This window comes from Nostoc sp. ChiQUE01b, from assembly GCF_034531255.1.
GTDB lineage: Bacteria > Cyanobacteriota > Cyanobacteriia > Cyanobacteriales > Nostocaceae > Nostoc.
Genome location: NZ_JAVRBM010000009.1, coordinates 1 through 81,977, shown reverse-complemented (window position 1 = coordinate 81,977; position 81,977 = coordinate 1). Strand labels below are relative to the sequence as shown.

Below are 81,977 nucleotides of genomic sequence, written 5' to 3'. Positions count from 1 at the left end.
AACCGGCGATTTATCGCGTCTCTTGCTTTAACCGGCGATTTATCGCGTCTCTTGCTTTAACCGGCGATTTATCGCGTCTCTTGCCTTAACCGGCGATTTATCGCGTCTCTTGCCTTAACCGAACAGTGCTGATGAGCAAAAATAACAATCAGGAGTTTCTAAATGCTCTATATTTGTTTTATGCCAAATAGAACCAGGAAACTCATAAATCCAGTCAATTCCAGCATCTAAATTTAGAAAACCACTCACCATCCCGTGAATTATCCCAACGCCTGTACTAGCACAAATACTATTTAACCAAAAAACAGAGGGGTCATTGATACCTTCTAAATAACCAGCACTAGCAGCGATTTGGTTAATCTCAACAGGTGCAGATTCTAAAGCTGCTCTTTGCAAATTAATAATGTTCCCACACATCAAACACCAGCCACCTCCCAAGGGCGGAACAGTCACACGACAATACATCCGTGGTGTATTATCAGATTTATTAACATCTATATGAGTACCAAGACAAACTAAAGGACGCATATATTCCAAGGCTAATTCTTGGGCGACTTGGCGCGAAAGATGATTGTCTGTAGCCACAACAATTAAATCGGAAGAAGCAATTTCTTGTTGAGCTAATTCATGTTCAATTGATGTTGGTATGGCTTTTACACAAGAACCTGTTTGATAGATTTTCTTAATTAAGTATTTCACATAATCCACTTTATACCATCGTTGGTCAGCCATTTCTTGTGTAGCTCCAGGCATTCGATTCAGGTTAACTGTTTCTAAACGGTCTGGGTCGATTAGTACCCAGTTTTTCACGCCTAAACGACCTAATAATTCAGCAAAAATTGAACCAATACCACCGCAGCCTATGAGAGTAACTTTGAGTTCATTAAGTTGCTTTTGACAAGTATTACCAAATATCTTCTGCCGTACAAACATTAACTCTATATTGTTTGGCAGGTTTGGATTATTCAATAATTCTCTATTTTCCGAAAGCTCTAACCATGATTGATGGCATTTAATGCTCTGATAGCTTTCTCCTTTTCTATCCCAAATCCGAAATTGAGATTGTTGTAACGACTCGTCAAATACTCCAGAAATCAAACGAGGTTTTTTAGGAAAACTCGACGCAATAAATCGAGAATATTCCGATTCATAACGGTCATCAACACAGGAAAAATCAGGACTCATATCACCAGCATGGGTATGTATATGTACCACATGTAATCCCTTACTTAGGTAATTTTTGAGCAGATACCAGTGAAACTTTTGTGTTAACACCAATCCACTTGCAGATTGACCTTCGTAACAATCAGGTAAAGGAACAACCCAAGCTTTGGGAATATAGCGAATTTTATTTTTTGATATCTGCTGACGTTTGCAGAAAAAGAAACCAATAACTTCTTCATTCATAGTCCGAGACTTGATGATTGATTGGCGAAACTGCTTCCACATTTGCGGGGGTATATGTAGAGAAATTTCTGGTGTTAGCTTCTGAATTTTCATGTTATTTTACCCTCAATGAGTGATGTTTAATTCCAAATTAACTGAGTCAACTTAAATATCAAACCTCACCCTATCTCCGGCTTCTCTCCTTACTAAACTCCAGGATTGACGGTGAGGTTATTATCTGATACCTAATTACACTCGACTACTTAGTTATTAATTGAGAAAGAATAACAAATGACAAATGACAAATGACCAATGACAAATGACCAATGACAAATGACAAATGACAAATGACAAATTATTCATCGCTGTTAATTGCGTGACGTGCAGTGATAAATAATGTAGCTAGATTATGTCCTTTATCAACCTGATTCGTGGGTTTCCAAGAATTGAGCCAAACCTCTCGATTAAACCCTCCACCTAGACCAACACAATACCAGTACCATCCTTCATCGCTTAAAAATGGCGCTCCATAGTAACTTTGTCTGGTAAAGTGATGGTCTCCTTCTCCTGTCGTATTCCAAGGGTAGTTAAGATAGCAACCAATTGGGGGAAGTCTGGGATAATCTAGTGGTAACAAAAACAAAACATCACTATTATAAACAGTGAATTTTTTTGATGATAACGGCATCCCTTTAACTAAAATAGCTGTGTATTTAATATTGCCAATAGTCTTGCTACCAACAATAATATTCTTGGCAACCTTTTCTAAAATGTTGAGTTCTTCTAGCAATCTTGCAGTTGCTTTAAACCCGGATTTTTCTTGATTAATTGTCACTGTCATATTTCACCACCATTAATCCTAATTTGAAACAAAACCAAAAATCTAAAATTTCAAATCCCAAATTCTAGAGCCTTTAACAATTTTGGGAACAGTCCATACCTTTGAACCTTCTTTGAGTGCTTCTGTATTTTTCAGAGGTCGAGTTCCACCAAACCCTTCTTCCATAACGTCATCATTACCAATTTCTGGTAATCTCTTTCTTAAATCTTCTACTGTGACACCTTCTGGTAAATCAGTCAGTTTTCCATTGATAATTGCTCTCATGACATCTCCTCGGTTTATTTACAATTAGTGGATGAATTTATCAGTCAATTTGAGTCATGGTGTAGTTGGATAGACTCTGTATATTTCTTAGGTTTAGTTTCGTGGTGTGCAGGTTGATTATTCATCCCAAACCAGAACCATAAGCTGACTAATCCAATAGCAACACTAATCTTGAGATACAAGAAGTTTTTGGCTTGATTCGATACATTCTGCTCCAACAGATTCAATCTTTTATCTAACTTTTGTAGGTAGACTTTTACAGCATTTATTTCCTGTAAATATTTCGCATCTTTTTGTTGGTTAATAGCTGTGAACTGCGATTCTAAATTTTGGTAGCGTTGAATTATTCCTTCCGTTTGCTGTTGGATTGCCTCTATTTGACCTTGTTCTTTCGTGATTAACTTTCCATTAACTGTTTGCATGATTTTCCCATTGATTGAATTTGGATAAATGATTAATAACTACTTAATCAAAAACATTCGAGTTACCAATTCGGTGAAGATTTTGATTCCCATTTTGGGCGTTAAATTTATCAAATACTTCTATCAAATCAACAACACTATTCGCAGAGTTTTTTAACTCACTACCTAAAGATTGTTCTACAGAGGCAACTTCAACTCGTATCCCCCGTCTTCTAAGTTTCTCTGCTAAATAAGCAAAATCCGAATCTCCCGTTACTAAAACAACAATGTCTGGTTTAACTTCTAAAGCTAATTGGATTGCATCCATAGCCATGACAACATCTATATTGGTTTCGTAATCATCTCCTTTAGCTTTACCTTCTTTTGAAACGACTAAAAAACCGTTACTCCTTGCCCAATAAACAAATTTTTCTTTAGTTTTTCGCTGTTCTTCAAATCGTTCTCTAGCTGGAGGTAAACCGACATAAATCACCATTTCAATTAATTCTCTTCCTTCTTTTGGGTCGGCTAGATAGTCACGGATTTTTGGCCAGTCTATTTTTCTGTTAAAACTTTGTGCTGCTAAGAAGGTATTATCACCATCTGCAAGAATCATGACGCGGCGAGTTATTACCATATATTTCCCTGATTGCTTTTGGGTTTGTGCTTGTATGTCAATTATTAAAACCTATGCTTGGAAAGGGTACTTTCCTCGTCTGTTTTGGAATTCTGAATTCAATCAATACTATTCGGCTAAGGCAAGAGACGCGATAAATCGCCGTCTCTACAAAGTTATGACGTGATTGGAATAATCGATTTCCATGTATTTGATATTTTGATTTTGTGCAAAATTAATACCACAAAATAAATATATGAAGCTAACTCAAGCAATTTCTGTGACAGCGGGTTTCTCTATTGGGTGCATTATTACTGGTTCGATTATCAAGCAACCTATGCTTAGAAGTCTGGGTGAAGTAACTGGATTTGGTGCTATTTCTCTAGGATTCATAGTCAAACTAAATTCAGTCAATGCAGATAAAGAAAAACAGTTGACTGCTTTTAAGCAAGAGAATATCTGTCTGCAAACTAAATTTGAAAAGACGCAAAACGAGCTAAATAAACTCGGAAAGAAATTTCAAACTCAGGATACTCGTCAACGTCTACATCTTGCTAATATTCAAAAATTACAGCATCAACAAAAGGTTGTTTTAGCAACAGTTACTACTTTGGAGCAAAAATTAGATTTTTATGAAAAAGCTGCTTCTCAAAAACCAGAAAATATCAAGGTCAACTACAACACAAATTCTGTTCTACCTCTGACACAATCTCAAGAGTCTATGACTCGTGTATATATAGATGGTAATAATTTAAGTTTTGCTGTTGATGGATTGCAAATTGAACTAGATTATGATGCTTTACGGATAGAACTTTCCCAAGACGCTAGCCGGACTAATTTTAAATATTATACTGGTATTCATTCGCCTATGAATGATGGACAAAGGCGGTTTATTGATTATTTAAAATATCAGCGTTATGAAGTCATCGGGCTTCCTATCTTAGCGCGACCTGATAGTAAAAGTTTTAAAACTGTCGGTGACGATGTGAAAATAGCTGTTGATATTATTGGCGAAGTTAAAAAAGGAGATGATGTGATTCTTGTCAGTGGAGATGGAGATTTTATTCCAGTTGTTGAAGAAGTTCAGCGTCGAGGTGTGAAAGTTACTGTTGTTGCTAAGAAGAGTATGTTGAGTGAGCAACTTTCTCAAGTAGCTGATGAAGTTATTTATTTGGATGATATTCAATACAAACTTGCTAAGTATAGAAAATTTGATGCAGCTTAAATAAGCTGTAGCGATGTTATTAAGCAGATAAAAACCCTCAATTTAGAGGGCTTTTTTTGGGATTTTAACTAATCCGATTTAACCCAATCGGTAGGGTTATCCGCATATATTGCTGGAGTGCGTAGCCACCGCTTTTTTGTTTCCAACTAATCCGATTTAACCCAATCGGTAGGGTCTAATGACATGACCTTACTCGCGTTGACTACTTTGTTTCCAACTAATCCGATTTAACCCAATCGGTAGGGTTCAGTTTAAACAAGGAAGATTTGATAAATTAACTAGAAAAGTTTCCAACTAATCCGATTTAACCCAATCGGTAGGGATTGCTGGTAACTGTCCCTCCCAGGCACAAAATGGTTTCCAACTAATCCGATTTAACCCAATCGGTAGGGATAAAGACTTTTGTAAAAAGAAAGGATATGGAAGTTTGTTTCCAACTAATCCGATTTAACCCAATCGGTAGGGGTTAACTTTAAGTACATCCATTATGAAGTTTTACATTGTTTCCAACTAATCCGATTTAACCCAATCGGTAGGGGTACATTGTCAAGTAATTAAAAATTAATACTCCCTTGTTTCCAACTAATCCGATTTAACCCAATCGGTAGGGTTACTGTTCCTGAAGTAGAAGTACTTTTGGCAGTAAAAGTTTCCAACTAATCCGATTTAACCCAATCGGTAGGGTTCTGCCGCTCAACGTCTTTTCGTTTTACAGCAACAAGTTTCCAACTAATCCGATTTAACCCAATCGGTAGGGTGACAATCCCAACTTTCCTAGAGAGCAGCTTGAAGTTTCCAACTAATCCGATTTAACCCAATCGGTAGGGCTGATGTTAAACTTTGGCGTTGGTATGCCGCTTGGCGTTTCCAACTAATCCGATTTAACCCAATCGGTAGGGGCCAACGGCAACTTTACAGCAAAGACAAGAACGTTTCCAACTAATCCGATTTAACCCAATCGGTAGGGAGTTCGTCTAGGAGCCTTTACCCAGTAAGGGTTTCAGCCGCCAAATCGACACACCTCTAAAAATATTGTACATCCTCCCGAAAAACTTGGCGTATGACATACCTCAAACCCTCTCCCTGTAAGCAATCGACACACCTCAACGAAAAAGATATGGTTTCAGCCATTCGCCGAGGTGTGTAGATGAAGCTGATACAAAACCTCTTAAAATTCCCTAAACCTAGATTACATAATACTTTGGCGGTGGTTGGGGAGATTCACCACCAATCGTTAGCACTCTATTAACAGCCTCCTGAGAAATCCAGTAGAACCGCACATTATCCTCAGATGCCTTAACCCGCTTCTTGACATCATCGTAAAGTTGCTGCATTTCTGACAAATTTAAAAAACATTCAAAAACCGAAAGCTGGATTCTTTGCCCATAGCCTTCCAAAAAATTGGATAGTTTTGAACGTCTTTTGTCGTCAGGAATATCATACACAACAACAACTAACATTTAAGCAGCTCTTAAAAAAGGTTCATAACTCACCGAAGATAACAAGCTACGCTTATATCGTCTCACCTGCAACTGAATCGCATGACGATAAGTTACTTGAGATTGCAAATCTGAATGAGAAACTTCTTCACTCATTCGAGTTTCAAATTGCTTCAGAAAAACTTTTCGCGCAGATTGACTTAAATAGATTCCTCCCGTACTAGGAACTAGATCAAAATCTTGTGGTTTGAAGATAGAATTATTAATAATCTTTAAAACCAAACCATCAACGACAGGCGAGCGAAATTCTTCCATCAAATCAAACGCTAAATAGGGTTTTTGCCTCTCACCATAGTGAAAATTAGCCAAATAGGGAGAAAGCCCTTCTGCAATGATAAAACTTAAAACATTGTTAAATAAAAGAGTATAACCAAAACTCAATAAAGAGTTGACAGCATCGGTTGGTGGTTGACGAAATCTTTGAGAAAAACTAAAAGCAGAATTGGTAATCAACTTGCCAAAAGCCGGAAAATATCTCGCTGCGGCAATTCCTTCATAACCGCGCAATGAATCTAAGTTATCTACAAAATCTAGCGAATCAATATCTTGATTAATTCCGAAGATAGCTTTTTCAACTTCTACTAGTTTGCGCTTGCGGTTAAATCGCATTAATAATTGCTTAGAGTTCATCAGCTTCCCTAAAACAATCGCTTTAGATATGCTAAATTGAAAATAATCATCACTCCGCCTTTGCATTTGGATTAATTGATTATCTAAATTGCTAGATTCTTCACTCCATAAATGACCGTGATATTGACCAGACTGACTGAGAAATAGCACAGCAATTTTTTCTTGAAGACAAGCATTAATCACATGGGTTGATAACTGGATATTGCCAAAAACTATAATCTGCTCAACCTCTCGAACGGGAATTTCTATTTTAGGTTTTTCGGAGACATGAATAATAAAGCGTTGATAGTCTTTATATATTGAGGTTCCTTGCTCAATTAAATATATAGCTGCCATTTCTCGATTCCAGATATTTTTTTGAAAAGGTGTAATATCTTCGTTGTCGCTGTCTGAAGATAATTCTTCTGCTTCTGTTTCTGCAATAAAGGGTTGATGTAGAGACGCGATATTAGATTGCATCTCTGGGATATATATCGTCTCAACTTCTAAGGTTGCAATATTCTTTGCTTGGGCTTCTTGTTTAATGTTGGGACTTTTTTTTTACCTTTACTTTTCTCTATCCCAGATTTCAGCTTTTCTGAGTTAATATCTAGCGGGAAAATCGCATTTTCTAAAAAACCATGACCTAAAAATCGAAAACCCCGCTCAAAATTAGTAATTTGGGTTTTCTCTGCATTCATCATCAATCCCATAGAATCCAAAAGACTGATGATTTCTAATTGTGCTTGTAAAATCCGCTTTTGAGTAGACGCTAAAATCAGAAAATCATCTGCATAGCGCACGAGTTTTAAATCTGTTGCGGTGATAAATTCATCAAATTCATGCAGATAAATATTGGCCAGTATCGGCGAAATTACTGCACCTTGGGGGATGCCTTTTTGGGGTAATACCACTCCCTCTTCAGTTAATACCCCAACTGATACCCAAGATTTAATCAAACATAAAATACCCGAATTATCTATATGGATTCTGACTTCTTTTAATAACCTTTGATGAACAATGTTATCAAAAAATTTAACGATATCTGCATCTAACACCCAACAATAACCATTGTCTCGCAACTCAGCTACTTTCTCAACTGCATTGAGATATGATAAATTAGGACGGTAAGCGAAACTTGCTGCCGAAAATTTGTCCTCCATTATTGGATAAAGCACATTTAGCAAAGCCTGCTGAACAATTCTGTCCCGCACTGTAGGTATTTTTAACTCTCGCCGACTGCCATTTTTTTTGGGAATAATTACCTGCTTGCAAGGCTGAGGTTGGTATGTACTATTGCTAACGGCATCTCGCAATTGATAAATATTAATGGTTTGATTGCTAGCAAATTTATCAATAGTTTCTCCATCTACACCTGCACAACCTCGATTTTCTGCTACTTTTTCCCAAGCGCGTTGAAAATTACTCAATTTCAGAAATTCATTCGCAATTATATCCATAGGAACTCGCAATTTAATTCCTTGTTAAATATATTGCCTGTATGGAAATAGAGGTTTCCAATACTGAGAAATTACTGGACTAATAGTTGAGAACGGGCGCTTCAGTTCCTCCAAATGCTTTAACACACTACGGGCAGATTCTTCTAAGTTCTTATTTTCCCGTAGCCCAAAACACGCGATCGCCTACAGCAAGGGGTTATATCATGTCCGGTTAAAGACTTATCATTAAGGCAGCAGAGGAGCAGGGGGGCAGAGGGGCAGAGGGGAAGGGTTTTTGGGTTTCTGCATAGATTCGGGAATCATAACTAATTAGCCGGACTTGATATTACGCCATTGCTAATGAGTTAGCGCTTTATCAGAAAGGAAAAAGAAGGCTGATTAACAGTAATTAATATGCTCACATTTGCCTATGAAAGGTAGCAGAGGGGTAAAAATTACCCATCCGCTACGAGCAAACGGAGGTATAAATTTGATTATTTAATTGGCATGAACCAATTCTTGAGGTGCTGCGGCATCGTATTCTACAGCTTTCACAAATTCCTTGAGGACATCTTTGAGTCTTTGCTCAATTTCCTCATCTAACAAGATGCTGTTATCAGCTTGTCGTTGAATTTGTTTGTCTACTGCATAAATAGTAGCTAGGATATGCCGCGCTCCTAATTCAGATAAGACAGGTTTTAGGGCATATTCAATTGCCAATAAATGAGCGATCGTTCCACCCAGAGCAATTGGTAAGACGGGTTTACCTGTTAATGATTTTTGTGGCAGCAAATCTAGAAATGTTTTTAGCACTCCTGTGTAAGCAGCTTTGTAAATTGGGGTGGCAATAATCACACCATCTGCCTTTGCTAATAAAGCTTTTGGCTGTTCTAATGCTTGGCTATCGTATCGTCCAAAAACTAAATCTTCAGCAGGCAAATCCCGAACTGAAATAATATCTACATGCAAGCCTTCTTGTTGTAAAAGCTTGGCAGTGTATTCGACCAAACCATAGGTTCTAGATGGATGGGTTGGACTACCTGCGATCGCTAAAATATTTGTCATTCAATTAAACTCCCAATTTCTGAAATGGGTTCAGTATGTTTTGCAGTTTTGGTCTTCATCGCTGATGCGGTGTTGACCTGATCGCTCAGACGTTTATCGGGACGGCGCAAACTCATACTCTCTACTTCCCAAATGTAGCCATGAATAACTACATCTTGGGGAATTAAAGGAGAATTACGTAGTAATTCCACCTGCTGTGTGCAGATTTGATCCACATCGGTAAAGGTTTTGATCCATTTGGAAAAAACGCCTTTTGGTAGCTTCAATTCTGGCAAAGCAGGATCGACACTAACTCGATCTACGTCAATACCTTGATTTCGCAATACCTCACTGAGAAAATCTCCTGATGCTGTCATCATGCCACATTCGGTATGATTAATAACAATGATTTCTTTTGTGCCAAAAAACTGTGTAGTTAACATCGCTGACCGAATCGCATCATCTGTAACTAAACCCCCAGCATTACGGAAAATATGAGCATCTCCTTCACCAATTCCTAATGCTTTTTCCACTGGTAAACGTTCATCCATGCAAGCTAGCACCCATAAGCGTTTATTGTTAGGTACTCCCAATTGACGACGCAATGCCCACGCTTCTTTTTCTGAGATTTTTTGGTCGATTTGTTGGTGCAGCATGGCTGTTAATCTCCTAGTTCATAATTACTAGGATATGGACGTTGCTCTTTCTTGAGGCTTTTGCTTAGGGAAATCTTCATTTGCCACAATCTCACCAAATGGACTTAAGACATGTTGCTTCTCCACTGCGGGTAAATTCTCTAATGGCAGCTGGGGAAATAGAAGTTCTGCAACTCGATAAGCTTCCTCTAGGTGGGGATAGCCAGAAAGGATAAAAGACTCAACACCCAAAGAAGCATATTCTAATATCCTAGCTGCTACGGTTTGGGGATCGCCGACTAAGGCTGTTCCTGCACCACCCCGCACTAAACCGACTCCCGCCCACAGGTTCGGGCTGATTTCTAATGCCTCACGATTACCGTGGTGTAATTGAGTCATCCGTTGTTGTCCAACTGAATCCATTCGAGCATAAGCTTTTTGGGCTTTAGCGATCGCCTCATCATCTACATACTTAATCAATTGATTCGCCGCATCCCAAGCTTCACTCTCGGTTTCCCGCACAATCACATGTAGGCGAATCCCAAACCGCAAAGTTCGGCCTTCTGATAAAGCAAGTCTGCGAACTGATGCAATCTTCTCGGCTACTTGCGCCGGTGGTTCGCCCCAAGTCAGATAGACATCTACGTGCTTGGCTGCAATTTTTTGAGCAACGGCAGAGGAACCGCCAAACCACAAGGGCGGATATGGCTTTTGAACAGGTGGAAACAGCAGTTTCCCATCTTGAATGTTGAGATAGTCGCCTTGGAGATTGGCCTGTTCACCACTAGCGATCGCTCGCCATACTGTTAAAAATTCATCTGTTAATTCATAGCGCTGATCGTGCTCCAAATGCAAGCCATCTCCCGCCAATTCTACGGGATCGCCACCTGTCACGACATTAATCAGCAAGCGTCCCCCAGAGAGGCGATCAAAAGTCGCCGCCATCCGCGCTGCAACTCCAGGTGATACCAAGCCGGGACGAATCGCCACCAAAAAACGCATCTGTCGCGTCAGTGATACCAGTGTTGACGCTACAATCCAAGCATCTTCGCAAGAACGGCCTGTGGGCAGCAATGCCCCTGTATAACCAAGGTCATCCACCGCTTGGGCAATCTGCCGCAAATAAGGAAAGCTTACTGCCCGCCCACCTGTAGCAGTTGCAAGGTAACGTCCGTCGCCGTGGGTTGGGATGAACCATAGTAGCTGCATGAATCCTGCCCTTTTAAACTACGGTAATTCGATAGAACTACCGTGCTTTATTTATAGTTTTTAGAGTATCACATATTTTACTTAACCAAGCAAGAAGTTTTTCATAAAACTCCGGTATCTCTATCTGTCATTTGTCATTTGTCATTGGTTATTAATTTTTCTCCTCACTCTCTCATCTCCCCTTGTCCCCTTCTTTCTGTCTCTAGGAAGAATACAGCAGTGGCAGCTTTGTGTATATTAGTTTACTTATTCCTAACCTTCTGTTAAATTAACCTTAATGTACGCCAAACCTATTGATGTACTGTACTTAGGTTTTCAGCTACAAACCTGGGTAGCCATCCAACCCACTGGCAATAGGCGCAAAATTCCGTTCTGTCTCTAGGAGAAATAAGGCAATGGGGCCGATGTTTATTGCTGCCAACGATTGGCCACATATAGCGTTTAGATTGTCTTTGGCGCTCCTGGTTGGTTGCTTGATTGGATTTAACCGTCAGCAAGGGGGTAGACCAGCAGGGATGAGAACATTTATGCTCGTGAGTATGGGAGCAGCACTATTCGTGATGATTCCTTTGCAGGCTGAGGGCGAGAGTCCCTATGCTGCTACTAATGCACTGAGTCGCACAATTCAAGGTGTAGCTACGGGGGTTGGATTTCTCGGAGCCGGATTGATTTTACAAGAGTCTCCAAGAAAATCTGCAACGCCAAAAGTAAAGGGTTTAACTACAGCCGCCTGTGTCTGGACGGCGGCCGGGTTGGGGGCTGCAATTGGTTGTGGTCTGTGGCAAATGGGATTATTGGGAGGCTTACTGACTCTGATTACCCTAAGTGGGGTGAAGCGGCTCAATCGCGTATTTGTATTTCTGACAAGTCAGGGTAAACAGGGGACTACTGAGGATCTCACAACCACCTCTGATGAAGATGATTGATTATCTATCGTTATGCTTTAGTTGAAAACTAAGTAGTAGGACAGAATTAATTACACAATGTCATTGCGAACGCTCGCAATGACTGTAAATATTTTTGTCCATCTACTTATACTTATATTGTCCAAAATTAGGTCAAATTGATCGGATTCCCGTCTAGTATTTTATTGAAAAAATAATTTAATGAAGTGGCGTAGGCGTAGCCCGTCGTAGACATCCTACAACAATTAATCTCCGAGTTTTGTGGTCAACAAGTCGTTTTTACCCTTGATGCAATGCAAAAGCCAAAAAAAACTGTATCCCTAATCATCAATAGTGACAATGACTATGGGAATCATAACTGATTACGCGGACATGATATGATTATCATCAAAAATCTGCAATTGAAGACTTATTATTAGGGCTGATGAGGGGATACAGAGAAATTTTAATAAATTAAAAAATGCCGTTCATGGTATTACTGTTTGCACAGTAGTCGCTGGTGTATTGACTGAAGGTGTCAACCCAGCCAGTTTACCCAACTTTTGGGGTACAAAGTCCGTTTCTTTGCTACCTTGAACCTCAGATAAGTAGCAATCTCGCACCCCCAACAACAAGCCTTTGATGGCATCTTGTCTGCCTGTTTTGACTAAATCATCTGCTCTTTTGAAAAAATGCGATCGCCATTTACCATCGTTATTGCCATACAATTCGATTAAATACCAACCTGCAAGATACTCAGCTAAAGGATCGAGACAAAAACGGATTCTGTCTTTGGCAGAACCGATAGTTTGAATCAGGTGGAGGCGCTTTTCCAGATAATTGAGGTGTGCTTCGGGGTCATCAATACCCAAATTTGCTAATGCAGCAACTGCATCTACACGCTTGGCGGTTCCTGGTTGATAACTTTGCTGCAAGCATTCCCAGGCGATGGTTTTGGCAATTTGATGAACAGTGCGGTCATCAAATTGTTCGTCTGTAACATCACGATTGAGTTCATTGATATAACCCAGCATCAAATTCGGAATATTCTCTGGCAATGCAGAAATATTAGATGTAACGTCTTTACTGGCGATTAACTGTTCGGCATAAAGTTTAGCCAGCAAGACAGTGATATTATTTTGACCGACCATCAAAGAAAGACGGTTACAAGCGTCAAAAAATTCTTGGTCAGTAAAGCGATCGCGTTTACCTCGCTGCATGAGATAAGCTTCCATAAAGGACGATAGTTTATTCGCCTCAATCCGCAAAGGTTTAATTATCGTCTTATTAACTCGCCCCAGCTTTTCCTCAATTCGGGAAGTAATCACCAACGCATTCACCGGAAACTCTGGCGACTCCGGCTCAATTGCTTCTCGTGTAGTCGCATTCATTTCTGAGAACCGGTCTACAATTACTAGAATGCGTTTCTTTCTTAACAAACGTAACAGTAATTCTTGACAAATTGGCTCTGGTTCATCAATCAAAGCTTGCAACTGTCCTCTGATGGCTTCTAAAAGCGGCGACTTACCTTCAGTTACCCGAAATTCTTCTTCTAAAAGCACTGGTAACATCAAATGTTTGCAGAGTCGTTGGTCTTCAGTCTCAGCCATTGCCCACCCAGTTATTCGACACGCTAAACTGGTTTTACCTACACCCCCTTCCCCACCAATTACTAGGCAGCTCCGTTGTTTCTCGAAAGTTGAGCGCAAATTCTCATTCATCAGTTGGGGAACTGTTGTACCATCCAGAACAACAGGAATGGGAATATAACAAGCGCGACTGCTAACTGTATCCTTTTTGGGAAATTGTTCGCGGGCTGCTTTGATATATTTAGCTACCCATGCATCTAATACTCTGGGATGGTAATGAAACCACCCAACAAATAGCACATATCGCAGAGGTACATTAACGCTGATAAATGGCAGGGAAAAGTCTGTGTAAGGTTTGAGGGCGTTATTAATTTTCAACAACCATAAAGGGGCTACCCGCAAGAGAATTAACCAAATAGAAGGCAATAAGATAATGTAGGCGGCAATTCCCAAGAGGAATTTATGTTTAAATAGTGATTCCAGAACTCTATCAAAAAGGCGAGTTTCTTTTTCTGCTTTCAGGGCATTGAGAGGGCGACGTATCAGCTTAATGTCCGTCTCTGTAAATTTATCTTTGTATTTTTGTATAGTTGTCAATACCTGCTCAAAGTCTGAGATGACTTTCTGCAACTTGGAGGTAGGTAAAGCATTTGCTTTGTCCTGAAAGCCTGCCGCTATTCCTCCTAAACCTTTGATAGCACCCAAACGCACGTAAAACTGGTTATCATTCAACAGGGCAATTAAATTCGGGACAGAAGATACTGCTTCTGTACCCATTGCACCCAGAGCATATGCAGCATTGTAACGTACAGTGGGATTATTATCTTTTAAGGCAGCAGTTAATACTGGGACAGCTACTTTCGCTTCTACACCAATTTTTCTGAGTGCAGAAGGAACATAAATGCGAACGAATTGCTCCTTGTCTTGTAATGCCGCCATCAACGATGGGACTGCTGCTTTGGCTGCTGTACCAATATTTCCTAAAGCTAAGGTGGCGTACAGGCGGACTTGTCCATCCTCATCCTGCAATGCCGTACTTAAGGCAGAAACGGCTGGTGCTGCTTCTGCACCCAAATCTCCTAAAACTGAAGCGGCGTGCCAGCGAAGATTACTATCTTGATTTTTCAAAGCTTCAATCAGAGACGGTACTGCTGGGGAACCGATATTAACTAATGCATCTGCTGCAAGGCTTCTGATGTGGGCATCGTTATCTATCAGCTTCTCAATCAGCGGAGAAATTTTGCTCTCAGTAGTAATTTGCGCCCAACTATTGCTTGTGCATAGTAGGAACAGTGTCAGGCATAAGACAACCACCTTGAGCGCACTAAGTAATACTTGTCTGGTATGCTTTGTCATTGAATCGGATTGAATCACCCGATGAACAACTCCAGTCAGAGAAACTATACCTAAAATTGTAATCTAACTTTGATACTCCCCATGCCTATAAGGCAGGGGATTCTTGAAGAGTCCACAAACGAACTTTCAATGGTGCTATCAAAGACACCCTACTGATTCCACTAAGTTCTAGACCTAGCTTTATCGCTACTTTGGCTACAATATTCGCCGCGCCATTTGCATCGGCATTCAAGAGAATATTTTTAGCCGTCCGGTATAACCCGCGTTTAACCCGTTTTCCGCTATATTGCCACCCTTCCGGTTTTTCACGAAACTTAGGTAGCAGATCATTATCTAAAAATGATGCAATTGAAGTGTAAGATTCTTCTGTTTCTACAAACTGAATGCCGTGCTGTTTGCATAGTTTAGCAATTCTATCTTTCAAACGTGCCGTAGGAATTTGAACAAATTTTTGATTGTTTTTCTTCCCCATATCGGCATTATCTTTTTGCCTTTTGTTCCAGCCGAATACAACAGTGCCAATCTTGTTATCTAGACAATGATTAATGACTAATCTTGCAGCTTTGTTAACGGCATCTCTAACTTGGCGATTACGTTTTTCAGTAATATGTGCTAGTTTCTCATTCCAAAAACCTTGAGGTTTATTTTCTTTGATAGTCGCAACTTGCTTGTTATACCATTGGTTCATTGATTTTAAATGCTTTCCATCAATGATGAAGCTTGTGCCAGTATTAGAAACACAGGTTAACCAATTGTTTAAACCGTGGTCGATTCCTAGTACTTTTGATTGGTCTAACTCCACATTAAAATCATGCTGTTTATACACGTATTCAATGTAGAAACATTTGTTTCTTGGCAATATTCTAAATTCCTTAATGTCTGCAAAATTAAGATTTGAAGGCATTGGGAGATAGAAAGCATCTAACCCAAACCAACTTTTAACTTTACTGCCGAGAGGAAAACGTAGTAGTTTATCTTTAAGTTTGACATCAGCTTTTGGATAGGTAACTAGCGCTAACCCACCTTTGCGGTAGCCTGGAAGCTTAGGGCGTTGGTCTACAGTTCCTTTCTTAATACTTTTGAGTAATCCGATGTATGATTTGAAAGATTCTGCAACTGTTGTTAAACACTGTTGTGCAACGTGAGAATACATTGCCTGAAAATGTAAATTGCTTTTAAACAATTTATGCAAGTCGAACTTAGTAGGTATTTTGCCTGTTTTAAAATATAACTGTCTTGCGTAATATGTTCCGCAATTAGCAAGCTTCGCTGATTCACCACAACAGAATTCTAAAATCGCCGTTAACTCTGAATCTGGATTAATTAAGTGTTGCTGACACCCGTAACTAGACATTTTTTTGATTCTCAATGTACTGCTTAATAACTGATATCGGCGCTCCTCCAACAGTGGATACAAAATAGCTATTTGTCCAAAGTGTAGGTAAGCATGATTTTAGCCAGGGGAACTCTTGTCTAGGAGCTCGCGTCTCGTTTTCTGGTCAATGCGGGTTAGCGATCGCATCGCACTGGTTTGCCTAAGCTAGTACCGCCGTGAAGTCAAAAGAAATATACGTAGGGTGGGCAAAGCCTACCATATCCAGCTTTTGGTAGGCTACAGATACTTAGATTTTTTCAATAATCAAATCGGATTCCTATAGTAAGCTGTTACGCATTTAAGTTGTACATCAACTGGTGAGGTTGTCCTTTGTCAATTGTCCTTTGTCCTTAGTAAATACAAATGACTAATGACTAATGACTAATGACGGTCTACACGGAGTTTGTGCAATATGTAGGCGCGTTAGCTTACCGCCGTTTTAAATGTATCGACAGATGCTTGTAATTGGAGTGCCACTTCTACTGTTTGTTGTAGAGAGTTAGAGACAAGATAAGACGAATCTGCGGTGTGTTTTGAGGCTTCGGCAATCTGTTTCATCCAAGATGCGATCGCTTGCGAAGTTTCCACCTGAGATCCTGTTACCGTAGAAATCGACTGCACTAAATGATTAATCTGGTGGGACACCTCTAAAATATGTTCTAGGTTCAGCTTGGCATCTTGGACAAGATTTACTCTTTGCGCCACCTCGGTCATTCCCAATTCTATGGCTTTGACTACTGCGCTAGTTTCCAATTCGATGTTTTCTAAGAAGTGTTGAATTTCTTGTGTTGCTTCGCCAGACTGTACAGCTAATTGACCAATTTGTTCTGCTACCTTAATAAAGCCTCTACCTTCATTACCCATCCACGTCGCTTCAATGCTAGCATCAGTGGCTAACAAGTTGGTTTGCGCGGCGATTTGGTGAATCATTGACACAACACGGGAAATTTTTTCAGAAGACTCGCCCAAATATTTGACATTTTTAACTGTTTGTGCAATTGTCTGTTGCAAATTCAAGATACTTTGCACAGTGCAATCCATTGTTGCATGTGCTGCTTCTGACGCAGCAGAAGCAGTATCGGTTACTTCCTTGGCTTGGTGAGCGCTATCTGCTATTGCTTGAATCAACAGATTCATCTTATTTACTTCTTCAAGAACATAGGTAATCTTTTCAACTTGTTTGAGCGCTTTATTCCCCAATTGCTGGATAGCATCAGAGTTTTCATCAACAGAAACATTCACTTGGTAGGCAGCTTTTTTGACTTGAGTGACAATCTGCCGCAGGCTGTCAATAATGCTATTAACAACATCAGCTAATATTCCAATTTTGCCGATTCTAACTTCAGAGCGAACAGTTAAATCTCCTTTGGATACCTCTGTAACATTATAAAGAAGTTCTAGCAGCTGGTCTTGGAGAGCTTCTTGACTACGCCTTAATTCTTCTTCCCCTTGCTTGCGCGAAGTAATTTCAGATAGCACTCCAATAAAATTTATTACTTGTCCAAATGCGTCTGGCACTGGAGAAATCGTTAATTCACACCAAAACGAAGTTCCATCCTGGCGGTAACTCTTGAGCACAACTTGGCATTCTCTAGAATTGCTGATTGCGTCGTGTAGTTGTGTGACGGTAGCTGGATCTGTGTCGGCTCCTTGCAGTAATTGATAGTTGCATCCGAGTACCTCTTGGGATGAGTAACCTGTAATTTTTTCAAAGGCAGCATTGCAAAATATGATCGGATTTTCTGGCTGACGGGGGTCAGTAATGAAGATGGCGTTACTAGCTGAGGCAATGGCGCGATCGCGAAGCCGTAGAACTTTCTGCGCCTGCTCAAGCTCATCTAATAGACTTGCTTGTTCTAGGGCGATTCCAACTTGAATTGCTAATTGTCTAAATAAATCAATTTCATACTTTTGCCAATGCCGAGGTTTAGAACATTGGTGAGCACACAATAAGCCGACAAGTTGATTGTTATGGATAATAGGTGCAATCAAATTGGCCTTGATTTCAAAATCTTCTAAAATTTCCCTGTGACAATCTGTAAAACCAGCTTGGAAAATGTTGTTGGTAGCTCGAACTCTACCATTTTTGTACATTTCAATATAATTTTCCCGGAAGGGGTCATTGACTGTTTTTCCTAAGGTTTTCATCCAACCTGCTGCTATCGACTCGGCGATGATGGTACCACTCCAGTCACTATTGAAACGATACATAATTACACGGTCTGTTTTCAATGCTTGACGAACTTCGTGAACAGTTGTGTTCATGACATCATCTAAGTTCAGCGATCGCCGAATTTGCAGCGTAATTTCTGTAAACAACTGTGAACGTTTGGCTTCGGCTTCTTGCTGTGCTAAAAGCTTTGTTTGGGCAGTCAAACGTTGATCTATAAACGAAGTTATCAGCGCAAAACCCAGAATGACGAATGTGGCAATACCAATGGAAATACCCAGCACCGTTAGAGAATTGTTTACTAACCCTGGCGTAGATACTACTGTTGGGTTAGTCGGCGTAAAGCTAACTGCCGCCATCCCTACATAGTGCATCCCAGCGATCGCTCCCCCCATGAACAGCGCACTACCAATCTTAGTCCACCACACAGTTGTGCTGGTCTGTATGCGTAGTTGGAACGCCATCCATAGTGCCACAATCGATGCGCTAATGGCGATCGCTACAGAAAGTAAAAACAGCACTGGGTTATACGTGCGGGTTGCTTCTACTTGCAGCGCCAGCATTCCGATGTAGTTCATGGACACGATACCAATGCCCATTAAAGTGCCGCCAATCAGTAATTGCCAAATGGTCAAGATTGAGCGACTGGCTAGGAAAAGTGCGCCTCCTGAGGCAATAATCGCAGGCAACATCGAAACCAGTACAGTCAAGATATCATAGGCCATAGGCATAGGCAGACTGAAGGCTAGCATGGCGACAAAATGCATCGACCAGATACCAATGCCCATAACGATTGCGCCGCCAATTAACCAAGCGAGTTTAGCCCATGCTCTGGCTGCTGTTAACCGCCCAGCTAAATCAAGAGCGGTATATGAGGCAAGGACTGCAATCACAATTGAAAGCGCTATCAGGCGTAGGTCGTAGGTGCTACTCATAGCCATATCTGCTTGGAACATCAGGTTAACATTATGCTGGATTATTTCATATCAAGTTTTATTTTTTCTCACTTTTGAGTAATTCTTAGGAAATAGGGATTGGGGATTAGGCATTGAGTAGTGGATGAACGATTTGTGATATTCTCATAATTGATACCAATTTGCATTCCAGAACGTAAATTTAGAAATTCACATTTCCGACTCCCGACTCGCGAATCCAGATTTTGAGAGTTACGTTTTAGAACGGGGATTGGTACGATATACCAAAAAATCAGTTTGCGGCTATGCATTGTGCGTTTCCGTAAAATGCATTAACAAATTCGGTGGGTTTAAGTCCCCCGGTTCTATAACCAGTAAGTTTTGTCGTGGGGTCTAAATCCCCATTACAAAACGTAATTGCGAATTGTGAATTGCGAATTGCGAATTGGTTTAATAATTTATACCAAAAATTATGCACTGCCAAAGTTGTGCAAAGTGGCAGTTGTACTCGATTAATTTTAAAAAATGCTTCTAGACAAACCTGAATCAAGAAAACGAAATGATCTCAACACTTTTGAGCGATCGCTATCGGACTATCAGCGTACTTGGAACTGGGGGATTTTGCGAAACATTCTTAGCCGAAGATACCCAGATGCCTTCGGGACGCCGTTGTGTAATTAAGCAACTCAAACCTTTTAGTGACAATCCTCAGGTTCACCAGTTGGTGCAAAAGCGATTTCAAAGAGAAGCTGCCATCATCGAAGAACTGGGAGGAGCTAGTAATCAAATTCCCACGCTGTACGCCTACTTTCAAGCATCTGGTCAATTTTATTTAGTACAAGAATGGATTTCCGGACAAACCCTCAGCCAAAAAGTCAAACAAAACGGTTGTTTAAGTGAAAGTGAAGTAATTCCAATTTTAATCAGTCTGTTAAAAGTGCTGGAATTTGTACATAGCAAAGGCATCATCCACCGTGATATTAAACCAGACAATATTATTGTGCGATCGTCTGATAGCAAACCGATTTTAATTGATTTTGGTGCAGTGCGAGAAACGATGGCAACAGTGGTGAATGATGAAGGAAGTGTTAGCAATTCAATTGTCATTGGTACACCAGGGTTTATGCCTAGTGAACAAGCAGCCGGGCGTGCAGTTTTTGCCAGTGACTTGTATAGTTTGGGGCTAACAGCTATTTATTTATTGATGGGAAAATTGCCACAGGAATTGACGACGGACTCCTACACTGGAGAAAACATTTGGGATAGGGATGCTATAAGTCCGAATTTGATAGAAGTGTTAAAGAAAGCAATTCGGTTTGACGCTAGGGAGCGCTATGCCACTGCAAAAGCGATGCTAGATGCTTTGCAGAAAATTGCAAATTCGACTGCTCCAAAGATACCTATGTTTACCCAGCTGTCTGCTTTGACTAATTCTACGATCCTAGAGCCTGTGGCTCAAAGCAGTAAACAAAATGCTATTTTTATTGGCAGTACTTTAGTCGGAGGTGGATTAATCGGTGGCTGTGTAATTATTAGTCTGTTGTTAGCAAACTCTCCTCAATCTGGGAGATATAGAGGAGCTACATCTTCTCTACTCCCAAAACCACAAGTTACAGAAACCCCTTTTTCATTATCTGATCCACCTGTAACGGCAAATTATCAAATAGGGACAACTTCTGAATCACCAATTACAAACAGTGCTAATCTGCCTAATTCTTTTCATTTCGTAGCAGATTCTAGTTTCCCAAATCTGCAAATTGCTATCAAGCAAGTGAAAATTTTACAGACGCAGGGAATTAGTCAATCAGGAGTGTTCTGGATACCAGATTACCCCAATTTATTAGATAAAAATTTATTTATAGTTTATGTAGCCACCTTTAAAGATCGTCACAGTTGTCTTGACTTCTTAAAAACCTATGGACAAATCAAGTCCCATGCATATTGCGCTTTTGCTAGTAAAGATCCAAATGCACCGTCAGCTCGGGTGTATTTTAAAGAAATAAGGTAACGATCAAGCTACAAAATTACCCCTCTGGGGGTACAAGATACGGATACAGTCATTGCTGATGATCAGGAAATAGAGTGGCGATCAAGAAAACCTCCAGATTATTCAGATCACCAAGTGAGCAAGTTTCAGCATCCAGCAGGTATGACTTACACTTGATCAGCATTATGATTTAAACGCATCATAATTTTTTCTGGCTCTGTCAAATTTTTAAAACCATAACGGCGATAAAGTCCATGAGCATCTTTTGTGCCTAACAACCATCTTTGGACGTCTTGCAATTCTGGATATTCTAAAATATATTCTATAAACCACTTTCCTAAACCCTGTCCTCGATAAGGCTCTAAAATAAAAACATCTTTTAATAACGCAGAAGTTGCGTAATCAGTGATAACTCTCGCAAAGCCGACTTGTTGATTACCTTCATAAAGTCCAAAACATAAAGAATTTTGTATTGACTTTTCCACAGTAGCTAATGGGATGTTTTCAGCCCAATAGGAAGTTTGTAAAAAATCATGAATAATTTGAATATCCAATTTAGATTTATCAGTGCTGATGTAAAATCGATGTTTTATTTCTTCGTTCATCTGGCTGAATGTTTTATTTAATATGTTAATACGTAATAATTAACAAATTCGGTGGGTTTAAGTCCCCCGGTTCTATAACCGATAAGTTTTGTGGTGGGGTCTAAATCCCCATTACAAAACGGAAAAAGCGAATTGCGTTAGCGCAGCGTTAGCGAGTATTCGAGCGTCATTGCGAATTGCGAATTGGTTTAATTTTAATTCATTATTGTAATCAAAAGTAAGAACCCCATAAATAAATTTAGGTGCAAGTAAACAAACACCGTATTTCTTGCGCCTACTCGATGAAATACATTTTTTTCTTTCTCCATAAATGAATAATGGTGCTTTATCCTTTTTTATTTTTTATTTTTTTGACTTTTGACTTTTGACTTCCCGCAGGGCAGTCAGTGGATTCAACCTAAGATGATGAAATTACTGAACCATTAGCTGGATAACAGAGGCTATATTCAGTGTTCAAGGATATGGGTGCATCTATCATTGATTATGAATCAGTCTACAGCCAAATCTTGGCAAGAAGTCCGCACTGCTTTCAAAAAAATCTGGGGTTATGAAGATTTTCGTCCACCGCAGGGAGAAATTGTCAGCAGTTTATTGGCACAGAAAGATGCGCTGATTATTATGCCCACAGGTGGCGGGAAGTCGATTTGTTTTCAACTTCCTGCATTGCTACAAACAGGATTAACTTTGGTAGTTTCGCCTTTGGTGGCACTAATGGAAAATCAAGTTCAGGAATTACTACAAAGCCACCAAAAAGCAGCACTTTTGCATAGTGAATTATCTTCATCTCAGCGCCGTGCAACTCTGCAAGCTTTGGAACGTCAACAGCTAAGATTACTTTATTTATCACCCGAAACTTTGCTCAGTGTGCCAGTTTGGGAAAGATTATGTCAGCCACAATTGCAAATTAATGGCTTAATTTTGGATGAAGCTCATTGTTTAGTGCAGTGGGGTGATACTTTTCGCCCAGCTTATCGCAGATTAGGGGCGGTGCGTCCGGCATTGCTCAAATCAAAACCACCAGGAACAAAAATTAGTATCGCCGCTTTTACCGCTACTGCTGACCCTTCAGCCCAAAAGATTATTCAAACAGTTTTACAATTACAGCAACCAGAGATTTTCCGCTTGAATCCCTACCGTCCGAATTTGCATCCCAGCGTTCGCATCGCTTGGACACCACGAGGTAGGAAACAACAATTATTAAAGTTTATTCAAAATAGACCGCAACAATCGGGATTAGTTTATGTTCGCACTCGGAGAGATAGCGAAGATTTAGCCCAATGGTTAGCAGAGATGGGTTATGCAACAGCTAGTTATCATGCGGGATTGGGTGCAACAGAACGCCGTGAAGTAGAAGCAAGCTGGTTAAGTGGTAAAATACCTTTTGTGGTTTGTACCTGTGCGTTTGGCATGGGGATTAATAAATCAGATGTTCGCTGGGTTGCCCACTTTCACGCGCCACATTTGTTATCTGAATATGTGCAAGAAATAGGCCGTGCTGGAAGGGATGGGAAACCAGCAGAGGCGTTAACATTAGTGAGTGAACCTACGGGGTGGTTAGATTCAGGGGATAAGCAAAGACAGGAATTTTTTCAACAACAAATGCGATCGCAACAACAAATAGCACAGCAACTTGTGAAAAAATTACCAAAACAGGGAGAAGTGAATGCAGTAACCCGACAATTTCCCGAAGGTGCGACGGCGCTAGCTTTACTCCACAGTAACGGTCAGCTAAACTGGCTCGATCCTTTTCATTACAGCATTGGACAAAAAGCGGGAAATCAGCCACCAACTCAATTACACGCCGCCAAACAAATGCAGCAATACCTAACAACTAAGCAGTGTCGTTGGCAGTTTTTGTTAAATGCCTTTGGTTTTGACAAAGAAGCAGCTAACTTGCATTGCGGACATTGTGACAATTGCCGCTAAACTGCCCTGTTTCCTTTAAAAAATAAAAAGTCAATAAAATATTCCATACAAGAACTCCGTTCACGAGTATCAAAGGCTCATTAATGGAGTTCTGAACCTCATTCACAAATATAAAAGACTCGTCGCCGAATATAAAAAACTCATTCACGAGTATAAAAGACTCGTCGGCGAATATAAAAGGCTCATTCACGAGTATAAAAGACTCGTCGGCGAATATAAAAGGCTCATTCACGAGTATAAAAGACTCGTCGGCGAATATAAAAGGCTCATTCACGAATATCAAAGACTCGTCGGCGAGTATAAAAGGCTCATTCACGAATATCAAAGACTCGTCGGCGAGTATAAAAGGCTCATTCACGAATATCAAAGACTCGTCGGCGAGTATAAAAGACTCGTCGCCGAATATCAAAGACTCATTTACGAGTTTTAGTAATCGCTGACTGTAACACCAATTCTCTAAATAAACGCTACAAATTGGTATCTTCTGCTCCTCTCGCTTCTCTTGCTCAAGAATAGCCTGCCTTAATAGATAAATTTCTTTAAGTGAACTGTATTACCCTATCCCCTATTCTCCAATTAGGTTCACCCAATAGGATGAATTGTCATTTTCATAACTAAGTAACAATAAAGAGGTCAAGTAGAGGATAAAAATATGTCATCTGCTCAAGCGCCCTCCCTACCACCGTTAATTCCGCGCGAAATTCTGTTTGGGAATCCTGAAAAAACCAGCCCACAACTCTCCCCTGATGGCAAGTATTTGGCATATATCGCCCCTGATGAGAAAAATGTCTTGCAAGTATGGTTGCGAACTATAGGACAAGAAGACGACAAGATACTAACTGCTGACAAAAAGCGTGGTATCCGCATTTTCTTCTGGACTTATAACGCCGACCAGTTGATTTATATGCAAGACTCGGATGGCGATGAGAACTTTCACCTCCACTTAGTTAATATTCACTCCCAGATTGTGCGTGACTTAACGCCATTCCAGGGTGTGAAGGCCGAACTTGTGGAACTAGAACCCAAATTTCCAAATGAAGCGCTGGTAGCGTTGAACTTGAACAATCCTCAAAAGTTTGACGTTTACCGTATCAACCTCAAAAATGGTGCAGTTGAGTTCGACACTGATAACCCCGGTAACATTATCAGTTGGACATCTGATGCTGAGTTACAAATACGTGCAGCAACAGCTAGTACACCCGATGGTGGTTACGATTTATTGTTGCAGAAACCCGATAAACAGTGGGAAATTCTTCGCCACTGGGGGCCAGAAGAGGAAGGGAATTCTGTTAGCTTCTCAGATGATGGCAAAACCCTTTACATTCAAGGGAATCATGATGCTAATGCCAAACGTCTGCTAGCTGTTGACCTAGATACCCGTCAAGAAACTATCATTGCTGAAGATGAGCAGTATGATATTGTGGGGATAATTATTCACCCACTGACGCGAGTTATTCAAGCAGTTTCTTTCTACAAAGATAAACAGGAATGGCGAGTAATCGATCGCACTATCGCCGCAGATTTTCAGGAAATCGCCAAGGTGCGTTCTGGAGAATTCTCTATAATTAGCCGAGACTTAGAAGATAAAACTTGGGCTTTAGCTTATAGAACTGACGATGGCCCAGTTTATTACTATGCCTACAACCGAGAGTCCAAAACTAGCAACTTCCTCTTTAGCAACCAACCCAAACTGGAAACGTTGCAGTTAGCTTCAATGCAACCGATTTCCTACGAGTCGCGGGATGGTTTAACTATCCATAGTTACCTGACAACCCCCGTGGGAATACCTACGCAAAATCTCCCAACAGTACTGCTGGTTCATGGCGGCCCTTGGGCGCGGGATATTTGGGGTTTCTCTCCCACAACGCAATGGCTAGCTAATCGTGGTTATGCCGTGCTGCAAGTCAACTTTCGCGGTTCCACTGGCTATGGCAAAGCATTTTTGAATGCTGGGAATCGGGAATGGGGTGGCACAATGCACGATGACTTGATTGATTCTGTTAACTGGCTAGTGGAACAAGGTATTTCCGACCCGCAAAAGATTGCGATTATGGGCGGTTCTTATGGAGGTTACGCCACCCTAGCGGGGTTGACTTTTACACCCGAAATCTTTGCTGCTGGCGTGGATATTGTCGGGCCGAGTAACCTGATTACCCTGATAGAAACTATACCGCCCTATTGGGAACCGATCAAAGCAATGCTTTATCATCGCGTTGGTAACTTGGAGACAGAAGAGGAGTTTCTGAAATCGCGATCGCCTTTATTTTTCGCTGACCGGATTCAAAAACCTTTACTCATCGGTCAAGGTGCAAACGATCCACGGGTGAAACAATCAGAAAGCGATCAAATTGTCAACGCAATGCAACAAGCTGGTTTACCAGTGCAATATGTACTTTACAGTGATGAAGGACATGGTTTTGCCAGACCAGAAAATCGCTTGCACTTTTTTGCGATCGCAGAAGAGTTTCTCGCCAAATACTTAGGCGGTAGATTTGAACCTTTGGCAGATATTCCAGGTCATTCAGGAATAGTTAAATAAAACCTCACGCATGGTGGTTAGTGAATGACACTAACCACCGTGAGTAAGCTAAGTCGGTGAGAAAAATTCTTTCTCTCCATCTTTACCAAAAGTTGCCAATAACCAGTTTAGTTTGCAAAGAGAATCTGGAACTTCTTAAATTGGTATTCTCGTCCACCCCAGGGAATGTAGCAGGTTTTATTTGGTGGATAATATTTCCCAGGTGTATCCTCTCCACCAACCTTGGCTCGGCAAAAATATAATTTGTTCTTACCATTATTCTCAGTGCCGCCTACCGGATTATTGCCAACGGTGTACCCTGGAAAATTTCCCCATGTCCAGCTATTTGCTTTGTATAGGTAAATTCTAGAGGAGGGATAATATTCTTTACCTCCCCACGAAACGTAGCATCTTCCATTTGGTGGATAGTATTTTCCAGGCGTATACTCTCCATCAACAATGGCAGAGCAAACATACAATATGTTTTTACCATTATCCTCAGTGCCACCTCTAATATAACCACTAGAAGTAGTATTGGGTTTCACCGTAGTCCTTGAAACAGCAGCTAATGCAGGTACTCCTATAGAAACTGCTATTCCAACTGCTAGGAGTGTAGCGATACGACTGAAGTTCAGCGAACTTACTTTTGTAAAGTTAGTTTTCATGCTTTTATCCTCACTAAACTATTCATGAGAGGTGTAATTTTTCTTGATTCCTAAGATGTTTTGATGAAAAATTGTTAAGCAAAGTTAAAGCACTAATAAACGCAAAAATACAGGTTATAGCCAGCGCAAATATATCTAAAATTAACCAGAAAATATCAATAGTATTTTCGGCTTCACGCTATGCTATATATCAATATCTATCTGAATTATCAATAAAGGTCAGCTATTCAGAAATTTAGCGCTAAATATAATACAATGACCTTTATTAATAAGATACGTTTGCTCTAGTTCTATAGCTCGCTTATAAGACAATAACTTACTTTTATTTTAGACAATATTGGGCTTAGTGTGATTTTATGTTCCATTGCTACTTATGGACGAACATCATCTTAAGCCTAGACGAGAAACTCTTACATTAATCAAACTATTTTTTGTTTTGTTCGTCAAATTCCTTTAATAATTCTTAACTATAAAAAGTTGACATTTTGATTGCTATGTTGATAGCCAATCAGTGGAAACAGCAACCATGATGCAAATCATGGTTCGACGGCTTGCATAATTTTTAGCTTACTCTGACTTTTAAAACATCCTTTTATAACCAGCCCAACTGGGAAAATAGTAGAAGTGATCGCAAAAAACTTTCTCACCAAATACTTACGTAGGAGATTGTAACCTACTCTGATGCTCAGACTCTTCTTTTTGCAACAGAAAATCGAGATAGTCTTGTAATTGTAACAGCCTCGCTTCAGATAGCTAGCGTAACTTGGCTAAAATCATTTCTTCTTGCTGCCACTGGGTAATGGGGATAATTTGAGATGCTGGTACTTCGATAGTTATATGGGGCAGATCAAACCCTTCCAAACTATACCCGTCCTCTTCCCCTTCAGGCATGGGGTAATGTTCCACAATTGTTGCAACATCCCCTCGTTTCAGGTTGTATTCTGGTAAATCCTGCGTTAAAGCAACTTGGGAGAATAGGGGGTACTGTACCTTCATAAGTTGGCTCCTTGATCTGGCACTAAGGTGACAAATTTGGTTGTATCGCTGACAACCATCCAAACAGTTAAAATATTGAATTCAACGCCATTAATCCCTCGCAGACACGCATGAATGGCATACTTATGACCATAGCGAGTTGTTTCAATTCTCTCAGCAGGTTGCGTTAAAACTTGAGCGCGTAGATCCCGTTCTAGTTGTTGCCAGTTGTCTAGTGTGTATCCAGCCCTAGCCAGAAATTTAGATTTATCGTCTTTTGACAACAGCACAAGCAGATACTTGGTTAGCTTTTCTTCTGCGATTATTGCATCCTGTGGTAAAAAGGCCATTGACTCATGGCATGAATTTTGGGTAGGAATTATTGACTATATTTTACTGTTTAAGATGATGAAAGTTTTAACGGCGATCGCACCTCTAAAATAATTTCGTCTGTCTGCCTTTTAACCGCATTGCTTTATCCAGCATTTAGTACTTGCTCTGCCATTAGCTGTAACTCTAGGAAAATAGTAGATGCGATCGCAGTATTTCCTGTAAATCTGGTTTCTTCATAAAACCCGTCAACTAACATCAGTACGGTAACTCTATTCATTTGTGGATCAACAATCCAATATTCAGCAATTCCCCTTGCAGCATACTCGGAACGTTTGTAGCGATAGTCCCGATCTTCGTTAGCTTTGCCAGGAGAAACAACTTCAACAACCAGCGCCGGAGGTGGCATATCCACAGTGATTGTAGATCGCGTTGCACCTTCTAAGGCTGTTGCAAGTTCATCCGTCAGCACAACTAAGTCAGGAATGCGAGTTGTTGCACGAGAACCAGCAACAACAATTTCAACTTTGTTACTTAACCGATTGACTGGGACGAACTTGAGGAAATTTACCAGCAAAAATAGAGATATCTGGACATTTTTTGGGCTTTCCGGTGGCATGGAAACTAACTCACCTGCTACCAGTTCATACTGGCTATCCGTGCGATCGTCATACTTCAAATATTCCTCAAGCGTTAGACGTTTACCACGTTGTTGAAACCGTTCAGTAGGTTTTCCGCCAACCCGCAGCACCGCTTCCTTCATCTGTTCTTCAGTCACTTCTAGAATGTCAGAAAGATCAATATCCTCATCCTGCATTGCCTCAATCCTCTCCCAATCAGTAGAACAGCACCTACAACTCAGTAAACTTCATCATGAGTGCCAATATCAATTAGCAAAATTTCCTCTTCACCAGATTCTATATTTTGTACAAAGTTAAAGACAATACGACAATCATGATCTACTGAACATGCCCAAGCTCCAGATAGTTTGCCTTTAAGCTTATGGGTCTGCAACAGTGGATCAAATGGATCAGCGGTTAGTAGTGCTAACCGCTCTTCAATTCGCTCTTCTAATTCTGGCTGTCGTCTTACCAATCGCTTAAATGCTCGTTTAAACGATGATGCCAGAACTACAGTTGTCACTGACGTAACTCATCCATTATTTGAGTAACTGTTCCACGGAAAACTTTACCTGTTTGGTATTCTACCTGTGCTTGAGCGATATTAGCAGCAATTTCAGAACGCCGCCGTTCTGCCAGTCGATGACGTATCAGATCAATTAGTGTTTCTTGTTCATCTACTGATAAGTCTTCGATGCTTTCTAGAACTTGATCTAATTTGGAAACTGAGGTCATTATTTATTGTTACCTTGCTTGCAGTACATAACTATTACGTATGCCTAAAATTGCTGCAAAAACCGTAAATCACTAGCATACAAGCGACGAATATCATCGATTTGGTGTAACACCATTGCAAAGCGTTCTACACCAAAACCAGCAGCAAACCCTGTATAAACTTCTGGGTCATAACCCACAGACTTAAGTACATTTGGATCGACCATACCGCAGCCCATCACCTCTAACCAGCGCCCATTCCACTGCAAATCTACCTCAGCAGAAGGTTCAGTAAACGGGAAATAACTGGCGCGGAAGCGAATTGGTAAATCGCCAAATATTGCCTGCAAAAATACTTTAATTGTACCTTTGAGGTCTGTAAAAGTTAGTCCCTCATCAATGGCTAAAAGTTCTATTTGATGGAAAACTGCTGAGTGAGTCGCGTCTACATTATCTCGCCGATAAACTCGTCCTGGAGCCACAACCCGAATCGGTGGTTCTTCTCTTTCCATGTAACGAATTTGCACTGACGAGGTATGAGTGCGTAAAAGATTCCCATCTGGCAGGTAGAAGGTATCCTGCATATCACGGGCGGGGTGGTCAGGCGGGGTGTTGAGAGCCTCGAAATTATAGTAATCTGTTTCCATCTCTGGCCCTTGAGCCACGGTGTAGCCCATACCGACAAAAATATCCAGTGCCCGGTCAATAATTCCATTGAGGGGATGAATGCGACCTTGGGGGCTGTAAATTCCCGGCATAGTTACATCCAGAGTTTCCGCCTCTAGCAAAGCTTGAATTTGCGCGGCTTCTAAGGCGGCACGTTGCTGGTCTAGACTAGTTTGCAGGGATTCTTTGACTGTATTGGCGATCGCTCCAATTTTTGGTCGTTCCTCTGCGCTCATCTGCCCCATACTTCGCAACAGTGCCCCTAGTTCCCCTTTTTTACCCAGATAGTTAACTCTGAGTTCCTCCAGACGTTCTAAGGTGTCGGCGGCTGCGATCGCTTTTTCTCCTTCTTGCCGCAGTGCTAAAAGTTGAGCTTCTAAATTGCTAGTCATTAGTTATTAGTCATTGGTCATTAGTCATTAGTCTATAGTCAAAAGCTGTGAACTGCTCGATAAATAAACTTACAGTCATATCATTAACATCATCCAAAGGTGAGAGTTGAAACCAAACTTCTGTTTATCAGTTATAGACAATTGGGTTAGTACAGCAGGCTCGTAAATCCGGCTAACATCTTACTTAACAAGACTTGGGGATTGAGCAACTTGTCTTAAAGGTAAGCAAAATTCCGCCACACTGTCTAGTGAGTATAAATGTTTTTTTGCCGCTTGTGACCTCAGACATTGACAAATGGCTAATAACAAATAACTAATAACTAATGACCAATGACCAATGACTATGAAATTACTAATTAGCAACGATGACGGCATTTCTGCCTTGGGGATTCGTACCCTAGCCAACTATTTGGCAGAGGCTGGTCATGATGTGAGTGTAGTTTGCCCAGATCGAGAGCGATCGGCAACTGGACACGGGTTAACTTTACACCAACCGATTCGCGCCGAAATTGTTGAAGAGATTTTTCATCCTGCTGTCAAAGCTTGGGCTTGTGATGGTACGCCTTCAGATTGCGTCAAATTGGCGCTGTGGGCTTTGCTGGAAACTCCCCCGGATTTAGTTCTCTCTGGTATTAATCAAGGTGCGAATTTGGGAACCGAAATTCTGTATTCTGGAACTGTTTCTGCGGCAATGGAAGGTCTAATTGAAGGTATTCCCAGTGTAGCGCTAAGTCTTATGAGTCACACATCTAAAGACTTTCAAGCGGCTGCTAAGTTTGCCACAGTTCTCGTAGACCAGTTAGCCCAAAAACCTCTGCCAGATTTAATGTTGCTCAATGTCAATATTCCTGCCGTCAAATGGGAAGAAATTGCCGGAGTTACTCTCACCCGTCAAGGCATACGGCGTTACATTGATGTGTTTAATAAACGAGTCGATCCTCGTGGAAAAACGTACTACTGGTTAACCGGAGAGGTAATTGAGGATGTGGAACCCCCAAGCGGATTAAATTTGCCTCAAAATGTACCTACAGATGTAGAAGTTGTACGTAAAAACTACATCAGTATTACTCCGTTACAATACAATCTTACTTACGCAACTGGATTAGAGAAATTATCGGAGTGGGAATTCAATTTTCCGGGAATAATTTGATTTATCGGGATAAAAATGTGGTTATTCAAATGCATCACGGAAAAATGTAGGCTATAACGTAGGGGCAATCTTGAAATAACTGATACACATTCACCCCAAAACCTCAGAAATTCTAACTGACTATTTCATTCACATTTACACAATCAGCCAGAAACAGGATATGCTGTTTTACCAAGAAATCTTCCCTCTAGCAAAATCAGTCAGACAGCATAAACTTAGACAAAATAAGTAACAATTCTTTCATTTATCGCCCGCTCAGTCCAGCAAGCAACACTCATGTCTAGGATAGAGAATCAATTTACCGTACAATTTTGGGGCGTTCGCGGCAGCATCCCCAGCCCAGGGCCACACACTGTTCGTTACGGCGGTAATACCCCTTGCATATCAATGCAAACGGGCGATAAACGCTTAGTTTTCGATGCTGGCACGGGACTCCATGTTTTGGGGCAATCTCTGTTGCGCCAAATGCCGTTAGAAGCTCACATATTTTTTACCCACTCTCACTGGGATCACATGCAAGGTTTTCCCTTCTTTACTCCAGGGTTTGTAAAGGGGAATGACTTTCATATTTACGGCGCGATCGCACCTGATGGTTCTACCATAGAACAGCGCCTCAACGATCAAATGTTGCACCCGAACTTTCCCGTACCCTTGCAAATTATGCAAGCCAATTTAAATTTCTACGACATTCGACCGGGGCAACCAATCCATATTGATGACCTTACCATAGAAACAGCACCTTTAAACCATCCAGGTGAAGCTATAGGATACCGCGTTAACTGGCGTGGTGGTGCAGCTACTTACATTACTGATACTGAACATTTTCCCGATCGACTTGATGACAATGTGCTGTGGCTAGCTCGTAATGCCGACATTCTGGTTTACGATTCTACCTACACAGACGAGGAATACTACTCGCCAAAATCCCCGAAAATTGGCTGGGGACATTCTACCTGGCAAGAAGCAGTAAAAGTGGCACAAGCTGCTAACGTCAAAACTTTAGTGATTTACCACCACGACCCCGCGCACGATGACGATTTTTTGGATCGTGTCGGCAAAGAAGCCGCTGAAAAATTTCCTGGTGCTATTATGGCACGGGAAGGATTGGTACTTCAGGTTCCGACCTCAGTTGTCTTATCAGAATCTTTTCCTATTAGCAAGTTTTCTACTTAAAGATTGCGATCGGAGGAATTGGAGATTTTAGATTAGATTGGTGATCAGAAGCTTTCAGCGCGAGAGCGTCCCTGTTGGCTGTACGGTGAGACAGCCCTGCCCAGAGTTGTCAAAGCGCCTATTACAGGATTGGGGCGACAACAGGAGGATAAACTTTATAGATTCACCAACACAGCCCAGACACCCACAGACGCCCTAAGATTGCGGCTGACGATCGCCCTAAAACCTTGTTGAAGTCTCAACACGGAACTAGAGCCTTTTTAGCTTTGGTATTTGGGGTTATCTGGAGTTAGCAATTAGCTATCAAGCTGATGGCACAAAAAACCATCTTGGGCGACTTCCCTTGGGTTAGGCTTTTGGCTGATAGCTTAAAGGGGTGGCATCAAGACCCTGGCTGCTAGCACAAGACCTCATAGGCAGTTGGTGAATGTCCTCCTGAAGGCGGTTTACCATAGGGTAGCTTCCTGCTGATAGCTAAAATAAACCTAAAATCTCAGAATCCACGTGCTAAATTTGTCTAAAAATGGGTGTTCTGTGCGGGTTGCTTTTTCGAGTGAAGGGCTACTAACGCCGACTGCTGTTGCCCTTGGCAAGTTTGATGGTGTTCATCTTGGGCATCAAAGGGTAATTCAACCAGTTTTGCACGCTGGTGGTCACTTGTCAGTAGCTAGTAGTCCGCAGTCAAAGGAAAATCAACTGACAAATCAAGAATATACCTATTCAACAGTTGTCACCTTTGACCCCCATCCACAGGAGTTCTTTACAGGGCAACCCCGGACTTTGTTAACACCACTGGATGAAAAAGTCCAACAATTGCGATCGCTTGGGGTAGAACAACTGGTACTACTACCCTTTGACAAAGAATTGTCTGCGTTGACCCCCGAAGAATTTGTCGAAAAAATTCTCGTGCAACAACTGCGATGCCAGCGAATTAGCATCGGGCAGGATTTTTGTTTTGGCGAAAAGCGCAGTGGTACTGCTCAAGATTTGCAATTACTTGCCGCCAAGCACAATATTCCCGTTACCATCGTTCCCTTACAAACTTATACAGGTGATTCGTCCACCGAAACCAGTTGCGTCAGTACTACTCCGGCTCAAGATGCCCGCATTAGCACTTCATTGATCCGCCAAACCCTTGAGCAGGGAGACATCGAAAACGCAAATCTATTACTAGGACGGCCCTACACCCTCCTTGGTGATGTCGTTCAAGGTCAACAATTGGGCAGGACAATTGGCTTTCCCACCGCTAACCTCCAACTACCAAAAGAAAAGTTTTTACCCCGCCAAGGAGTCTACGCTGTCCGCGTTTTCACTCTCGATGAAACATCAGATACCGCTCCTAGTGAGAACTTGGGCGTCATGAATATTGGTAATCGTCCAACAGTAAACGGTACTTATTCATCTGCGGAAGTACATTTATTCGATTGGTCAGGTGATTTGTATGGTAAAAAACTAGTTGTGCAGCTAGTTAAATTTTTGCGCCCCGAACAAAAATTTCCTGCTCTCGAAGCCCTGAAAACACAAATTCAACTTGACTGCGTTGTTGCTAGAGAAGTTTTGAGTGCTGGAGCGGAAAGTTAAAAGTTAGGAGTTAGGAGTTAGGAGTTTGGAGTCATTCAATTTTGGATTTTAGATTTTAGATTTTTATTTCAATCCAAAATTCAAAATTCAAAATCTAAAATTGGCAGAGTTAGGAGTTCTGAGTGGGAACAATGTATTTAGGAAAATTGGGCATTAAGGAAGAATTCTTATAACTCCTAACTCCTAACTCCTAACTCCCAACTCCCAACTCCCCATTCCCCACTCCCCACTCCCCGCACCGCATGAGAGAAAAAATCGACGCTTTAACACAAAATCTGGCTCTTACCATCGTTGGCAAAGCTGAGGCAATACGCTTAATGCTAGTCGCCTTGTTAGGTGGTGGTCATGCTCTCCTAGAAGATGTCCCTGGTGTTGGTAAAACCCTGCTTGCTAAATCCTTAGCTCGTTCACTGGATGGCAAGTTTCAACGTCTACAATGCACTCCCGATTTACTGCCAACTGATATTACTGGCACCAACATTTGGAATCCAAAAAGCGGCGAATTTACTTTTCTGCCTGGGCCAGTCTTTACCAATGTGCTATTAGCTGACGAAATTAACCGCGCCACACCCCGTACTCAGTCAGCTTTATTGGAAGTTATGGAAGAACATCAGGTAACAGTCGATGGTGTCTCTCGTGCAGTTCCCCAACCCTTTTTTGTCATTGCCACTCAAAACCCTATCGAGTATCAAGGTACTTTTCCCCTGCCAGAAGCGCAAATGGATCGGTTTATGTTGTCGCTGAGTTTAGGCTATCCTTCTGAGACAGAAGAACTCCTGATGCTGCAAAATCTCCAAAATGGTCTAAAAGTTGCTAATTTGCAGCCTTGTATTACCTTGGCAGAAGTACAGGAATTGCGTTACCTCTGCTCTCAAGTAAAAGTGGCAACTTCCTTGCAACAATACATCCTCGAATTAGTGCGGGCAACACGTCAAGATGAGGAAATCACTCTTGGTGTCAGTCCACGTGGCACATTAGCATTACAACGGGCTGCCCAAGCGCTAGCTTTTCTATTAGGGCGTGATTATGCCATTCCCGATGATGTGAAATTTCTCGTCCCTCACGTTCTGTGCCATCGCCTTATTCCTAGAGGAGGACGCAATTCAAGAACTGTTGTTGAGCGATTATTGCGATCGGTTTCTATTCCTTAATGCAAAGTGACTTCGATGATTTAAAAAACAGCTATCGGTATTCATCGATTTAACTCCTGAATATAAACAAAACTTGCGTGACCTTTCAAAAAGATTTCGCAATATTCGCTCTGATGTTCAACCGATTACCCTGCAATTACAGCAAGGAAATTTTGTCGGCGATGCCTACGGCGGGCTATGCCTACGCATTGCGGGCATTGGTGAGGAGTATGTTGTTTACAAGCTGAGAGTTCGTAACAGTAGTATCCAAAAAGGTAAGAGTGCTGGATACCGATTGATTTATCAAGTTGAGTCACCTACAAGTATTTTGCTACTAACGATTTATTCCAAATCTGACCGAGAAGATATTGGTGCAAATGAAATCCGAGATATTGTGGCTGATTTTTCTAGTGAGTCAGGTTAAAACTAATAGAACATTTTTCCTTACATAGTCAGTGGTGCACTGAATAGATATTTATATTACTGTTGTCGATATGAAAGATGTGTTGCTTGCCAAAACTACTTACGCACAATTTGAAACACTGCCAATACTGCGTAAGTCTTATGATTAGCACAAGCGCCACTTTTAAATATTTGGGAATGTGAGGAATGTCAATTTTTGTTAAGCGCAAAATCCGCGATGCCTACGGCGGGCTACGCCAACGCCAAGCACTACAGCCAAGCGCCGAACGTGAATTCAAACGCCAATTTTTCGGTTTACTTCTGGTAATTATAACGTGGAGTTTAGCTATGGGTTGGCTTTTAGCCCTGGCAACTAACGCCCAAAGTGCGACTCCCCCCGCTGAAATTGGCACTGTTGACGTAGTTCCTGCACAATACCAACTAGGGCAAGAACTGTATTTAGAAAACTGCTCCAGATGTCACATTGCCATACCACCAGCCGTTCTACCTACCCAAACTTGGAAAAATATCCTGCAAGACTCGCAGCACTACGGCGCACAACTCCAGCCTTTAATCGATCCGCCACGCATCCTGGTGTGGAAATATCTTTCAACTTTCTCCCGTGTGCAGCTAGACGACGAAGAAACACCATATCGCGTCAACAACTCGCGTTATTTCAAAGCTTTGCATCCAGGAGTTAAGTTACCACGTCCTGTCCAGATTGGCAGTTGTGTTAGCTGTCATCCCAGTGCTAATGATTACAATTTCCGCCGCCTGACACCAGAGTGGAAGTGAAGAGTCGGAGCAATGCGATTTTGTGAGGTGAGGCAGGAGGCAGGAGGGTTTTAAGACTTTATCTTTTGAATACTTGACACTAAAATTCCTTGAAACCTATCAACTTGTTCCAAAACAGGAGTAAATAGTTCAGGGGATGCCAATCCAACTTCCTTGGAAATAATCAACTGAGTATCGAGTTCTCGAAGCGAACCTAAAGCAATGTGTAGAAATTGGATATATTCGTTCTGTGTTCGTCTTCCATAACCTTCTCTAACGAGACGCTGCGCGAACGGCTATATTTGATGGCACAGAAACTGCTGAACGTCTAATCTGACTAGTTAATCCGTAAAGTTCAGATTTAGGAAATTTTTCGGTAAGTTTATAGCAATTAATGGCAAGCTTGACTCCACGCTGCCAAATAAATTGTTCTCTGTAGCTCATGGTGAGTGAAGTTTGAAGTAGGAAGTTGGAAGAAATTAGATAATTATACACCTCCTGCCTCCTGCCCCTTTTAAATATTTCTCGTGCGTCTACCTAAGGAAGCAATTAGGAATAGTAGTTGATCTGGATCAACTGGTTTAGCAAGATGCATTTGGAATCCGGCTGAGAGTGCTTCTCTTCGTTCCTCTTGAGAAGCAAACGCTGTCAACACTGCGGCGGGAATTTGTCCACCTGCTTCTGGAGTTAGCGCTCTTACTTGACGAATTAGTGCATAACCGTCCTCGTCTGGCATTCCAATGTCTGACAAGAGTACATCATATCCTCTAGGGTTTGCTATTAGTCTTGAAAGTGCCTCTCTTACTGATGCAACTGCTGTTACTTCAACTCCGTACTGCTCAAGCACTGTAATAAATAAATCACGGATATCTGTTTCGTCATCAACGACAAGTACCCGTAAACCCTCCACTGATGGAATATTATCAATCGCCTCTTCCGGTTGCTCTATTGCAGCGACTGGTTCGATAGTACTCGGCAGATCGCTCTCTTCCAAGTCTACTTGCAGTGGTAGCCTGACGATAAATGTTGCTCCTTGCCCTACACCCTCGCTCTGGGCAACAATTGTACCACCGTGGAGTTCTATTAAATGACGTACAATCGAAAGCCCTAACCCTAGTCCTGGATTCGAGCGGGTTCTGCTGCCATCAGCTTGACGGAAACGCTCGAAAATAAAGGGGAGAAAGTCTTGGTTAATACCTTGACCTGTATCACTAACTTGAATTTTAGCTTGCAAGTCAGTGTACTCTAGTGTGACTTCAATTTTTCCGTCTATTGGGGTGAATTTTATGGCGTTAGAGAGTAAATTCCACATCACCTGTTGTAAGCGGGATGGATCACCTAGTACAGTTTTGGTGGAAGGGGAAGGATTTAGCCTGGTTTCTAATTGAATGTTTTTGGCTTCTGCTGCTAGACGGATAACTTCGATCGCAGCTTCAATTGTAGAGGTAAGCCCAATTGGGTAGGTGTTTAAACGCAGTCTACCTGCGGTAATGCGTGAGATGTCTAACAAATCCTCAACGAGCTGGGCTTGAGCTTTGGCGCTGCGCTCGATGGCTTCGAGTGCTTGCTGAGTCCTCGCTTGATCAAGCCGCTGGCTACGCAGCAATTTCGCCCAGCCCAAAAGCAAATTTAGGGGATTGCGAAGTTCATGAGAGAGAACTGAGATAAATTCATCTTTGGCACGATTGGCTATCTCAGCAGCAGTACGGGCTGACTGTTCTTGATCTAAGAGTCGAGTACGTTCTGCTTCTAACTGCTTGGGGTGGGTGATATCTTCAATCATCAAGAGAATTACTGGCATATCCTCGTCGATTTGCGGCATTCTCCGGGCATTGAACCGGACGGTTTTTAATCCATTCTCGAAGTGATGTTCAACTTCAATGTCTTGAAAAGATACTTCGCTAGGGTGAAGATTTTCTAAGAGCGATCGCAATTCTGGAATATCCCACTGTCCATCCCTAATTTCAAAGATTGTGCGTTGTTCTATTTCTGCTGATACTAGCCGGAAGGTTTCGTAAAAAGAGCGATTGGCTCTAATTACCTGTAAGTCTAAGTCGAGTACCAATAAAGATTCTCGGACGCTATCAACGATTGCTTCAGTGTAATTGCGAGAGACTTTGAGTTGATCGACGCTGTGTTTGAGGGCATTAATGTCAATTAAGACGACTACAGCTCCATCAATTTTGTTGTCTATCGTCCGGTAGGGTCGGATTCGCATGTCATACCAATAACCCTGCTGGTTTTGAACTTCTTGAGCTTTATGATTTAGGGTATTAATCACCTCTAATATCTGCTCTTCTAAGTCGGGGAGATTCAGGTTATGGTTGATATCACTGAGCGGTCGACCGACATCTGTAGAAATCAAGTTGAAAATTTCCCCAGCTACCGGAGTAAATCGCCGAATCCGTAAATCCCCGCCCAGCATTAGAATCGGAATGTTAATACTGCTCAGGAGATTTTGCAAATCGTTGCCAACCTGAGTTGATTCGATATTCCGGCGCTGTAATTCGTCGTTAATCGTATTCAATTCTTCATTGGTAGCCTGAATTTCTTCTTTAGCAGTTTCTAATTCCTCATTAGTACTCTGCAATTCTTCGTTGCTGGAGAGAATTTCTTCGTTAGCAGCTCTTAAGTCTTGATTGGTGGCTTGCTGCTCCTCGATAATTGATTGAAGATATTCTTTAGTAGTAGCTAATTCTTGTTTGAGTTGGGTATTCTCTTGCTGTTGTGCTGTTGGTTGCCGTTTGGAAGTGTTTTTAACAGGTTTGGCGACCTCTGTTACAGCAGTTTCTACCTCTAGTACATCTTCAAAAATAACTAAAAAGTAGCGTTCTCCCACTAAAGGGGGTTGTAACGGAATCACATCAATTTTAATTTGCCTGAGTTGATCATCCTCTCTAATCTGTATACCTTCCTTTGTCACCGCCTCATCCCGCTTTTTTGCTTGGTGGACGGCGGTACGTAGTTCTAGCCGCAATCCTTCTTTTGCCATTTTCAGCAAGTTAAGGCTGGCTTTGCCAGGTGCGGGTTGGAGAAAAGGACTAGTCTGTCCCCTAAATTGAATAATCTCCAGGTCGTTGTTGATAATCACACTGGCTGGAGCGTAGCGATTTAAGATAATTCGGTCAGCTTCTTTGTGTATTTCTAGGTCGTTCCACTCTTCTTCGTTTACTGTTGGCTGAGAGTTGGCGGGTTCTTTGGGATAACTGCTGTTGATTAAATCAATCCCTAGTCGAGCAGGTGCAATTTTCCTAGCATAAATCTTGTACTTTCTGTCTATTAGCGAAAACAAGTCAGAAAACTCGCCAACTGTCTCTGAAGTGCCTAACATTAAAAAGCTCGTTGGCTTGAGACCATAGTGGAAGACTGGCAAGAGTTTTTTCTGTACAGCTGCATTCAAATAAATCAGCACATTTCGACAAGTAATCAGATCCAGTCGAGAAAATGGTGGGTCGTTAATCAGGTTTTGTCTGGCGAAGACACACAGTTCGCGCACTGGCTTGCTGATTTGGTAGCCATCCTCTACCTGGACAAAGAAGCGCTGTAGACGTTCTCGAGAAACTTGTGCTATCTGGCTGGGTTTGTAAACACCGAGTCTAGCTTTATCAATCGCCACTTCGTTAATATCTGTGGCAAAAATTTGGATAGATGGATTAATTCCCTGTTCTGACAAATACTCTAGTAAGCAAATGGCAATTGAGTAAGCTTCTTCACCTGTGGAACATCCTGTTACCCAAATGCGGATTGGGGAATCTGGTGTTCGACCTTTGACAATCACTGGAAATACTTTGGTCTTTAAGGCTTCAAAGGCTTCAGCATCGCGGAAAAAACTGGTAACAGTGATCAGTACATCTTGATATAAAGCATTTACTTCCCCAGAGTTTTCTTGGAGATATTGGACGTAATCTTCCAGTCTTTCGAGTTTATACAAAATCATCCGCCGTAAAATTCGCCGCTTTAAAGTAGTTTGCTTGTAATGGCTAAAGTCTACTGCTGTGGCGGTTTTAAGCAAACGAAAGATTGTCGAGAGAGCATCCTCACTTTCGGGTATTATTTCAGATGGTTTTTCTATGGATAGGTGCTTGACATAGGGATGAGAGCTGAGTTTTGCTAGCTCTTGTGCGATCGCTTGCGGTGTTAGGATAAAATCTACATTACCCGAAGCGACGGCGGTGTTAGGCATACTAGAAACTTTGGCGCTGTCTTCACACTGAGCAAAGGTAATACCGCCAACTGCCTTAATTTCTTCCAATCCCTGCGCGCCATCAGCATCGCCTCCTGATAGCACAACTCCAATCGCTTTACTTCCCCGCTCCTCTGCTAACGAAATAAAGAAAGCATCGACTGTCTTTGATAGCCCTCGTACTCTTTCCCGTGGTATTAGTTGTAGCACCCCTTGAGAAATAGTCATCGTTTTATTGGGCGGAATTACATATACATTGTTCGGTTCTACAGTCATCCCCTGTTCTACTTCTTTTACAGGCATTTGGGTTGTCCTGCCAAGAATTTCGCTCAATAAGCTTTTTTGATTAGGACTTAAGTGCTGAATTAGCACAAATCCCATACCAGTATCAGTTGGTAAATTACGCAGTAATTCTGTGAATGCTTCCAATCCGCCTGCTGAGGCTCCCATCGCCACAATGGGAAATAATTTATTATCATTGTTCTGCTGCTCCGTCTCAGACGCATTAGCAGCAGTGGAATCAGATTGAGATTTCTTAGAAGGCCGCTTAGATGTCATAGTATGCAGGAAAAAGCAGGGGGCAGAGTTTATACTTGATTTTGAGAACTGGATGTTTTAAAAGTCCCTAAAGGTATAATTTTGCAGTTCTGCACTGGGTTAAGCGTATCGCAAAATCAAGGTTACGCCATGTACTGAGATGCTTTGCTGTACTAACTATGAGAAAAAGACCCTTTTAAAACATCCTTTTAGCAGATTTAAATTCGGTATATTATAAATTACACGTTTCTAGTTGTACTTTAATAAATTATGAGTTGAATAAAATAAATTTAATAAAATTTGGGGGTTTAAGTCCCCTGTCTCTATAGACAGCGGGTTTTGTGTCGGGGTTAAATCCCAGTTACAAAAGCGAATTGCGAATTGCGAATTGGTTTAATGCTTTGTAAATTACTAGGAAGAATTAATCACTTTCTTTTTATTGGTAAAAAAAGTCAGCTATTTATATTGACTATTATTCTTTTATTTTATATAACTAAATGTATATTTTACCAATAAGAAAAAGGCTTAACATCTATCCTGGTAAATAAGTTGTCGATGAATTATTTTCTAAAAAGATATCAATTGCTTAATATTTTTAATTCAATAGACCTCTTGCATAAATCAATGAGCTTTTACCCTAAATCCATCTCCACAAGGATAAAAGAGGGACTTTGAAATTGCCTCTCCTTCTCCCAATATTGGGCGAAAGGGTTGGGGTTGAAGGTAGTTTTGCATTCGTGCAAGAGGTCTAATGATTGCCATTCAAAAAAATATTGTAGAGAGGTTGCATACAACCTCTCTAAAATGCCATGTATATTTTTACAATAATCTATCTATGACATTTTTGTTTCTAATCAAATAATAAATCACAGAATAAAATAAACTAATGTGTTTTTTTTACACAGTATGTTTGCTGTAAAATTCATCAGTAATCATCACTCTCAGCCAGAATTTATTGACTCTGTGCGTTTAAAAATTAGGGACTTCCAGAAAATAAATTATCCAATTTACTCAGATAATATTTTTTTCTCCCCCTGCTCCCTGCTCCCTGCCCCCACAGCGATAGGATATTTTTTTAGTTGGAAGTCCCTTACCAGTTGTGGTTCAGGTGTTGGTGATTTTCCAAAACTCCACATTGCCAGTACAGCAGTCGAAGCATAGGTTAAGACTATGTTGGTTGCTGAAAAAACCTTTGATAATACTGAGTTTCTACTCAGCACGGGCTAAACGCCCCGCTACCGCTAACAGCACTCAGCACTTTGCTATACCTTTGCCTGTGGCTAACTTAAATATGGTAGCTTTTGGCTAGCGATCGCGATCCAGCTATTTAAACCTGAGTACTGAAGGAGTGACCTGCTTTGTGTCACCATGTTTTATCCCATCATCTACCCTTTTCTAAAAACCTGCCCTTGAAAGCTCCCTCTCTGACCCTATCTGGGGGCAAAATGATACTATGAAGAAAGAGTAAATATAAGATAAGAGTTAAAACCAATCAGTTTATTAAATGATTGGCTAGTTTTTATCCCGCTTTTGAGGTAATTCTCATTTCACACCCATCCACGACCAAGACGTTTGGGCTGGGTTAAATGTTTATAATCAATGCCGACCCTTTAATTCTCATCCCCCTTGATTCAGTTCTATAACCTGCCATGTTAAAACTTTTGTTGGGCGACCCCAACGCTCGTAAGCTTAAAAAATACCAACCTTCTGTTACTGAAATTAACCTTTTAGAGGAAGAAATTAACGCTCTTTCCGATGAGGAGTTAAAAGGTAAAACCGTTGAATTTAAACAACGGCTCGCTAAAGGCGAAACCCTAGATGATATATTGCCAGAAGCTTACGCCGTTGTTCGGGAAGCAGGACGGCGAGTCTTAGGCTTGCGGCACTTTGATGTCCAACTCCTTGGCGGTATCATTTTGCACGTGGGGCAAATTGCCGAAATGAAAACTGGCGAAGGTAAAACACTAGTCGCTACCTTGCCGAGTTACTTAAATGCTCTGACTGGTAAAGGTGTACACGTTGTTACCGTCAATGATTACCTGGCTCGTCGGGATGCAGAATGGATGGGACAGGTGCATCGGTTCTTGGGGTTGAGTGTGGGGCTAATTCAGTCAAGCATGACTCCTAGCGAACGTCAGAAAAATTACGACTGTGATATTACTTATGTCACCAACAGCGAAGTAGGATTTGACTACTTGCGGGATAACATGGCGACATCAATGGCAGATGTGGTGCAACGCCCGTTCAATTATTGCGTGATTGACGAGGTAGACTCGATTTTAATTGATGAAGCGCGGACACCGCTAATTATTTCTGGGCAGGTGGAAAGACCGACAGAAAAATATCTGCAAGCTGCTGAAATAGCATTCACACTCAAAAAAGACGAGCATTACGATGTGGATGAAAAAGCTCGTAACGTGCTATTGACAGATGAAGGGTTTGCGGAATCAGAAAATCTTTTGGGAGTCACAGATTTATTTGACCCAGAAGATCCTTGGGCCCACTTCATTTTCAATGCAATTAAAGCCAAAGAACTTTTCCTCAAGGATGTAAATTACATCGTCCGCAATGGGGAAGTGGTAATTGTGGATGAATTTACTGGACGGGTACTACCCGGACGGCGTTGGAGTGATGGACTACACCAGGCGATTGAAGCCAAAGAACACGTAGAAATTCAGCCAGAAACTCAAACTCTAGCGACAATTACTTATCAAAATCTGTTTTTGCTATATCCAAAACTGGGCGGAATGACCGGAACAGCAAAAACGGAAGAACCGGAATTTGAAAAAATTTACAAATTGGAAGTTGCGGTAATTCCTACCAACCGCGATCGCAGACGCGAAGATTTGTCTGATATGGTGTTCAAGACAGAAGCAGGCAAGTGGGGAGCGATCGCTAGAGAATGTGCCGAAATGCACGAACTCGGCAGACCTGTATTAGTGGGAACCACTAGTGTAGAAAAATCCGAACTTCTTAGTCGGCTACTGAAGCAGCTGGAGATTCCCCACGAATTACTCAACGCCCGACCAGAAAACGTCGAACGTGAGGCGGAAATCGTCGCCCAAGCCGGACGCAAAGGTGCTGTTACCATTGCTACCAATATGGCTGGTAGAGGTACAGACATCATCCTCGGTGGGAACTCCGAATATATGGCGCGTCTGAAGCTGCGGGAATACTTCATGCCCCGGATCGTCATGCCAGAGTCAGAAGATGCCTTTGGCGTGCAAAGAGCAGCCGGATTGCCTACAGGACACGGCGGTGGTCAAGGTTTTGTCCCTGGCAAAAAAGTCAAAACTTGGCGGGCTTCGCCAGAAATTTTCCCGACCCAGTTGACAAAAGAAACCGAAAAACTACTCAAAGATGCAGTAGAAATTGCAGTACGTGAGTATGGCGATCGCAGTTTATCGGAATTGGAAGCTGAAGACAAGGTAGCTGTGGCCGCAGAAAAAGCTCCCATTGACGACCCCGTGATTCAAAAGTTGCGAGAAGCATACAACCGTGTTAAGGAGGAATATGAACAATTTACTACTCGCGAACACAATGAGGTAGTAGGAATTGGCGGTTTGCACGTAATTGGTACAGAACGCCACGAATCGCGGCGGATTGATAACCAGTTGCGCGGACGTGCAGGAAGACAAGGCGACCCTGGAACCACGAGATTCTTCCTCAGTTTAGAGGATAACCTACTGCGGATTTTTGGAGGCGATCGCGTTGCTGGGTTAATGCAAGCCTTCAACGTAGAAGAAGATATGCCCATCGAATCGGGGATGCTTACCCGCAGTTTGGAAGGCGCACAGAAAAAAGTTGAAACCTATTACTACGACATTCGCAAACAGGTATTTGAGTATGACGAGGTGATGAATAATCAACGTCGTGCTATTTACGCCGAACGCCGCCGAGTCCTAGAAGGTCAAGATTTGAAAGAACAGGTGATTAAATACGCTGAAAAAACGATGGATGACATCGTTGACTTCTACATCAATATAGACTTGCCCTCGGAAGAGTGGGAGTTAGAAAAGTTGGTTGAGAAAGTCAAAGAATTCGTCTATCTGCTAGCGGATTTACAAGCGAGTCAATTAGAAGATATCACCGTCAGCGAGATTAAAGCCTTCCTCCACGAACAGGTGCGAATTGCTTACGACCTCAAAGAAGCGCAGATTGACCAAGTTCAACCTGGACTGATGCGCCAAGCGGAACGTTTCTTTATCTTGCAACGCATTGATACACTGTGGCGGGAACACCTGCAACAAATGGATGCCTTGCGCGAATCGGTAGGATTACGTGGTTATGGCCAAAAAGACCCGCTGATTGAGTATAAGAGCGAGGGGTATGAATTGTTCTTGGATATGATGGTTAACATTCGCCGAGATGTGGTGTACTCGTTGTTTATGTTCCAGCCGCAGCCGCAGCAAATGGTGCAGGCAGAATCGGAGATGGTGTAGGTAGAGAATATCTCATGCAGAGACGCAGAGGCGCTAAGAAATCTTAGCGTCTTTGTTTTATGCTGAAAGTAAAACGTTGTTTTTTGCTATGAGTCAATTTGTGAGTTCAATTAACCTGCAATTATCTCCAGATTCCATAAGTCAAGGTGAGCAGGCTATTCGTCAGGAAATTGCCTTGCAGTTATACGACCAAAATATTTTTACTTTTGGTCAAGCACGCCGCTTGGCTAATCTATCTGTATGGGAATTTCAGCAACTTTTAGCGCAACAAAAAACTCCACGCCATTATACTGAAATGGATTTAGCAGATGATATTGAGTCAATTAAAACAAGTTCTTGGTAGTTGTGACAGTTATTTGCAATGCTACGCCTTTGATTAACTTCGCTGCTATCAATCGTCTTGATATTTTACAGGCAGTGTTTGGGACAATTGTTATACCCCAAGCTGTATATAATGAAACGACGGGTTCAAGCTTCCCAGGTTCAGAATTTATATTGGAAGCAATTGCTTCTGGATGGCTACAAGTTCGTTCTGTTTCAAACATAGCACTCAACATCCCCCCAGAGTTAGATAATGGGGAGCGAGAAGCCATTGCCTTAGCTCTCGAAACTGGTGAGCTAAACATTTTGTTAGATGAACGGGAGGCTCGCCAAGTAGCTAAAAATTTGGGATTACAGGTAATTGGTACTCTCGGCATTCTCTTGTTAGCAAAAAATAGAAAAATTATTCCTCAAGTACAACCACTACTTGATGCCATGATTGCTATTGCCCAATATTGGGTCAATGCCACACTCTATAAACAAGTCTTACAGCAGACAGGAGAATTAGTTGAGTAGTCTCTTTGAGAGCGCAGAGCGAAAGTTTTCTTAGCATTTTTGCATATTTGTGCATTGCTAAAAAATAGTGTATTTTCAGGAGTTTGCTGAAATGGGTAAGTTAATACTACCAAATCTTCAGGGTAAGCAAATGGGGCAAGTAATAGTTACCCTCACTGTCACGAATCGAATTGATCGAGTTCTGGCACAACGAGGCTTTATTTCTAGTAGTGACACACGAAAAGGGTCAAATTATAGAATGGATTCATCGACAGGAACGGCAATATTTACCTTGAACGTCCTCACAGCAAAGTAATTGACGTTATCGAGCTTATAAACAAACTCAAGATCAAAACTGAAAGTTTCTACCAGATGCAAGGAATTGGTATATCGATTGGTCGAACTGAGTAAACTAATTTAGTCTACTTTTATCATTAGGCAGGCAGAGACAAGCTAGCCTATAAAGTAGCTGATATAATATGAATAGCAGTCAAGAGGTCTGACCTTTTCAGATCGCGGAAGCTAGGTTTTCCCTTGACTGATTTTTATTGTCTAAAAATATAGAACAGCCATGTATTTGCTGTATGCAGATGAGTCTGGCACAACGCACGACTCAAACCAACAATATTTTGTACTGGCTGGATTTTGTGTATTCGAGCGTCAAGGATACTGGATTTCTGATCAGCTTGACCAAATTGCTGCTAGATTTGATCCCGCTGATCCGGTATCAGTTGAATTGCACGGTAGTCCAATGCTGAGTGGTAGAGGGAAGTGGAGGAGCTATTCTAAGAGTGATAGAGAGAAAGCTATTGAAGATATTTTACAGGTTTTCCTAAAGTCACACCCAAGTAACCGACTATTCGCAAGCGTGATCAAGAAGACTGTAGTATCACCAAATGACCCTGTTGAAGTTGCATTTGAACAACTGGCTAGTAGGTTTGATAGGTATTTGATCAGGCTGCACAAAAATGATAATACACAAAGAGGCATCATAATTTTCGATAAATCCACTTACGAGACAACAATTCAATCTTTAGCAACTGACTTTAGAACTATTGGATACAGTTGGGGTGTTATCAGAAACTTTTCGGAAGTGCCTTTATTTTTGGACTCAAAAGCTTCGAGACTAATTCAACTTGCTGATATACTCGCTTACGCAATTTTTAGACATTTTGAAAAAGGAGATACCAGGTTTTTCTCTATCATTCAGTCTAGATTTGATTCTGAAGGTGGTATAGTTCATGGATTACATATACAGCAATAAAATTATATTTTTTTAACACTAATATAGGTAAAAATCCTGGATTCAAAAGCTTATAAAATACTATTGTTTCATATTAATTAATGAAAAAGCTTTTATTTATCTGTAGCCAGATTAACAATTCAAAATTCAAAATTCAAAATTCAAAATAAAAAAATGAATATTCAAGAAGTTTTTAATATTGCCGCAGGAGATTACAATAACTTACGTCGTGTTTTAATTCCCTGTTTTGATGACTTTTACAAAACAGCCGTTGAAATCATCCCAGGCGATTGGACTGCGCCGCTGAAGGTTCTAGATTTGGGTGCTGGTACTGGACTTTACTCAGGTATGGTTCAGTCCGTCTTCCCTAATGCAGAGTTCACTTTGCTGGACTTAGCCCCTGAGATGTTAGAAAAAGCTAAGTTGAGATTTAGCAAAATGGGTAAATCTCCCAAAATCTTAATTGGTGACTACATTGAGACTGATTTAGGTAGTTCATATAACCTGATAATCTCTGCCTTATCGATTCATCATCTGTCAGATGTTGATAAAGAACTTCTTTATCAACGGATTTATGATGTTCTCAATCCTGGAGGGATATTTGTTAATGCCGATCAAGTTCTCGGCAAAACACCTGATTTAGAACAACTTTACCGTCAACACTGGCTAGATTCTGTCCGCGCGAAGAATATTTCAGAGCAGGATCTCAAAGCTGCACAAAAACGCATGGAATACGATCGCATGGCAACCCTTGATATTCAACTTAGCTGGTTAGAAGCGGCTGGGTTCAAAAATGTGGATTGCTGGTACAAAAATTTTAGCTTTGCTGTTTTTGGTGGTTATCGACCAACTATTTAACCACTATTTTTGCGATCGAGATTCCAGGCAGAGGAGAATTGATTATTTGCCAGAACAGTAGCTATTAATTTCATTGACTATTAAACTTTCTTCGTTACTACTTTTTTGCAGAGATACCAAAAAGCCCTTTGCTGCGGGTAGATTTTTTTTATCTATGGCTGTTGCTGCATTATTCAACTCCTTGCTGATATTCTGATAGAGTGTGATAAAACGTCCTTGGAAACCTTGCAATTTTTCGTCCTTAATTTCCAGTGCTTTCATCTCTTTGGCAAGTGAGTCTATCTTACCAGAAAGTTCAGTTAAAGCTTTGGAACCTTTTGCCGGATTCGGATTTTTAGCGAATTCTTGACCTAGAGTAAATGCCTGATTGGCAACCTTTATGACTTTGTTACATTGAGCAACTTTACTTTCTCCACAACCTGCAAATAATAAGGCGATCGCAGTAGTGACTGAAAGTATAAAACTTTGCTTAAATACGCGTTGCATGGGTTCTATGATCTCCAACTATGTTTCGTGAAAGTTGGGCAGTAGAAATGGATAATCAGCGAAAATACTTTTTCTAAAAAGAATCTTTATTTTTGTTTTTAACTTTCTTTGTACCCTGTTACTTTATACTTCATTTTTCCGCTAATGTGTATGTAATTACACGCAAAAAACCGGATTTTAAAGAAGGAGTCAGAATTCAGAAGCAATCTCGCCCTTGGATTTAGACCCCTTTATTCATCTTGACTTTTGACTCTTGACTTCTGCCTTGCGATACTAGCAATGCTCATTTGACCCCATAAAATATGTAAGCGTGTATGGGAATACTAAATCTAGCGCTTAAGATTTTGTAATATGATTAGTATTCCTGGATATAGCCTTAGCGAAGAACTTTATAATGGTTCGAGAACTCTGGTTTATCGGGCTTTTCGAGAGACTGACTCATTATCTGTAGTCATCAAACTGCTGAAAAATCCTTATCCCAGCTTTAGCGAACTAGTACAATTTCGCAATCAATACACCATCGCCAAAAATCTCAACTATCCTCTAATCATCCAAACCTACAGCCTAGAACCGTTCAAAAATGTCTATATGTTAGTGATGGAAGACTTTGGGGGTATTTCCCTTAAGGATTATTTCGCCAACAATAGTAATGTTGTGTCTCTGGATGAATTTTTACAAATTGCGATCGCTCTGGGCGATACCTTAGATATTCTCTACCGTCATCACATTATTCATAAAGATATCAAACCTGCCAATATTCTAATTAATCCTGATACCAAGCAAGTTAAACTAATCGACTTTAGTATCGCTTCATTACTCAATAAAGAAAACCAAGAAATAAAAAGTCCCAATGTATTAGAAGGAACCCTCGCTTATATTTCCCCCGAACAAACTGGAAGGATGAACCGAGGGATAGACTACCGTAGTGATTTCTATTGTTTGGGTGTGACTTTTTATGAATTACTGACGGGAGAGTTACCATTTATCTCTGATGAGCCGATGGAGTTGGTGCATTGTCATATTGCCAAACAACCGCCAAACCTAGAAGGCAGGAGGGAAGAAATACCAACAGTCTTAGGCAAGATAATCAGTAAGTTAATGGCGAAAAATGCCGAAGACAGATATCAGAGTGCTTTGGGATTAAAGCACGATTTAGAAACTTGTTTGTCTCAACTCAAAGAAACTGGTGAAATTACCTATTTTGAAATTGGTCAGAGAGATATTTGCGATCGCTTCCTAATTCCCGAAAAACTTTATGGTCGAGAAATTGAGGTTGAGCAATTATTAACTGCATTTGAGCAAGTTTCTCAAGGTTACAGCGAAGTGATGCTTGTTGCTGGTTTTTCTGGGATTGGCAAAACTGCGATCGTCAACAAAGTTCACAAGCCAATCGTCCAGCGACGGGGCTATTTTATCAAAGGGAAATTTGACCAGTTTAATCGCAACATTCCTTTTTCGGCATTTGTGCAAACTTTCCGCGATTTAATCGGGCAATTGTTGAGTGAAAATGATGCTCAATTGTCAAGTTGGAAAAATCAAATTTTACAGGCTGTAGGGGAGAATGGACAAGTCATCATTGATGTGATTCCTGAATTAGAACGTATCATTGGAGTCCAACCATCTGCGCCAGAACTATCAGGTATCGCCGCCCAAAATCGGTTTAATTTACTATTTCAAAAGTTTATTCAAGTTTTTACCCAGCCGGAACATCCCTTGGTGATGTTTTTGGATGATTTGCAATGGGCGGATTCTGCTTCATTGAATCTAATCCAACTGCTGATGGCAGAGTCAGGAACAGGCTATCTTTTGATGATTGGTGCATACCGAGATAATGAGGTGTTTGCAGCACATCCATTGATGCTGACTTTAGATGCGATCGCCAAAACCAGGACAAAGGTAAATACTATCACCTTGAAACCCTTAAGCCAAAACAGTCTCAATCAGTTGGTAGCCGATAGCCTCAACTGTGCGATCGCCTTGGCGCAACCCTTAACTCAATTGGTGTATCAAAAAACCCAAGGTAATCCCTTTTTTACTACCCAGTTTCTCAAGGCACTGCATGAAGACCAACTAATTACTTTTGATACCCAAGCTAGACATTGGCAATGTGATATTGTTCGGGTGCGGGAAGCAGCACTGACAAATGATGTAGTGGAATTTATGGCTGCTCAGTTGCAAAAATTACCAGAAACCACTCAAAATATTCTCAAGTTGGCGGCTTGTATTGGCAGCCAGTTTGATTTAAATACATTGGCGATCGCTTTTGAACAAACACCCACAGAAACAGCAGCCTGTTTGTGGAATGCTTTACAGTCGGGTTTAATAATTCCTCAAACTGAAATTTATAAGTTTTTTGTTGGTGCAACAGATCAACAGATAACTACACCAACTTCAGAAATAATTAAATATAAATTTTTGCATGATCGTGTGCAACAAGCTGCTTATTCTTTAATTCCCCAAGCAAAGAAACAGAAAACACATTTACAGATTGGTCAACTTTTGCTGAAGAATATACCTGAAATAGAACGGGAATCGAAAATTTTCGAGATTGTTGGTCAATTAAATCGGGGATACACACTACTAAATAATCAAACAGAGCGAGATGAATTAGCTTATTTAAATTTCATAGCAGGCTCTCGTTCTAAAGAAGCTACTGCCTACAAAGCGGCAATTGAATATTTGACTCTTGGTATTGAGTTACTTGATGACGTAGCTTGCCGCCGTAGGCATCGCTGCTGGCAGAGCCAGTATAATCTAACATTAGCACTCTCTGAAGCATTAGCAGAAGCTTACTATATGGGTGGAGAATTTGAGCAGATGGAAACATGGGCAGAATTAGTTTTGCAACACACCCATACTTGCTTAGAACAGGTAAAAATTTATGAAGTAAAAATTCAAGCCTATATAGCTAAAAATCAGCTTTTAGAAGGTATTTCTGTGGCTTTAGAAATTTTGCAAAAACTGGGTGTGGATATACCAGAAAATCCCACCCCAAATGATTTTATGCAAGGCTTACAAGAAACACAAACAATCCTCGCCAACCGTCAGCCCTCTGAATTAATTGACTTGCCATTGATGACGGATAACAATCACCTGGCAGCATTACGAATTTTATCAGGTATGTTTGGACTTGCCTATAATGGCTGTCCGGCAATGTTTCCCTTAATAGTATTTAAACAAGTTAACTTATCTGTTCTCTACGGTAATGCTAAGTTCTCGGCATGTGCTTATGCAAGCTATGGTTTAATTCTTTCTGCTTTTCTTGGAAAAATAGAGGAAGGATACGAATTTGGACAATTAGCGATCGCTTTGTTAGATCGACTGAATGACAAGTCACTCAAAGCCAAAATATTTTCTGTTTTTAATGTTTTTATTAAACATCACAAAGAACCTCTCAAAAATACCTTACAGCCTCTTTTAGAAGGGTATACTGCTGGTCTGGAAATGGGTGATATTGAGTGGGCAGTCTGGTGTGCTTTCCCATATACACTTTATCTTTATATGACAGGTTGTGAACTCACAGAAGTTCTGGCAGAAATGGAAACCTACGGTAACGCAATTCTCCATTTTAAGCAAATGACCCAGTATAATCATTTTGTTTCTTACCACCAAAGTGTTTTAAATCTCCTGGGTCAATCTGATATTCCATTTCAACTGCAAGGGTATATCTATGATGAAACAATTATGCTACCTCAGCATCAGCAAGCAAACGATCGCCCTGCGGTTTATCACCTGCATATCAACAAAGTGATGCTTTGCTATTTGTTTGCAGAATACGAGCAGAGTTTGGCTGCGGTTAGTATCTGTGAAGAATATTTAGACGGCGTACCAGGGCTGTATATTATCCCCTTATTGTATTTTTATGATGCCTTAGCCAGATTAGCTTTGTATCCTCATGCAACATCATTACAGCAGTCAGCACTGCTTGAGCGTGTTGACAACAACCTAGTTAAGATACAGCAATGGGCATCCTATGCACCTATAAACTATCTGCATAAATATGATTTGATTAGCGCCGAGCGATGTCATGCTTTGAACCAAAAATTAGAAGCAATTGAACTTTACGATCGCGCTATTTGTCTTGCTAAAGAAAACGGCTATATCCAAGAAGCAGCATTAGCCAATGAACTAGCAGCGAAATTTTACCTAGATTGGGGTAAAGAGAAAGTCGCCGCAGGCTATATGCAAGAAGCTTACTACTGCTATGCCAAATGGGGAGCATTAGCCAAACTCACCCATTTAGAACAAAACTATCCCCAACTACTAGCGGCGATTCTCCAAACTCCTAGCTTGCCGATTACCAATCAGGGAAGCATCGCCCCAACCTCGATGAGAAGTTTCACTAACGTCAATAACAACCAGGATTTATGGCTAGATTTTCCGGCGGTAATCAAAGCAGCACAAGCCATCTCCCAAGAAATTGAGTTAGAAAAACTCTTGGCTACTTTAATGCAGATTGCGATCGCTTTGGCAGGAGCGCAAATCGGTCGTTTAATTCTGCGCCAAGACGAACAATGGTTAGTAGTTGCTCAAGCCGATTCCAAGCAAACACAAAAGTTAGAAATTCCCTTAGATCAATGTCAAGAGATTCCCCAAAGTTTGATTTATGCGGTAGCGCGGACGCAACAGAAAGCTGTGTTTGAAAACTTGAGCGATTTAGCACAATTTGCAGGCGATCGCTATGTTACCACCCACCAGCCTAAATCTGTGTTATGTACCCCAATTAGCCAACAAGGAAAACTAATTGGCATCCTCTACTTAGAAAATAATCTTACCACAGGAGCATTTACGAGCGATCGCCTGCAAGTCATTCAACTACTTACCGCCCAAGCAGCTATTTCCTTAAAAAATGCCCAGTTGTATTGCCAATTAGAGGAATATTCCCATAGTTTAGAGCAAAAAGTTTCCGAACGCACCCAAGAACTCACACAAAAAGCAACTCAACTAGAATCAACCTTGCAGGAATTGCAACTGACTCAATCCCAAGTAATTCAATCAGAAAAAATGTCGAGCTTGGGACAATTGGTTGCTGGAATCGCCCACGAAATTAATAACCCTGTTAATTTTATTCACGCGAATATTAGCCATGTGAAAGAATACATGCAAGATTTATTAAACTTGGTCAATCTCTATCAGCAGTCCCATATCAACCAAGTGAAAATTCCAGAATTATTAAATGAAATTGATTTAGAGTTTATTCAATCAGACTTACCCAAAACGCTCCAATCGATGCAAGTGGGGACTGAACGTATCGGTCAAATTGTGTTATCTCTGCGAACCTTTTCACGTATAGACGAAGCTGAATTTAAAGAAGTTGATATCCACGCAGGTATTGATAGTACAATTATGATTTTACAACATCGGCTCCAAGAAAAACCAGAGCGTCCGGCAATTGAGATTATTCAAGATTATGGTGAATTACCTGTAATTGAATGTTATGCCGGACAATTAAATCAAGTATTTATGAATATTTTGACAAATGCGATTGATGCAATCGAAGAGAAAAATCTGCAACAGAATTTTGAGAAAATAGAAGCAAATTCGCAGCAAATAAAAATTCGGACTTCAGTTATTGATACCAACTGGATCGAAATTGCGATCGCTGACAATGGTATAGGTATGAATTCCCAAGTTCAACAAAAAATATTTAACCCATTTTTTACCACTAAATCTGTTGGTAAAGGGACGGGAATGGGTATGTCGATTAGTTATCAAATTATTACAGAAAAACACCGTGGCAAATTAAAGTGTGTTTCCATCCCCAATCAAGGCACTGAGTTTGTGCTGCAAATCCCTATTCGTCAATCATCAGTAAACTAAAAGTACTACTACATAGCGATCGTCCTGTACCAGTTGCTTCAGTTATCCTAATACGCATGTACTAAAATTTAGCGATCGCCTGTGCCAGTTGTGTAAGTCCTGTTCAAGTCACGACTTCGTTAAGCTAATACGCTTACATATTGCACTACTTTTTGTAAAGACTGTCATTAGTCATTTGTCCTTTGTGCTTTATAAACACCAATGACAAATGATTAATGACCAATGACAACCACCAGTGAATGTGCAATTTAAATGCGTAACAGCTTGTAGCAGGAAAAAATTGCGATTGCAGATGAAGCAATCGGTGAATTTTAGGGAAGACTGAGTTTACGTCCTTATTTTCATTTTCCTTATTTTTCTGTGCTAATTATGAGTGAGCAACCGAATTCAATGCCTCCACTGCGCCGAAGTCTCACTTCACAAGAAACCTGGGGGTTTGGATTTAGCGGTTTGCTTTTATGGTTAGGGACGGCTCCTGCTATGCATGCCGCACTAGGCCCGCAGGCGCTCTACGTATGGTTGCCTGGAACCATCATTGGCATACTGCTCAACCTGCAAGTTAAGCGGTTAGGGACATATTTCCCAGAGGTTGCTGGAGGTACGCCAAACTATACGACCCGCTTGCTCCAGCGATTGCCAAACTTGGCTCGCTATGGGGCGATTGGCTACCTGCTCGGCTGGGTCTCTGTTCCGCCTATGGATGCGATTATTCTGACCGATTTAATTAAGGCGAATCTGACTCCACTAGGCATTACCTGTCCAGAGACTCTACTCAGAATCGGGTTTACAGTTCTGCCCTTTATCGTTGCTTTCAGTGGAACTCGCACGCTAGGCATTTTGCACTCTTTCTTTGTATTTCCGGCGATCGGGTTTCTTCTTACCTTTTGTCTCCAAGGCATTGGTTGGTTGAGTTTTGCCCCCACTAGCCCTGGAGTGCTGCCCGATCTGGGAGCAAGCAGCATTTCCCTGATCGATTGGATGAAATGGTTCTTTATCGCCGTCTATGCAGTTTATGGTTGCGAGACGACATCTTCATTTGTGGCAGATAGCCTCCAACCCAACATTACTCTACGGTGTTTGCAGGTGACTGCTGGATTGATTCCGATCGTCTATCTCGGTGGATCATGGGTTTTAATGCAGTTAGCCACAGCCCCCGGATTAGGTAATAGCGCCTATCTCAATCTCGTGGCAGCAGCCCAACCCTTCTGGGGCGCATTCGCCCCCGCTCTTGTCACCTTTCTAATTACATCAGGGTGTCTCCTTAGCTCTGCGACTGCTGTTTCTAACTGTCCCCGGATTTTGTATCAGTTAGCCAAAGATGGCTACTTACCGCCCGTATTTGCCGTGTTGTCTCGCCGGGGAGTGTTTGAACCCAGTTTAATTTTTATCCTGGGGCTGAGTCTAATTTGCTTGGGGTGGGGCGATGTGGAACGGGTTGTGATGGTGACGGGCACGGGCTATCTGACTTCAATGATGGCAATTCACTTAGGTGAGTGGGTGAGTCGGCGGCGACCAGCAGCCCGATGGCCCTGGTGGTCGCTGGGTTTCTTTGGTATTGAAGCGATTGTTTTGGTAGTGGGCGGATTGGCATGGGGCTGGCAGGACTTAGCCATTGGATTGCTCCTACCTGGGCTGGTGAGCATAGCAGGCACTCAATTACCGCGCTTGAACGTCTCGCTGTTCCATGCCGATGGGTGGATGCAACGGTATCACCAGCAACCCCATACCAGCAAAACAGATTGGTTGGCATTTCAGGTGATGATCTTAATTGGCTTAGTGTGCAGTGCGGTCACTATTGGCTGGTGGGCGAGGGCGGGTTTAGATCAGGTGGGTGTGGGGCAAAATGTCGCGTTGTTTAGCATTTTGTTAGTGACGGTTGCCTTCGCGGGAGTAGCGATCGCCTGTTGGACTAGTCTGCCCCAAATTGCCGCCATTACTGAAGCCCGAGAACAGGTCGAACGCACACTGCTGGATTTGCAACAAGCCCAAACGCAACTGGTGCAGGCAGAAAAAATGTCAGCATTGGGTAATTTAGTTGCTGGGGTTGCTCACGAAATGAATAATCCTTTGGGCTTTATTTCTGCTACTCTCCAACAAGCTAAACCCACAATTGCTGATATTATTGAACACTTGAAACTCTATCAAGAAAGTTTAATCAAACCGGATAATGACATTAAAGACCACGCCGAAGAAATTGACTTGGATTATAGCTTAGAAGACTTGCCCAAAATGATTGATGGAATGGTCATGGCCTGCGATCGCCTGAAAAATGTCAGCACCAGTCTCCGCACTTTCTCCCGTGCAGATAAAGATTATAAAGTACCTTTTAATATCCATAAAGGCATTGATAGCACAATTTTAATTCTCAAACATCGCCTGAAAGCAAATGAACAACGTCCAGCCATTGAAGTGATGACTGAGTATGGTAAATTACCTGAGTTTGAGTGTTTCTCTGGGCAATTAAATCAGGTATTTATGAATATTTTAGCGAATGCTATTGACGCATTAGAAGAAGCAAATTCGGGGCGGAGTTTTAGAGAAATTAAGGATAATCCCAACCAGATTATAATTACAACCTTAGTGGTAGATGAGAACGTAAAAATATCAATTGCTGATAATGGCAACGGAATCAGTGAAGGAGTCAAAGAAAAAATATTTGACCATTTCTTTACTACAAAAGGAGTTGGTAAAGGTACGGGTTTAGGACTGGCGATCGCTCAGTCTATTGTGGTAGAAAAACATAACGGTTCACTGGTTGTAAATTCTACACTTGGTGAAGGAACTGAATTTGTCATTACCTTACCAATTCTGACTCAAACTCAAAATTAACGTGAGTTCGACGGTTAGAAAAAGGTAAAAAGCTTGCTAGATATGAAGCATAAGAAACTGAACAGGTATTGCGATGCCTGCAACGGGCAACTCTTGGAGACGCTGCGCATAGCTTGCTTAAGAGCAGGGGTACGCCTACGCTAAGATTGATTCAGAATCGGCAAAAAAGTCACAAAAAAACACCGAGACTAATTATTAACATAGTTTGATTTTTTCCACTCCTTCTACTTACTCTGCCAATTTGGGAACTAACTTCAATATTGCAGCAGTATTATTTGCAATATTCTTTTGTTCCCAAAGCATCTGGTGGTATTCAATTTTGCGCCAGGGTTCAACCATATCGTTGTAATGGTTATGGAAAGCATGGCCTGATTGCCCAGGAGTGTGAATTGCTACTGAGTTATCTAAATTTTCCAAATCTACAATCATCCGCAGTGAAGGAATATCAGTCACCTCAAAGGATTTATTTGCTATCCAGCGGTTAGCATTTACTGTTTCGCCGTTACCAGATGTCGCAAATGCACCACGATTAAATAAAGCTTCAATCGGTGCAACCCCAGATTTACCCAAGGTGGCATTCCGAAAAGTAATGGTATGCAGCTTGCCCCAATTCCAGTTTTTCGGGTCTTTGCTTTGAATTCGTTCTAATTCATCCACAGCTTCTTTAAGGGATTGTCGCAGGATTTGGTCGCGGTTCTCAACTTTTGGGGTGTTGCGGTTGTCCCACCAAGAACTATTGGGCTGGTTGACCAGATTTGCTACCACAGCATACCAGCGATCGCCTCCATCAGGAAAGTACTTTTCAGGCAACTGATCGTGAAAGGTATCTGCTAGCAAATGTTTCCAGAATACTTCAAATAAAGCAGCAGCAGGCGATGTCATTGCTAACTGCAAATTCCAATCTCGCAGTAGTTTTTGGGCTGCTTGCAACTGAGGGGTATCAACAGTGATAGATTGCAGTAGTGGCAATAGTGTTTGTGCATTGAGATTGCGATCGTCACCTTGTATCTGCTGCACATCCTTCAGGGAAATCGCCTGAGTTTGTTGTGAAATCATTTCAACAATCCGCTTTGCTCGGTAGCCATAAACCCAGTCTGTGGTAATTAGATAAGGATATTCACGGTTAACTAAATTATTGGCAGTAGCAATATAACCTAGAGGTGGATTAAAACTTTTGGGCAATTTCTCAAAGTCAATATAGCCTTGCCACTCATATTCATCCGTCCAACCAGGAACGGGATAACGTCCATCTCCCTTTGCTCGGATGGGGAATTTACCGGGCATTTGGTAGCCAATATTGCCATCAATATCAGCGTAGACCAAGTTTTGAGCCGGGACATCATAGTTGCTGGCAGCAGTACGGAATTCCTGCCAGTTTTGAGCGCGATTGATTTGGGGAATCGCATATCCTAGTTTGGAAGGTGCTAGAGCTGTCCAGCGCAAGGCTACGGCATAGTTTTGCGGTAATTCTAGCGGCTGACTTGGCTTGAATTGCTTCAAATTAGGCGAAACATCAGAGAGAATCGGCCCATGTCGGGTATAGCGTACCGTTTGCACAATCGGCTGACTTCCGGCTACTTGAATCGTCTCTTGCACGAGTTGCATATCAACCCATTTGCCATTAACCTCATACTGATTGAGATTATTTGGGTTGATTTTGTCGATGTATAAATCCATCACATCAGATTGTACATTGGTGACACCCCAGGCAATGCGATCGCTATGACCGATAATTACCCCAATCATTCCCGCAAAAGAAAAACCAGAAACGTTGTAGGGACATTCTGCACTCTTGGGTGTGCAATGCAAACCAACCTCATACCATATAGAGGGAATTTGCACACCTAAGTGCGGGTCATTCGCCAAGATTGGCTTACCTGTTGCCGTCCGCTGACCAGATATCACCCAGTTGTTCGAGCCAATACCTATTCCCGTAGACCCAATGAGTTGTTTTAAAGCCATCATCGGCTTAGTAATTGACTCTAAAGCAGGGAATAAATCTGGAGAATTCAGAAGTGCTTCAACATTATTGTCTCTCTCTCCCCCTGCCTCCCCTGCTCCCCCTGCTCCCCCTGCTTGCTGGAACTCAGGCAAAATCACTGGTAGGTCTTTAGGGTAAGGCGGAAAAAGTTCCTCTACTTGATTTGGGTTAAGAGTTTTGAGCAAAATAGCACGTTCAATTTCACTCTCGAAATTTCTGCCCAAGTCGTAAGCCATTACCTTACCCCAAGTCAGAGAATGCAGTATTTGCCAAGGTTCTGGCTTATACCCAGGATTGAGGAATTTTAGCACAGCGTATTCTAGACTCAGGGCGCTGCCTTGATGCTCTGCCAAATAGGCATTGACACCATCGGCGTAAGCTTCCAGGGATGCCTTCATCTCTGCATTCATTTCCTGAATTTCTTGCTGCGCCACCCTCGCCCAACCCATTGTCCGCAGATATTTATCAGTGTCAACCTGAGAGGAACCAAACATTTCTGAGAGTCGCCCAGAACCAATATGTCGCCAAAAGTCCATTTGCCAAAAGCGGTCTTGGGCGTGGATATAACCTTGCCCCATAAATAAATCGTGAGAGTTGGCAGCATAAATATGAGGAACTCCCCATTTATCGCGCTGGACAGTTACTTCGGCTTTCAGTTCAGGTAATTGAATTGTGCCACTTTCTTGAGCAAAGGATTGACGCACAGTGTAGGTAGAAAATCCCACTAACAATAGCCCTAGCACTAACAGGAAAATCAGAGTAATTTTGAGTCTTTTACGTAACAAACCTTTCCTAGAGTTTTTCATTTGAGCTTCTTGTGGCATTGTTTAGTGAAATTAGGCAATCCTACAAGGTATTTAATCAGAATCTTTAGAAAAGTGCGATCTGTCCATTTAAAATATGCTTGAGTACACAGCTAAAATTTTGTTTAGCTCCCAGTAGAACAATAGTATCGCTCTCCTATTTTCCAAAGCTGGAGTGCAACTATTAGAAAGATAATGCCTGCGATTGGCGATACATAACAAAACCACAAAGGCACTAAAAAAGCATCTTCTTTTTCCAGTACTGCAAGCAAAGGAAAATAACTGACGCAAGCAAGCGGTATCAAGAAAGTAAAGAATCGCTGAAACCACTTGCTATAAATTGTAAGAGGGTACTGAGCCGTTTCGACTCCTCCATAAGTGAGGATATTCATAATTTCGAGAGATTCAATAGTCCAGAATGTCAGGGTTGCTTGTATAATGACAATGCCAACAAAAAGTGCAATCCCACCAATAAACGAAGTACCCAACAGCCATAAAGTTTTAAAAGTTAAAGGGATATGGAGAGATGAAAGTGACCACCCCATAACAACAATTCCTTGAAAAAATCTTCCGATTCGTTTCAAAGTAAATTCTTTACCTAAAAGTTGAAGTGCTGTGGTACGTGGACGAACAAGTAAACGATCGAAGTCTCCACTTTTAATTATTATTGTAAATGAGTCAAAACCTTTTCCAAGGGCATCAGCACAGGCGAAAGAAATATTAACTATTCCATAAAAGAGAGCAACTTCATTCAAAGTCCATGAACCAATACTATTAAAACGAGTAAAAAGTGCCCAGACTCCAAAAAATTCAACAGCAGTTACTAAAAGCTGCCCTATGACTTGCAGCCAGAAAGAAACTTTGTACTGCATTTGCGACTTGAAAGATACAGAAATATATCGAAGGTAAAGTACAAAATCATTCATATTCGGGTTGTAATTTTTATCTAAAATAAATTACCTAACCTATCTTCCTGCTTAAAAAATTACGAATTACCGAAGAAGAATAAAGGCGTCAGTCACCAGAAAAAGAAATTGAATTCTGAACGAAAAAGTGGATGAATCATGGTCTAAAGCCCCCGACTTCAGTCGTGGAGGAGAAGAAAAGTATTCCTTGCTTGAAACCCCTGACTTCAGACATGGGGTATTCTGACTCCTGAATTCTGACTTCTGACTGACTCTTTTTCATGTAGCTTGCTTCTCGCCTTCGGCGAGTATTACGAATTACGAATTATTGACTTATCCTCCCTGAATTACAAGCTTTTTGATGCCATATTTCACAAGAACACGCCCAAGGATAATAATGACAACTATCCAGAAAGTTTGATGCAGCAATATATTAAACAGAGCGTTTGGTTGAAGATTTCCAGTAAAAATACGAAAAGGTTTGTCGATTAGTCCTGAAAAAGGAAGTGCATTCAAAAAAGGCTTGCTCCACTCCGGAAAAAGTGGCAACGGAATAATCATGCCAGAGAAGATAGTAACAAGAGTAGGGAGAATACTATTAATTCCCTCGCCCGAAATTGTCCACATCATTGATACAGTGAGAAGCATAGTTAATGCAGACGAAAATAAAATTGCACCAATAAAAGAGAGAAAAAAGGCAACAAAAGAAGCAAAGGAGGGTGGAACAGAAAGCGACCATTCATCAAGCCCCAAAAGGGGAAAAAGAAAAATTGTGACACCAAGAAGCGGAATGGCACGAAGTATTAGGGGCGTTGTACGAAGTGCCAAAGCGCGAGTAAACCAAAAATTATAAAGGTCTGTAGGTCGAAGAAGATCGTATCCTACAGCACCAGTTCGGATGAGTTGTTGAATATCTCTATCACCTCCCCAAGGAACAATCGCCATCAAAAATGCTTGTCCCAGCCACACATATCCTACAGCTTGTTGAAAAGTGATAGGTTGAGCAGAGGTTGTATGAGTAAAGAATGCCTGTAATACCATTACTTTCACTAACCCCCAGAAAAGCTGAGTTCCAACGCCAGCCAAAGCAGCAGTACGGTATTGCAACAGCAGTGTAAATCTAGCAACAAACAGTGACCAATATGCTTTCATGGGACAATTCCTGCTGAAATTGCATAAAGTTCAGCAATTATCTCTTCAATGGGTGGATTTTCCACAAAAAGATCCTCTACTTCATGTTGCGAGGTAACTTGGCTAATCAAAGACGCAGCAGAAAGCTTTGTGGGATCGAAGGCCAGAGTTACGGTGCGACCTTCTTTAGAGATAATACTGACTCCTTGTTGTTCAAAGAAGAAATCATCGCTTGCTAGGTCGATTCTTAAGTAACGACGTGAGGAAACTTGAGAACGCAATGCTGCGAGAGTTCCATCACAAAGGATCTCACCTCCACCAATAATAATTATGCGATCGCACAATGCTTCGATATCATCTAGATCATGAGTAGTCAGGATGGTAGTTACTTGATGAGTTTTATTCAGCGCTTTGATAAATTTTCTGACTGCAAGCTTGGAAACTGCATCAAGCCCGATGGTAGGTTCATCAAGAAAAAGAATTTCTGGTCTGTGAAGCATTGCGGCGGCAAAGTCACATCGCATCCTTTGACCAAGGCTTAACTGTCTCACCGGAGTCGAGAGAAAGCTTCCAAGACCAAGCAAATCAATCATTTCTTCGCGTGTCTGGCGATACTCTGCTTGGGGAACGCGATAAATATCCCGCAACAAATCGAAAGACTCAATCACTGGCAAATCCCACCAGAGTTGTGTTCTTTGACCAAACACTACACCAATACGATTAACGTGCTTGATTCGATCTTTCCAAGGAGTTCGTCCGCCAATTAGGCATTTTCCACTGGAAGGTACGAGAATACCGCTTAAAATTTTAATCGTAGTCGATTTACCAGCTCCATTTGGGCCAATGTATCCTACAAGTTCTCCCCGCTCCAGGGAAAACGAAACTCCTTTAAGGGCATAAACTTCTTTAGTTTTTCGCTGCACAAGCCCTCGTATTGAACCGAAAAGCCCAGAGGAACGTTCAGATACAAAGAAAGTCTTCCTGAGATTTTCGACCAAAATGTGAGACATATTTTGTTAGTCTGTTATCGCTTGCAGAAGTGTTTTTTACTTAGAATACATCTACTAACCAGTTTTCAATAGACCTGCCTTGAAAATAGGGACTGGGGACTGGGGAAGGTGGGGCCCCCTCTGGGGATCTATCCATTAGTCACATCTTTCTTTACAATCTTGAAACGCTTGTTTTGTAGCCATCTTAAACACGCTCGGTGTGAGGCATACTTGACAAGTTACCTCTTAATATTCTTGCTAAAAGTAGGTTTTTATTGAGAATTAACGACGAACGAATCAGGGTTATAAAAAACGTGAGTGAATACTCTCGCAAATGTTAAGAAAGATCCGGGTAATGGATAGCTCTGGGGATAAGGGGTAATGGGGATTGGGAAAGAGGTATTTTCATTGTTCCTTGTGAGCGCCGCTCATGGAGTCTCTTGCAAAAGTCCCCTAATCACCCCACCCCCAACCCCTCCCCGCATGCGGGGAGGGCAGAATTTGACGTAAGTCAAAGGCGGGGAGGGGTTCTTTTTTTGATTTATGCAAGAAGTCTAATAGCTATTTTGAGGTTGTTGGTGAGGTAAACGGCATAAAATAGTTAATATGTTAATTATTTAGCCCAGCAATCAGCCTTGTTCTGAAATGCCTAATTCATCTAATAACGCTGATTTTCTCCAACAATGGCGATATGCCTTAGCACCATACAGTTTAGGTTACAAACTCAAACTGGCATCCCAGTTGATGTATCGGATTTTCCTAGAGCGGTTAGAACCCTATGGACTTACTCCATTTCACTTTGTTGTCTTGTGCTGTCTGTGGGAAGAGGATGGTCTTAGTGCGTCTGATATTGCTGATAAGCTCAAGCAATTAGGGGCAACACTCACTGGAGTCGTAGATCGGATGGAAGAGCGTAACCTTGTCTATCGTGAGCGCGATCTTGACGATCGCCGGATTGTCCGAATCTGGCTCACTGACGAAGGCAAGCGACTCATGAAAATCTTACCAGCTGAAAGCGTAGAGACGATCAACAAGGCAACTTTTGGCATTTCAGAGGTAGAACAAGAAGCCCTTATGAAGCTATTGGATCAAGTCATCCATAATCTTCTTTAAAGATTTCAGTTTTGTAAATTTACTCCTCTAAGATTTACTTTATATGTTAATTATTAATATATTAAGTATTAGTCATATTTCACAAATACGTCTAAAGCAACTTAGGAGAAAACCATGAAAGCACTGGTAGTAGGAGCAACCGGCAAATACGCTAACCTTGTCGTGCCCGAACTGAAGCAGCGCGGTGCCACGATCCGCGCGTTGGTGCGGGACGAGAACAAAATTGAAGCGGCGCGACGGCAGGGCGCGGACGAGACGGCGATCGGGGATCTGCGTGACCCCAAGAGTCTCCACGCTGCCACCACCGGCGTAGACGGTATCTTTCACATCAACCCTGCCTTCGCAGCCGATGAGGCGGAGTTGGGCGTGGCGATGGTCGAGGCTGCCAAAGCATCTGGTGTGCGGAAGTTCGTCTTCTCCGGTGCGATTCACCCGTCGATCTCCAAGATGAGTAACCATGCAGCTAAAGGTCCGGTCGAAGAAGCGTTGTACGAGTCAGGCATGGAGTTTACCGTGCTACAGCCGACCATGTTCATGCAAACCCTCGACAACAGCTGGAGCGCCGTGCTTGAGCAGGGTCGCTTCCCCCTGCCCTACTCCAAACAAGCCAAGGTATCCTACGTAGACTACCGTGATGTGGCCCAAGTGGCAGCGCTAGCACTGACGGAAGATAAACTTGGCTATGGCACGTTCGAGCTATGCGCCCCCGGCATGGTCAACCGTGTGGAACTCGTGGCGATGATGAGCGAGGCGCTTGGGCGCACTATTGAGGCTGGTGAACCCCCGTTCGACGAGTGGGCACAGGCTGCACACATACCTGATGGTTCCACCCGCGAGAGCTTCAGAAAGATGTACGCTGACTACGATCAATATGGTTTTCCTGGCGGTAATGCGCTCGTGTTACATGCTATTCTCGGACGGGAGCCGCGATCGCTTCAACAGTACATCCACGAGCTTGCGAACCGCAAGGTGGCTTGATGACCTCTAGGCGATGATGCATAAACGCAAATAGGGTGATAAGCCGCTCCACATTTAACTTGCACATTGACCGGAGCAACAGAAACGTCTCCGGCTTTGCTCGATTAGACTGTTGACCGTTGACCGTGCACATTGACCGGAGCAACGGAAACGTCTCCGGCTTTGCTCGATTAGACTGTTGACCGTTGACCGTTGACCGTTGACAGTTAACAGTCAACAGCCACCACGAGTAGTTATGCTTTTTTAGCGCGCATTAACTTACTAGTGTTTGTACATTGAGATTGCGATCGTCACCCTGTATCTGCTGCATATCCTTCAGGGAAATCGCTTCGGTTTGTTGTGAAATCATTTTAACAATCCGTTTTGCTGGGTAGCCAATCGGCTGACTTCCGGCTATTTGAATCGTCTCTTGTACGAGTTGCATATCAACCCATTTGCCATTTACCTCATACTGATTGAGATTATTTGGGTTGATTTTCTCGATGTCTAAATCAATCACATCAGATTGTACATTGGTAACACCCCAGGCAATGCGATCGCTATACAGCTTAAAACATTACAGGTTCGGTTTTAGGTTAACTTTCACGCTGTAGTACCAATTCACAATGACGGTAGATTATTCAAGCTTTTCTCAACAAGAAAGCTGAAATGAGAAAAGGATATTGCGATCGCTCCCGATGTAGAGTGTGGGCAGGCGAATGTCTTGCTTTGTAGTAAAATCTCAAGTTCAAGGCATCATCTACAAATACCCATACCCCACAAGAATCATCCATTGTTCTAATTAATATCGTGGATGGATTTAGAGGCAAATTCAAAATAGTACTTATGCCAATCTGAAAACAAATCAATACGTTCTGAACCTGCAACAGCAGTTCGGTTAAAGTATCGATACTTGTTTTGACCGACACTAAGTTTAGGTTTATTTGTGGAAAAATCCCAATCAGTTCTTCCTAAAAATAGGTGTTCGCCATTTACCAAAAAGCCATGCCAATGAGGTATATTTCTGTACACTCTAGCTGAAATAGAAAATCTGTCACGCCAGTTATCTGGTAATCCATTGATAAAATTCTTGATCTGCGTCACTCGTTGTCTACTTTCTGCGGCCCAATTAATATCGTAACTTTCAAGCTGAAGTGATTCTAAATAATCACTATCAACAAGTAAGATTTCAATATTGATATGTGCATTTACATAATCCTTCAATATTTTAGTAACTTTTCCAGCAACAAAATTCCATGAGAACGTCATAGAAACAGCTAAGATTTTAATGTCTACATGGTTTGTGCAATTCAATTTATCGTCATTAAAACATTCTCGAATCCGCTTTTCTGTATCTTGAAGTGCTTCAATATAATCAGTGAAAGGCTTCTCATGGTTAGCTATTTCCTCTATATTCTTGCTAATTTGTTTGAGGATAAAGGTCATTTCTTTGCCTTGATGAGTGAGCTTTCCAAGTTGTTTGTGGGTTTCTACTTCTACTCCATTGGTTGAAATTTTAGCTCTTACCAAACGACTAATTAGCTCGGAAACAGGTTTGCGATAAATTATGCCAAGAATTAGGGTCACAAGAGATGGCGCTACAACATATATGTTACTCATCGTGATATCTCAACTATGGTAATGAAGTGGTAATAGTTTGTCTGGTGTAGTAATAAAGGATTACTACTTGATTTAGGAGACAAGCGATCGCACCAAAGACAGTGTTAACAAGTGTTAGTTCTCACTCACAGAAAAGAGCGATCGCTGCATTGGTCATCCTAGTACAAGGTAAGGGTGAATCTAATGTCAAAATACAAAGCAGTTTTGCAGTCAAAATTATCCTTGAAAGGATATTTAACGCAGAGATTCCAAAACAACTGTTGTTAGAATTAAGCACAGAAGCATAATTCCCAGCTTATAAAAGCATTTTCCAACAAATGGCAGTAGCATGACGAAAATATGCAAAGCTTCAAAACCGATTGATAAAATGTAGGCGATCGCCAAGCAAAATATTGCTAATAAAGAACTCTTGATGAGTATTAGAGTGATTCTCAGTAAAGGAGTATCCTGATTTTTCGCCATAACTCTGAACCTCGAAGATAGAGTTTAAGTGATTGATTTATCTGACATTTTTTTATGACACAGCTTATAAAAATTTTCTGCTGTTCAAGCGATTAATAAACTTGTGCTTTTAGTGGTTATAAACGCAACAACGGATGTCTGAAGCTTGAGCTTCAACAACATCCGTTGTGGTTATTCCCATCAAAGCGATGACTTATTAGCAGAAATTTATTCAGTTGTTCAAAATTACCTTACACCAGGCGCGACTTGTTGCAAAAAGTTACGAGGTACAGCTGTGCTGTCATTGCCTCTAAAATTATCAAAGCTTAATTCCGTGACGTATAGACGGAGAAAATTCAAATCCATATTGACCAGTCTGCTGACGGCGCCAAATCATAATATTTGCGTAACCTTGCTGTTGATGAAAAGTTTCAAATAATGCACTGTTAAGCATTCTCAGAACTTGACCTGGATTTTCCAAGATTTCTTGCCGTCTAGATAAAAGAGGTGTCTTCCAGTTAGCTAAGTCGTTTGGTGCAAATTGGAAATCTTGAAAATATCCATATTTGCACTCGGCTGTATGCTGACCTTTAATAAGACAACACTGGATCTTGATAAATCCAGGAGTATCGGATCTCTCAAGCCTAGTTATATGTTCTTGGCACGAGTTAAGGATTTGCTCTATCGGGAAACAGACATATTGCATAGATTGTCAATTTAATAGTAGTTATAACTATAAGAGAGTCTGTCAAATCAAAAAACAGTATTATGTTGTATATATACTACACAGTATTTAAATAAAACCTAAACATAGTATCATAAACTACACAATTTGATTATATCAAGCGATTTTTACGGAAAGTAAAGTTGTGTAAAGTCAATTCTGTATTAAAAACGATAAAAAATAATCAATTTGATTTTCAGTGTAAAATGAATTTACATTAAACTATTCATTATGGCTAGAATCAACAGTATGAGCCAAGAAAATGTTGAAGATCAAGAAGAACTACGAGAACTGCTGTACTTCTACTTAAATACAATGGCAGCAACACAGGTGGAGCTATCAAAAGGGATGGATGTTAGCCGTCCAGTTGTAATTAATTTCTTGAATAAAGGTAAAAAGCAGCGATTGCCAGTCGATCGTAAAAACTTGATCCAACTATGCAAGAGTCTTCAGGAAGGTGGAGTATCAAAAAAGAAGCTAAAAACAGAGATTGAGAGTAACCAGCAAGAAACTAAATCTAATGTTGACGAACTGCCTAATCCTGAGAAAATGCGTGATTTGCTGGGAAAGATTGGGGTAGACGAGTTGCTAGAATCCGCAGGGTTTTTGCCAGAAAAAACCAAAATAATTCGGGTAACTCCAGAAAGATTTTTTCAAGTTGCTCAAGTAGTTGCATTGCTTGAGTTTCTTGAATTTGAAGATTTAGTGTCTACAACCCAAGAGTTCTTAGCGATCGCCAGTAACAAAATAGCAATTGCTAGCAAAAAATTTTTTCGAGAAAATCAAAATTCTCAAGAGAAAGATTGCTTAAAATCTCTGATTGATAGTCTCAAAAATGACTCAGAAGAAGACAAAACTTATCCTACACTAGGTTTAAAACTGAGACTTGAAGTAATTGACAAGCTACAGCGAACTTGGAGAAGACTTAAAGCTGGAGGCAAGATAGACTTCACTCAGCAAGAGGCGATTAGACTATTCATGAGCATCGCCATCAAGGAGCAGATGCCTAAAAATGTACCTAACCTTCATATTAGAGTTCAAAAAACCGAATTTCAAACTTTATCTAAGTCTATCAATGTAGAAGATGATTACAAGGACTTATACGATATATTTGTCCAGAGAGCTTATAAAGCAGAATACGATCTGAAAGCTCCAGATTCAGACTCAGAAATACCAATAAAGAGCAATTTTTTTGATTTGCTTAATCCGGTAATTATGGCGATTGTAACTTGTAGCTTTAGTTATAATGAAAAATCTCAGGAATTAATTGAGTGGATTTATACCTCTGGAAACACAATTCTAGAGAATGCTATAGGTGCTTGTAGCCTACATCTTGGCTTGACAGAAGATATCAGTAATATCAACATCTCAACAAAAACCTTAGACAGCAGTATTGATTCTTTAGTTGAAACAACTGTCATGTTAGGAAATGAACAAAATTATCAAGGAATTTGGGTTGACCGAGATTCAATGATTACTATGCTGCAAGCAATAGTCTATGCTACTAAACAATGGCTAGCAGATCAAAGTATAAAAAACCAACTCGATATAGAAATCTACGTCTCAGCTTGCAAAGCTCTTGCTGATTTGAGAAAGCGATTAACTAAAGTCAGAAAAGCTTTTCAAAATTTTCAGTTCCTTGATGATGAGTGTAAGCCAGCTGAAATCAATAAAATTGCTGATATAGCCAAGGATGAATTGAAGAAACTTCCCAAAGAAAATATCTATTTTTCATATCGGCTCAACTTTTATCGGTGTTATTTTGTTGCCAAACGTCTGGAGCTTAGACTATCTAACACTCAAGGTAATATCAGTAACTTAAAATCACTGATTGAAGAAATTAAAAAAGTAATTGAGGAAGATGAAGATGTAAAAAAAGAGCTTGTTCCGATACAAGCTTTAATACAGTCAGAAATCTATTTGTATGAACTTTCCTGCGGGCATAAACCAGATTTATTTGAATCCAGGCAAAGGAGCAAGTGGCTGGAATTAGAAAGCTGGAAGAGTAAAATTGAAAGCGCAACTAAACAAGGGTCGTGCTACAAAGACCCTGGTTTGGATATTTATAAAGCCCTGTCTGAAATTTACGGAAATGCTGCGCGAATAGAGTTTTATCTTAGCGATGATAAAGAAATACTTGAAAAAGCCGCAGAGGATTTTCTCAGAGCTGCTCACTACGCATTACGTATTGGTTCAACTCAGCGAGTGACTAGATGGTTAGCTTTAGCAGGACGAGTCTGGGTAAGACTTGGAGATAGCCAATTATCAATACAGGCATATAAACTTGCTGATAAACTTGCTAATGCTGATTTAACAACTGGCCACAGTCAGAATTTTCGTGAAGCTGTTCTTTCAGAAATTTATTTACTGCGTGGAGAGTATCTTTTATTGATTCAAAATGAGCCTATTAATGCTTTAGTATGTTTTTTAAAATCCCTTAAAGGCTCTGTATATTTAGGTTTAAATAGGCGCATTTGTGATGCACTTTTTGATATTTCCAGATGTTCAAAAAAGCTTGGTAACTTCAGCACCAAAGAGGGAATAACCAGGGTATTTATGCAAGAAGACCAGTTAACTGAATCAAATAAAGGTAAATTAAATCCCACAAGTAACCGCACCTCTGAAAAAGTTTTAGATTTACTTTATTTATTATGGAACAGAGAAGATAATCCTAGCTGGTTTCAGATCCAGGGTGAGTTTTCTAAACTCGCCACAGATATTTGGCAAGGATGGCATACTGATACATCTGACCCTGAAACAATAACAAAACATCCGATTGCAAAACGCATAGAAGATGAATCCTGGCTTTGTCAAATTAATTGAGTTATGTTTGCATCGAATTTTTATAATAATGGCGGCCAATTGATTGCAGTTGTACATCAGTTGCTAGAAGTGATTACTCAACAAAGCGATCGCCATTTTACTGCTGTTGATTACAGCCTTGCAAACAGTAAACTCGCAGGAGGCAAAAAATGGGCTTGGCTGGATTAAGAATTGTGTTGGTAGAACCAGCTGGGCCGATAAATATCGGCGTGATCACTAGGGGAATGAAAAATTTCGAGATATATCATTTAATAATAAGTAAATTGCCAATGCAATCCCCATGCCAAGAATCACCCTAGAAGTATCAGAGGAATTATCTCAACAACTAGCACAAGTAGGCGATCGCTTACCTGAACTACTTGCATTGAGCCTCCAACAACCAGCTGTACCAGCACAAGTTTACCGATATATCTTAGATTTTTTGGCCAGCAACCCCACTCCAGAACAAATTGCTGAATTTAAACCTACTCCCGAAATGCAAGAACGGTTGCGTACCTTGTTAACACGCAGTAACGCAGGTAAACTCACACCCACGGAGTTGAAAGAATTAGATGAGTATGAACGTATTGAACACTTAGTTGTGATGATTAAAGCAGGTAACTTATCTTATTTGACCGGCTGACCGTGAGTGTAACCTATATTCTTGTTGTTCTTCGCCGACTGATAGAAGAACGCGCAAACTACAGATGTGAATATTGCCAGTTACCCGCAGGAGTTGCTTTTTTTTCCCATGAAATTGATCATGTTATTGCTCAAAAGCACGGTGGTGTAACAAATGCTGATAACTTAGCTTTCACCTGCTAGCGATGTAATCGTCATAAAGGTACTGACTTAGGATCTTTTGATCCAGAAACAGGGGCTTTTAGTTTTCTCTTCAACCCACGCACTCAGAAATGGGCTGAACACTTCATCTTTTTAGAACTGGATCTGGTAGGATTAACGCCTCAAGGACGTACCACGATTAAATTGCTACAAATAAACAGCGACGAACGACTAGCCCAAAGGCAAAGATTGCGCTGAACTGTTTAGACCTGACGCAGGCATTCACTTACACAGCTAAAATGATTTCAAGGAAACTCTTCAGCAGAACCACAACGCTGAAAATTAACCTGTAAGGATTATCTGGTGCGATCGCAGGAGGCAAAAAATGGGCTTGGCTGGATTAAGAATTGTGTTGGTAGAGCCAGCTGGGCCGATAAATATCGGCGCGATCGCCAGGGTAATGAAAAATTTCGGTCTATATAATTTAGTATTAGTGAACCCCCAATGCGATCCACTATCGACGGAAGCTTTGATGATGGCTGTTCACGCTCAGGAAATTTTAGAATCTGCGGTATTCGTGGCGACCTTACCAGAAGCATTGCATGGATGTGTTCGGGCGATCGCTACCACTGGTCGCGTTCGCAGTTGGGAAACACCCTTAGAAAATCCTCGCACTGCACTACCCTGGTTACTGGAGGAACCAGAAAAACCCACAGCACTGATTTTTGGCAGGGAAGACCGGGGATTAAGCAATGAAGAATTAAATTATGCACAGAGGTTTGTTGGCATTCCCACAAGTCAGGATTATGTCGCCCTAAATTTGGCTACTGCTGTAGCAATTTGTTGTTATGAATTGTCACAATCTGCCCAACAACTTGACACTCAAACCTTACCTCAAACTGAACTCGCACCCTTGGAGGTTATGGAAGGATACTACCAGCAATTAGAATCAATATTACTGAAAATTGGTTATGTATATCCCCATACGGCAGCTAGTCGGATGGGAAAATTTCGCCAATTGTATAATCGCGCTCACTTGAAAACTGGGGAGGTAGCCATGCTGCGAGGAATTTTGCAGCAGGTAGAATGGGCGCTGAAAAACCAGAAGAATAGTGAAAACTTGTAATTATTCGTTTAGTATATACGCAATCATCTCCCCAAAATAATTAATATTGCTTAAACTAAACACAAAAATGCTACTTAGTGGCAAAGTGGAATTTGAGTATTAATATTGCTTAAAGATTAAGTTTGGGGTCAAGAGTCTGCAAGAAAATAGTCAAGTGGGTCACAAGGAGTAACGGTGTCAGAATCAAGTGGCGAACTAACAGCTTTCTCGCGGCGTCAACCCTTAAATCGCCGCCAGCAGCCACAAAAAGTTCAAAAAGTGGTAAAGAAGAGAGTTAAAGCTAACAGTCAGCAGCAAACTACAAATGGAAAAGAAGGGGCACTAACACGCCCAAAAAATCAAATCAGTCCTCCCCCAATCTCTGGCGCTACACGTAGGGTAAAATCGGGGTTAGTCATGCCAACGGCAGTAAAACCAATTCCTAGTGTCAAGGGAAAAATTCCTCCCTTCCGACCAGGTGCTGTGATAGTTAAAACAGTGCGAATGGAAAAGCCAAAAACAGGCAGACGCTCATCGCCAAAAACCCGGTTAAAGCCAATGGCCAAAACTATATTGTATGTTTTGCGTTTGTTGATTGTGGGTGTTGGGATGGGTGCAATTGTAGGCACGGTCTTGTCAATATTAGACCCAGCTAATCGCATCAGCACGAACTCGGCGTCGCAATCTAATAGTAATGTTAGTAATGTGGCGCGATCGCAGCCACAACCTACCCAAACTCCCCCAGCCGTAGCTTCTTCGAGTTTATACCTGTCTCAGGAAATTACCTCTTTGAAAAATGCCGTGCAAAATTTGGCGGCCACCAACCCAAATCTCACACCTGGAATTTTCTTAGTAGATTTAGATACTGGTAATTATGTAGATATCAATGGCTCTACCAGTTTTCCGGCGGCTAGCACGATTAAAGTGCCGATTCTCATTGCCTTTTTCCAGGATGTGGATGCGGGGAAAATTCGCCTAGATGATATGCTGACCATGCAACAGGATATGGTAGTTGGGGGTTCGGGAAATCTGCAATACAAACCACCAGGAACTCAGTACGCCGCTTTGGAAGTCGTCACTAAAATGATTACAATCAGCGACAACACGGCGACAAATATGCTGATTGCTCGACTGGGAGGAATAGACGCTTTAAACCAGCGTTTCCGTAGTTGGGGATTGACAACCACAACAATTCGTAATCAACTCCCAGATTTACAAGGGACAAACACCACTAGTCCCAAGGAACTAGGGAATTTGATGGCGATTGTGAGTCAGGGAAATTTAGTCAGTATGCCATCACGCGATCTCATGCTCGATATCTTGCGTCGCACCCAAAAAGACACTCTGCTGCCAGCAGGTTTGGGAACAGGTGCAAGAGCATACCACAAAACGGGTGATATCGGCACAATGTTGGCAGATACAGGTTTAATTGTTGTTCCAACTGGCAAGCGCTACATAGCTTCTGTCATGGTACAACGCCCAGCAAACGATCCTCGCGCCGAAAAATTGATTAGCTCAATTTCTCGTGCAGCCTACCAAGAGTTTAGCCAAAATCCTGTCACACCCAACGCCACTACAAACACTGTACCCACAAATGGTTATCAGCCCCAGGTGGCGAATCCTGCTCTACCCAACAGTACAACAGGCACTGCGCCCATGAGCATTTATCAGCCTCCTGTTGTCACTCCTGTACCCAACGGTATGGGAAGTCCTGTATCAACAAACGGTTATCAATCTCCAGTGATGAATCCTCAGTATTACCCTCAAAGATAATTCGTAATTTGTAATTAAAAATAGTTTCATTGCTCTTGTTTGGTATCTCCTCTAACCAAGCGAAAACTCGACCTAGATTAATAGCGGCAGCCGTCAGGATATGCTGTAGATGAGTTTTAGCTAGCCCTATATAACGGCAATCGCGTAATTCAAATGCTCGGATTCCCTGAGAGATAGTTCCTTCAATGCCTATTTACTTCTCCATCGCTCTCCAATCACCAGAAGGAATAAACGCTGCCCAGTAATAAGGATGTTGATACTTTTCACTCCCCAGCATTTCTAGTTGCGTTTGACGCAGTGCCTCACTCCGTCCCTTGTTGTCTAGCAATTTTTTGTAGTGAGCTACCATCAACTCTTTGGTAGCATCATCTGCCACTTTCCACAAGCTAATCATCTGACTTTCAGAGCCAGCAATTACCAACGCGCGACGCAAGCCATAAATGCCTTCACCAGCAAAGATGTTTCCCAAACCTGTATCGCAGGCAGATAGTACCACCAGTTTTGTGCCTACCAGATTCAATGCAGTTGTTTCTAGGGCAGTAAGAATGCCATCTTCGCCGCCACTCTGACGAGGTTTCAAGCCAGCGAGAACTAATCCTGACAGCAATAGGGGATTATCATCAAGGGTAATTTTTTCTGCTGCTTGCGTGGCGTTTTCAAAGAAACCATGAGTGGCAATATGCAGAATCCTGGGGTTTTTAATTTGTTTCACAGCACCCTCAGTAGCCTGAGTACCTGTTAGAGGTTTGACTTCTAAGAGGGTTGCAATTGCCTTGGCTTCCTCAGCCGTGCCTGGTAAAGGAGAAAATATTTTTTGTGACAGGTCAATAGAGCGGGTATTTTGTGAATTATTATTATGAGGTTGACGTGCAATTACTTCACCAGAGCGATCGAAGTTAGGGTCAGCAATAATGAGCGGCGGCTGTTTGCTAGAAAAATGGTTTTGCAATCTGAGCAAATCCCGTCCAGAGGTGAGATAAGTGAAAGAATAGTTTTCTACTAAGTAGCGATCGCTTTCATCCACCAGTGCTTCAAAGGGAATGAGGTTGAGAGCACTATCTGGAGAAAGTAGAATCTTGCGAGTCTTGCCCAAAAGTTTGCGTACTGGCTGCATGAGAATTTTATCCAAGTCACGAGCCGATTGTTTAACTTGGGTGATGGGAGTATCTTTATCTCGCAAATCATCGCGGAATAGTTCTAGGGTTTTTTGAATTGTTTCAGCATCACCTAAGTCAATACCTTTTGGTTCTCCTTTTGCAAGGAGAACGTATACTGCGTAACGAGGTTTGCCATAGTGTAATTCAGGAACACGCAGAGGATTTCCATTAATAGTTATAGAAGAGAGTAAGTTTATTTTGGGATACCAGGGTTCATACTTCACTATTTCTATCAAAGCAGTATCAGTGGGAATTAATTTTTGAATCGCTTCTACAGTGACAGGTTGAGACTGAATACGGAATTCTTCACTGCGACGACTCAATTTGTCCTCAAGTTGTTTTGCTTGGGTATCAAGCTTGGCAACTTCAGCACGATACTCTTCAAGAAGAAATTTATCTGGTTTGCTGAAAACTAGGTTGGCAAGTTGGCGGCGAGTATCTGATAGCTCATCTAATAGTTTCTGGTTATCTGGTTCATTAAGATGTTGACGCAGGATTTGTTGGCTATTGGTGAGAATATCTAAAATTCGTCCTTTACGTTGTAAGACGGTAGCAAAAGCTAAACGAGCTGCTTTAGGGTTCTTGGGAGCAGAGTTCAGGTGTACGGAGATAGTATTGTTTGTACTTTCTGTAAAAGTTGCTATGTAATCACGTTTTTGACGCTCAAACCCGGCAACAAGGTTGAGATTAAGGTAATATTCTTCTATATCCAGAACTTGTTTATGAAAGTTTAAAGCTTCCGCAGTTTTGCCTTGCATCCAATAAAAATGTGCCAGGACATCGAGGCTGCTGGCTACATTGGAATCTCGTTGGCCAAATAGACGTTTCCTCATCTCAAAAGCTTGCAGAAAAAGGTTTTCTGCTTCACTGTATCGTCCCAGTATGTCGTAGATCGATGCCAGATTCGCAAGGTGAGTTGCAACAGCGGGGTGTTCTCCAAGCAGGCGTTTGTCTATTTCTAAGGCTTGCTGCTGGAAATTGATTGCTTCTGGAAAACGCTTTTGCCTAACATATATCATTGCTAAATTACTGAGGATTCTTGTGACACTAGGATCATCGTCTCTCAGTAAGCTTTTTCTCAGATATAAAGAGCGTAGCAAAAGAGGTTCAGCTTCGTTATAGCGTCCCTGCTGAACATACAAAGAGCTTAGTGCATTGAGGGTTATTGCCAATAGAAGATGCTCTTTTAGATCTTCGCATATCTTTCTAGCTTGTAAAAAAAGGGGTTCGGCTTCCCGGAAACGTCCCTGATCTGTGTAAAGTAGTGCTAAATTACTGAGACTGTTCGCTACATCAAAATGCTTTTCTCCTAACAGGCGTTTTCTTAATTTTAAGGCTTGTAAATGAAGAGGTTCAGCTTTACTATAATAGCTCTCTTTTCTATAAAGTTCCGCCAGATTATTAAGACTTTGGGCTACATCAAGATGCTCTTCCCCAAGTACCTTTCTGAAGATATCCAACACACACTCTGCTAAAGGAATAGCTTTACTATATTTGCCTTCGTTATAAAGTTTAATTATCTGTTGATGAAGTTGTTCTGCTTCTGCCAATTCAGCAGACTGAGCAGTTGAAACGCAAGGAGTTGATTGCCCAATTGTTGGCTTGGGCATCAACATCAATAACCCAGGCGTTGCTAATAAAGTTGTTAGGGTTATCACTTTTATGACTTGCAAGCTAATCATTAGGGTAGCCTCCTTTTTAGGTGATCTAATTTCTGCTGTAGTTGCTGTACTTGTTGCTCATCTCCCAAGGCACGATAGCTACTTTGAGCAGCTTGCAATGACTCAAATGCCTGCTGTAAGTTGTCTAGAGTTATATCAATTTCCCCCAAACTGGCTTGGATAATTGCTTGGTCTTCTAAATTTGTTTGCGCCTTGGCTAACTTCAGTGCAGTTAAATACTGTTCCCTTGCTAATCGATTTAAACCCATTTGCTGGTAGAGACTACCTAAAAGCTGATAAACTGCTGTGGTTTGGCTTCCTTTTTTAACTAAGCCTGCTAATAAATCAATTGCCGCAGCATTTAAATTATTACTTTTATACAGGTATGCCAAAGCCAGAATTTTAGACTCATCGGTTAGCGGTTGCTTTTGCAATTGTGTAATTTGAGCTTTTACCCGTTTAGCATCCTCTTGACTCAGTAATGTGAATCCAGTAGGCGTTTCACTTTCAGAAGAGACTCCGCTATCAGCAGTCACAATTAACCGATAACGAGAGCCTGGTTGCAGAGTTTCCTTACCAGAATAAACAACTTCTGGCTGCTTCACTTCAGTTTTCCAATTAATACCTGGGCCGCGTAATAGTACTTGATAACTAGTTGCACCTTTCACCGCATTCCAACGCAGATTCAGTTTGTCACTCAAAATTGCTGTGTCACGCGGACTAATAATGTAAGGAATCGTCGGGTCATTTGGGGTGCGAGTATCAACGCGGTTACTACCGTTTCTAATGAGAATCGCTTTTTCAGTGGATGGACAACCACTAGAAACGGGAAATTCGCCTTGAGAGCTAATATTCCAAGTCGATAAGTTATTGCAAAAAACTTTGGCAGACGAGCCTTTTCCTAACCGCAAACGATCTGAGGGATTTAGTAAAGTACCTATATATACTTGCTGGTAGCTGTTACGCCCATCTCTCTTAATCTGGACATCGCCACTTATTCCAAAAATAAAATTCAGGCTATTTTGTTGAGTCAGCCCAGGCATTGTTACTATCACCAAGGATAGGCTAAGTAATATTCCAGCTAGCTTAATCAATTTGCGGCATTTTCGCATCCTCTACCTGCTTTCTTTAATTTTTGTTGAGCTAGATATAACCATGTGTCCTCTTCGGCATTGAGCGTGGAACCTTGTTGACAGCACTTCTGCCATTGCTCTAGTACGGTTGGTTGTTTTTGCCGTTCCATCACCTGCGCTAAGATACAGTGTGCAGAACTGGAATTTCGGAAATCTTTTGCTGTTTCTGGGTTATTTGCAATGCCAATAGCCGCTAGTAAGGTTGCTTGTGCTTCGTTATATCTGCCTTGCTCAAACCTCACCCATCCCAGATTTTTAAACAGGTCATATCTGACTTTGGGTAAGCTATTCTGCTCTTCGGCTTTCAACAGTCCGTTTTGTAGCAGAGTCGTAGCTTGGGGATATTTTTTATCCAGAATGTACAAGCGAGCTAGGTTATTGAAAGCATCAGGAACGTCACTGCCAACAGCGATTTGATAATGCTTTTTTGCTTTGTCAAACTCTTGTAACTTCTCGTAAAGATTGCCCAGATTATAATGAGCATCCACATTATCGGCATCTAGAGAAATTGCTTTGAGGTAGTCTTGTTCTGCCGCTCCTAATTTTCCGTTATTGTAATTATTTTTCCCCTGATTGTTATAGAGTTGAGAAATTGACGGTAGAGCTAACCAAAAACTGATTAAGAATCCTGTCATTAATAGAGTTGAACCCAACTTAGCTTCTTCTTGTAAGTGTTGGGGAATATTCAGTTTTGTTAGTAGTTTCTCAAATCCTTCTTTACCAGCTTTAGTTAATTCGCTACTTGCTTGTAGCAAGGCGAGAATACTTGGCAAAATAACTGCTGAAGCTCCTAATAATCCTGCTCCCCCGCTAAGAAAGCGAGTAGCAATATTAATGAGTAAACTGAGGTTAGCAGTCCAGCCAGCAACTGTTAAACCTTTCCACAACCAATCCAAGTTATCCCACTTGTGCACAGGTGCAAGATTTTCTAACTTCCACCACCAAGCTTCTGCTGAGGGATGTACACTCTCTCGCCACTGAGCAAATTGTTCAGTTTTTATAACTTTGGTAATCTGTTGTGCTTGTTTTCTGAGTTCTGCATCTAAGTCTAAAACCAGCTTCAATCTGCTGGTAGGAATAGGCGTTGTCTCCTTTAAAGCCACCTGCACAGCATTTCTGGCATTTAACACGTCCAAAACCTGCTCAACATTGATCGCACCAGTTTCTTTGAGGCTGTCAATTGCTGTTTTATAATGCTTAAGGGTTGTGTCTAGCTGAGGGTCAATCATCCGCAATTCAGCAATTTATGAACATTCAAAGTGGATGGCAAGGTCATAATCTTGAAGATACTTAGCTTATGGTATTTGTTTTTGATAGTAACCGTCCTAGTGATGCTGTTCAAGGTATTGAGCCAAAACCCTTTCGTTTTCTTAAAGTTATTGGTGCTAGTCTCACAAAAAATGATTAGTCATTCTTTGGTCGTTCGGAAATTAGTCGCAGAATAATAACTATAAATCTGATGATTAAATTCCTAAAAACAAAGCTAAATAATGTTGTTCTCTTTTAAATCTTAACTTTTTTGATACCGCATTCCTGGAAGTTGGGAAACGAAACCCATAAGTTCCAACTGTAACAAAGCACCGGAAACAGAGCCAGCAGCCATACCAGTTTGTTGGACAATAAAATCGAAGGGTAAAGCTTCACTTGCCATTGCATCCATTATGGTTTGCAATTCTGGTGATAAAGTTGGCATTAACTGTTCTGGTGCTGTAGAAGCCTCAATCGCATCAATTTGTGGTATCGCTCCTAGCATTGTTAAAAGTTCGTCTAGTTCTTTAAGAATAAAGGAAGCTCCCTGACTCAATAATTTTAAGCATCCTTGAGATGGATAATCGTCTAGTCTCCCAGGTAATGCATAGACATCTCTACCAAATTCATTTGCGTAGGTAGCAGTAATTAAAGCACCAGATTTTAATGGCGCTTCCATTACCAGGATGGCGCGGCTTAAGCCTGCAATAATTCGGTTGCGACGCGGAAAGTGAGTGCGATCGGGTGGGGTTTTTGTGGGGTACTCACTTACGACTAACCCCGCCGTCAAAATTTGCTTGTACAAATCCCGATTTTTATGTGGATAGATGACATCGACACCAGTCCCCAAAACTGCGATCGTCCTTCCACCTGCTTTCATGGCGGCGATGTGGCTTTCGGTGTCAATTCCCTCTGCCATACCTGAAACGACTGTAAAGCCATTTTTAGCCAAAGCTGTACTAATTTGGCGAGTCCAACGGATACCGTATTCTGAGGGTTGGCGGGTTCCGACAATCCCAACCATTGGTTTTTGTCCGAGATTTTCTTGAAGTTCGACTTCACCGCGATAGTACAAAATCGGCGGTGGACTGGGAGTTTCCAGCAGTAAACGGGGATAATCTGCATCTGCTGGTGTCCAGAAATGGGAATTTTCCTGCTGGTGCTTAGTGAATAGTTGTTCTGGGTGCAAACGCGATCGCTGTTGTACTACTTTTTCTAGTGTTTGGAAACCTAAACCTTCCACTTCTCCTAACTGTACCTTAGTAGCGTTCCAAGCTGTTGCTAACGTGCCAAAATGCTGTTGCAGCCGTCGCAGTAATACGCGGATTTCTCACAAAATCTGAAAAAATGGGATCAAAAACTGCGACAATGTA

The 81,977-nt window shown here is 41.4% G+C and carries 62 protein-coding genes, 6 pseudogenes and 1 CRISPR repeat array; of the genes and pseudogenes, 28 read left to right on the top strand and 40 right to left on the bottom strand.

The annotated features are described in order from the left end of the window. Positions 1 to 114: 114 nt before the first annotated feature. The 5 genes from RMY63_RS08745 to RMY63_RS08725 all read right to left on the bottom strand — a co-directional run bounded on the left by RMY63_RS08745 (position 115) and on the right by RMY63_RS08725 (position 3,529). On the bottom strand, positions 115 to 1,500 hold the full coding sequence (locus RMY63_RS08745; RefSeq protein WP_322728328.1) for a HesA/MoeB/ThiF family protein: 1,386 nt from the start codon (positions 1,498 to 1,500) through the stop codon (positions 115 to 117). A 241-nt stretch (positions 1,501 to 1,741) separates the two neighbouring features. Then, entirely contained in the window at positions 1,742 to 2,227 is a 486-nt protein-coding gene (locus RMY63_RS08740) for a hypothetical protein (protein WP_322728327.1), read from the bottom strand. Positions 2,228 to 2,269: 42 nt separating this feature from the next. After that, on the bottom strand, positions 2,270 to 2,491 hold the full coding sequence (locus tag RMY63_RS08735; protein WP_322728326.1) for a hypothetical protein: 222 nt from the start codon (positions 2,489 to 2,491) through the stop codon (positions 2,270 to 2,272). Between the two features lie 44 nt (positions 2,492 to 2,535). Further along, entirely contained in the window at positions 2,536 to 2,913 is a 378-nt protein-coding gene (locus RMY63_RS08730; RefSeq protein WP_322728325.1) for a hypothetical protein, read from the bottom strand. Positions 2,914 to 2,956: 43 nt separating this feature from the next. After that, positions 2,957 to 3,529, bottom strand: a complete 573-nt coding sequence (locus RMY63_RS08725) for an NYN domain-containing protein (RefSeq protein ID WP_322728324.1) — start codon at positions 3,527 to 3,529, stop codon at positions 2,957 to 2,959. Between the two features lie 235 nt (positions 3,530 to 3,764). Between RMY63_RS08725 and RMY63_RS08720 the strand changes: the two genes are divergently transcribed. Beyond that, the gene (locus RMY63_RS08720; protein ID WP_322728323.1) at positions 3,765 to 4,733 is read left to right on the top strand and encodes an NYN domain-containing protein; all 969 of its coding nucleotides are present in this window, start codon (positions 3,765 to 3,767) and stop codon (positions 4,731 to 4,733) included. Positions 4,734 to 4,793: 60 nt separating this feature from the next. After that, positions 4,794 to 5,700: a CRISPR direct-repeat array (repeat unit 36 nt; unit sequence GTTTCCAACTAATCCGATTTAACCCAATCGGTAGGG). Positions 5,701 to 5,917: 217 nt separating this feature from the next. On the opposite strand, the gene cas2 is transcribed toward RMY63_RS08720, so the two are convergent. The 6 genes from cas2 to ssuD all read right to left on the bottom strand — a co-directional run bounded on the left by cas2 (position 5,918) and on the right by ssuD (position 11,168). Continuing rightward, on the bottom strand, positions 5,918 to 6,193 hold the full coding sequence (gene cas2, locus RMY63_RS08715) for a CRISPR-associated endonuclease Cas2 (RefSeq protein ID WP_322728322.1): 276 nt from the start codon (positions 6,191 to 6,193) through the stop codon (positions 5,918 to 5,920). After that, the gene (gene cas1 / locus RMY63_RS08710) at positions 6,194 to 7,321 is read right to left on the bottom strand and encodes a CRISPR-associated endonuclease Cas1 (RefSeq protein ID WP_322728321.1); all 1,128 of its coding nucleotides are present in this window, start codon (positions 7,319 to 7,321) and stop codon (positions 6,194 to 6,196) included. It lies immediately after the preceding gene. A 26-nt stretch (positions 7,322 to 7,347) separates the two neighbouring features. Beyond that, entirely contained in the window at positions 7,348 to 8,301 is a 954-nt protein-coding gene (locus RMY63_RS08705; protein WP_322728320.1) for a reverse transcriptase domain-containing protein, read from the bottom strand. Between the two features lie 477 nt (positions 8,302 to 8,778). After that, the gene (gene ssuE, locus RMY63_RS08700; RefSeq protein WP_322728319.1) at positions 8,779 to 9,345 is read right to left on the bottom strand and encodes an NADPH-dependent FMN reductase; all 567 of its coding nucleotides are present in this window, start codon (positions 9,343 to 9,345) and stop codon (positions 8,779 to 8,781) included. Continuing rightward, the gene (locus RMY63_RS08695; protein WP_322728318.1) at positions 9,342 to 9,980 is read right to left on the bottom strand and encodes a carbonic anhydrase; all 639 of its coding nucleotides are present in this window, start codon (positions 9,978 to 9,980) and stop codon (positions 9,342 to 9,344) included. The genes ssuE and RMY63_RS08695 overlap by 4 nt, the downstream gene beginning before the upstream one ends. Before the next feature lie 27 nt (positions 9,981 to 10,007). Beyond that, a complete protein-coding gene (ssuD, locus tag RMY63_RS08690; RefSeq protein ID WP_322728317.1) occupies positions 10,008 to 11,168 on the bottom strand; it encodes an FMNH2-dependent alkanesulfonate monooxygenase in 1,161 nt (386 codons plus the stop codon). A 395-nt stretch (positions 11,169 to 11,563) separates the two neighbouring features. Here ssuD and RMY63_RS08685 point away from each other — a divergent pair, with 395 nt between their 5' ends. Next, on the top strand, positions 11,564 to 12,094 hold the full coding sequence (locus tag RMY63_RS08685; protein ID WP_322728316.1) for an MgtC/SapB family protein: 531 nt from the start codon (positions 11,564 to 11,566) through the stop codon (positions 12,092 to 12,094). A 446-nt stretch (positions 12,095 to 12,540) separates the two neighbouring features. Here the strand turns inward: RMY63_RS08685 and RMY63_RS08680 are convergent, their stop codons facing one another. From RMY63_RS08680 to RMY63_RS08665, 4 genes and pseudogenes are all read right to left on the bottom strand, one after another. Then, positions 12,541 to 14,997 carry a HEAT repeat domain-containing protein gene (locus RMY63_RS08680; RefSeq protein WP_322728315.1) on the bottom strand — a complete coding sequence of 819 codons (2,457 nt, stop codon included), beginning with the start codon at positions 14,995 to 14,997 and terminating at the stop codon, positions 12,541 to 12,543. A gap of 85 nt (positions 14,998 to 15,082) precedes the next feature. Next, positions 15,083 to 16,351, bottom strand: a complete 1,269-nt coding sequence (locus RMY63_RS08675; protein ID WP_322728314.1) for a transposase — start codon at positions 16,349 to 16,351, stop codon at positions 15,083 to 15,085. Then, a pseudogene (locus RMY63_RS08670) lies at positions 16,344 to 16,472 on the bottom strand (IS200/IS605 family transposase); the annotation flags it as partial. The gene RMY63_RS08675 and the pseudogene RMY63_RS08670, both read right to left, overlap by 8 nt. Before the next feature lie 323 nt (positions 16,473 to 16,795). Beyond that, complete coding sequence (locus tag RMY63_RS08665) at positions 16,796 to 19,498, bottom strand: MHYT domain-containing protein (protein ID WP_322728313.1); 2,703 nt, start codon at positions 19,496 to 19,498, stop codon at positions 16,796 to 16,798. 517 nt (positions 19,499 to 20,015) lie between these two features. Here RMY63_RS08665 and RMY63_RS08660 point away from each other — a divergent pair. Further along, positions 20,016 to 21,464: a serine/threonine-protein kinase gene (locus tag RMY63_RS08660; protein ID WP_322728312.1), complete on the top strand. Its 1,449-nt coding sequence runs from the start codon at positions 20,016 to 20,018 to the stop codon at positions 21,462 to 21,464. A gap of 146 nt (positions 21,465 to 21,610) precedes the next feature. Here RMY63_RS08660 and RMY63_RS08655 read toward each other — a convergent pair whose 3' ends face one another. Further along, on the bottom strand, positions 21,611 to 22,048 hold the full coding sequence (locus RMY63_RS08655; RefSeq protein WP_322728311.1) for a GNAT family N-acetyltransferase: 438 nt from the start codon (positions 22,046 to 22,048) through the stop codon (positions 21,611 to 21,613). 483 nt (positions 22,049 to 22,531) lie between these two features. Between RMY63_RS08655 and RMY63_RS08650 the strand changes: the two genes are divergently transcribed. Together RMY63_RS08650 and RMY63_RS08645 are read left to right on the top strand one after the other, a co-directional pair. Next, positions 22,532 to 23,974: an ATP-dependent DNA helicase RecQ gene (locus tag RMY63_RS08650; RefSeq protein ID WP_322728310.1), complete on the top strand. Its 1,443-nt coding sequence runs from the start codon at positions 22,532 to 22,534 to the stop codon at positions 23,972 to 23,974. 652 nt (positions 23,975 to 24,626) lie between these two features. Then, complete coding sequence (locus tag RMY63_RS08645; protein WP_322728309.1) at positions 24,627 to 26,513, top strand: S9 family peptidase; 1,887 nt, start codon at positions 24,627 to 24,629, stop codon at positions 26,511 to 26,513. 107 nt (positions 26,514 to 26,620) lie between these two features. On the opposite strand, the gene RMY63_RS08640 is transcribed toward RMY63_RS08645, so the two are convergent. The 7 genes from RMY63_RS08640 to pheS form a co-directional block, all read right to left on the bottom strand. Continuing rightward, on the bottom strand, positions 26,621 to 27,157 hold the full coding sequence (locus RMY63_RS08640) for a DM9 repeat-containing protein (RefSeq protein ID WP_322728308.1): 537 nt from the start codon (positions 27,155 to 27,157) through the stop codon (positions 26,621 to 26,623). Positions 27,158 to 27,910: 753 nt separating this feature from the next. Further along, complete coding sequence (locus RMY63_RS08635; protein ID WP_322728307.1) at positions 27,911 to 28,153, bottom strand: DUF4926 domain-containing protein; 243 nt, start codon at positions 28,151 to 28,153, stop codon at positions 27,911 to 27,913. Then, positions 28,150 to 28,482: a DUF6883 domain-containing protein gene (locus tag RMY63_RS08630; protein ID WP_322728306.1), complete on the bottom strand. Its 333-nt coding sequence runs from the start codon at positions 28,480 to 28,482 to the stop codon at positions 28,150 to 28,152. Before RMY63_RS08630 ends, RMY63_RS08635 begins: the two co-directional genes overlap by 4 nt. 125 nt (positions 28,483 to 28,607) lie before the next feature. Further along, a complete protein-coding gene (locus tag RMY63_RS08625) occupies positions 28,608 to 29,225 on the bottom strand; it encodes a Uma2 family endonuclease (RefSeq protein ID WP_322728397.1) in 618 nt (205 codons plus the stop codon). A gap of 95 nt (positions 29,226 to 29,320) precedes the next feature. Further along, entirely contained in the window at positions 29,321 to 29,605 is a 285-nt protein-coding gene (locus RMY63_RS08620; RefSeq protein ID WP_322728305.1) for a type II toxin-antitoxin system mRNA interferase toxin, RelE/StbE family, read from the bottom strand. Further along, on the bottom strand, positions 29,602 to 29,817 hold the full coding sequence (locus tag RMY63_RS08615; RefSeq protein ID WP_322728304.1) for a hypothetical protein: 216 nt from the start codon (positions 29,815 to 29,817) through the stop codon (positions 29,602 to 29,604). Before RMY63_RS08615 ends, RMY63_RS08620 begins: the two co-directional genes overlap by 4 nt. A gap of 44 nt (positions 29,818 to 29,861) precedes the next feature. Further along, on the bottom strand, positions 29,862 to 30,854 hold the full coding sequence (pheS, locus tag RMY63_RS08610; RefSeq protein ID WP_229490194.1) for a phenylalanine--tRNA ligase subunit alpha: 993 nt from the start codon (positions 30,852 to 30,854) through the stop codon (positions 29,862 to 29,864). 343 nt (positions 30,855 to 31,197) lie between these two features. Between pheS and surE the strand changes: the two genes are divergently transcribed. The 6 genes from surE (at position 31,198) to RMY63_RS08580 (ending at position 37,085) form a co-directional block, all read left to right on the top strand. After that, entirely contained in the window at positions 31,198 to 32,004 is an 807-nt protein-coding gene (gene surE / locus RMY63_RS08605; protein ID WP_322728396.1) for a 5'/3'-nucleotidase SurE, read from the top strand. Between the two features lie 276 nt (positions 32,005 to 32,280). Next, positions 32,281 to 33,177 (top strand): MBL fold metallo-hydrolase, encoded by an 897-nt coding sequence (locus RMY63_RS08600; RefSeq protein WP_322728303.1) that lies wholly within the window; start codon positions 32,281 to 32,283, stop codon positions 33,175 to 33,177. A 504-nt stretch (positions 33,178 to 33,681) separates the two neighbouring features. Then, complete coding sequence (locus RMY63_RS08595) at positions 33,682 to 34,758, top strand: bifunctional riboflavin kinase/FAD synthetase (protein ID WP_322728302.1); 1,077 nt, start codon at positions 33,682 to 33,684, stop codon at positions 34,756 to 34,758. 242 nt (positions 34,759 to 35,000) lie between these two features. After that, on the top strand, positions 35,001 to 35,909 hold the full coding sequence (locus tag RMY63_RS08590; RefSeq protein ID WP_322728301.1) for a MoxR family ATPase: 909 nt from the start codon (positions 35,001 to 35,003) through the stop codon (positions 35,907 to 35,909). 73 nt (positions 35,910 to 35,982) lie between these two features. After that, positions 35,983 to 36,312, top strand: coding sequence for a type II toxin-antitoxin system RelE/ParE family toxin (locus tag RMY63_RS08585; RefSeq protein WP_322728300.1), 330 nt, complete (start codon positions 35,983 to 35,985; stop codon positions 36,310 to 36,312). Positions 36,313 to 36,497: 185 nt separating this feature from the next. Continuing rightward, a complete protein-coding gene (locus RMY63_RS08580; protein ID WP_322728299.1) occupies positions 36,498 to 37,085 on the top strand; it encodes a cytochrome C in 588 nt (195 codons plus the stop codon). Between the two features lie 50 nt (positions 37,086 to 37,135). Here the strand turns inward: RMY63_RS08580 and RMY63_RS08575 are convergent. Both RMY63_RS08575 and RMY63_RS08570 read right to left on the bottom strand, forming a co-directional pair. Continuing rightward, positions 37,136 to 37,508: pseudogene (locus tag RMY63_RS08575) on the bottom strand (four helix bundle protein). Positions 37,509 to 37,578: 70 nt separating this feature from the next. Beyond that, positions 37,579 to 41,805, bottom strand: coding sequence for a chemotaxis protein CheB (locus tag RMY63_RS08570; protein ID WP_322728298.1), 4,227 nt, complete (start codon positions 41,803 to 41,805; stop codon positions 37,579 to 37,581). 1,628 nt (positions 41,806 to 43,433) lie between these two features. Between RMY63_RS08570 and secA the strand changes: the two genes are divergently transcribed. The 6 genes from secA to RMY63_RS08540 all read left to right on the top strand — a co-directional run bounded on the left by secA (position 43,434) and on the right by RMY63_RS08540 (position 49,143). Beyond that, on the top strand, positions 43,434 to 46,226 hold the full coding sequence (gene secA / locus RMY63_RS08565; protein WP_322728297.1) for a preprotein translocase subunit SecA: 2,793 nt from the start codon (positions 43,434 to 43,436) through the stop codon (positions 46,224 to 46,226). 88 nt (positions 46,227 to 46,314) lie between these two features. Further along, a complete protein-coding gene (locus RMY63_RS08560; protein ID WP_322728296.1) occupies positions 46,315 to 46,569 on the top strand; it encodes a UPF0175 family protein in 255 nt (84 codons plus the stop codon). Between the two features lie 2 nt (positions 46,570 to 46,571). Continuing rightward, positions 46,572 to 47,063 carry a DUF3368 domain-containing protein gene (locus tag RMY63_RS08555; protein WP_322728295.1) on the top strand — a complete coding sequence of 164 codons (492 nt, stop codon included), beginning with the start codon at positions 46,572 to 46,574 and terminating at the stop codon, positions 47,061 to 47,063. A gap of 91 nt (positions 47,064 to 47,154) precedes the next feature. Continuing rightward, entirely contained in the window at positions 47,155 to 47,358 is a 204-nt protein-coding gene (locus tag RMY63_RS08550; RefSeq protein WP_322728294.1) for a hypothetical protein, read from the top strand. A gap of 255 nt (positions 47,359 to 47,613) precedes the next feature. Next, positions 47,614 to 48,306, top strand: coding sequence for a DUF3800 domain-containing protein (locus tag RMY63_RS08545; protein WP_322728293.1), 693 nt, complete (start codon positions 47,614 to 47,616; stop codon positions 48,304 to 48,306). 153 nt (positions 48,307 to 48,459) lie between these two features. Beyond that, entirely contained in the window at positions 48,460 to 49,143 is a 684-nt protein-coding gene (locus RMY63_RS08540; RefSeq protein ID WP_322728292.1) for a class I SAM-dependent methyltransferase, read from the top strand. A gap of 42 nt (positions 49,144 to 49,185) precedes the next feature. Here the strand turns inward: RMY63_RS08540 and RMY63_RS08535 are convergent, their stop codons facing one another. Then, positions 49,186 to 49,629 carry a hypothetical protein gene (locus tag RMY63_RS08535; protein ID WP_322728291.1) on the bottom strand — a complete coding sequence of 148 codons (444 nt, stop codon included), beginning with the start codon at positions 49,627 to 49,629 and terminating at the stop codon, positions 49,186 to 49,188. A 351-nt stretch (positions 49,630 to 49,980) separates the two neighbouring features. On the opposite strand from RMY63_RS08535, the gene RMY63_RS08530 reads away from it, so the two are divergent. The 3 genes and pseudogenes from RMY63_RS08530 to RMY63_RS08520 form a co-directional block, all read left to right on the top strand. Next, positions 49,981 to 55,449 carry an AAA family ATPase gene (locus tag RMY63_RS08530; protein WP_322728290.1) on the top strand — a complete coding sequence of 1,823 codons (5,469 nt, stop codon included), beginning with the start codon at positions 49,981 to 49,983 and terminating at the stop codon, positions 55,447 to 55,449. Positions 55,450 to 55,818: 369 nt separating this feature from the next. Further along, positions 55,819 to 56,850 (top strand): annotated as a pseudogene (locus RMY63_RS08525) (PAS domain-containing sensor histidine kinase); the annotation flags it as partial. 564 nt (positions 56,851 to 57,414) lie between these two features. After that, a pseudogene (locus RMY63_RS08520) lies at positions 57,415 to 58,278 on the top strand (sensor histidine kinase); the annotation flags it as partial. A gap of 228 nt (positions 58,279 to 58,506) precedes the next feature. Here RMY63_RS08520 and RMY63_RS08515 read toward each other — a convergent pair. The 4 genes from RMY63_RS08515 to RMY63_RS08500 form a co-directional block, all read right to left on the bottom strand. Then, the gene (locus RMY63_RS08515) at positions 58,507 to 61,083 is read right to left on the bottom strand and encodes a penicillin acylase family protein (RefSeq protein ID WP_322728289.1); all 2,577 of its coding nucleotides are present in this window, start codon (positions 61,081 to 61,083) and stop codon (positions 58,507 to 58,509) included. A gap of 104 nt (positions 61,084 to 61,187) precedes the next feature. Continuing rightward, positions 61,188 to 61,988 carry an ABC transporter permease gene (locus RMY63_RS08510; protein WP_322728288.1) on the bottom strand — a complete coding sequence of 267 codons (801 nt, stop codon included), beginning with the start codon at positions 61,986 to 61,988 and terminating at the stop codon, positions 61,188 to 61,190. 312 nt (positions 61,989 to 62,300) lie between these two features. After that, the gene (locus RMY63_RS08505) at positions 62,301 to 63,074 is read right to left on the bottom strand and encodes an ABC transporter permease (protein ID WP_322728287.1); all 774 of its coding nucleotides are present in this window, start codon (positions 63,072 to 63,074) and stop codon (positions 62,301 to 62,303) included. Between the two features lie 41 nt (positions 63,075 to 63,115). Further along, the gene (locus tag RMY63_RS08500; protein ID WP_322728286.1) at positions 63,116 to 64,108 is read right to left on the bottom strand and encodes an ABC transporter ATP-binding protein; all 993 of its coding nucleotides are present in this window, start codon (positions 64,106 to 64,108) and stop codon (positions 63,116 to 63,118) included. 624 nt (positions 64,109 to 64,732) lie between these two features. Here RMY63_RS08500 and RMY63_RS08495 point away from each other — a divergent pair. Continuing rightward, entirely contained in the window at positions 64,733 to 65,200 is a 468-nt protein-coding gene (locus RMY63_RS08495; protein WP_322728285.1) for a MarR family transcriptional regulator, read from the top strand. Between the two features lie 114 nt (positions 65,201 to 65,314). Beyond that, positions 65,315 to 66,178 carry an NmrA family NAD(P)-binding protein gene (locus RMY63_RS08490; protein ID WP_322728284.1) on the top strand — a complete coding sequence of 288 codons (864 nt, stop codon included), beginning with the start codon at positions 65,315 to 65,317 and terminating at the stop codon, positions 66,176 to 66,178. 376 nt (positions 66,179 to 66,554) lie between these two features. Here the strand turns inward: RMY63_RS08490 and RMY63_RS41715 are convergent. From RMY63_RS41715 to RMY63_RS08465, 5 genes and pseudogenes are all read right to left on the bottom strand, one after another. Continuing rightward, a pseudogene (locus RMY63_RS41715) lies at positions 66,555 to 66,722 on the bottom strand (penicillin acylase family protein); the annotation flags it as partial. A 76-nt stretch (positions 66,723 to 66,798) separates the two neighbouring features. Continuing rightward, the gene (locus tag RMY63_RS08480) at positions 66,799 to 66,951 is read right to left on the bottom strand and encodes a hypothetical protein (protein ID WP_322728283.1); all 153 of its coding nucleotides are present in this window, start codon (positions 66,949 to 66,951) and stop codon (positions 66,799 to 66,801) included. Positions 66,952 to 66,955: 4 nt separating this feature from the next. After that, positions 66,956 to 67,777, bottom strand: a complete 822-nt coding sequence (locus tag RMY63_RS08475) for a hypothetical protein (protein WP_322728282.1) — start codon at positions 67,775 to 67,777, stop codon at positions 66,956 to 66,958. A 234-nt stretch (positions 67,778 to 68,011) separates the two neighbouring features. Next, on the bottom strand, positions 68,012 to 68,239 hold the full coding sequence (locus RMY63_RS08470; RefSeq protein ID WP_322728281.1) for a hypothetical protein: 228 nt from the start codon (positions 68,237 to 68,239) through the stop codon (positions 68,012 to 68,014). 298 nt (positions 68,240 to 68,537) lie between these two features. Continuing rightward, positions 68,538 to 68,924 carry a hypothetical protein gene (locus RMY63_RS08465; RefSeq protein WP_322728280.1) on the bottom strand — a complete coding sequence of 129 codons (387 nt, stop codon included), beginning with the start codon at positions 68,922 to 68,924 and terminating at the stop codon, positions 68,538 to 68,540. 267 nt (positions 68,925 to 69,191) lie between these two features. Here RMY63_RS08465 and RMY63_RS08460 point away from each other — a divergent pair, with 267 nt between their 5' ends. The 6 genes from RMY63_RS08460 (at position 69,192) to RMY63_RS08430 (ending at position 75,405) form a co-directional block, all read left to right on the top strand. After that, positions 69,192 to 71,765: a hypothetical protein gene (locus tag RMY63_RS08460; protein WP_322728394.1), complete on the top strand. Its 2,574-nt coding sequence runs from the start codon at positions 69,192 to 69,194 to the stop codon at positions 71,763 to 71,765. A gap of 3 nt (positions 71,766 to 71,768) precedes the next feature. Beyond that, the gene (locus RMY63_RS08455; protein WP_322728279.1) at positions 71,769 to 71,933 is read left to right on the top strand and encodes a hypothetical protein; all 165 of its coding nucleotides are present in this window, start codon (positions 71,769 to 71,771) and stop codon (positions 71,931 to 71,933) included. Between the two features lie 112 nt (positions 71,934 to 72,045). Next, complete coding sequence (locus tag RMY63_RS08445) at positions 72,046 to 72,387, top strand: hypothetical protein (RefSeq protein WP_322728278.1); 342 nt, start codon at positions 72,046 to 72,048, stop codon at positions 72,385 to 72,387. A 2-nt stretch (positions 72,388 to 72,389) separates the two neighbouring features. Then, positions 72,390 to 72,569 (top strand): HNH endonuclease signature motif containing protein, encoded by a 180-nt coding sequence (locus RMY63_RS08440; protein WP_322728277.1) that lies wholly within the window; start codon positions 72,390 to 72,392, stop codon positions 72,567 to 72,569. Positions 72,570 to 72,912: 343 nt separating this feature from the next. Further along, a complete protein-coding gene (locus tag RMY63_RS08435) occupies positions 72,913 to 73,653 on the top strand; it encodes an RNA methyltransferase (RefSeq protein WP_322728276.1) in 741 nt (246 codons plus the stop codon). 174 nt (positions 73,654 to 73,827) lie between these two features. Continuing rightward, positions 73,828 to 75,405 carry a serine hydrolase gene (locus tag RMY63_RS08430; RefSeq protein ID WP_322728275.1) on the top strand — a complete coding sequence of 526 codons (1,578 nt, stop codon included), beginning with the start codon at positions 73,828 to 73,830 and terminating at the stop codon, positions 75,403 to 75,405. 40 nt (positions 75,406 to 75,445) lie between these two features. Here the strand turns inward: RMY63_RS08430 and RMY63_RS08425 are convergent. The 5 genes and pseudogenes from RMY63_RS08425 to dprA form a co-directional block, all read right to left on the bottom strand. Then, positions 75,446 to 75,595 (bottom strand): annotated as a pseudogene (locus RMY63_RS08425) (transposase); the annotation flags it as partial. Between the two features lie 3 nt (positions 75,596 to 75,598). Then, positions 75,599 to 78,244, bottom strand: a complete 2,646-nt coding sequence (locus RMY63_RS08420) for a CHAT domain-containing tetratricopeptide repeat protein (protein ID WP_322728274.1) — start codon at positions 78,242 to 78,244, stop codon at positions 75,599 to 75,601. After that, a complete protein-coding gene (locus RMY63_RS08415) occupies positions 78,244 to 79,266 on the bottom strand; it encodes a hypothetical protein (protein WP_322728273.1) in 1,023 nt (340 codons plus the stop codon). The genes RMY63_RS08420 and RMY63_RS08415 overlap by 1 nt, the downstream gene beginning before the upstream one ends. A 47-nt stretch (positions 79,267 to 79,313) precedes the next feature. Then, the gene (locus RMY63_RS08410; RefSeq protein WP_322728272.1) at positions 79,314 to 80,585 is read right to left on the bottom strand and encodes a tetratricopeptide repeat protein; all 1,272 of its coding nucleotides are present in this window, start codon (positions 80,583 to 80,585) and stop codon (positions 79,314 to 79,316) included. Positions 80,586 to 80,866: 281 nt separating this feature from the next. Further along, positions 80,867 to 81,931 carry a DNA-processing protein DprA gene (gene dprA, locus RMY63_RS08405; RefSeq protein ID WP_322728393.1) on the bottom strand — a complete coding sequence of 355 codons (1,065 nt, stop codon included), beginning with the start codon at positions 81,929 to 81,931 and terminating at the stop codon, positions 80,867 to 80,869. Positions 81,932 to 81,977: the final 46 nt, after the last annotated feature.

What these genes read in the sequence shown, in the direction of transcription:
- RMY63_RS08745 (WP_322728328.1), bottom strand. Translation starts at nt 1,500, where the DNA reads ATGAAAATTCAGAAGCTAACACCAGAAATTTCTCTACATATACCCCCG.
- RMY63_RS08740 (WP_322728327.1), bottom strand. Translation starts at nt 2,227, where the DNA reads ATGACAGTGACAATTAATCAAGAAAAATCCGGGTTTAAAGCAACTGCA.
- RMY63_RS08735 (WP_322728326.1), bottom strand. Translation starts at nt 2,491, where the DNA reads ATGAGAGCAATTATCAATGGAAAACTGACTGATTTACCAGAAGGTGTC.
- RMY63_RS08730 (WP_322728325.1), bottom strand. Translation starts at nt 2,913, where the DNA reads ATGCAAACAGTTAATGGAAAGTTAATCACGAAAGAACAAGGTCAAATA.
- RMY63_RS08725 (WP_322728324.1), bottom strand. Translation starts at nt 3,529, where the DNA reads ATGGTAATAACTCGCCGCGTCATGATTCTTGCAGATGGTGATAATACC.
- RMY63_RS08720 (WP_322728323.1), top strand. Translation starts at nt 3,765, where the DNA reads ATGAAGCTAACTCAAGCAATTTCTGTGACAGCGGGTTTCTCTATTGGG.
- cas2 (WP_322728322.1), bottom strand. Translation starts at nt 6,193, where the DNA reads ATGTTAGTTGTTGTTGTGTATGATATTCCTGACGACAAAAGACGTTCA.
- cas1 (WP_322728321.1), bottom strand. Translation starts at nt 7,321, where the DNA reads ATGCAATCTAATATCGCGTCTCTACATCAACCCTTTATTGCAGAAACA.
- RMY63_RS08705 (WP_322728320.1), bottom strand. Translation starts at nt 8,301, where the DNA reads ATGGATATAATTGCGAATGAATTTCTGAAATTGAGTAATTTTCAACGC.
- ssuE (WP_322728319.1), bottom strand. Translation starts at nt 9,345, where the DNA reads ATGACAAATATTTTAGCGATCGCAGGTAGTCCAACCCATCCATCTAGA.
- RMY63_RS08695 (WP_322728318.1), bottom strand. Translation starts at nt 9,980, where the DNA reads ATGCTGCACCAACAAATCGACCAAAAAATCTCAGAAAAAGAAGCGTGG.
- ssuD (WP_322728317.1), bottom strand. Translation starts at nt 11,168, where the DNA reads ATGCAGCTACTATGGTTCATCCCAACCCACGGCGACGGACGTTACCTT.
- RMY63_RS08685 (WP_322728316.1), top strand. Translation starts at nt 11,564, where the DNA reads ATGGGGCCGATGTTTATTGCTGCCAACGATTGGCCACATATAGCGTTT.
- RMY63_RS08680 (WP_322728315.1), bottom strand. Translation starts at nt 14,997, where the DNA reads ATGACAAAGCATACCAGACAAGTATTACTTAGTGCGCTCAAGGTGGTT.
- RMY63_RS08675 (WP_322728314.1), bottom strand. Translation starts at nt 16,351, where the DNA reads ATGTCTAGTTACGGGTGTCAGCAACACTTAATTAATCCAGATTCAGAG.
- RMY63_RS08665 (WP_322728313.1), bottom strand. Translation starts at nt 19,498, where the DNA reads ATGTTCCAAGCAGATATGGCTATGAGTAGCACCTACGACCTACGCCTG.
- RMY63_RS08660 (WP_322728312.1), top strand. Translation starts at nt 20,016, where the DNA reads ATGATCTCAACACTTTTGAGCGATCGCTATCGGACTATCAGCGTACTT.
- RMY63_RS08655 (WP_322728311.1), bottom strand. Translation starts at nt 22,048, where the DNA reads ATGAACGAAGAAATAAAACATCGATTTTACATCAGCACTGATAAATCT.
- RMY63_RS08650 (WP_322728310.1), top strand. Translation starts at nt 22,532, where the DNA reads ATGAATCAGTCTACAGCCAAATCTTGGCAAGAAGTCCGCACTGCTTTC.
- RMY63_RS08645 (WP_322728309.1), top strand. Translation starts at nt 24,627, where the DNA reads ATGTCATCTGCTCAAGCGCCCTCCCTACCACCGTTAATTCCGCGCGAA.
- RMY63_RS08640 (WP_322728308.1), bottom strand. Translation starts at nt 27,157, where the DNA reads ATGAAAACTAACTTTACAAAAGTAAGTTCGCTGAACTTCAGTCGTATC.
- RMY63_RS08635 (WP_322728307.1), bottom strand. Translation starts at nt 28,153, where the DNA reads ATGAAGGTACAGTACCCCCTATTCTCCCAAGTTGCTTTAACGCAGGAT.
- RMY63_RS08630 (WP_322728306.1), bottom strand. Translation starts at nt 28,482, where the DNA reads ATGGCCTTTTTACCACAGGATGCAATAATCGCAGAAGAAAAGCTAACC.
- RMY63_RS08625 (WP_322728397.1), bottom strand. Translation starts at nt 29,225, where the DNA reads ATGAAGGAAGCGGTGCTGCGGGTTGGCGGAAAACCTACTGAACGGTTT.
- RMY63_RS08615 (WP_322728304.1), bottom strand. Translation starts at nt 29,817, where the DNA reads ATGACCTCAGTTTCCAAATTAGATCAAGTTCTAGAAAGCATCGAAGAC.
- pheS (WP_229490194.1), bottom strand. Translation starts at nt 30,854, where the DNA reads ATGACTAGCAATTTAGAAGCTCAACTTTTAGCACTGCGGCAAGAAGGA.
- surE (WP_322728396.1), top strand. Translation starts at nt 31,198, where the DNA reads ATGAAATTACTAATTAGCAACGATGACGGCATTTCTGCCTTGGGGATT.
- RMY63_RS08600 (WP_322728303.1), top strand. Translation starts at nt 32,281, where the DNA reads ATGTCTAGGATAGAGAATCAATTTACCGTACAATTTTGGGGCGTTCGC.
- RMY63_RS08590 (WP_322728301.1), top strand. Translation starts at nt 35,001, where the DNA reads ATGAGAGAAAAAATCGACGCTTTAACACAAAATCTGGCTCTTACCATC.
- RMY63_RS08580 (WP_322728299.1), top strand. Translation starts at nt 36,498, where the DNA reads ATGTCAATTTTTGTTAAGCGCAAAATCCGCGATGCCTACGGCGGGCTA.
- RMY63_RS08570 (WP_322728298.1), bottom strand. Translation starts at nt 41,805, where the DNA reads ATGACATCTAAGCGGCCTTCTAAGAAATCTCAATCTGATTCCACTGCT.
- secA (WP_322728297.1), top strand. Translation starts at nt 43,434, where the DNA reads ATGTTAAAACTTTTGTTGGGCGACCCCAACGCTCGTAAGCTTAAAAAA.
- RMY63_RS08560 (WP_322728296.1), top strand. Translation starts at nt 46,315, where the DNA reads ATGAGTCAATTTGTGAGTTCAATTAACCTGCAATTATCTCCAGATTCC.
- RMY63_RS08550 (WP_322728294.1), top strand. Translation starts at nt 47,155, where the DNA reads ATGGGTAAGTTAATACTACCAAATCTTCAGGGTAAGCAAATGGGGCAA.
- RMY63_RS08545 (WP_322728293.1), top strand. Translation starts at nt 47,614, where the DNA reads ATGTATTTGCTGTATGCAGATGAGTCTGGCACAACGCACGACTCAAAC.
- RMY63_RS08540 (WP_322728292.1), top strand. Translation starts at nt 48,460, where the DNA reads ATGAATATTCAAGAAGTTTTTAATATTGCCGCAGGAGATTACAATAAC.
- RMY63_RS08535 (WP_322728291.1), bottom strand. Translation starts at nt 49,629, where the DNA reads ATGCAACGCGTATTTAAGCAAAGTTTTATACTTTCAGTCACTACTGCG.
- RMY63_RS08530 (WP_322728290.1), top strand. Translation starts at nt 49,981, where the DNA reads ATGATTAGTATTCCTGGATATAGCCTTAGCGAAGAACTTTATAATGGT.
- RMY63_RS08515 (WP_322728289.1), bottom strand. Translation starts at nt 61,083, where the DNA reads ATGCCACAAGAAGCTCAAATGAAAAACTCTAGGAAAGGTTTGTTACGT.
- RMY63_RS08510 (WP_322728288.1), bottom strand. Translation starts at nt 61,988, where the DNA reads ATGAATGATTTTGTACTTTACCTTCGATATATTTCTGTATCTTTCAAG.
- RMY63_RS08500 (WP_322728286.1), bottom strand. Translation starts at nt 64,108, where the DNA reads ATGTCTCACATTTTGGTCGAAAATCTCAGGAAGACTTTCTTTGTATCT.
- RMY63_RS08495 (WP_322728285.1), top strand. Translation starts at nt 64,733, where the DNA reads ATGCCTAATTCATCTAATAACGCTGATTTTCTCCAACAATGGCGATAT.
- RMY63_RS08490 (WP_322728284.1), top strand. Translation starts at nt 65,315, where the DNA reads ATGAAAGCACTGGTAGTAGGAGCAACCGGCAAATACGCTAACCTTGTC.
- RMY63_RS08480 (WP_322728283.1), bottom strand. Translation starts at nt 66,951, where the DNA reads ATGGATGATTCTTGTGGGGTATGGGTATTTGTAGATGATGCCTTGAAC.
- RMY63_RS08475 (WP_322728282.1), bottom strand. Translation starts at nt 67,777, where the DNA reads ATGAGTAACATATATGTTGTAGCGCCATCTCTTGTGACCCTAATTCTT.
- RMY63_RS08470 (WP_322728281.1), bottom strand. Translation starts at nt 68,239, where the DNA reads ATGGCGAAAAATCAGGATACTCCTTTACTGAGAATCACTCTAATACTC.
- RMY63_RS08465 (WP_322728280.1), bottom strand. Translation starts at nt 68,924, where the DNA reads ATGCAATATGTCTGTTTCCCGATAGAGCAAATCCTTAACTCGTGCCAA.
- RMY63_RS08460 (WP_322728394.1), top strand. Translation starts at nt 69,192, where the DNA reads ATGAGCCAAGAAAATGTTGAAGATCAAGAAGAACTACGAGAACTGCTG.
- RMY63_RS08455 (WP_322728279.1), top strand. Translation starts at nt 71,769, where the DNA reads ATGTTTGCATCGAATTTTTATAATAATGGCGGCCAATTGATTGCAGTT.
- RMY63_RS08445 (WP_322728278.1), top strand. Translation starts at nt 72,046, where the DNA reads ATGCCAAGAATCACCCTAGAAGTATCAGAGGAATTATCTCAACAACTA.
- RMY63_RS08435 (WP_322728276.1), top strand. Translation starts at nt 72,913, where the DNA reads ATGGGCTTGGCTGGATTAAGAATTGTGTTGGTAGAGCCAGCTGGGCCG.
- RMY63_RS08420 (WP_322728274.1), bottom strand. Translation starts at nt 78,244, where the DNA reads ATGATTAGCTTGCAAGTCATAAAAGTGATAACCCTAACAACTTTATTA.
- RMY63_RS08415 (WP_322728273.1), bottom strand. Translation starts at nt 79,266, where the DNA reads ATGCCTGGGCTGACTCAACAAAATAGCCTGAATTTTATTTTTGGAATA.
- RMY63_RS08410 (WP_322728272.1), bottom strand. Translation starts at nt 80,585, where the DNA reads ATGATTGACCCTCAGCTAGACACAACCCTTAAGCATTATAAAACAGCA.